The 113905-nt window shown below is 67.0% G+C and carries 114 protein-coding genes, 1 tRNA gene and 1 pseudogene (1 of these 116 cut by a window edge); 49 read left to right on the top strand and 67 right to left on the bottom strand.

Features of this window, described 5'->3' with window-relative positions; all coding sequences use genetic code 11:
• The 3 genes from RN51_RS04265 to RN51_RS04255 all read left to right on the top strand — a co-directional run.
• Window positions 1-313, top strand: the end of a protein-coding gene (locus RN51_RS04265; protein WP_045262786.1) for a recombinase family protein. 1100 nt of this gene lie to the left of the window's left edge; 313 of the gene's 1413 nt are visible here — the last part of the coding sequence; its start codon lies off the left edge, out of view; the stop codon is at window positions 311-313.
• 336 nt (window positions 314-649) lie between these two features.
• Entirely contained in the window at window positions 650-3070 is a 2421-nt protein-coding gene (locus tag RN51_RS04260) for an NB-ARC domain-containing protein (RefSeq protein ID WP_045262785.1), read from the top strand.
• Window positions 3071-4262: 1192 nt separating this feature from the next.
• Entirely contained in the window at window positions 4263-5294 is a 1032-nt protein-coding gene (locus RN51_RS04255; protein WP_045262784.1) for a hypothetical protein, read from the top strand.
• Between the two features lie 224 nt (window positions 5295-5518).
• Here RN51_RS04255 and RN51_RS04250 read toward each other — a convergent pair whose 3' ends face one another.
• Window positions 5519-6082: a recombinase family protein gene (locus RN51_RS04250; RefSeq protein WP_045262783.1), complete on the bottom strand. Its 564-nt coding sequence runs from the start codon at window positions 6080-6082 to the stop codon at window positions 5519-5521.
• 327 nt (window positions 6083-6409) lie between these two features.
• Here RN51_RS04250 and RN51_RS04245 point away from each other — a divergent pair, with 327 nt between their 5' ends.
• Genes RN51_RS04245 through RN51_RS04235 form a run of 3 tightly spaced genes read left to right on the top strand, consistent with a single transcriptional unit; the run spans window position 6410 to window position 10126 of the window.
• Window positions 6410-7456, top strand: a complete 1047-nt coding sequence (locus RN51_RS04245; protein WP_052674579.1) for a hypothetical protein — start codon at window positions 6410-6412, stop codon at window positions 7454-7456.
• The gene (locus tag RN51_RS04240; RefSeq protein WP_052674578.1) at window positions 7449-8054 is read left to right on the top strand and encodes a hypothetical protein; all 606 of its coding nucleotides are present in this window, start codon (window positions 7449-7451) and stop codon (window positions 8052-8054) included. Before RN51_RS04245 ends, RN51_RS04240 begins: the two co-directional genes overlap by 8 nt.
• An 11-nt stretch (window positions 8055-8065) precedes the next feature.
• Window positions 8066-10126: a hypothetical protein gene (locus RN51_RS04235; RefSeq protein ID WP_156149086.1), complete on the top strand. Its 2061-nt coding sequence runs from the start codon at window positions 8066-8068 to the stop codon at window positions 10124-10126.
• A 12-nt stretch (window positions 10127-10138) separates the two neighbouring features.
• Here the strand turns inward: RN51_RS04235 and RN51_RS04230 are convergent, their stop codons facing one another.
• Window positions 10139-10408 carry a helix-turn-helix domain-containing protein gene (locus RN51_RS04230; protein ID WP_231579208.1) on the bottom strand — a complete coding sequence of 90 codons (270 nt, stop codon included), beginning with the start codon at window positions 10406-10408 and terminating at the stop codon, window positions 10139-10141.
• A 192-nt stretch (window positions 10409-10600) separates the two neighbouring features.
• On the opposite strand from RN51_RS04230, the gene RN51_RS04225 reads away from it, so the two are divergent.
• From RN51_RS04225 to RN51_RS04210, 4 genes are read left to right on the top strand one after another with little or no spacing between them, the layout of a single operon-like run.
• Entirely contained in the window at window positions 10601-11002 is a 402-nt protein-coding gene (locus RN51_RS04225; RefSeq protein WP_101848708.1) for a hypothetical protein, read from the top strand.
• Window positions 10999-11814 (top strand): metallophosphoesterase family protein, encoded by an 816-nt coding sequence (locus tag RN51_RS04220; RefSeq protein ID WP_045262779.1) that lies wholly within the window; start codon window positions 10999-11001, stop codon window positions 11812-11814. The genes RN51_RS04225 and RN51_RS04220 overlap by 4 nt, the downstream gene beginning before the upstream one ends.
• On the top strand, window positions 11807-12013 hold the full coding sequence (locus RN51_RS04215) for an antitoxin VbhA family protein (protein WP_045262778.1): 207 nt from the start codon (window positions 11807-11809) through the stop codon (window positions 12011-12013). The genes RN51_RS04220 and RN51_RS04215 overlap by 8 nt, the downstream gene beginning before the upstream one ends.
• Window positions 12010-12390 (top strand): hypothetical protein, encoded by a 381-nt coding sequence (locus tag RN51_RS04210; RefSeq protein WP_045262777.1) that lies wholly within the window; start codon window positions 12010-12012, stop codon window positions 12388-12390. The genes RN51_RS04215 and RN51_RS04210 overlap by 4 nt, the downstream gene beginning before the upstream one ends.
• Window positions 12391-12397: 7 nt before the next feature.
• Here the strand turns inward: RN51_RS04210 and RN51_RS04205 are convergent, their stop codons facing one another.
• On the bottom strand, window positions 12398-13756 hold the full coding sequence (locus tag RN51_RS04205) for a hypothetical protein (RefSeq protein ID WP_156149085.1): 1359 nt from the start codon (window positions 13754-13756) through the stop codon (window positions 12398-12400).
• A 154-nt stretch (window positions 13757-13910) separates the two neighbouring features.
• Here RN51_RS04205 and RN51_RS04200 point away from each other — a divergent pair, with 154 nt between their 5' ends.
• Window positions 13911-14849, top strand: a complete 939-nt coding sequence (locus tag RN51_RS04200) for a hypothetical protein (protein ID WP_045262776.1) — start codon at window positions 13911-13913, stop codon at window positions 14847-14849.
• A gap of 16 nt (window positions 14850-14865) precedes the next feature.
• Here RN51_RS04200 and RN51_RS04195 read toward each other — a convergent pair whose 3' ends face one another.
• Window positions 14866-15207, bottom strand: coding sequence for an ArsR/SmtB family transcription factor (locus tag RN51_RS04195; RefSeq protein WP_200838702.1), 342 nt, complete (start codon window positions 15205-15207; stop codon window positions 14866-14868).
• Window positions 15208-15330: 123 nt separating this feature from the next.
• Between RN51_RS04195 and RN51_RS04190 the strand changes: the two genes are divergently transcribed.
• A complete protein-coding gene (locus RN51_RS04190) occupies window positions 15331-16689 on the top strand; it encodes a peptidoglycan DD-metalloendopeptidase family protein (protein ID WP_045262824.1) in 1359 nt (452 codons plus the stop codon).
• 23 nt (window positions 16690-16712) lie between these two features.
• On the opposite strand, the gene ccsB is transcribed toward RN51_RS04190, so the two are convergent.
• The 17 genes and pseudogenes from ccsB to RN51_RS04110 all read right to left on the bottom strand — a co-directional run bounded on the left by ccsB (window position 16713) and on the right by RN51_RS04110 (window position 31823).
• The gene (gene ccsB / locus RN51_RS04185; RefSeq protein WP_045262774.1) at window positions 16713-17720 is read right to left on the bottom strand and encodes a c-type cytochrome biogenesis protein CcsB; all 1008 of its coding nucleotides are present in this window, start codon (window positions 17718-17720) and stop codon (window positions 16713-16715) included.
• A 39-nt stretch (window positions 17721-17759) separates the two neighbouring features.
• Window positions 17760-19436, bottom strand: a complete 1677-nt coding sequence (gene resB / locus RN51_RS04180; RefSeq protein ID WP_045262773.1) for a cytochrome c biogenesis protein ResB — start codon at window positions 19434-19436, stop codon at window positions 17760-17762.
• On the bottom strand, window positions 19417-20172 hold the full coding sequence (locus RN51_RS04175; protein ID WP_045262772.1) for a cytochrome c biogenesis CcdA family protein: 756 nt from the start codon (window positions 20170-20172) through the stop codon (window positions 19417-19419). Before RN51_RS04175 ends, resB begins: the two co-directional genes overlap by 20 nt.
• On the bottom strand, window positions 20169-20834 hold the full coding sequence (locus RN51_RS04170; protein WP_082066388.1) for a TlpA family protein disulfide reductase: 666 nt from the start codon (window positions 20832-20834) through the stop codon (window positions 20169-20171). The genes RN51_RS04175 and RN51_RS04170 overlap by 4 nt, the downstream gene beginning before the upstream one ends.
• Window positions 20835-21474: 640 nt before the next feature.
• Window positions 21475-22146 (bottom strand): M23 family metallopeptidase, encoded by a 672-nt coding sequence (locus RN51_RS04165; RefSeq protein ID WP_197073178.1) that lies wholly within the window; start codon window positions 22144-22146, stop codon window positions 21475-21477.
• Window positions 22147-22492: 346 nt separating this feature from the next.
• Window positions 22493-23995, bottom strand: coding sequence for an apolipoprotein N-acyltransferase (gene lnt, locus RN51_RS04160; protein WP_200838704.1), 1503 nt, complete (start codon window positions 23993-23995; stop codon window positions 22493-22495).
• Between the two features lie 123 nt (window positions 23996-24118).
• On the bottom strand, window positions 24119-25057 hold the full coding sequence (locus RN51_RS04155) for a cytochrome c oxidase assembly protein (protein ID WP_045262771.1): 939 nt from the start codon (window positions 25055-25057) through the stop codon (window positions 24119-24121).
• 49 nt (window positions 25058-25106) lie between these two features.
• The gene (locus RN51_RS04150) at window positions 25107-25442 is read right to left on the bottom strand and encodes a DUF6804 family protein (protein WP_045262820.1); all 336 of its coding nucleotides are present in this window, start codon (window positions 25440-25442) and stop codon (window positions 25107-25109) included.
• Complete coding sequence (locus RN51_RS04145) at window positions 25439-25981, bottom strand: signal peptidase II (protein WP_045262819.1); 543 nt, start codon at window positions 25979-25981, stop codon at window positions 25439-25441. Before RN51_RS04145 ends, RN51_RS04150 begins: the two co-directional genes overlap by 4 nt.
• A 2-nt stretch (window positions 25982-25983) precedes the next feature.
• The gene (locus RN51_RS18340; protein WP_156149084.1) at window positions 25984-26133 is read right to left on the bottom strand and encodes a hypothetical protein; all 150 of its coding nucleotides are present in this window, start codon (window positions 26131-26133) and stop codon (window positions 25984-25986) included.
• A gap of 279 nt (window positions 26134-26412) precedes the next feature.
• The gene (locus RN51_RS18655; RefSeq protein ID WP_052674575.1) at window positions 26413-26724 is read right to left on the bottom strand and encodes a hypothetical protein; all 312 of its coding nucleotides are present in this window, start codon (window positions 26722-26724) and stop codon (window positions 26413-26415) included.
• A 146-nt stretch (window positions 26725-26870) separates the two neighbouring features.
• Window positions 26871-27428, bottom strand: a pseudogene (locus tag RN51_RS18855) (NAD(P)-binding domain-containing protein); the annotation flags it as partial.
• Window positions 27425-28090, bottom strand: a complete 666-nt coding sequence (locus RN51_RS04130) for a DsbA family protein (protein WP_045262770.1) — start codon at window positions 28088-28090, stop codon at window positions 27425-27427. The gene RN51_RS04130 and the pseudogene RN51_RS18855, both read right to left, overlap by 4 nt.
• A gap of 87 nt (window positions 28091-28177) precedes the next feature.
• The gene (locus RN51_RS04125; protein WP_156149083.1) at window positions 28178-28582 is read right to left on the bottom strand and encodes a hypothetical protein; all 405 of its coding nucleotides are present in this window, start codon (window positions 28580-28582) and stop codon (window positions 28178-28180) included.
• 114 nt (window positions 28583-28696) lie between these two features.
• Window positions 28697-29356 (bottom strand): copper resistance CopC family protein, encoded by a 660-nt coding sequence (locus RN51_RS04120; protein ID WP_045262768.1) that lies wholly within the window; start codon window positions 29354-29356, stop codon window positions 28697-28699.
• A complete protein-coding gene (locus RN51_RS04115; RefSeq protein WP_052674574.1) occupies window positions 29353-31254 on the bottom strand; it encodes a cytochrome c oxidase assembly protein in 1902 nt (633 codons plus the stop codon). The genes RN51_RS04120 and RN51_RS04115 overlap by 4 nt, the downstream gene beginning before the upstream one ends.
• Window positions 31251-31823: a DUF3515 family protein gene (locus RN51_RS04110; protein ID WP_082066362.1), complete on the bottom strand. Its 573-nt coding sequence runs from the start codon at window positions 31821-31823 to the stop codon at window positions 31251-31253. Before RN51_RS04110 ends, RN51_RS04115 begins: the two co-directional genes overlap by 4 nt.
• Before the next feature lie 611 nt (window positions 31824-32434).
• On the opposite strand from RN51_RS04110, the gene cmtR reads away from it, so the two are divergent.
• Both cmtR and RN51_RS04095 read left to right on the top strand, forming a co-directional pair.
• The gene (gene cmtR, locus RN51_RS04100; RefSeq protein ID WP_045262766.1) at window positions 32435-32809 is read left to right on the top strand and encodes a Cd(II)/Pb(II)-sensing metalloregulatory transcriptional regulator CmtR; all 375 of its coding nucleotides are present in this window, start codon (window positions 32435-32437) and stop codon (window positions 32807-32809) included.
• Window positions 32810-33084: 275 nt separating this feature from the next.
• On the top strand, window positions 33085-34884 hold the full coding sequence (locus RN51_RS04095) for a heavy metal translocating P-type ATPase (protein WP_082066357.1): 1800 nt from the start codon (window positions 33085-33087) through the stop codon (window positions 34882-34884).
• A gap of 152 nt (window positions 34885-35036) precedes the next feature.
• Here RN51_RS04095 and RN51_RS04090 read toward each other — a convergent pair whose 3' ends face one another.
• Window positions 35037-35978, bottom strand: coding sequence for a cation diffusion facilitator family transporter (locus RN51_RS04090; RefSeq protein ID WP_045262765.1), 942 nt, complete (start codon window positions 35976-35978; stop codon window positions 35037-35039).
• Window positions 35978-36343 carry an ArsR/SmtB family transcription factor gene (locus tag RN51_RS04085; RefSeq protein WP_231579210.1) on the bottom strand — a complete coding sequence of 122 codons (366 nt, stop codon included), beginning with the start codon at window positions 36341-36343 and terminating at the stop codon, window positions 35978-35980. The genes RN51_RS04090 and RN51_RS04085 overlap by 1 nt, the downstream gene beginning before the upstream one ends.
• Window positions 36344-36512: 169 nt before the next feature.
• On the opposite strand from RN51_RS04085, the gene RN51_RS18335 reads away from it, so the two are divergent.
• The 6 genes from RN51_RS18335 to RN51_RS04050 all read left to right on the top strand — a co-directional run bounded on the left by RN51_RS18335 (window position 36513) and on the right by RN51_RS04050 (window position 45449).
• Window positions 36513-37097, top strand: coding sequence for a hypothetical protein (locus RN51_RS18335; RefSeq protein WP_156149082.1), 585 nt, complete (start codon window positions 36513-36515; stop codon window positions 37095-37097).
• Window positions 37098-37223: 126 nt separating this feature from the next.
• The gene (locus RN51_RS04070; protein WP_045262761.1) at window positions 37224-37844 is read left to right on the top strand and encodes a hypothetical protein; all 621 of its coding nucleotides are present in this window, start codon (window positions 37224-37226) and stop codon (window positions 37842-37844) included.
• A 21-nt stretch (window positions 37845-37865) separates the two neighbouring features.
• A complete protein-coding gene (locus tag RN51_RS04065) occupies window positions 37866-40361 on the top strand; it encodes a phage/plasmid primase, P4 family (RefSeq protein WP_052674573.1) in 2496 nt (831 codons plus the stop codon).
• 12 nt (window positions 40362-40373) lie between these two features.
• Window positions 40374-42095: a DNA polymerase gene (locus RN51_RS04060; protein ID WP_052674572.1), complete on the top strand. Its 1722-nt coding sequence runs from the start codon at window positions 40374-40376 to the stop codon at window positions 42093-42095.
• A 539-nt stretch (window positions 42096-42634) separates the two neighbouring features.
• Window positions 42635-43480, top strand: coding sequence for a hypothetical protein (locus tag RN51_RS04055; protein WP_045262760.1), 846 nt, complete (start codon window positions 42635-42637; stop codon window positions 43478-43480).
• Window positions 43481-44156: 676 nt separating this feature from the next.
• Window positions 44157-45449 (top strand): DHA2 family efflux MFS transporter permease subunit, encoded by a 1293-nt coding sequence (locus RN51_RS04050; protein ID WP_231579207.1) that lies wholly within the window; start codon window positions 44157-44159, stop codon window positions 45447-45449.
• Window positions 45450-45483: 34 nt separating this feature from the next.
• Here RN51_RS04050 and RN51_RS18505 read toward each other — a convergent pair whose 3' ends face one another.
• Window positions 45484-45630 (bottom strand): hypothetical protein, encoded by a 147-nt coding sequence (locus RN51_RS18505; RefSeq protein ID WP_197073177.1) that lies wholly within the window; start codon window positions 45628-45630, stop codon window positions 45484-45486.
• Between the two features lie 95 nt (window positions 45631-45725).
• On the opposite strand from RN51_RS18505, the gene RN51_RS04045 reads away from it, so the two are divergent.
• Complete coding sequence (locus RN51_RS04045; RefSeq protein WP_045262759.1) at window positions 45726-46337, top strand: 1-acyl-sn-glycerol-3-phosphate acyltransferase; 612 nt, start codon at window positions 45726-45728, stop codon at window positions 46335-46337.
• On the opposite strand, the gene RN51_RS04040 is transcribed toward RN51_RS04045, so the two are convergent.
• Window positions 46316-46543, bottom strand: coding sequence for a hypothetical protein (locus RN51_RS04040; RefSeq protein WP_156149081.1), 228 nt, complete (start codon window positions 46541-46543; stop codon window positions 46316-46318). The genes RN51_RS04045 and RN51_RS04040 overlap by 22 nt on opposite strands.
• A gap of 69 nt (window positions 46544-46612) precedes the next feature.
• Here RN51_RS04040 and RN51_RS04035 point away from each other — a divergent pair, with 69 nt between their 5' ends.
• A complete protein-coding gene (locus RN51_RS04035; RefSeq protein WP_045262757.1) occupies window positions 46613-47140 on the top strand; it encodes a DUF6328 family protein in 528 nt (175 codons plus the stop codon).
• 27 nt (window positions 47141-47167) lie between these two features.
• Here the strand turns inward: RN51_RS04035 and RN51_RS04030 are convergent, their stop codons facing one another.
• Window positions 47168-47713, bottom strand: a complete 546-nt coding sequence (locus RN51_RS04030) for a Dps family protein (protein ID WP_045262756.1) — start codon at window positions 47711-47713, stop codon at window positions 47168-47170.
• Window positions 47714-47822: 109 nt separating this feature from the next.
• Between RN51_RS04030 and RN51_RS04025 the strand changes: the two genes are divergently transcribed.
• The 3 genes from RN51_RS04025 to RN51_RS04015 all read left to right on the top strand — a co-directional run bounded on the left by RN51_RS04025 (window position 47823) and on the right by RN51_RS04015 (window position 49184).
• A complete protein-coding gene (locus RN51_RS04025; RefSeq protein WP_082066398.1) occupies window positions 47823-48326 on the top strand; it encodes a GNAT family N-acetyltransferase in 504 nt (167 codons plus the stop codon).
• Window positions 48327-48433: 107 nt separating this feature from the next.
• Window positions 48434-48733 (top strand): Fe-S cluster assembly protein HesB, encoded by a 300-nt coding sequence (locus tag RN51_RS04020; RefSeq protein WP_045262755.1) that lies wholly within the window; start codon window positions 48434-48436, stop codon window positions 48731-48733.
• Between the two features lie 106 nt (window positions 48734-48839).
• The gene (locus RN51_RS04015; protein ID WP_045262754.1) at window positions 48840-49184 is read left to right on the top strand and encodes a helix-turn-helix domain-containing protein; all 345 of its coding nucleotides are present in this window, start codon (window positions 48840-48842) and stop codon (window positions 49182-49184) included.
• Window positions 49185-49199: 15 nt separating this feature from the next.
• Here the strand turns inward: RN51_RS04015 and RN51_RS04010 are convergent, their stop codons facing one another.
• The 4 genes from RN51_RS04010 to RN51_RS03995 form a co-directional block, all read right to left on the bottom strand.
• Entirely contained in the window at window positions 49200-49775 is a 576-nt protein-coding gene (locus tag RN51_RS04010; RefSeq protein WP_045262753.1) for an alpha/beta fold hydrolase, read from the bottom strand.
• A 159-nt stretch (window positions 49776-49934) separates the two neighbouring features.
• Window positions 49935-50489, bottom strand: a complete 555-nt coding sequence (locus RN51_RS04005; protein ID WP_045262752.1) for a GNAT family N-acetyltransferase — start codon at window positions 50487-50489, stop codon at window positions 49935-49937.
• A complete protein-coding gene (abc-f, locus tag RN51_RS04000) occupies window positions 50486-52147 on the bottom strand; it encodes a ribosomal protection-like ABC-F family protein (protein WP_045262751.1) in 1662 nt (553 codons plus the stop codon). The genes RN51_RS04005 and abc-f overlap by 4 nt, the downstream gene beginning before the upstream one ends.
• A 45-nt stretch (window positions 52148-52192) precedes the next feature.
• Window positions 52193-52729 (bottom strand): membrane protein, encoded by a 537-nt coding sequence (locus tag RN51_RS03995; RefSeq protein WP_045262750.1) that lies wholly within the window; start codon window positions 52727-52729, stop codon window positions 52193-52195.
• Between the two features lie 234 nt (window positions 52730-52963).
• Between RN51_RS03995 and RN51_RS17925 the strand changes: the two genes are divergently transcribed.
• A complete protein-coding gene (locus RN51_RS17925) occupies window positions 52964-53143 on the top strand; it encodes a hypothetical protein (RefSeq protein WP_052674571.1) in 180 nt (59 codons plus the stop codon).
• Here RN51_RS17925 and RN51_RS03985 read toward each other — a convergent pair.
• From RN51_RS03985 to RN51_RS03975, 3 genes are all read right to left on the bottom strand, one after another.
• Window positions 53115-53513: a DUF6228 family protein gene (locus RN51_RS03985; protein WP_045262749.1), complete on the bottom strand. Its 399-nt coding sequence runs from the start codon at window positions 53511-53513 to the stop codon at window positions 53115-53117. The genes RN51_RS17925 and RN51_RS03985 overlap by 29 nt on opposite strands.
• 69 nt (window positions 53514-53582) lie before the next feature.
• The gene (gene ychF, locus RN51_RS03980) at window positions 53583-54656 is read right to left on the bottom strand and encodes a redox-regulated ATPase YchF (protein WP_045262748.1); all 1074 of its coding nucleotides are present in this window, start codon (window positions 54654-54656) and stop codon (window positions 53583-53585) included.
• 194 nt (window positions 54657-54850) lie between these two features.
• On the bottom strand, window positions 54851-55591 hold the full coding sequence (locus RN51_RS03975) for a class I SAM-dependent methyltransferase (protein WP_045262747.1): 741 nt from the start codon (window positions 55589-55591) through the stop codon (window positions 54851-54853).
• Window positions 55592-55650: 59 nt separating this feature from the next.
• Here RN51_RS03975 and RN51_RS03970 point away from each other — a divergent pair, with 59 nt between their 5' ends.
• Both RN51_RS03970 and RN51_RS03965 read left to right on the top strand, forming a co-directional pair.
• Window positions 55651-56253: a 3'-5' exonuclease gene (locus RN51_RS03970; RefSeq protein WP_045262746.1), complete on the top strand. Its 603-nt coding sequence runs from the start codon at window positions 55651-55653 to the stop codon at window positions 56251-56253.
• Between the two features lie 65 nt (window positions 56254-56318).
• On the top strand, window positions 56319-57608 hold the full coding sequence (locus RN51_RS03965; protein WP_045262745.1) for a DNA recombination protein RmuC: 1290 nt from the start codon (window positions 56319-56321) through the stop codon (window positions 57606-57608).
• A gap of 33 nt (window positions 57609-57641) precedes the next feature.
• Here the strand turns inward: RN51_RS03965 and RN51_RS03960 are convergent, their stop codons facing one another.
• Window positions 57642-57926 carry a hypothetical protein gene (locus tag RN51_RS03960; RefSeq protein ID WP_045262744.1) on the bottom strand — a complete coding sequence of 95 codons (285 nt, stop codon included), beginning with the start codon at window positions 57924-57926 and terminating at the stop codon, window positions 57642-57644.
• Between the two features lie 180 nt (window positions 57927-58106).
• Entirely contained in the window at window positions 58107-59093 is a 987-nt protein-coding gene (gene glpX / locus RN51_RS03955) for a class II fructose-bisphosphatase (protein ID WP_045262743.1), read from the bottom strand.
• Window positions 59094-59278: 185 nt separating this feature from the next.
• On the opposite strand from glpX, the gene fbaA reads away from it, so the two are divergent.
• Window positions 59279-60307 carry a class II fructose-bisphosphate aldolase gene (gene fbaA, locus RN51_RS03950; protein ID WP_045262742.1) on the top strand — a complete coding sequence of 343 codons (1029 nt, stop codon included), beginning with the start codon at window positions 59279-59281 and terminating at the stop codon, window positions 60305-60307.
• 94 nt (window positions 60308-60401) lie between these two features.
• On the opposite strand, the gene RN51_RS03945 is transcribed toward fbaA, so the two are convergent.
• From RN51_RS03945 to RN51_RS03935, 3 genes are all read right to left on the bottom strand, one after another.
• Window positions 60402-60956 carry a DUF6264 family protein gene (locus RN51_RS03945; RefSeq protein ID WP_045262741.1) on the bottom strand — a complete coding sequence of 185 codons (555 nt, stop codon included), beginning with the start codon at window positions 60954-60956 and terminating at the stop codon, window positions 60402-60404.
• Window positions 60957-61191: 235 nt separating this feature from the next.
• Entirely contained in the window at window positions 61192-61983 is a 792-nt protein-coding gene (locus RN51_RS03940) for an IclR family transcriptional regulator (RefSeq protein ID WP_045262740.1), read from the bottom strand.
• Between the two features lie 2 nt (window positions 61984-61985).
• Window positions 61986-63038 carry a 4-hydroxy-3-methylbut-2-enyl diphosphate reductase gene (locus RN51_RS03935; RefSeq protein WP_419865790.1) on the bottom strand — a complete coding sequence of 351 codons (1053 nt, stop codon included), beginning with the start codon at window positions 63036-63038 and terminating at the stop codon, window positions 61986-61988.
• Between the two features lie 93 nt (window positions 63039-63131).
• On the opposite strand from RN51_RS03935, the gene xseA reads away from it, so the two are divergent.
• The 5 genes from xseA to RN51_RS03910 are packed head-to-tail and all read left to right on the top strand — an operon-like array spanning window position 63132 to window position 67400.
• Window positions 63132-64409 carry an exodeoxyribonuclease VII large subunit gene (gene xseA, locus RN51_RS03930; protein ID WP_045262738.1) on the top strand — a complete coding sequence of 426 codons (1278 nt, stop codon included), beginning with the start codon at window positions 63132-63134 and terminating at the stop codon, window positions 64407-64409.
• A gap of 36 nt (window positions 64410-64445) precedes the next feature.
• Window positions 64446-64685 (top strand): exodeoxyribonuclease VII small subunit, encoded by a 240-nt coding sequence (locus RN51_RS03925; RefSeq protein WP_045262737.1) that lies wholly within the window; start codon window positions 64446-64448, stop codon window positions 64683-64685.
• Window positions 64682-65326 carry a DUF4245 family protein gene (locus RN51_RS03920; RefSeq protein ID WP_045262736.1) on the top strand — a complete coding sequence of 215 codons (645 nt, stop codon included), beginning with the start codon at window positions 64682-64684 and terminating at the stop codon, window positions 65324-65326. Before RN51_RS03925 ends, RN51_RS03920 begins: the two co-directional genes overlap by 4 nt.
• Window positions 65323-66009 (top strand): carbonic anhydrase, encoded by a 687-nt coding sequence (locus RN51_RS03915; protein WP_045262735.1) that lies wholly within the window; start codon window positions 65323-65325, stop codon window positions 66007-66009. The genes RN51_RS03920 and RN51_RS03915 overlap by 4 nt, the downstream gene beginning before the upstream one ends.
• Entirely contained in the window at window positions 66006-67400 is a 1395-nt protein-coding gene (locus RN51_RS03910; RefSeq protein WP_045262734.1) for a class II fumarate hydratase, read from the top strand. The genes RN51_RS03915 and RN51_RS03910 overlap by 4 nt, the downstream gene beginning before the upstream one ends.
• A gap of 164 nt (window positions 67401-67564) precedes the next feature.
• Here RN51_RS03910 and RN51_RS03905 read toward each other — a convergent pair whose 3' ends face one another.
• The 4 genes from RN51_RS03905 to RN51_RS03890 form a co-directional block, all read right to left on the bottom strand.
• Window positions 67565-68167, bottom strand: coding sequence for a DUF559 domain-containing protein (locus RN51_RS03905; RefSeq protein WP_231579206.1), 603 nt, complete (start codon window positions 68165-68167; stop codon window positions 67565-67567).
• 492 nt (window positions 68168-68659) lie between these two features.
• Window positions 68660-70042, bottom strand: coding sequence for a PhoH family protein (locus RN51_RS03900; protein WP_045262732.1), 1383 nt, complete (start codon window positions 70040-70042; stop codon window positions 68660-68662).
• A 158-nt stretch (window positions 70043-70200) separates the two neighbouring features.
• Window positions 70201-71331 (bottom strand): aminotransferase class V-fold PLP-dependent enzyme, encoded by a 1131-nt coding sequence (locus tag RN51_RS03895; protein WP_045262731.1) that lies wholly within the window; start codon window positions 71329-71331, stop codon window positions 70201-70203.
• 41 nt (window positions 71332-71372) lie between these two features.
• A complete protein-coding gene (locus tag RN51_RS03890; RefSeq protein ID WP_045262809.1) occupies window positions 71373-72152 on the bottom strand; it encodes an isoprenyl transferase in 780 nt (259 codons plus the stop codon).
• A gap of 97 nt (window positions 72153-72249) precedes the next feature.
• Here RN51_RS03890 and trhA point away from each other — a divergent pair, with 97 nt between their 5' ends.
• Window positions 72250-72981 carry a PAQR family membrane homeostasis protein TrhA gene (trhA, locus tag RN51_RS03885; protein WP_045262730.1) on the top strand — a complete coding sequence of 244 codons (732 nt, stop codon included), beginning with the start codon at window positions 72250-72252 and terminating at the stop codon, window positions 72979-72981.
• 7 nt (window positions 72982-72988) lie between these two features.
• On the opposite strand, the gene RN51_RS03880 is transcribed toward trhA, so the two are convergent.
• Window positions 72989-73282 (bottom strand): hypothetical protein, encoded by a 294-nt coding sequence (locus RN51_RS03880; RefSeq protein ID WP_045262729.1) that lies wholly within the window; start codon window positions 73280-73282, stop codon window positions 72989-72991.
• Window positions 73283-73349: 67 nt separating this feature from the next.
• Here RN51_RS03880 and RN51_RS03875 point away from each other — a divergent pair, with 67 nt between their 5' ends.
• Both RN51_RS03875 and greA read left to right on the top strand, forming a co-directional pair.
• Window positions 73350-73736, top strand: a complete 387-nt coding sequence (locus RN51_RS03875; RefSeq protein WP_045262728.1) for a DUF4307 domain-containing protein — start codon at window positions 73350-73352, stop codon at window positions 73734-73736.
• A 97-nt stretch (window positions 73737-73833) separates the two neighbouring features.
• Window positions 73834-74322: a transcription elongation factor GreA gene (gene greA, locus RN51_RS03870; RefSeq protein WP_045262727.1), complete on the top strand. Its 489-nt coding sequence runs from the start codon at window positions 73834-73836 to the stop codon at window positions 74320-74322.
• A gap of 70 nt (window positions 74323-74392) precedes the next feature.
• Here the strand turns inward: greA and ilvA are convergent, their stop codons facing one another.
• Both ilvA and RN51_RS03860 read right to left on the bottom strand, forming a co-directional pair.
• The gene (ilvA, locus tag RN51_RS03865; RefSeq protein ID WP_045262726.1) at window positions 74393-75622 is read right to left on the bottom strand and encodes a threonine ammonia-lyase; all 1230 of its coding nucleotides are present in this window, start codon (window positions 75620-75622) and stop codon (window positions 74393-74395) included.
• Window positions 75619-76815 carry an AI-2E family transporter gene (locus RN51_RS03860; RefSeq protein ID WP_045262725.1) on the bottom strand — a complete coding sequence of 399 codons (1197 nt, stop codon included), beginning with the start codon at window positions 76813-76815 and terminating at the stop codon, window positions 75619-75621. The genes ilvA and RN51_RS03860 overlap by 4 nt, the downstream gene beginning before the upstream one ends.
• An 88-nt stretch (window positions 76816-76903) precedes the next feature.
• Between RN51_RS03860 and RN51_RS03855 the strand changes: the two genes are divergently transcribed.
• On the top strand, window positions 76904-78169 hold the full coding sequence (locus RN51_RS03855; RefSeq protein WP_045262724.1) for a winged helix-turn-helix domain-containing protein: 1266 nt from the start codon (window positions 76904-76906) through the stop codon (window positions 78167-78169).
• 24 nt (window positions 78170-78193) lie between these two features.
• On the top strand, window positions 78194-79105 hold the full coding sequence (locus RN51_RS03850) for a hypothetical protein (RefSeq protein WP_045262723.1): 912 nt from the start codon (window positions 78194-78196) through the stop codon (window positions 79103-79105).
• Between the two features lie 55 nt (window positions 79106-79160).
• On the opposite strand, the gene RN51_RS03845 is transcribed toward RN51_RS03850, so the two are convergent.
• The 3 genes from RN51_RS03845 to RN51_RS03835 form a co-directional block, all read right to left on the bottom strand.
• Window positions 79161-79727 carry a LemA family protein gene (locus tag RN51_RS03845; RefSeq protein ID WP_021199536.1) on the bottom strand — a complete coding sequence of 189 codons (567 nt, stop codon included), beginning with the start codon at window positions 79725-79727 and terminating at the stop codon, window positions 79161-79163.
• A gap of 88 nt (window positions 79728-79815) precedes the next feature.
• Window positions 79816-81129, bottom strand: coding sequence for a D-arabinono-1,4-lactone oxidase (locus RN51_RS03840; protein ID WP_045262722.1), 1314 nt, complete (start codon window positions 81127-81129; stop codon window positions 79816-79818).
• Entirely contained in the window at window positions 81126-82373 is a 1248-nt protein-coding gene (locus RN51_RS03835; RefSeq protein ID WP_045262721.1) for an alanine racemase, read from the bottom strand. The genes RN51_RS03840 and RN51_RS03835 overlap by 4 nt, the downstream gene beginning before the upstream one ends.
• Window positions 82374-82459: 86 nt before the next feature.
• On the opposite strand from RN51_RS03835, the gene RN51_RS03830 reads away from it, so the two are divergent.
• Window positions 82460-82532, top strand: a tRNA-Leu gene (locus tag RN51_RS03830).
• Between the two features lie 9 nt (window positions 82533-82541).
• Here the strand turns inward: RN51_RS03830 and RN51_RS03825 are convergent.
• From RN51_RS03825 to RN51_RS03775, 11 genes are all read right to left on the bottom strand, one after another.
• On the bottom strand, window positions 82542-83207 hold the full coding sequence (locus RN51_RS03825) for a DedA family protein (protein ID WP_045262720.1): 666 nt from the start codon (window positions 83205-83207) through the stop codon (window positions 82542-82544).
• Window positions 83208-83213: 6 nt separating this feature from the next.
• On the bottom strand, window positions 83214-84068 hold the full coding sequence (locus RN51_RS03820) for a hypothetical protein (RefSeq protein ID WP_045262719.1): 855 nt from the start codon (window positions 84066-84068) through the stop codon (window positions 83214-83216).
• Window positions 84069-84359: 291 nt separating this feature from the next.
• Entirely contained in the window at window positions 84360-85880 is a 1521-nt protein-coding gene (locus RN51_RS03815; protein WP_045262808.1) for an NAD(P)/FAD-dependent oxidoreductase, read from the bottom strand.
• 25 nt (window positions 85881-85905) lie between these two features.
• On the bottom strand, window positions 85906-87213 hold the full coding sequence (locus tag RN51_RS03810; RefSeq protein WP_045262718.1) for a S8 family serine peptidase: 1308 nt from the start codon (window positions 87211-87213) through the stop codon (window positions 85906-85908).
• The gene (locus RN51_RS03805) at window positions 87210-87752 is read right to left on the bottom strand and encodes a DUF501 domain-containing protein (RefSeq protein ID WP_045262717.1); all 543 of its coding nucleotides are present in this window, start codon (window positions 87750-87752) and stop codon (window positions 87210-87212) included. Before RN51_RS03805 ends, RN51_RS03810 begins: the two co-directional genes overlap by 4 nt.
• Window positions 87753-87799: 47 nt before the next feature.
• Entirely contained in the window at window positions 87800-88381 is a 582-nt protein-coding gene (locus RN51_RS18155) for an FtsB family cell division protein (protein WP_231579205.1), read from the bottom strand.
• A 71-nt stretch (window positions 88382-88452) separates the two neighbouring features.
• The gene (gene eno, locus RN51_RS03795; RefSeq protein ID WP_045262716.1) at window positions 88453-89733 is read right to left on the bottom strand and encodes a phosphopyruvate hydratase; all 1281 of its coding nucleotides are present in this window, start codon (window positions 89731-89733) and stop codon (window positions 88453-88455) included.
• 97 nt (window positions 89734-89830) lie between these two features.
• Window positions 89831-90490, bottom strand: coding sequence for an O-methyltransferase (locus tag RN51_RS03790; protein ID WP_045262715.1), 660 nt, complete (start codon window positions 90488-90490; stop codon window positions 89831-89833).
• Window positions 90491-90521: 31 nt separating this feature from the next.
• Window positions 90522-91487 (bottom strand): CPBP family intramembrane glutamic endopeptidase, encoded by a 966-nt coding sequence (locus RN51_RS03785; protein WP_045262714.1) that lies wholly within the window; start codon window positions 91485-91487, stop codon window positions 90522-90524.
• Window positions 91484-92554 carry a DUF1648 domain-containing protein gene (locus RN51_RS03780; protein ID WP_045262713.1) on the bottom strand — a complete coding sequence of 357 codons (1071 nt, stop codon included), beginning with the start codon at window positions 92552-92554 and terminating at the stop codon, window positions 91484-91486. The genes RN51_RS03785 and RN51_RS03780 overlap by 4 nt, the downstream gene beginning before the upstream one ends.
• Window positions 92551-92949 (bottom strand): GntR family transcriptional regulator, encoded by a 399-nt coding sequence (locus RN51_RS03775; protein ID WP_045262712.1) that lies wholly within the window; start codon window positions 92947-92949, stop codon window positions 92551-92553. Before RN51_RS03775 ends, RN51_RS03780 begins: the two co-directional genes overlap by 4 nt.
• A gap of 108 nt (window positions 92950-93057) precedes the next feature.
• Here RN51_RS03775 and RN51_RS03770 point away from each other — a divergent pair, with 108 nt between their 5' ends.
• The gene (locus tag RN51_RS03770) at window positions 93058-93528 is read left to right on the top strand and encodes a PaaI family thioesterase (protein WP_045262806.1); all 471 of its coding nucleotides are present in this window, start codon (window positions 93058-93060) and stop codon (window positions 93526-93528) included.
• Here RN51_RS03770 and RN51_RS03765 read toward each other — a convergent pair.
• Complete coding sequence (locus RN51_RS03765) at window positions 93509-94513, bottom strand: LacI family DNA-binding transcriptional regulator (protein ID WP_045262711.1); 1005 nt, start codon at window positions 94511-94513, stop codon at window positions 93509-93511. The two genes, RN51_RS03770 and RN51_RS03765, sit on opposite strands and share 20 nt — an antisense overlap.
• Before the next feature lie 105 nt (window positions 94514-94618).
• Here RN51_RS03765 and RN51_RS03760 point away from each other — a divergent pair, with 105 nt between their 5' ends.
• The 5 genes from RN51_RS03760 to RN51_RS03740 are packed head-to-tail and all read left to right on the top strand — an operon-like array spanning window position 94619 to window position 100922.
• Window positions 94619-95629, top strand: a complete 1011-nt coding sequence (locus RN51_RS03760; RefSeq protein ID WP_045262710.1) for an alpha/beta hydrolase — start codon at window positions 94619-94621, stop codon at window positions 95627-95629.
• The gene (locus RN51_RS03755) at window positions 95626-96654 is read left to right on the top strand and encodes an alpha/beta hydrolase (protein ID WP_052674570.1); all 1029 of its coding nucleotides are present in this window, start codon (window positions 95626-95628) and stop codon (window positions 96652-96654) included. The genes RN51_RS03760 and RN51_RS03755 overlap by 4 nt, the downstream gene beginning before the upstream one ends.
• Window positions 96655-96689: 35 nt before the next feature.
• Window positions 96690-97988, top strand: coding sequence for an MFS transporter (locus RN51_RS03750; protein ID WP_045262709.1), 1299 nt, complete (start codon window positions 96690-96692; stop codon window positions 97986-97988).
• Window positions 97985-99688, top strand: coding sequence for a CocE/NonD family hydrolase (locus RN51_RS03745; protein ID WP_052674569.1), 1704 nt, complete (start codon window positions 97985-97987; stop codon window positions 99686-99688). Before RN51_RS03750 ends, RN51_RS03745 begins: the two co-directional genes overlap by 4 nt.
• A gap of 4 nt (window positions 99689-99692) precedes the next feature.
• The gene (locus RN51_RS03740; RefSeq protein ID WP_045262708.1) at window positions 99693-100922 is read left to right on the top strand and encodes an APC family permease; all 1230 of its coding nucleotides are present in this window, start codon (window positions 99693-99695) and stop codon (window positions 100920-100922) included.
• Between the two features lie 33 nt (window positions 100923-100955).
• On the opposite strand, the gene RN51_RS03735 is transcribed toward RN51_RS03740, so the two are convergent.
• The gene (locus tag RN51_RS03735) at window positions 100956-101747 is read right to left on the bottom strand and encodes a helix-turn-helix domain-containing protein (protein ID WP_045262707.1); all 792 of its coding nucleotides are present in this window, start codon (window positions 101745-101747) and stop codon (window positions 100956-100958) included.
• A gap of 86 nt (window positions 101748-101833) precedes the next feature.
• Between RN51_RS03735 and RN51_RS03730 the strand changes: the two genes are divergently transcribed.
• Window positions 101834-102376, top strand: coding sequence for a VOC family protein (locus RN51_RS03730; protein ID WP_045262706.1), 543 nt, complete (start codon window positions 101834-101836; stop codon window positions 102374-102376).
• On the opposite strand, the gene RN51_RS03725 is transcribed toward RN51_RS03730, so the two are convergent.
• From RN51_RS03725 to nhaA, 4 genes are all read right to left on the bottom strand, one after another.
• Window positions 102345-103166 (bottom strand): SGNH/GDSL hydrolase family protein, encoded by an 822-nt coding sequence (locus RN51_RS03725; protein ID WP_331454178.1) that lies wholly within the window; start codon window positions 103164-103166, stop codon window positions 102345-102347. The genes RN51_RS03730 and RN51_RS03725 overlap by 32 nt on opposite strands.
• An 88-nt stretch (window positions 103167-103254) precedes the next feature.
• Entirely contained in the window at window positions 103255-104505 is a 1251-nt protein-coding gene (gene hisS, locus RN51_RS03720) for a histidine--tRNA ligase (protein ID WP_045262705.1), read from the bottom strand.
• Between the two features lie 94 nt (window positions 104506-104599).
• Complete coding sequence (locus RN51_RS03715; RefSeq protein ID WP_045262704.1) at window positions 104600-105265, bottom strand: MazG family protein; 666 nt, start codon at window positions 105263-105265, stop codon at window positions 104600-104602.
• A gap of 12 nt (window positions 105266-105277) precedes the next feature.
• Window positions 105278-106438, bottom strand: coding sequence for a Na+/H+ antiporter NhaA (gene nhaA / locus RN51_RS03710; RefSeq protein ID WP_045262703.1), 1161 nt, complete (start codon window positions 106436-106438; stop codon window positions 105278-105280).
• Between the two features lie 118 nt (window positions 106439-106556).
• On the opposite strand from nhaA, the gene RN51_RS03705 reads away from it, so the two are divergent.
• On the top strand, window positions 106557-109250 hold the full coding sequence (locus RN51_RS03705; protein WP_045262802.1) for a phosphoenolpyruvate carboxylase: 2694 nt from the start codon (window positions 106557-106559) through the stop codon (window positions 109248-109250).
• A 134-nt stretch (window positions 109251-109384) separates the two neighbouring features.
• Complete coding sequence (gene gdhA, locus RN51_RS03700) at window positions 109385-110755, top strand: NADP-specific glutamate dehydrogenase (protein ID WP_045262702.1); 1371 nt, start codon at window positions 109385-109387, stop codon at window positions 110753-110755.
• Between the two features lie 65 nt (window positions 110756-110820).
• Here the strand turns inward: gdhA and RN51_RS03695 are convergent, their stop codons facing one another.
• Together RN51_RS03695 and RN51_RS03690 are read right to left on the bottom strand one after the other, a co-directional pair.
• Complete coding sequence (locus tag RN51_RS03695; protein ID WP_231579204.1) at window positions 110821-112263, bottom strand: APC family permease; 1443 nt, start codon at window positions 112261-112263, stop codon at window positions 110821-110823.
• A 159-nt stretch (window positions 112264-112422) separates the two neighbouring features.
• Window positions 112423-113905, bottom strand: a 1483-nt coding sequence (locus tag RN51_RS03690; protein WP_156149080.1) for an aminotransferase class III-fold pyridoxal phosphate-dependent enzyme, incomplete at its 5' end; no start/stop codon positions are given.

Here is a 113905-nt window from a genome sequence, read left to right as displayed (position 1 = left end):
GCTGGATGCCATCGCTCAGACTCTTGAGTCGATGGGCCGCCCCGGAGCCGACGTGATGGGGTTGGCCGCCCGAATGGTCACGCTGGGAGAAGAGCGGGACCGCCTGACCGCACTCCCAACAATCTCGGCGGTGCAGCGTCGCACCGGCGAAACGTACGGTGAGGTCTGGGCGCGCGGGTCCGTAGCCGAGCGCCGAAAGATCATGTTGGGCGCTGGCGCGTTCGTGACTGTGTACCCCGCGGCGGCTCGAGGACACTTTGACCCAGAGCGCGTGGCGGTGTCGGACGAGCTCGCCGGACAGCTGGACGATTGACTTCAACGCAATCTCACTGAGCCGCGCAACGGGCCATCTCTGCCGCCTGCAGCGACGGGGTAACTGCGGGATTCTGGCATTCAGTACGGAGCATGTTCGTCAGGGCGCGTGCTCGCCCGTCAACATCCCTCTAAGTCGTCGACGCACCAGCAAGTCGGGTCCAGTGATAACCCCTCGCACCCGATGCCGCTGTCCACATCGATCCTGCTCATCATGAGCCGCTTACTTTGAATGGTTCCGCCTGCGTGCGCCCCATCGCCTGGTACGAAACAGCGTCATACGCACCGATATGATGGCGCCTAAACATAGTGGGGGGTCATCTTGAACGAGCTTCGCATGAGCCGTGCGCGCCTTTACGTACTTGTCGATGCATTCGAAGCTGATCTTCGCGCAAGCATCGAACGCTACCTTCTTGACCACCTCGATGAGTCGGAAGTCTACACAGCCGCAGAGCTCACTCAGATCGAGACACGGCGCGAGGCAGATACCGACAGTAGTTCGAACGCATCCGTGCATTTCTTGGATCTGCAAACAGCCGTCGACGTACTCGCTCGTCACAAGGATCTGTTGCCGCATGAGCTGATGACGGAGTTCCGCGACAACTTGCCCCTTCTGCCGCGTCTCACTCCAATCCGGCATCGCGTGATGCATGGGCGTCCCCTGGCCGACACTGATCCGACTACCTCGGTTGACCTTCTATCCGGTCTGCGCTCTCGGCACTGGCCAAACACGAAGAGCGTGTTGAAGCGACTCGAAGATGACCCCGCGTGGGAGCCCCTCTTCGAGAAGCGATCCGCTCCCAACGAACGCACCCTTCATAATCTTCCTGAGGTCGACTATGACGAGACAAGCTTCATCGGTCGCAAGGACTTGCGAGTCAAGCTCATCGAGACCCTGAGACGTCGGCGAAACCCCGTAACGACTCTCATTGGTGAGGGCGGAATCGGCAAGACGGCTCTCGCGCTTGAGGTGGCCTACGAACTGCTTGACAGTGATGAGAATCCCTATGAAGCGATTCTTTGGGTTTCGCTCAAGACCGAGAAGTTGACCGCATACGGCGTCGAAGAACTGAGAAGCGCCATTCGTGGTGTTGACAGTACGATCCGCGAACTGGGTCGAGGGCTGGATTCAGACTTCGGCGGCTCGCTGCAGGAGTTGTCCGATGCGCTGGATGGCATCGAGACGCTTGTGATAATCGACAACCTGGAGTCCGCGCACGGGGAAGAGATCGTCCAGATGTACGATGCTCTGCCGCAGTCAGTGACGTATCTCTTCACCAGCAGGTGGGGCATTGGGCAGCTCGAGCGAACAGTCCCCGTACCGCCATTGAACGAAGCAGAATCCGAACTTTTGTTGCGAAAGTTCGCGGCTGCCCGCAACCAGAAGTCACTCGCGTCCCTGAGTCCCGTAGCCGCGAAGAATACGGTGAAGGCACTGCGGTACAGTCCTCTCGCGATCCGATGGTTTGTACTGGCGAGCGAGGCCGGACGTATCCCGCTCGAGACCTTGCGTGACCAGAGCACGTTGCTTGAATTCTGCGTCAAGAACGTGGTGGACACGCTGACGACCGACTCGCGAGCCGTGCTCGACATCCTCAGAACGTTGGACCGCGGGATCTCGTTCGACGAGTTCGCAGTCCTTACCGAGATGTCCGTCGATTCTCTGCGCCGCGCAACGCAAGAGCTGACTCGTGGATCGCTTGTATTGGTTGAAGCCGACGCCGCGGGCGCCATCGCCGGTCGTCTCGCCCTTACCGCAACCGCACGCATGTTCCTGCAGAAGCCATCTGTCAACACGGACTTCCTGTCTACCGTGCGAAAGCGAGAACGAGAGTATCGCGCCGCCCTCGATGATGGCGCCAAGAGCCGGCGCTACCCACAGATCACCGCGCGAGATTCAAACGACAATCCCGCAGTCTTCTTGCTGCAGTCCGCGGAGAATCTGGCCAAGACCGGAAACTTCTCGAAGGCTGAGGTGCAGGTGCAACGAGCACTCAGCTTCAATCCGGAGTTCCCCGAGGTCTACCGCGTGTGGGCGAGGATGCTGGCGCAGCAGACTCAGTACGAAGCCGCCGTTTCACAGCTCCAGTCCGCGCTTTCGTACGCGCAGGACGACTCATCACGGGCGCGAGCGCATTATGAGATGGCTGATGTGCTCGCGCGGAACATTCGTGATACCCCGGGGGCACTCCCCCACGCCGAGGAGGCATCCCGTCTCGAGCCCTGTTCCGACACTCATTTCCTACACGGCCGAATCCTGTACTGGAACGGAGCGTACGCTGCGGGACAAGAGGAACTCGAGATGGCCCTCGAAGGGGCAAGCAATCGCCAGGCCCTGGGCGTTACGACGGCCCTCGTCGACAGTTGGGGCCGCTGGGCAGACAATCATCTTCGCGAGCATGAAGCGGAGCCTGCTCTCTCGAAGGCATTGACGGGCTTCCACCAGGGACGGGCCCTCCTCGACAAGCATCCGCGCGATAGCCGCCTCTGCAACGTGACTGCAGAGTGCGTCCTCCATGCCATTCGCTCGCTGCATCGTGTCTCAGATTCTGCACTGATGCGGCACTCCGCCGCGCTGAGGCAGACGGGAGTCTTCGTTGTTCGCCATCGCGGCCTCATCGACTCCAACAAGCGGCGGCTGCTACGCGATGCATTCGACCGAGCAGTTTTTCGGGACGTGCTCGGTAGCGAGACTCAACGGAGTCTTGAACACGCCAGAGGCGACCTTGTCGCAAATAGCCAGCCCACAAAAAGGTAGTCGACTGTAGAGTCCCGTCCTCCGCACCAGTACCGCGCGACTATCTGGGCCGCGGAAACGGTGGTGCGCATCCTGGGGTGGGAATGAACCCCGCCGCTCCGACGCGGCGGGGTTCGAGCCGGTTCCCCACCGGCCTAGGGAGCCCGCACTCCCATACCTCTTCTTCATGCGCGGTCCGTCACCGTACGTGTGACTGACGAAGTGACGAAGTGACGGTTTCTTGAGTTTCGGGCATTCCTCTCTACAGGAGAGATCTCTTCCTAGAGAGGTAACCCTAGGAAGCCCGCGAATCGTCACTTCGTCACTTCGTCACTTCGTCACTTCGTCACCCAGAGAATGATCCGTCGAATCTGAGCAGCTTGGGGGTCACCCGGCGAAGTACTTGGTACCGCAACGCAGACACCGTCTGCACCGCACTCATGAGAGTAGGTACCCGTGACCGATTCAGTTCCTCCCGCCGACCGCGCACCCGGCGCTGCCCTCTGTGGATGTGGCTACAGTCGACGAGGGGCGAGGCTGACCCTTCTGGCCATCTACCCAGAAACGTTCCGTGACGCGCCCCAGCGTCCTTCAGGCACGCAGACTCGCAGTGAGTCGGAGACAGTCAGCGCACCACTCTACGAGCGCCCAAATTCGCCCGGTGTCTACGACCTGTACACGCCCGCCGACGAAGGCGCGTACTGGGCAGCTCGCCTGGCACTGTCCACCGACGGCGCGTGGAAGGTAGACGATCCAGCTCTCGTCGCGTCTTCAAAGACAGGCGCCAACGGAGACGGCCACGCTGATGACGCGAGCACCAGCTTCAAGGATTGTGTGCGGGATCTGGTGCGTGAATCGCGCGACAGTGACGATCTCCTCATCGCTCTCGACATCCTCCTGGGTGAGGACTGCCACTTGCGGCCAGCGATCTATCCCTCTGTGCCGGCCTGCTGCAGTGCACGTGGGGTTACCGGCGGGACGACTTCGGGCAAGCATGACTGAGGTCAACTTTGCCGCCCTGCCTTCTCGGACACCTCTACACCCCCGGCGCACTTCGCGCCGCGGTGATCCCTACGAGCTATGGCACGGTCGAGCCCTCGGTCGCTGGGCCTCCACTGACGACGAGCCGGCGCCTTCCTGGCTTCGGATGCGGAAGGAGGACGCACGCGAACGTGTACTCGCTTCCCGAAATCGTGAGCGGGTACTCCGCGTTATGGCGGTTCTGGATCAGTGGCGAACCGCGACCATCGAACAGGTCGAGGCCCTCGCTGATGTTGAAGGGCTGACCCGCGGTCGCACGAGCCTCGTAAGCGCGCTCTGGAACGCGGGCCTGGTCGACCTCGGTCGATGGGGTCACGCTTGGGGCAGCGTTCCGCCGCGGGAGCAGCTTCTCCTCCGCCCTGCCGGTGACTCTGCGGCGGTGCAAGATCTGACGTCAGTGCTCGGTTGGGCTGAGTGGTTCTCTGTCACCGCTGGTCTCGGTGTGGACGCTTCTCGTCAGTATGCGCGGCACAACGTACTCGCCACGGAGTTCGGCCTGCGGATGGCGGAGCACGGGCACGTAGGTATGGTGCTCGGCGAGAAGCTCTCCTCCTGGGAACTGCTCGTACGTCCCGTACCGGGCGCGCCCGATCTCCCGCGCGGCGGACAATCAGCCGCCGACCTCACCCTCATTCGCCCCGACGGGTTGAGGGTGCTGGTGGAGATCACGGCTACCACCACGGGTATGGACGCGAAGGTCCGACGCCTCGCGAAGCTGCTCCACCAGCGACCGATGGCATGGTCCGGTCTGACGGCGGTCTTCGTCATCGTTCCTCGCCGCGACAAGCCCAACACCACTCTCGCCGACCTCAAGGTCGTGACCCGCGCCGTCGAGCGTGCCGTACGGTCGTTTCCCGGAATGGCTGGCGACCCCACCGCGGCGAGGATCGGCGTCGTCACCTGGCAAGCGCTGTTCCCGCAGAACGGCACAGTTCGACAGGACCTTGTAACGCTGCCGGTGATGACGCCGACCGGAGCCTCCGGCGCGCGCTGGCAGCTGATGCGACTGCTGGATGAGGCGGCCTTCCCATTCAAGCCCAAGGACCCCGAGGGTATTCGAGCCGTGCTGCAGAACACCTCCACCCTCAGAGGCATTCCTGCATCGCTGCGCCCATCGGGCACTCAACTCCCCACAGGAGGAGGAAAGGTGAAGCTGCGCAAGCGTCACGACCCCTCCCTCGCCAAGCTCATGCTTGCTGGCTGAGCTTTCAATCGACAACGAGATGGAGACAACATGACCAAGTACCGTAACGCCTTCTGGGACCGTCTCGAGGCTCGAAGCAATCGAGCGCACGCCGGAGGAGGAGTTCTACCAGATGGACCGCCTCAAGGCGGGGCTCTGCCCTCGAATGACCGAAACCTACCGCTGGCTCCCGCCACCGCGTGAGCCAGAAAGGCCCCGCGCGTCCGGACGGGGCCTTTCCACACTCAAACTTGCCGAGTCACGCGGATGACGGTCGTCTTGGACGTGCCGAGCGCGCGAGCGATGGAGTTGTACGACTCACCGCTGGCACGGAGCCGCTTGGCGAGCGACTGCTGGTCCGGGGTGAGGGAACTTGGACGCCCCAGGTGCTGGCCCCGAGCACGTGCCGCGGCGATCCCCTCCTTTGAACGCTCCGCGGTCACCGAGCGCTCGAGGCTGGCTACGCCGGCCATGATGGTCAGCACGAGCTTCCCGGTCGGACCCGAGGTGGTGATCCCGTCGGAGATGGAGCGAAGCGTGATTCCTCGCTCGTCTAGCATTTCGACCGTCCGTAGCACGCTGGCGGCGGAACGCCCGAGACGGTCGAGTCGAAAGATGAGGAGCTCGTCGCCGGGTCGTGCAGCATCGACGAGACGTGTGAACCCTGGACGCTCCATCGGATCGACTGTCCCGGAGCAGGTGTCTTCGTAGAGACGGTCGTAACCTGCGCTGTCGAGGACGGAGCGCTGGGAGTCGTGGCGTTGACCAGCTGTTGAGATTCGGGCGTAGGCGAAGGTGAGGGAACTCATACCGAGATCATGCGCGGTGCCGGTCAGAAAGTCATGCCATCTGTACCGTCCGCGATGGGCGCGGGATTCCCGCGGGCAGTCCGGTCCAGAACTCCGGTCCACTCCGTGATCTTCGACGACCGAGTTTCGTACCACGACGCCCCGTCCACGCCTACCAGATCTCCGCCAGGCTCATTCCACACAGCGGGACGCAACGAATTGGCGCACCACACAATAGCGGCGCCGCGAGCGGTCACGGATCGTGGCGGAACATGACCACCTGCCGTCGGAACATGCGCGGGAATGGGTTATGGATATGCTGACGCTACAGACAGGCGGGGGGGGCGAGTGTCAAGTCAGATTGCGGTGCTCGGAGCCGGCGACGTCGATTTCCGGTTCCTTGAGGTTCGGTTCTCGGGCCCGGCCGGCGCTCGCGACGCGTTCGAACGACTCGTTGCGGACATCGTGGGCATCGTTCATCCCGACGTTCAAGAGATCCAGGCGAATCCGGGCGACTGGGGCATCGACGCCTTCGTAGGGGACTTGGGCGAGGCTGGTGAAGTTCATGTCTGGCAGTCGAAGTACTTCATCAACGGTTTCGGACCATCGCAGCAGAGTGAAGTGCGGGAGTCGTACAAGTCCGCGCAAAAGGCAGCACACGAGCATGGCTACAGGATTGCGTCGTGGACTCTGTGCGTCCCGTGCGAACTCGACGGTCCAATGCTCAAGTGGTGGAACGGGTGGAAGAAGCGCACGGCGAAAGCGGATGACCTAACCATCGAACTGGAGTCGGGCGGGCGCCTCCGGCGGCGACTCCAGGCCACTGCTGGTGAGGACGTGCGCCGGTTCTACTTCTCTCCTGTCTTTGCGGTGCCCGAACGCTCCGAGGACGAAGTGGAACGCGGGCTCGAGGAACTTGTCGATGAGTCGAAGTATGACGGCGCCCTCTTCGTGCGCCAGTTGGATGAAGCCGGGCTACCTGAAACCCGCTCAGCGAGGGAAGCGTTCTTCAACGCTGAAATCCTCGAACGCGAGGTCACAGACAAGGGTCTTTCGACCGAAGTCTCCGCCCTATCGACGTGGCGAGTTGCCGTGTCGTCGACGTGGTCGGTCGCATTCAACACTGCATGTCAGACGTCGCCCGAGCGACGGTTTCCTCGGCTGTACGGAGAAGCGCTTGCCGGGATCGAAGCCAGTCATGTGCGCGAAGCGGCGAGCCTGCGCGCACATGTGATTCACGGCGTTGGCCTGCTTCATCAGGCTGTGGACAACGGACGCGCTGGATGGGTTCGGGATTGGCGAGAAGTCGCGCAGGACCACCGATCTCGCACCTCCCTGTCGAAGCCAGCGACCGGGCGCGAAGTCGATGATGAGACGGAGAACACTGATGACTAGTTCGACCGCGTTCATGGATAACGCCGCATCCACGCTCAGGGCTGAATCCGTCCCGGCCTTCCGCATGGCGCAGCTCCTTCTCGTCCTCGATGGCGTTCAGCCTCCACTGAATCGAGTCGACCTCGAGCGCCTTTCCATCATCGAATTTCTCTCGGCCAATCCGTTCCTTGTGGTGGGCGACGACTCGCCGGAAGCAAACGAACTTCGCCTTCAAGGGTTTGGGCGCCACTCCATCACATACGCCTCCCCTAGTCAGCGGTTTGTCTCCCGTCGCGAGCGAGTAGCGTCTGATGTCGCTCAGTTGGTCTCCCTTGGACTTGTTCGACTTTTCGTCGCTGACAGGCAACGAGTTTTCTCCCTCACTGAGCTTGGCGAACAGTCAGCCGAGCGACTCTGCTCGGTCTATGCGGATGCGTATCGGCTTAGCGTGGCCACTGTGGGCCCCTTGGTGATGCGGCTCTCGGCTCAAAGGATGCGCCAACGCCTCGAGACCTGGCTCCGGGTCGACCCGATGCTTTTCGACCTCATCGACGCCCCCACATACCACGAGTTCGAGGCGGAGACTTCCGGCCTCGCATCACGCGACATGCTCTTCTAGGACCACTACCAATGACTGCCACTCGCCCTGCATTCAACGTCCGCGGCCTCCGTCTGGTCGGGCCAAACCACTCATATCGAGTCAACTTCACCGACCGGAATGATGCCGACGTGATCCGTCAGCTTTCGATAATCGCCGGCGAGATCAGCACTGGAAAGACTTCGGTGCTCGAGTTCATCGACTGGTGTCTCGGTGCGAAGGAGCACCCTGAACACGACGAGATCATGGCGAACGTACGCTCGGCTCAGCTCGCCATCGACGTGGCAGACGCGCGATCTACCGGAGACACCGCGAGTCGATACGTTATCGAGCGAGCTCTCGGGTCGAAGAAGACTGCCGCTTACCTCTACACCGGCGATTTGGACAGCATGTCTGGAACCCCTGTGAGGTCGTTCACTTCAGACCCCGCGGATACCGACTCTCTGTCGCACTACCTACTCCAGTTGTGCGGCCTCGCCGGTTTGCGCTTGGACGAAGCACCAACGCAGACGGATTCGAAGACAAGCGTGCTGAGCTTCCGGGATCTACAGCCCCTGTGGTTCCTATCGAACCGACGGCTTGACAACGGTGACCTCACTTACCATAACCAAACCGCGCGCTCCATCAAGCTGAATCAGGTCGTTAACTTCTTCTTCGGAGTATCCGATAACCAGCAGTCCTCGTTGTCGCGTGCGGTAGAAGAGCTCGGAGCTGAGGAACGCGAACTGTCGCGCGCCGTCCAGACCCTTCGCACCTTCATGACGGACGCGGGCTTCACGACGCTCGAGGAAATCACTGCCGAGTCGGACCGACTAGGGATACGGGTCGCTGAGCTCAACGCCAAGAGGCGGAGCATCGACGCCGACATCTCCGCCCGCGGCGACTTCACGACCGAGCTTCGCGCGGCGTTCGCGCGGAGCACGAATCACGCTCGGAGAATCCAGACTGAGCTGCGTGACCGAGAGACTCTGACGCTGCGGCTCGAACCGCTCCGCGCTCAGTATGCGGACGAGATCCGCCGACTCGACCTTGTTGCCGAGTCTGTCAGCCTCTTTGACTCGCTGACCGTCGTTACATGTCCCGCGTGTCAAAGCCACTTGAAAACTTCACCGACCGTCGCCGGTGAGCGATGCTCGCTGTGCCACTCGGACTTGACCTCGGATGACACCCCGCAAGATGAAGCTCCCGACCTTTCGACCGAACGACGCAACCTCGTCCGCCGGCTGAATCAGCTACTCGCATTCTCGCAGGAGGTGAGGGCAGAAGGTGACGAGCTTCGTCGCAAGCTGAGTGCGGCAAATGATGAGGTCCAGGAGGCTCAGTCTGCTCTAGACAGCGTCTCGCGCCAAGTCGTGTCCCCGTTCCTCGCACAACGTGACGAGATACAGAAAACGCTCGGCGATGCTCGGGTAGACCTCAAGACCATGCTTCGGGCACGCCAGATGCTGCTCCAGCTACAGCAGAAGGAAGTGGAGCTGTTGAAGACTTCAGCAGCTCTCAAGGAAGCACGGTCGAGGAAGGCTGAGTACCTAAAGCGAGCCACCCCGCGGGATACGATTCTGGCTAGGATCGGTGACCGGATTCATGAGATCCTTCGAGACTTCGACTATCCGAAGATCGATCTCGTTCGGGTTGACAGGAACCTCATCCCCTATGTGCGTGACCGACGCTATGACCGAGTCGGCTCATCTGGGGCGATGACGCTCATCGCCCTTGCGTGGGAGCTCGCGCTCTTCGAGCTCGCGTTCGAGCAGGGAATGGGACATCCCGGCTTTCTCATTATCGACAGCCCGCAGAAGAATCTGGTCCCAGGGTCAGTCGTCACCACCGCGCCTGAGACGCCCAGTAGCTCCGACAGGGAGGGCGAAGAGCTCGGACGCCTTATCACGACGCGAAGCAGACACATCGTCGAGAACATCTACATGCATGTCTCGGACTGGGTTTTGAAGCACCCCGGCGCTCAGATCATTCTTGTCGACAACCAGCCGCCGTCGGTCGCTTCTCAACACACCGTCGTGCGATACTCGCAGAATCCTGACTACCCGCCGTATGGCCTTATCGAGAACGAAGACGGACGCGACCAAGACCGGTAGGGTCTGGCTTCCTCAGCGAGCCGTCACGTCCGGGTGGTTCGCCGGTACCAACTCCTGAAGCGACACCTCGAAGATCTGCGCCAAGGCTAGGAGCGTTCGCAACGTGGGGTTTGAGGGTGCACCGGACTGCGCTTCGCCACGCTCGTAGCGCTGATACGTGAATCGAGCTAGACCCGCACGATAGGCGACCGCTTCTTGCGACAAGCCTTTCGCGTCGCGCAGACGACGGATCTGAAGACCAAGCTCTGCGGCGAACTTCTGCCACTCGTCGTCAGCACTCACGTCCGTCCTCATCACTCTCCAACGATCCGATGAAGGCGCTGACCCATGGATATGTCTATGTGGCAGAATCGGTCACCACGACGCATCAACCGACGGCCGACGCCTCGCGTTTGACGATCTGCATGTGCGGCGCTGTGCATAGACCCCGGGGCGGCTCGATGCATGCCCTTCAGCCCCGAGTCTGGAGTGAATGTGACAGATCTGACACCAACCTGGTGGATCGCCACCGATGTCGAGGCGCCCCGCGAGTGGCAGGACGCATTCGAAGCGCTCACCGAGGAGAAGCGCGCAGACCATCTCGGTCTTGCCGCGGGCATCTTCGTCGCCACTGTGCGGCGAAGAACCGGCGGCGGACCCACGTTCAAGGAGCTGTTCGCTGCTCTCTTCAACGACAAGCCTCTGCACCCTGAGTGGCCCGCTGGCCTGAACTATGTCACTCGCACCGCGATTCTTCACGCGTTTCGCCTCCACGTAGCGATTCAGTGGAAACGGGGCGGATGGATCAGCTGGGACAAAGATGTTGAGCGCAGTCTCCGGGTTGGCCCGACATTCCGCGAGCGCGCTCGTGCCCACCAGGCTGCGAGGACTCAGTGAGAGCACTTGAACGCGCGTCGACCATCGATCTCCCGGATCAGCGCGTGGCGGTGTGCGGGGACTGGCACGGCAACGTCGGCTGGGTCAGGACGCTCTCTCGTATCCTGCCGGCGCTGGCACCGGACGTGACGACGATCCTGCAGCTCGGTGACTGGTGGATCGATCCCGATGCCGTCGATGAGGCACTCGCTGACACGAACATCGACCGCATCTATGTGACGCTCGGCAACCACGAACCGTGGTCGGACGTCACGCCGCTCCTCGACGAGCAGCCTAGTTCAGCCGTCCGAGTCTCGAAGCTCACCTGGCTCCTGGCAAGGCCCGCCAGGCTCACCATTGGCGGACGGTCGGTGCTGTCGCTCGGCGGTGCAGCCTCCGTCGACAGGCTTTGGCGACGAGAAGGCGCCGGATGGTGGCCCGATGAGCGCATCGATGACTCTCATGTGGCCGCGGCCATCGCTGGTGGTCCCGCTGATCTGATGCTGACGCACGAGTCCCCTGCCCGCACGCCCGTTCGCGCCGTACAAGAGGTGCTGCGGTCCAACCCGATGGGATTCCCTGACGAAACGCTCGCAGAGTCCGCACAGTCACGCGAGCGGGTTGCCAAAGTCTGGGACGCCATCCGACCAGGACTGCTGATGCATGGTCATATGCATGTTGCTGGCGGCGGCGCGACCGACGACGGGCGCCGCGTGGCGAGCTTCGGACGAGACACGATGCAGGGCAGCCTCGCGTTCCTCGACCTGCGGACGCTGCGCCTAGAGGTCCCCACGGTCCAGCAGATGAGAGAGGCGGCATTCCCCGTTGGGTAACGATGACCACGTCCGTACGCGAGAGGAGCGGCTGAACGGAGTCCTCGAAGCGTTCCACTCCTGCCGCCTCGACGGCCTCGCTCCGACACGTGATGCGATCCGCGACGCCTGGAACTACATCGAGGGCCGCCGCACCCTCGACGAGATCATCGAAGACGTTCGTCGCCGCCACACCCGGAAACCCGAGAAGGAGCCGTGACCGAGGAGGAACCGAACCCCTGGGCTGAGATCGTCGGTCCGTGCTACACGGTGACCAGCATGGCCCGCACCCTCGGACGGACGGAGGCTGAGGTCATGGAGGCTGGGAACGATCTCAGCCTCCTCATGTTGCGCACCGAAGACGGCGTCTACCTCTTCCCCGTCTTTCAACTGCACGACGGCGAGGTGGTTCCAGGTCTGCGGGAGGTTCTTCTCACCCTCCAGACCGGCGTAAGCGACTCCTGGACATGGGCGCAGTGGTTGAACGTCTCGTTGCCCGAAGCGGATCCGCCCCGCAACATCACGCGGCTTATCGAGGGGCGCCTTGATGAAGCGCTACGGGACGCGCGACACGACGCTTGGTCATGGAGTAACTGATCCGAGATCATCCTTGCGGGAGCACCAAGCTCGTGGTGCTGGTGACGAGATGTCCGGCAGGAGAAGATTGCTCCCGCATGCCGGCTCGCTCGCTAACGTGCGCCGCACCCGGTAAGGCCTCGGGCGGAAGCGGGTAGAGCGCCCCGGGGTTGTGGAAGACAGTGGTGCCATCAATCCAGCGTTCCTCATATCCCTCACCCACCTGCTGACTGAATGGCACAACCTCGCCCGAGTTGTCTTCCGCGTAACGAGAACCGCGATGGAACGCCAACAGCGATGACTCCCCCATCCCCGCCGCGATGCCCATGCGATTGAACTTGCTGAGTGTCCCTGCTGCATTGAAGATCACGGCACTGATCCGCTCCGAATCAGGCAACTTAAAGAAACCGGACTCAAGCTCCTTCGTGCCCCATTTAAGTGTTCCGACGGGGACCTCGACCTGGCGGACGACTCCATCCCGCTCCACATCTTCGATGCGCACACCGTAGAGGTATTCGTACAGCGCGGGCTGGCTCCACGTCATCGACAGGTCCTGATGGAAGTCTTGCACAGCAATCACGAAGGGTATCTTCCGCGCTCCGGTTCGCTCCCAGTAGCGCTTTCTGAGCTTTGCAACAAGCGGGCCGGAGAAGCGAGTCGGCAGGTAGTTGTGCGCATAGTCAAAAAGCTCGTCAGCCGTCTCCGGCGGAACGGGCACGTTGTGCACTGGCGGCGGGTTCGCGGTCGTTGCCTCGACGTAGAAATCTCCGAACACACCTCGTGCAAGGAAGTCTGGCGCGGGCTTGGGCTGTTCGACTCGTAGACCCGCCTCACGCATCAGCGCCCATACATATAGTTCCCACACCCTGGCATCGAAGGCAGTGGTCTGAAACTGCTCGACGAAGGTTCCATCTTGGTTCTCGTACCAACGCATGGCGACCTCTATGAGGCGACGCGCAGCGACGGCACTCGTCTGATCTCGTAGGTACTTGAATCGAACGTGCAAGCGATCCTCGTTCGAAGCCACTCTGAAGAAGTTCTCGGAAGGCCTCTCATCGCCTTGAGTGCGTGAGTTGTCGTAGTCCGCGTGAACATTCGCCATAGCTTCCGCAGTCGCATTCACCGCGGCACGTACATCTGCGTGTGGGCCTAGCAACCTGACTCCCCGATAGCGTCCAGAGAGGTCGGGAGCGAGCACGCAACTGTGGAGCTCGCGGTCGGTCGAGTCAACTAATAATACGCCGAGCACCTTAGCGGGTCGGATCTCCAGCCACGCAACTTCCTTGGTCGGCGCAAGTGGGCCCGCCCCCCGGGCCCAGACCACGAAAGCGTTGAATCGCTGTTCGCTGATCTCCGAGATCTCGACAGGTGTGTCGTTCGTATTCACCGTCTGCCTCCTCCGCCACCTGCGACCAGAGTAGCGATGCACCCTGCTCGCCAGCCCGAAGTTGCACTGCCCCGCCTCAAGGCGTCGCCGGCAACGCGAACCATAGCCCGGCTGAAGCGGGCCGCGCCGGCCGCAGTCTCGATACGCTCGCTCCATGTATTCGTTCCGCGTACCGCTGCATGTAGGAAACAGCAATCCGGACACCGCCGAGAGTCGACTCTCGCTATCAGAGTCGAACAGCGAGAGCATCTGGCTCCAGTCGAATGGGCCGCTCGCGGACGCCGAGAGAGCGGCGTTTTGCGGATCCGGCTACCCGACCGCTGAAATAGCGGAGCAACGGGCCAATGAACTTCTTCCGGCGCTGCGGCTCACTTCTTTACGCACAGGAATCTACTTCGACTTCTTGTCCCGCGAGGCATCCGCTGGGATGTCTGAGACCGCGCTGCGCGACCTCAATGAGGCTCTCCCGACAGGAGTTCGCGCTGCCCGCTTTCGCCCGGGGGTCACGGTGCACCTGACATCGGAGGACATCGTCGTGCCTCGACTGAGCGCAACAGTTCGCGCTCATACGCCCGCGCAGACCGTGGGCGCGACGTTCCAGCGCGCGATGCGCTCCGCGACCGCCTCACCGCACGGTTCTCTGGCATTCGACCTATATGTTGCCAGTTGGCGAATGCCCACGGATGACGCCCGTCTTCTCATGCTCACGTCCGCCGCCGAAGCCATGGTCGTCCGCAAGAAGGTCTCTAGTGAGGAACGAATCGCTCTTCGCCGACTTGCCGCCGTAGTCCGAGCCGATCAGACGCTGTCACCTATCAGTAAGAAGTCGTTGGAGAATCGGATCGGATCGTTGCACAAGGAGAGCATCAGCTCTGCGAGCGCCCGACTCGCAGACCATTTGAACCCGCGCACCTTCTTGGATCGAACGGCGCGTGATTTCTTCAGCTATGCGTACGACGTCCGAAGTCGTCTCGTGCATGGCGACGTCCCTCCTTCAAGCTCGGAGGTCGCGCTCGTGCTAGGCGCTCTCGGCGAGTTCGTACGAGAGCTCATAGAACTGGAGCTGTCGTCTCTCGAGACGGCACGTCCCTAACCAGAGAGCGAGCCGGCTACTTGTCCTGTGGACTGGTCTCGACACCGGTCGGGAGGTACGCCACGTGGCCAAGCACGCCATCAAGCAGAGCCATGACGTGGTCGTCGTACAAGTCGTAGCGGACGTTGCGCCCGTCGCGATTTCCTGACACGAGGCCGAGCTCGCGCATCAGCCGTAGGTGGTTCGACACGGCTGTCTGACCAGCTCCCACAGCTTCGCAGAGCTGGGTGACGGTCAGCGACGATTGTCGCAGCGCGGTGAGGATCCGCAGCCGCACCGGAGAGGAGAGGCCGTGCATGACTTCCGCCAGCCGAACGGCTGCGCTCGACGGCAACATCGTCGCCGCATCGAAGTGCATGTCTCGCGTCACCATAGTGAGTCTACGACGACGACACTCTCTCCGAATTGACGATACATCACGAATTCGTGATGTAACTTGAAGGCGATATCCCAGCGATGAGGAGCCAAACGCGTGAGTCCGATACGCCCGACAGCCGCTGATCTCGCTTCCGCGTCGGCTGCTGATGACTGCGGCTGTGCCCCGAAACCCGCCGAGAGGGATCGACTGTGGAAGCGCCCAATCAATCGCCGCGGCGTCTTCGAGCTCGGCGCCTTGAGCGTGGTGGCGCTCGCAGCGTTCGGGGTCGGATCCGGCGTTTCCATCGCACATGCCGCAACGTACCCGTCGTGGGACGACGTTCAGCGCGCCAAGGGCAACGAGGCAGCGAAGGGTGTCGAAGTTCAACGCATCCAAGGCCTCATTCAGTCGCTGACGCAGAAGGTCGCTGACACCGAGGCCGCAGCACTGCTCGCATCCGACGAGTTCTACGCAGCGCAGCAGCAGTACTTCGAGGCGATCCGGGTCGCAGACGACCTGCAGGCGCAAGCCGACGAACAGACCCTCATCGCTGAGGAGGCGTCGAGGAAAGCCGGACAGCTGGCGGCGCAGCTCTATCGCAACGGTGGCGACGACACCACGCTGCAGCTGTTCTTCGCAGGCTCTGCAGCCGAATCGGATGAGCTGCTGTCGCGATTGGGAACGCTCGACAAGTTCATGCAGTACAACCGCGCGGTCTACGACGAAGCAATCTCGTCGAAGAACGCGGCACAGTCGCTCACAGATCAGGCGGTCGTCGCTCGAGACGAGCGCGACCGACTGCAGCAGGTCGCGGAGCAGAAGATGACAGCAGCGCAGGAAGCCGCAGACGCCGCACAGGCTGCGCTCGACGAGCAGACCACCTACCTCGAGACGCTGAAGGCACAGCTCGCGGCGCTTCAGGACACGACCGCGCAAACGGTTGCCGCTTACCAGGCCGGCGTCGCAGCGCGTGCCGCGGAGGAGAAGGCTCGTCGGGAGAGAGAAGCCGCCGAAGCCGCGGCGAACAGCGGCGGCAACGGGGGCGGAGGGGGCCAGGCCGGTAGCGGAGGGTGGGTTCGACCGCACGGTGGCGCACGCAGCTCGAGCTACGGTCCACGGACCCCGATCTGCGGACCCCAGGGCTGCTCATCGAGCTACCACTACGGCGCAGACCTGGCGAACGGATGCGGTGCGGCGATCTACGCCGCGAACTCGGGAACAGTCGACTATGCCGGAGCCAACGGGAACTACGGCAACTACGTCCGTATTCAGCACGGTGGCGGCGTGAGCTCGGGCTACGCACACATCAAGCCGGGCGGAATCGCCGTTCGTCGCGGTCAGTGGGTCGAGTCGGGACAGGTCATCGCATACGCGGGCAACACCGGGCGATCCTTCGGGTGCCATCTGCACTTCGAGGTGTACCTCAACGGTGGCTACACCAACCCGGTGCGTTTCATGGAGGACCGCGGCGTCTACGTGTGAGATAGCACCGCGGCCCCACCGGATCACGTCAGCCCGGAGTAGGAATGGAGCCCCGGGAAGTAGATGTTCACGACGGAGAAGTTGAACAGCACTGCTGCGAACCCAACAATCGACAGCCACGCAGACCGGGAACCACGCCACCCCCGGGTGGCGCGCGCGTGGATGTACCCCGCGTAAAGGACCCAGATCACGAAGGTCCACACCTCTTTGACGTCGAATCCCCAGTAGCGACCCCACGAGTCGTTCGCCCAGATCGCTCCCGCGATGAGGGTGAAGCTCCAGAACATGAAGCCGACGATAGTGAAGCGGTACGCCAGGGTCTCCAGCGCGTCCGCGGACGGGATCGTGCGAAGGAAGCGAGGACCGCGCTTCTGCTTTCGCGCGTCCGGAGCGTCACTGAGGAGACGCTCGCGCCTACCCTGCATCAGTTGGGTGATTGACACGCCGCAGGCGAGAGCGAACAGAGCTGTGGCGAGCGAAGCCACGAACACGTGGATCACCAGCCACACGCTCTTCAGCGGATCCATCAGCGGCACAACCTCGACATAGAAGCCGAGAGTCGCACCTCCGAGAAGCAGCACGGTCATTCCGAGCAGGAACGCGCCCAAGAATCGAAGATCGTACAGCCGCAGCACCACGAGGTACACGGCGACGATGAGGAGCGTCCCGGTGAGCGCGAACTCGTACATGTTGGCCCACGGGACCCGCTCGGCCGCAATGCCTCTGCCGAGAGTTCCTCCTAGCTGGAAGAGGAACGCCAGAACCGTGAGCGACGTTCCGATTCGCGCCCACAAGCGTCGGGGTGGCCGCTGTAGAGCGGTGTCGGCGCCGGGGACATCTCCGGCGAGCTCTTCGGACGAGGATGCCGGCCCACGCCCGCCGACGGTCGCCAATCTTCGCACGGGAACGGCAACCGGTGCGGCGCTGCGCTGCGCGAGGTCGATGGTGTACGCGGTGAACGCGAGGAGGTAGGTGGCAATCGCGGTCCAGACGAGGAGGAGGGAGATGCCGTCGAGGCTGAGCTGATTCATGACGGGTTCCTTTCGGTCGTGTCGTGCTGCTGGTCGTTGTCAGAAGTGGCCGGCGGGCTTCACAGGCTCCGCGCCGAGCGAAGTCGAGTGACGATGTGCGAGATCGTCGACCGCTCGTTGCAGCGTGGGGTCGTCGCCGCGCGCGAGGCCGGCGTACTCGATGTGGATGCCGTCGATCCCGTCGCGGGCTTTCACCCACACGCGACGCCGGGGTACGAACAGGCCTGCGAAGAGACCCACCATGGCAATCACCGAGAAGAGGAGCACTCCCCCACTGCTCGGATCTTGTTGGATCTGCAGCGAGGCGAATCGCTTCACTGGTTGCTGTTCCTCCGCGATCTCCCACGTGACGGACCCCCAGCCATTCGGGAGGTCGGCCGTGTCACCGGGTCGGAGTTCCAACGAGTCGGTGCCGCTGTCGCCGCCCGTCTCCTGGTCGAGTCCGCTCACGTCGAGCGTGTAGACGGAGCGCGGCGTGCCGTCGTCGATGCCGAGGTCCCCGCTGAAGACGTTGAAGGTGAGCACGGGATCGACGACGTCGGGGTAGATGGACGTGAACGCACCTGACGGGAGAGTGCCCTGCGTGGGGTAGAAGAACCCGACGAGCCCGACTTGCTTCGGTAGCCCGTCCGGGATTTTGATGATGCCCAGGGAGGTCATGTTCGAGTCCTGCGGCAGGAATGGCTGCGACTCACTGAACACGACGTCGCCGTCGCCGTTCCTCACGGTCAGCGTCGGGGCGTACCCGTTCCCCAGGAGGTAGATCCGGTCATTCGCAATCGTGGTCGGGTAGTTCACTCGAACGCTGCGCTCACTGTCCTGCTCGCCCGGCTGGCGGACCGTGATCTGCGCATCGAAGTTCTCTGCCTGTCCCGCGCCCGGTGTGCCCGGCAGTCGATAGGCGACACGGAAGTCGTCGAGCGTGAGCGAGTACGGAACAAGTCCCGCGCCGTCGACGAATCGTCCCGGGTTGAAGGACGAGTAATCGCTCAGAGCATTCACGAACGTCGTCCCCTCCACCACGACTCGTTGTCCGGTGTACGCGAAGGATCCGCCTACTGCGACCGAGAGGAGCACCCCGACGAGCGCGACATGGAAGACGAGGTTGCCGGTCTCACGGAGGTAGCCGCGCTCTGCTGATACCGAGTAGGTGCCTCCCTGGTCGTAACGCTCGACGCGGTAACCGGATCTGCGCAGCATGTCGGAAGCCGCGGAGACAGCCCCCTCAGCATCGCCACCCTTCCCAGCGATGAACCTCTCGCGATGAGCGGGCAACCTCGACAGTCGGGACGGAGTGCGCGGAGGTCGTGACCGCAGCGCGACATAGTGGTGCTTCGCACGCGGGATCACACACCCGATGAGCGAGACGAACAGCAGAAGATGGATGGCGGAGAACCACGGTGAGATGTAGACGTCGAACAGTCCAAGGCCGTCCGCGAGCGGGAACGCATCGGGGTTGTTCCTTCGCCATTGCACCACGCCGTTGGGGTCTGCGCTGCGTTGCGGGAACAGTGAACCGGGGATCGCTGCGACAGCGAGGAGCAGAAGCAGCAACAAGGCGGTGCGCATGCTCGTCAGTTGTGTCCACCCCCATCGCAGCCAGCCGGTCACCCTGAGCGCCGGGCTCGTCACCCCAGATGTTGCGCCGGTATCGGCGTGGTCGGCTGGCCGGAGCGGATCGCCCTTGGTGTCGGGGTCAGAGAGGGAGCGGGACATTGATAATCACCTGCTGAAGTTGGGACATGAGAGCGGTCCAGAGGCCGGAGACCATCAGGATCCCGAGAGCGACGAGCATCGCTCCGCCGATGAGGTTGAGCGTGCGGACATGGCGTCGGAGGAAGGCGAGCGAGGAGGACGCCCATCCCCACCCGGCGGCGAGGACGATGAAGGGGATACCGAGGCCGAGGGAGTACGCCAGCCCGAGCAGGCCGGCTCGAGCGGGGTCACCCAAGTTCCATGACATCGAGATGATTGCGGCGAGTGTCGGGCCGATGCAGGGTGTCCACCCCACTCCGAGTGCGAACCCCAGCAGCGGGGCGCCGACCAGACCTGCACGACTGCCGATCCGTGGGCGCATCGTTCGCTGCGCGACGCCGAAGAGTCCGATGAAGACGAAGCCCATCACGATGATGACGGCGCCGAACACCCTGGTGAGAATGTTCGCGTACTGCAGCAGCACGAAGCCGAACGCACCGCCGAGGATGGTCACGGCGACGAAGACGGTCGTGAAACCTGCGATGAACAGCGCCACCCCCAGCATCAGTCGACCGCGGTGCGACTCTCGGCTTCCGCTCTTGCCCTGTTCTGGCCGCACAGTTCCCCCGAGGTACCCCAGGTACCCGGGCACCAAAGGGAGGACGCACGGTGAGACGAAGGAGACGAGCCCGGCGAGGATCGCCACGGGGATGGCGATCCACAGAACTCCGTCGACGATAAGCGTTCCAGGGTTCATGGGACGCTCTCCTCGAGAACGTCCTCGACGAGCGTCGCGAGGATTGAGGCACTGTCGAGCTGACCGATGACGCGGGCGGCGACTCTGCCGGAGCGGTCGATGACCAGGGTGGTCGGCGTGGCTTGGATCGGCGTCACCTGAGCGAAGGCCAGCTTGACCTTGCCGTCGTTGACGTCGATCACGCTCGGATACGTGACGCCGTTGTCTTTGGCGAACGAGAGCGCGGTGGCGGGTTGGTCGTAGGTGTTCACGCCAAGGAAGGCCACGCCGTCGTCGCGATAGTCCTGCCACACCTGTTCGAGGTATGGCGCCTCGACAATGCAGGGGCCGCATGCGGCGTACCAGAAGTTCACGACGAGGACGTCGCCGCGGTAGTCGTCACTCGCGACTTCCTCTTCGGTCTCCGTGACCCCTTCGAATGTCACCGGCTCTCCGCGCTCGTCTTGCGGGATCTCGACGACTTGGAAGTCTCCCGCGATGAAGCCTTTCTCGTTGCCATCCCTATACTGCTGGGAAAGGGAGTCGTTGGACGCGCACCCTGCGAGCAGGAGAAGGACGGGTATGGAGGCGAGCACGGCGTGACGAATACGTCGTCGTCGGCCGTGATCCTGCGCGCTGGGGACGCCGGTGGCGGGTGGTCGGGGGACGGGCTCGCTGAGCATAGGTTCCTCTTCGGATCTGAATCTCGTTTGGCAGGGCAGAGCCGGTGGTTATCGGGCTCATGCCTCGCGCCCGGGCCATCAGTGCTCGACGAGGAGCGGGTCCCGGGGCGACGTCGCGTCTCGCTCCCGAGTGACGAGCATGACGACGGCGTGAATCGAGGAAGCTCAGGTCCGCGACACGCGGAGTTTCGTGAGAGAGGGGGCGGTGGCCCTCATCGCGATGCTCGGAAGAAGTCGACGTATCAGGTGAGACCTGATACGTCCCGGGTTCATTAGAGGCATTGGCCGACGCAGAGCGCTGAGGAGCAGGAGAAGTACTCCGCAGAACAGTCCGAGAGCGCACGCAACGGGGCCCATGCCGATACTCGATGCAGAGGGCTCCCCCGCCGACGCAACCGAGGGCGCGTCCGGCGCAGCGTTTCGTGCATCGAGCGCCGAGGGATCGTCGACGCCGACGGACGTCGATGCATCAGGTGTCGCCTGATATGGAGCGCAGGCGACGCCCAACACGAGCAACAGTGACGCCATGACCACGACAATCACACCGACGGCAAACGGCGATGTCGCCGCCTTTCGCCCTAGACGAGGGTTCATCGCCCCGCCTCTCAGGTCGAGGTCATCAAGCGGGACGCGCCGGAGCTCATTCACCGGTCTGCTCCCGCAGCCAAGCGACAGGATCGACCGTTCCGTCTCCTGTCGACACTTCAAGGTGCAAGTGCGCACCAAAACTGCGTCCGGTGTTGCCGACTCGTCCGACGACTTCGCCGACGGAGACACTCTCCCCCTCACGAACTCCGAGGGAGCCGCGCAACATGTGCGCGTAGCGGCTGAATACCGTCTGCCCGTCGATCTTGCTCTCAATGTAGACCGTGACCCCGAACGCCCCGCCGTTCTCGGTCGCGATGCGGACCGTCCCGCCGGCCACGGCGCGGATCTGGGCTCCCTCACCTGGTGTGAAGTCGGCGCCTTCATGCATTCGCCCCCACCTGGGCCCGAAACTCGACGACGTGGGCACGCTGACCGGGAACGGCCACTGCACCTCAGCATCGGGATCGAGCAGCAGGGATCCGCTGAAGTAACGGATTCCTGCTGCCGCCGCGAGCTGCGGGACAGACGTCACGCTGAAGCCGTTCGACCGACCAAGGTCCTCCGCCGCAGCATCCTCCGGCACGACAAACGCCTGAATGTCACTATCGGCGGCGGATCGGTCGCTCTCGGAGGGCGCGAACCGCGGCGTGGTATCCGTCCTGGCCGCCGCGACGGTCTCGGCCGGGATCGTCATGCCGACCATGAACGAGGAAGCGACGGTCAATGTGCCCACCACGATGGGCGTTCTCCCGATTCGCCGCCCGATGGACCTCGCAGGAGCAGGCTTTGCAACGCGTCGAGCGTCCTGCTCCGTGGGGGTGGTGGATGGAGTCGTGTTCACCGTCTTCGCCGGAGTCCGCACGTCGTGCTCTCGGCTCGGAATGCCCTCGTCACGAGGTCGATGGTCGGATGCGCTGATTGGTGGAATCGGCGGATGGGACAGGGCCTCGCGCCTGCGCCGAAGTTCGGAGCGGGTGACTGGCGGAGTCGGGGCTGTCGACGCGGTCTCTCGGCGTCGAAGCTCCGACCGCGTGAGAAGCGGCTCCGGTCGAATGTTCGGCTCGAGAGGGTCATGTGTGGTCACGGTTCGGGCCTCCGGATTCGGGTTCGGGGGTCGAGTCTGGGCCGTTCGACGATGCACGTCGAACGATGAGGGCAAGTGTTGCGAGGCTTCCGAACGCGAGCAATGGCGCGCTCAACGCGAGCCACTTCTCCGCGAGGATGCCTGGTGCGATGCCTGAGCGGAGCGGCACATCCGTGATTGCGGCAGCGACCGTGTCGACGCCTGCTGTGTCGAGGATCGCGCCGTCCGGGGCTATGACTTGACTGGTGCCCACAGTGGAAACGTTCACCACGCTCTTACCGGTCTGGATGGCACGCATCCGGGCAAAGGCCAGTTGCTGAAGGTTCTCGTCGGAGCCGCGGAAGTCCGCGTTGTTGGTTTGGAAGATGTAGAGCTTCACATCCTGCTCAGCAGCGGCACGGATCACGTCGTCGAAGATCACGTCGAAGCAGATCGCGAGACCGATGTCGGTCTCGCCGACGGTCACGACGGGTGGGTTCGTGCCGGCAGTGTACTCGCGCTGGATCAGCCCGACGAGGTCGGGGGCAAGGCGCTCGTACAACCATCGGTCGGGGACGTACTCGCCGAATGGGACGGGATTGACCTTGTCGTGGACTTGAGAGCTGCCGGGGTTTGCCGTCCACAGGAAGGAGGTGTTGAACGTCTCATCGCCTCGTGCCGTCGCCGCGTTCGCCAGAAGCGGCGCCCCCGTCCGGGACACGATCCGATTCAGTTCAGAGGCGGCCTGTCGGTTGCGGAACGGGTCGAACTCCGCCGATCCTTCGGGCCAAACGAGCACGTCCATGTTCCGGTCGAGAATCGGTTCCGATGCCTCGACCTGTGCTTTGAGCAGGTCACCCGAGGCTCTACCGTCGAAGTAGCCTGAGGGACCGTTGCCTTGGACCCACCCAACCGCGAATGTGCCCGCGCCTGTCGTCGCATATTGCGGTGTCACACTGAGTCCGAAAACCAGGACGACAGCGGGCGTCAGAACGGACACTGCGCGCAACCCGATACGAAGCCACTGCACGATGCTCGCAGCGATGACCGCGATGGTGAGCGAGAGCCCGGTCACACCGATCCACGACGTAGCTTCCGGGAACGGGCTCTCTACCTGCGTCATCCCGAGTCGCACCCAGGGGAACCCGCCGTACGGCCACGATCCGAGCACGATCTCGCGGGCAACCCACAACCCGCCGACCAGTGCGGGTACGGCGACGATTTGCCAGACACGACGGCCACGGAAGCGGCTCGTCCATCGGTATGCCAGCGCTATGGGAACCGCACCGAGCCCGAACAGGAGAGCCTGCAGCCCCGACAACGCGATGCGTGGCAACGGCCCGAGGAACTGACCAACCCAATCGAGGTGAAGCGCGTAGAACGTGACACCGAACGCGAGACCGACGAGCAGCGCTCCGCCGACGCTACGTCCGACGGTCGCAACCAAGGTGAGGACGACGCTGACGAACGCGAGGGGCCACCAACTGACCTCGGGGGTCGCGAGGTCCATGGCGAGTCCACCGACCGCCGACAGTGGAACGGCGACCCATACACCGACGAGTGGTCGCGTGAGATCAGTGTGCGTCGTTCGGGCCTCAGACGTCGGCGTGGAGTGGAGTGTCGTCGGCATTGCTCAGGCGTCCCGCTCGCGGAGTTTCTGGAGGTACGCGTTGTACTCATCCAGCTCGGATGATCCGTACATGTCTACGTACCGGTCCTGTGCCTTGGATCGTGCGGTGTCCTCCCGGAACCATCGGTGCATGACGTAGATCAGCATCAGGAGCGTGGGGGCCTCGCCGTACGACCAGGCGAGTCCGCCGGCGAGCCGCTGGTCTTCGATGGGGTCGAGTCCCATGGCCTGCGTGGGCGCGACGAAGTGGGTGATGAGCATGGTGGTGGCCATCATGAGGAACACTCCGAAGAAGGCGTGCAGCGCGGCTTCGGCGAACACATCGAGGGCGCGGCCGCCGTGACTGAGGCGAACGGGTAGCGGGTCGGAGCTCAGGATGGGGATTGTGAAGATGATGCCCGCGCCGAGGAACGCCACCTCGAGGGCGATGTGTCCCGCGGTCGAGCTCAGGAGGGAGTCTGCGAACCCCGCGAGGTACAGGCCGTAGAACGCGGCCAGATAGAGAGGGAGCGCCGCCCATGGGCTCAGAGCCCAGCGCGCGAGTCTGCTGCGCAGCCCCGCGTGGGCGACGGCGAGTGCCCTACGCCCCAGCCCTACGTGCGGGGTGGCGCGGAGCAGCAAGGTGCCCGGAGATCCCAGGATGAGTAGCGGCGGAATCGCCATCATCAGAGTGAGCTGCTGGAACATGAACACCGACATCAACGCGTAGCCGTAATTCTCCACGGCGAGACCGGTCGTCCCAGCCAGGAGCGCGCAGCCGCTGAGGAAGCTGAACGTACGCCAGATGGACCAGCGTCGACCGTGCGTCCACATGCGAACGGCCCCGACCATGTAGAGAAGTGCAAGCAGCCCAGCGACCACCGGCAGCACCGGAAGCGCCCCCGGAACCACGGCGAAGTAGTCAGGGAAGGTGGGCGCGACGTCGGGGATCCACGGAGTCATCGACGGGCCCCCTCCGGCCTGTCGATGAGCTGAGCGATGAGTGCCGACATCAGGGTCGGGGGAACTTGATAAGGCTTCCCGCTACCAGGAAGACGACTGCTGCCGCGGGCTGGATTCCGGTCCAGACCGGTCCGGCGAACGGGAAGGGCATGACGGGATTCCACAGGACGGCGATGGCGATGAACACCGGGATCCACCACCAGTGGCGCGCTTGCACGGCGAACCATCCGACGATGACCGCGAGGATCGACGTGACGTAGAGGATGACCGAGGCCCAGTCACTCGCCAGCAGCACGGGGGCGAGGAACAGCACCGCGGCTGCGAGCAGACTCGGAGCAAGAGCGTTCCGCTGATAGGTGGAAGGGGTCCGCTTCTTCTGTGTCATGAGCGTCCCCATCCTTCGCTCATGTCCTGTGGCATCGAAGCGGGAGGCGTGACGACGTCGTCCTCTGGACCACGGCGGCGCCGAAGTAGCCCGACGACCAGCACGACGGCACCGACCCCCAGCGCCACGTCCGCCAGATTGCCGATGAAGAGGTCCGAGTAGGCGAGGAAGTCGGTGACGTACCCGCGGCCGAACGCAGGGGGTGCGAAGAGACGGTCCAGGACGTTGCCGATGGCTCCCCCGAGAATGAACCCGATACCGACCGCCCACCACGTGGTACGGGATCGGATTGCGCTCCTGATGAGCACGACCGTCGCTGCGATTCCGACTGCGGTCAGCAGCGGAGTCGCGCTGGAACCGAACGACAGGATGGCACCCGGGTTGAACGCCAGTTGCAGCCCGAAGAGGTCTCCCAGTAGCGGAATGCGCTCCGTGGTACTCAGTTGCGCCAAGGCGACCGCCTTCGACACTTGGTCGATGATGACGGTCGCACCGGCGACGGCGAACGCGATGGCGAGCTTCGGCACGCGCGCACTCATGATCACGCGCCTCCTTCCGTGTCGGCCGCTGCTCGGTCGCGCCGGCGGCGCTTCCACCCGGCGAACGCGACACCGACAGCGCCCGCTACGAGAACGAACCCCATGCCGATGACGAACAGGATGCCGAGGAACCCGAGATCGTCTCGTTCCACCGGCCGCTCTCCGTTCTGCCTTTGATGACGGTCCTTGTCCGACTCTGTCTCTTCGGGCGACGGCGAAGGCGACGGCGTTGAACTCTGTTCCGGAGTGGGGGACGCGGTAACTGGTGCGACGTCCCCAACTGCGGACGCTGAAACCGAAGGCGAAACCAGCAGGACCGTCGCGAGGATCAGCAACGCACACGCGACGGCACCCCACGCATGTTTCGTCGTGGCCATCGGATGTCTCATGTGTGATCCTCGTTTCGGTCGGTGTATTTCGGACGAACGTATTCAGGGGCGCTTCATGATGTGGCGTGCAATCGAGATCGCGTCACGGCGTGCCCCGTCGAAGGTGTCTGAATCCTGGCTACCGTGGCTCGGCATGCCGACGACGAACAGACCTGGGACGCTCGTAGTCCCGCGCTTCCGGCGACTGGACGTGGCATCGAGTACCGGACGGGGAAGCCAGCCGTCCGCGGGCAGGTATCCGGTCGCGTAGATGATGGACTGCGGAGCGATACGACGACCATCGTCGAAGACGATGTGTGCTCCGTCTGCGGCGATGGCCGCAGACGGAGCACCTCGATGCCGAGTTGTTCCCATTCCGGATCCAGTGCGAGAGCTGCCCCACCTCGCGCTTTTGCCCGACGCCGCCCGACGCCGCGTCGTGCCGGTCGAGCTGCGGAGACCGCCGACGGCTGGGACGACAGCGTGACGCGGTGCGTGCGACTGAGCTCGCGCGCGATCTCTTGGCCGCTGTGGCCGGCTCCGACGACCAGCACGTCACCGCTGGGAATCTGGCTCGGTCCGCGATAGTCGGCGCTATGAACCATGATCCCCGTTACCGCGGCGTCTACCGCCCAGTTCGGGATCCGAGGTCGAGCCGCGGACCCGGTGGCGCAGACGATGTTGCGCGTCTGTACCGGCCCTTCGTTCGTTGACAGAAGCAGAGTGGATCCGTCCCCCAGACGGTCCACGCCTGTCGCTCTGATGCCCCACAGCGTCGTGAGGCCTAAGGCGGCCTCGACGTCGAGAAGATGCTGTTCGAGCTCTCGCGGTGACGGGCGTCGATAGGGGTCGCCTGTGAGATGCCGGCCGGCGACCGTGCTCCGCCCGGCCTCTGTCAGGAGTGTCATCGACGACCAGCGGAACGCCCACGAACGACGCCCGTCAGGATTGCTGTCGATGACGGCGAAGTCCCGTTGCGGCTTCAGGCCCGAACGCGAGAGTTCGGCGGCGACGGAGAGACCGGCGTGGCCGGAGCCGACGATGATGACTCGACGATGAGAGAGGCCTAGGAGTGTCATGTTCCCTTGCCCGCTGAGAGGATCGCGTTCTCGAGGTCGTCGTAGCGCTCGAGTGTGATGGCATCGCCGTTCACGAAGAACGTCGGAGTTCCGCTTACTCCCAGTGCCTGACCGTCGTTGTAGTCGAGATCGACTCGTGCGACCGTCGCGGGGTCAGAGATCGCGGTATCGTAAGCGGCCATGTCCAGGCCGATCTCCTCAGCGAAGCCTCGGAACAAGCTCGCACGCGATTCCTGAGCTTCACCCCATTGAGCCTGCGTCTCGAAGAGCTTGCGGTACATCTCCTCAAGGCGTCCCTGCTGCGCAGCCGCTTCGGCCGCGAACGCGGCATTCCTGGAGTTCAGGTGACCCGGTAGCGGGAAGTAGCGGATGACATAGGTGATCTCGCCGTCGTAGCGCTCGCGAAGGTCTTCGACCACGGGGTAGAAGGCTCCGCACGCTTCGCATTCGAAGTCGAGGAATTCAACGACGGTGACTGATCCGTCTCCCCCGTCGTCGAGAACGTGCGAGTTCTCGCGGAGCACCTGCGCCGTAGAGCTTCCGTTCTCGGATTCTGGCGGCGCAGTGTTCTGCTGGTTAACGATGACGACGATTACCGCGGCGATAATCAGGACGATGGTTACGGCAAGGGCAGCGAGGCCGGCTTTGACGGCGGGTTTCATCAGGTACTCCAAGGACTGTCGACACGGTCGAAGGTCGAGCGGTTGCTCGATGGGATGCGCACGCGCGAAGCGCGACGCTTCGACGGGTCAGGTCCGGGAGATTCCGAGCGTCGCCAGAGTCAGCGACGTCCGCCTCAGGGGGATGCTATTCGGAGCGGCGCTCGTTCGCGGCTGAGCCGCGTGGGTCTCCACGACCACGGCTGTCGTGCGCCAGAGCAGCCGATAGAGCATGACCGCTGCGACGAGTCCGCAGAGAAGACCGAGGACGCACAGCACAGCGCCCGTGACCGGGTCTACTTGTGCAGCGCCCGTGGCGAGCTGTATCACGACGCCTGCGGGTGCCGCAGCGGCTGCGTCAGCGCCTGATTCATCGGCGTCGAGCGACGTGCTGGCGGTAGTTGACGCCGTGGTGACATCGGCACTTCCGTGCTCGGCTGCGCCGACGGCGAAGATCAGGAGGAGTGTGAGCCCGATGATGCTAATGAGCCGCATTATCATCTGGCTGCGATCCGGCCGCCCGTGGCAGGCGACCCGGATCGAATGGAACACGATTCGATTGTAATCGTCGCTCCTACTTCTTCCTTTGAATGAGCCGTAATCACTCGGTCACTCCGCGCGCTTGCGTCGACGGTGCACCACGAGCACGGTCGCCATCGCCAGAACTCCCAGCACGACGACGCCTCCGACGACCGCCAGGGCCACGACGCTCTCATCTGCCCCGTCAGCGCGCGGCTCTCGGTCGGTATCTTGTGTGGGCGGCGCCGAGTTGGTGGCGTCGGTCGGCATCGGGGTACTGGTCAGCGCTGCTCCTGGTTGAGTACGGGTGCCTTCGTTCCCGCACGCCGGTGCGTCCCAACCGAGTGCGACGGTCGCCGTCGGATCCGCTGCGTAGTCGAACTGGTATGACTCGGAGATGGGGTGCCCGTCGCTGGACACAGCGTTCCAGAGCACCGTGTAGGTGCCCGACGCTCCGAGGGCGACGGGGGTGGTGAGCACGTTGAGTTCGATGGTGGAGCACGACGACTCATAGAAGAGCCCGTCGGGGCCCTGCACCTGGGCGAAGCTCGTCTGGCTGAAGTCGATGAGCTCCCCGCTGAAAGTCAGTGCGACTGTGTCGAGGTTGGTGACTGTCTCGCCCGCCGATGGCACAGCGTCGGTGAGATTGTCATGTGCGGAGGCTGGGGTTGCGGTCAGCAGCACGATTGCGACAGCGGCGGCGCATACGGCACCGCTCACGCGGCGGATTCGGGTGGAGACGGATGTCATGAGATGGCCTTTCGAGTGGAGTGGAGGGGTCGGTCGACCTCCTGTGGTGAGCGAGTGGAGTGCCCGCTGAGTATGTAGTCGACGCTGAGGCCGAAGAGGAGCAGCATCGGCGCCGAGAGCAGGATCACCATGCCGGCTGCTTGTTGGTCCGCCATCGGCTCCAGGCCCCATTGACGACCCATCGCCCCGAACCAGCTCGCAGCAATCAGGCCGCTCTGAAGCAGCACCCAACTGCCTACACTCGCCAGCGCGGCAGCCGATCCGAACACGACAACCACACGCATCCGCCGGGGATATGTGCCGGCAGGACGGAGGATCGCAGCGGTCACCAAGCTTCCCGCTATGAGCAGCGCGACGACGCGCAATTCATGCACCAAGGGATCGGCGAGGGAATCGCGCAAGAGGCCAGTGGCGGATACGCCCCACACGATAAGAGCGAACGTGCACACCGCGACCATGGGGTGGCGCAGGAAGAGGACGATCCGCGAGCGCTCCCCTGCTTGTAGCCACTCGCGGATTCCACGGCTCCCATCGGTGCGGCTGGTGATTCCCTCCAATGCCAAGCGATATGGCGCGCCAAACACGAGGAGGGAGGGAACCACGAGGAGCATAAGCATCCGTCCCGCCGCGTCGACGCTGTGGAGGTAGTCGGAGTAGACAGCGACCGCCCCACCGTTCACCCAAGCCAGCAGCACCATCCCGCTGATCCAGGCGAACGTGCGCAGGCCGCTCCACCCCTCGCCGCGTTGCCGCAGGCGACGGACACCCATCAGATAGAAGAAGACTCCGAAACCTGCGACCACCGCCCACAAGAGATTCACGTCGTTCCCGCTCAGCCAACCGACGAGTGTGAGTTCGGGTGGAAGCGGTGCTTCGGTGAGGATCTCAGCCGGTGTCGTCAGGACCGGAGCAGAGGTGTCTGCCGGCGCTGGCGTGCGGGCGAGCGCCGCTGCGGCACCACTCGCGATGCCCATGACCGCGAGCTCGACGGTGACGAACGTCCAGAACGGTGCCCGCTCTCTGACCCCACGGCGGATGAACCACCGACGGTGCGCGACACCCACGACGCCGAGGAGCGTGAGCGCCACCACCTTCACCAGGAGCACAGCTCCGTACGCGCTGAGAAGGTCTCGCCAGCTGCTGACAGACGTCATCGCGCGAGCGACTCCGGAGACGGAGACGACCACGAAAGCGACGAGTGCGATGGTCGAGTATCGCTCGACCACCGCCCGCAGACGGTGCTCGCGCGCGAACGGCCTGAGGAAGACCAGCGCGAGAAGACCGCCGAGCCATACCGCCGCGCTGGTGATGTGCAGCACGAGCGACATGACCGCAGCATCATGATTGGCGAGGCTTCCGGAATGACCTTGCGTCGCCATCGGGACCAGCGACGCCAGCGAAAGAAACGTCAGCAACAGTGCGGCCGCCCACCCCCGGAACGCATACGAGATCACCGTGAGAATCGCGGCCATCACGGTTGTGATGAGCCAGACGCGACCCAGTTCCGTCTCGAGGAGGAATCTGCCGAACTGCTGACCGAACCCCGGGCCGAGTGACACCTCAGGATTGAACGATGACAGGAATGTGAGATAACCAGTGACTCCTGCGCCGATGGTGAGCACTGCGGCACCGATGGAGGCGACATCCAGGGCGGTATCGAACTCCTTCTCGCCCTGTTGGAGAGCGTACGCAGCAAGGACGGCCGATCCGACCATGACGGCAGCCCCGAGGTTGACGATGAGCTTCGCGACCGGCAGTCCCCACCGAACGACCGCGCCGGGGTCGCTGGTGACTCGTGGATCAGCCCCGCCACCCATCACCAATCCCAGAAGGAGCGCGACCAGAGCCGAGGTGAGTAGGAGTGCGGGTCCGACCAGTCGGAGCCCCCTGGCGTTCACGGGAGGTCTCCGGAGCCGCCCGTGGTCGGCGCATCCTCGCCGTCCGATGACGCGGTGTCCGGCGCGGAGCAGGCGGACGTCTTCGGCAGCATCTGGACCGCGGGTGCGAGGGCTTGCAACGCGGCATCCGCGGAGAGCTTCGTCGTATCGACATAGGCCTGGGCTGCGGGCGTTCGGCCGTAGGTCGTCAAGCGCAGGTAGGGGGAATCTTGTTCGTCGACGATCCAATCGACGGAGTTGATGGTCACGCATTGCAGCGTTGTCGGTGCTGGCGGCTCGAGCCCGCAGGTAAAGACGACGATGGTCGGGTCTCCCCATGCGGCGGTCGCTTGGGCATCGGTCGTGCGACCGGTGAACTCTCCGACGGCTGCGGGGAGCCGAACCGTCACGTCGGCGCATTCGGGGGCGTTCGCATTTGTCGCAGGTTTCAATGCGACAGTGGACGCGCATCCCGACAATGTCGCGAGCAGGCCGATGAGTGCGACGGCTCCGAAGACTAGGTTCCGCGAAACGGCGCGCCGATTGACTGAGACCTCGGCGGGGGTCGGGGTGAGGGGCGTGTTCTCCAAGTCATCTCTCCAAGCTGTCGACGACGTGCGTCGATCCGCATCCGCGCGATGGCACGGATGAAGGCGGCATTGAGCCGGAGAGTCAGGTTCGGGAGATCTGCAGCTGCGCGAGGTCAGGGCGCAGCAGATGTGGTCCCTTAATGCGCGGAATCGATGCGCGGTGCGCGGAGTCTCGTGAAGGGGCTTGCATCGGGGTGCGGAGTCGCGCGCGGGCGAGTCGGGCGAACACCAGCACGCCGAGAAGCGCACCGACTATGCACACAGCGGCGGCGACATCAGATGATCCAGCAGAGGACACCGCGGACTGATCTCGTTCGTCGTGCTCACTCGACAACGAGAAGCTTTCCGGTGACGCTGTGGCCGACGTCGCAGTCTCTGCGTGGACAGTGCTCGCGATACCGAGCGTGAGAAGCAGAGCAATAATGATCCCGAAGAGCACCCTCATCGCAAGCGGCCCGCGGGGGACGTGCGCTGAGCGTCTGGTGTCCGTGCGCAGCATCATCCTCTCCAGTCTACGTTGCGGTTGCCCGGCGCAACTCCACACCCGAACCCAGAGCTCGAGCGCACCGCTCTGTTGAAAGATAAGTCAGCAAGCACTGTATAGTCATTGCATGCTGACCATTGCTTCTCGTCTCGACGTGATGAACCGATTGGGGCGCGCCATGGCTGACCCCACTCGTTCTCGGATTCTGCTGGAACTGCTTTCCGGGCCGGGATACCCGGCGCGCTTGTCCGAGGCACTGGATCTGTCTCGCACCAACGTGTCGAACCATCTCGCGTGTCTTCGAGGGTGCGGCATCGTGGTCGCGACGCCGGAGGGACGTCAGACGCGGTACGAGATCGCGGATCTGCATGTGACTCGAGCCATCACTCTGCTGGTGGACACGGTCCTCGCGGTCGACGACGGAGAGGCGTGCACAGACGAGAACTGTGACGTGCCTCTATGCTGCGCGCCTACCGACAGGGCGATGGAGGAGATCCGATGAGCGAGGAATGCTGCGGCCCGGACGAGCCACGCCAGACGAGAACTGTCCGTCGGCTCGAGCTACGCCAGCCCTCTGCCGCCGCAGACGCCTGCTGCGGACCCGACCCCATCACGTCCTCTTCATCATCGAGGCGAACGCCGCTCCTGGAGGACGACGCCTGCTGCGGACCGGCTTCCCCCCGCGACGCGGATCATTCGCACGGGGACGCTGAGCACGAAGAACGGCCACCGCTCTGGCGCGACACCGCGCTCCTGCCGTCCGCGGTTGCCGGCGTGATGCTGCTGGCAGGTTATGTCTTCGAGTGGTCCGGACTACCGGTTCCGGCGCTTGTCCTCCAGACGGTCGCACTCCTCGCGGGTGCGTACACGTTCGTCCCCGGGGCGATCCGCCGCCTGGTGCGGGGCCGACTCGGCGTCGGCCTTCTGATGACCATCGCCGCCATCGGCGCCGTAGCTCTCGGCCACGTGGGCGAAGCTGCAGCGCTGGCGTTCCTGTTCTCGCTTGCCGAAGCTCTCGAGGATCGGGCTATGGATCGGGCGAAGGAGGGACTACGCGCGCTGCTGTCGCTGATCCCGGAGACCGTGCGTGTCTCGCGCCTGAACGGTGACGTGACGATCCCCGCCGCGGAGGTCCGCGAGCTCGACATCCTCGTCGTCGGTGCGGGAGAACGGATCGCGACGGATGGCGTGGTGGTCGAGGGCCGCTCCGGCATCGACACGTCTGCCGTGACGGGCGAGTCGATCCCGGTGGAGGTCGGACCGGGACACGCCGTCCCCGCGGGATCGGTGAACGGGGCTGCGACGTTGCGGATCGAAGCAACCGCCGACGGCCGCGACAATTCCCTCACCCAGATCGTCGAGCTGGTCGAGCAGGCGCACGCCCGCAAGGGAGAGCGGGCCCGCCTGGCGGACCGGATCGCCCGCCCACTCGTGCCGGCCGTGCTTATCATCGCAGCCCTCGTGGCCGTGTTCGGGTTCATCGTCGGGGATCCCGGCCTGTGGATCGAGAGGGCGCTCGTCGTGCTCGTCGCCGCGTCCCCGTGCGCACTAGCCATCGCCGTTCCGGTGACGGTCATCAGCGCCATCGGCTCGGCCTCGAAGTTCGGTGTGGTCATCAAGTCCGGCGAGGCCTTCGAACAGTTCGGCACCATCCGCACCGTCGCGCTCGACAAGACCGGCACCCTCACGCGCAACGAGCCTGAGATCGTCGCCGTCGTGCCTGCTCACGGACGCTCCCGCGAGGAGATCATCTCCCTCGCCGCCGCCCTCGAGACCACGAGCACCCACCCGCTTGCCGCCGCCATCACTCGCGCCGCGTCCGACGTCCCCGCAGCGACAGACGTCGTCGAAGATGCCGGCCACGGCCTCACCGGCCTCGTCGGCTCCACCCGCGTTCGGGTCGGGAACGCACGCTGGCTCTCGGAACTGGGTGAGCTCACCAAGCCCGCCGACGAGATGGCCGGAGACGGTATGACCGTCGTCGTCGTCGAGACCGACGGTCAGGTCTCGGGCCTCATCGGCGTGCGGGACGAACTGCGCCCCGAATCCGCCGAGACCATCTCCATGCTGAACGCGCAGGGCATACGCACCGTCATGCTCACCGGCGACAACCAGCGAACCGCCTACGCCCTCGCCGCCCGCGCCGGCATCAGCGACGTACGCGCCGAGCAACTCCCCGCCGACAAGGCCGCCGCCATCACGGCCCTCGTCACGGAGAGTCCGACGGCCATGGTCGGCGACGGCATCAACGACGCCCCCGCCCTTGCCACCGCGACCGTCGGGATCGCGATGGGTGTGAAAGGCTCAGCTGCGGCCATCGAATCCGCCGACATCGCCTTCACCGGCAACGACCTTCGCCTCATCCCCGCAGCCCTCGCCCACGCCCGCCGCGGACGCCGAATCATGACCGTCAACATCGCACTCGCCCTGGCCATCATCGTCGTTCTGTTCCCCCTCGCCTTGTTCGGCGTTCTCGGCCTCGCTGGTGTCGTCCTTGTCCACGAGGTCGCCGAAGTCATCGTCATCCTCAATGGCGTCCGTGCCGCCCGACGCCGCGGGATCGGATTCTCGCGGTGACGACTTCGGTTGCCGAGTCGACGGACCTCGTGATGGAAGTTCGGGGTTTGGACGCATCACCACTGAAGTTGTGCTTCAGCGAGTGCCAGAGCGAGCGTTCGGCGCGTATCGGAGCAGCATCACCTTGAGGCAACGCGGTAAGCCGCGTCCACCTAAGCATGCCGGACAGACGTTGACTCGTGGTCGGCGACCGTCTCGGTCTCGAGTTGAAAGGTCGAGTGCGCGACCGAAACTTCGAAGTGTTCAGCCACACATTCCCGAATGTCAGCCAACACCGTCATCGCGTGTCCGTCCTGGAAGCACTCGTCGCGAACTATGACGTGCGCGCTCAGCGTGGGCAACCCAGTGGCCACGGTGGATGCGTGAACGTCATGCACATCGACTACATGCTCGAGCTTGAGAATGTGTGCCCGCACGTCCTCGAGGTCCAGGCCTTTGGGAGTGAACTCCATGAGAACACTGCCGGTCTCACGCATCAACATGAACGCGCGAGGGACGATGAGAGCGGCGATGAGTATTCCTGCGAGAGCATCTGCCTGCTGAAACCCTGTCGTCGCGATGACGATGGCCGCGACGATGACACCGAGTGAACCAAGAGCATCGTTGAGAACTTCGAGGAAAGCGGCCCTCATGTTGAAGTTCGCGCCTCGACTCGATGCGAGCACCGCGATTGCAACGATGTTGGCGGTGAGCCCGATGATGCCAAAGACGAGCAACTCCCCCGCTGGTACTTCTGGCGGCTCGAACAGGCGACGGATACCTTCGATTGCCGCGTAGGTTCCGACCGCCAGGAGCAGCGCCGCTTGAGCGAGTGCTGCTATCACTTCAATCCGCCGAAAGCCCCAGGTGCGCTTCGAGCTCGGCGGGCGCAGCATCAACGTTGCCGCGATGAGCGCGACGAGAAGTCCTGACGCGTCGGTGATGGCGTGCGCCGTGTCCGTGAGCAGAGCGAGGCTGCCTGTGATGACGGAGCCAACCGCCTGCGCCGCCACGATGGCGGCAGTGATGGCGAAAGCGATCCAGAGCCGGCGGCGAAAGTCCCCTGGCAGGCCTTCTTCGGTCATAGTTGGCCCGTGGTCATGTCCCGCACCCATTACGCTGCCCCTTCTCTCTCACTTCGTAAGTGCTCACACAGCACCAAGTCTTTTCCGGTGGCGGCCAGGAGCGTTTCTGCGGCAACCATCACGACTCGCAGAGCCTCGGGATGCGCAAGGGCGTACCACGTCGCTGGACCGTCAGGTCGAGCGACAGCAAGACGACATTCAACGAGGAATCCAAGGTGCTTGCTCACGGTCGACTGCGCGAATCCCATGTGCTCAACGAGGTCTCGCACTCGATGTTCTCCGGACGAGAGATGCTGAACGATAGCCAGTCGCGTTGGGTCAGCGAACGCCTGGAACAGGTGTGCGTACGCGTCTGTCGCCTCCGCGTCCAACTCAAGCAAGTCGCGTTCTATCATCGCCATACGACGATGATAGAACGCAGGCGCTGCGCCGTCACGGTTCGACGGCAACTGATAAGGACACTCACTTGCACTGGGCATGAAGCCTGAAGGTACGTTCGCTCATTGGCACCGCGAAGATCAATGCACGCGCCACGCAAGTCGGCACGCGTGAGAAGATGACTTCATGGATCCACTTGAAGCTGGTCGCATCGCGCTCTCTGATGCCGTGCGTGCCTATCTGAATGGACCGCCTCACGAGAAGACCGGCCCGATGAAAGCGGCGGGCGCGGCAGTGTTCCAGGCACGTCAGCATTTCGAACTCGCCGACGGAACGAAGGACATCCTCGGCCGCAGCCCCGGCTACCGGGCTTGGCTGGCAAGTGCGCTCGCTGCAACTGGCCTTCCCCGTCAACGTCAGTCGGGATTCCTTTCCGCTCTTCGCCATCATGTCTCCACTGAGATGCGCGCTCGCCTCTCACCGGAAGTACTTCAGACTCACGGGGTCGCACCTGTCGACGCCGCGACTCGGACCCGGCTGCGCCGCCGAAGCGAGCGACTCGAAGCTGGCCCTCGCTCCCCACGAAGGTTGCCGCCTCTCGCTGACCCGAAGGAGATCGTCGCACTCCTCGAGACCGTCACCGTTGCCTTGGGCCGTATCCACTACGACACACGCGACGCCGATGTCGAGTCGGCGCTAGGCCAGCTGGGAGATGTCCTGAGCCGGATCTCCGCGACTCGTCCAGACAACACCGACGAGATCTACTTCTAGAACACTTACTCAGCCCCCGTGCTTGTCAGCACGGGGGCTTTGTCATGCCCGCAGAAATTTCTGAGCAGTGCTGAAGCAACCCGGCGAGGTACCTGGCGTCCGCACCCCAGCACGTCAGGAACTTTCATGGTCAACCCCTCCCCCCGTACACCGGTCGTAGGTCGTCTCCGTTTCGCCCAGCAACTCCAGGGAGTCCCCCGGTCACTGGACACCTGGCGAATCACCACCGACAGCCCCACGGTCGCCAGCTCGCTGCACGGGGTACTCGGCGGAACTGCTCCCCGCCCTTGGCCGGGGCCGTCGCAGGACACGCTCGAGGTCCTGACCGCCACGTCCGAGCTGAACGTCATCATCACCTCGTCCATGTCGTTCCAGATCCGGTTCTTCCGCAAGAACACGGCCCACAACTACATGAGCACAGGAGACGAGCTCATCCTCCCGGACCGCTCCCGCGTTCTCGACCCGGACCGCGAACTCAGCCTGCTGCAGCGACGGCGGCGGGCGCGCGACACCGGAGAACGGCTTGTCACCAGCCTGTACTGCCAGCTCGCCGCAGCACCGGACCTGGGGACGCTCCTGTTCCGGTCCACCTCATGGGACCTCGCTGAACGCCTCCGCCGAGCGGACATCCCTCAACGGCTCGAAGCCGCTGGTCGCGATGTTCCGGCGACGCTCCGCATCTCAACGACGCCGACCGGACGCGCCACCCTCCCGCACGCGACCGCACACCTTCTTCTCAACGACTGACCCCGACAAGAACTGACTCTCATGCTCTACTCCGAACTGATCTCCCGTCTGAACGTGACTGGCCACACCAGCGACGGCATCCTTGCTGTCTGTCCAGCGCACGAGGACCGTCCCGAGAACCCTCATCTGCGGATCACCATCACCGAGCACGGCAAGGTCCTCATCCACTGCCGGGTCGGATGCTCCAACAAGACCGTGCTCAAGGCGCTCGATATGACGCTGCGTGATATCGCGACCATCGACATCTCCGACGCGCCTCCGCTCCGCTCCACTGCAGCGAAGGGCCCCGCGGGGACCGCGGAGATCGCCGCGCTCGCAGTGCAACTGGACAAGTGGGCAGTAAACCTCGACGAATCCAGCCGCAACTATGCCCAGCGTCGGTTCGGGATCACGAGCGCAGATGCCGAACGGCTGCAGCTTGGCTCGGTGACCCAGGGCGGCGTCCGTCGACTCGTCGTCCCGTTCCTGACGCCGCAGGGCGTCCCCCGCGGCTACCAAGGACGAGATATAGACGGAACGCACGCCGTGAAGTGGCTCGGACCGAAGAACCCGAGGGGATCGGCATGGAGCCGGATGGCGTGGCTCCCGGGCTCCACGGACTGGAACGAGGTCCTCATCGTCGAGGGCCCCGGCGACGGGCTGACTGCCGCCGCCATCGGGTACGACGCCATTGCCATCGCCGGTGCCGCGGGAGTGAACGCTAGCAACGCCGACGAGATCGCCTCGTGGGTAGACGGTCGGCCTGTGGTGATCTGCGGAGATGGCGACACCGCCGGCAGCAACTTCAACTCCAACCTCGCCAAGCTCCTCGTCGAGCGCGAAGTCTCCGTGCGAGTCCTTGACGTGCCCGAGGGCCTCGACCTCTCCGACTGGCGCGCGCAGGAGGGCGAAGCCTTCCGACCACTCCTCATGCATGCCATCGCCGAGACGAAGCCGCTCGCTTTGGTCGAAGTCTCCCGTCGCTCCTGGAACGAGAAGCTCTACTCGCTCACCGACCTCGGGGCGGCTCGCTACCTGCTCGCCTACATCAAAGGGCTCGGCGCTGATCTCCGGTACACACCGGAGACAGGCTTCATGACCGTCGACAAGGGCGTCTGGCGTCCTGATGGAGTTCAGCAGGTCCGTACCTGGGCTCAGGAGGTGGCGGACATCGTCCGCGCTCACGCTGCTGTGGAGGTCAAAAATGCTGAAGGGAAGGCCCGCGATAGCGACGAGCATGAGCGGGCGACGCGCTGGTCTCGATTCGCCGCGGCGGTGCAATCCTCGCGAGGCCTCTCCGCAATGATCCGCGAACTACAAGCTCTCCCCGGCGTGGGCGTCAGCTTCACCGCATTCGACCAGCACAACCACCTGGCCGCGTTCACCAACGGTGTTGTGGATCTTCGCACCGGCGAACTCTGCCCCCACGATTCCTCGCTCCTGCTCACAAAGTCGTTCCGGTTCGACTACGACCCTGAAGCCACGGCGCCACGCTGGGTTCGCTTCATCGAAGAGGCCCACCCCGAGAAGGAGGGCGTCGTCGAGTACTTCCAGGTACTGCTCGGATACGGGATCACGGGCCACACTTCCGAGGCGTGCTTCATCGTTAACTACGGCGTCAAGGGCGGCAACGGCAAGAGCACCATGCACGAAGCGATTGCAGACGTCTGCGACGACTTCACCGTCACCACCGCGTTCTCAGCGTTCGAGGAGAAGCCCGCCGGCGGGATCTCCAACGACACCGCAGCCCTCAAGGGCGCCCGGTTCGCTCTCGCATCCGAGGGCAACGCGGGCAAGGCAATGGACGAGGCCAAGCTCAAGAGCGTGACCGGCGGCGACCGCGTTACCGCACGGTTCCTCCACAAAGAGAACTTCACGTTCAAGCCGAACTTCCTCCTGCTGCTGGCATCGAACAACAAGCCCGCGTTCAAGGGACAGGATGGCGGCTTGTGGCGGCGAGTCAAGATGATCCACTGGAACCACTCCTTCACCGAGGCGGGTACCGCCGACCCGAACCTCGGGGCGACGCTCCGCAGCGAAGCCCAGGGAATCGCCACTTGGCTGGTTCAGGGCGCCGTGCGCTGGCACAGGGAGGGTCTTCGCGATCCGCAGTGGATCAAGGACGCGACAAAGACCTATAAGGCCACCAGCGACGCTCTCGCCGGGTTCTTCCCAGGCAACTTCGTCGCCGACGAGGGTTCGCGCTGCGATGGGGCGATGCTCTACGAGTCGTACACCGCGTGGACCAAGGCCGAAGGACTCCCCCTCAAGGAGGTTTGGACGCGTCGTGCCTTCTATGGAGCGCTCACCGAACGCGGCCTCGTTCAGCGCAAGACCAACAAGGGCCAAGCCTTCGACGGGATCCGTCCCGCCAACGACGCGGATCGTGCGAAGGCAGCCGAAGAGGACGAGGAGAGCGGCCTAGCGCTGCCCTCGCCTGTGGTCGCAGCGACCGCGCCTACGACGTCGATCTCCGACGCCCCTTCCCTCGACGACTGGTTCATCGAGACCCCCGAGTCCGACGTCGTCCCACTTTGAGGCACGAGCATCATGCAGATCACCATTGACGCCCCACAGTTCTCGGCCGACCTCGCCGCGATGCGCGAGGCATTCGCCTCGACGAACATCATCGCCGTCGCCATCCCGCCTTTGGATATCTACCAGCCCAATACGCGACTGACCCACGTGGCGTTGGCCACCGAAGCAGGTGCCTGGACCCTCCGCGTCGATCTGTGGCGCCAGGTCATCCGTGACTATCTGGGCGGCGGCCACCGGCTCGTGATGCACGACGCGGCGTACACCATGGAAACACTCGACAGACACCTCGGAGTCACCATCGAACAGCTCGCCGGCGCGACGTTCGACACGCGGGTGTTCACCCACCTCTTGGATCCCCGTTCTCGCAACGACGGCGGCTCCGGACACTCTCTCACCGAAGCCGTCCGACACTACCTTGCACCAGACGCACTCAGCACCGAGAACGTGGTCGAGCCTGATCTGCTGGGCGTACGCGCACACCTGACCCTCAGCCTGTTCGGAAAGATCGCTCCGATGATCCATAGGCTCGACCTCACAGCCTTGGCCACGAAGGAGCACCGGCTCCAGGCGGTCGTGTCCACGATGGCTCGTCGAGGTGTTCGCGTTGACCGCGAGTACACGCAGAGATTGCATACCTCGCTTGACGAGGACGCAGCCCGTTGGACGATTCAAGCAGCCCGGTACGGCGTGACCAGCGTCCAGAACCCATCGCAAGTAGCTTCAGCACTTCTCGCCATGGGTGAGCATCTAAGTGAGCGAACCGAGAGTGGAGCGCTCAAGGTGGACAAGAGCGTGCTCCTACCTCTCGCCGACCTCACCGAAGACAACGAGAGGATCGAGAGGAGGGATCCGAATCCTCTCGCAGAGGCGGTCCTCCACGCACGACGAGCGCAGGGGTGGAAGGAGTCCTACACTCGCCCATTCCTCTTCCAGACCGATGGTGAGGGTCGTATCCATCCGTCCATCACGACGCTCGCCGCGCGCACGGGACGCATGTCGCTCTCTCGCCCAGCGCTCCAGCAACTGCCTTCCAAGGGCCATTTGGTGCGGCGGTGCATCATCGCCGATCCCGGCAACGTCATCCTCTCGCTCGACTACAAGCAGATCGAGATGCGTGTGCTCGCTGCGCTCTGCGGCGACGAAAGGATGCTCGACGCGATCCTTGGCGGACAGGACCTTCACGACTTCACGGCGAGCCTCGTGTTCGGAGAGAGCTTTACCTCTCGCCAGCGCGACCTTAGCAAGCAGATTGGCCTCGGAAAAGTGTATGGAGGAAGCGCTTCTACCGTGTCGCTTCAGACTGGGATCCCGAAGACGCAGGTGGAGCCGGCGATGCGCAAGTACGACGAGTTGTTCCCCGGCATCAAGCACTACGGGAAGAGGCTCATCGCTGACGCTCGACGGCGAGATCGCTTCGAGGTAGTGAACGTTCACGGTCGACTTCTGCCCCTGGACATGTCGCGTTCGTTCACCGCGACGAACTACGCGGTCCAGTCCGTTGCGCGTGACATTCTTGCGGAATCCTTGATCCGCCTTCACGACGCTGGTTTCGGCAACAACCTGTTGCTGCCGGTACACGATGAGGTTGTGGGGCAGGCTCCAGTCGCCGATGCCGCGAAGACGGTGCTCCGGATGAAGGAAGTGATGGAGACGGACTTCATGGGTGTGCCCATCCTCGCCGATGCAGAGGTCTACGGCCCATCCTGGGGTCACGGCTACGGAGCAACTGCGTAGATCCTCGCCGCCCGGGCGGCGAACACAGAACATAACGGCGAGCCCGCCGACCGCCTTCGATCCCGAACCTCAGATGGCGAAGCCGTCATGCAGATCAGCGATCCGCATGACGGCTTCGTCGTTTCCGCTGCCGCGTTCGGCCGGGCCTCTGGCACGGCACAGTAGCTGCCTCCCAGCGTCATGTATCCCCGAGCGCTATCGCGTCGATTGCACCTCGTTCGGACCAACCCGACCACCTTCATCAAACGTGGTGATTTTCGCGCGTGACCTCGACTTTGGCCACCTCGCGCACCCGACCTGCAACCAACGACCGGCGGGCGATGCGTGCGTTTCGAGGCGGACCGCATAGAGGGGGTACCGAAAGCAACCGTTTCGGAGCACCTGAGCTGACGCGCAGAGGCACGTTCCGGCAGGCACCCCCGGGCCGCTTCGGAGCTTGCCGCAGGGTAACCGCGGCAGCGCCGGCCCCACAACTGAACACCTGATTGAACCACATCTACACCACGCAAATCATTTCGCGTGACATCTGAAAGACCCTCATGAACTTCAACGACATCTTCATTACGCCCGACGACGAGACCCGGGAGCCGCTCAGCTCCGAGCAGGAAGCCCACCTCATCGCAGGGGCGCGACGCGAGGTCAACCAGCGCCAGCGGCGCCGTCCGCACTTCGAGCAGCTGCTGTGGCAGTACATCCCCGCCCTGCGCGGTCGCGCAGCTTCCGAGTACCGCCGCATGGGCGGCTCGGTCGACATCGACGAGGTCCGCTCGAACGTCCTCGCCGGCTTCACGGAGGCGGTGTTCACGAACAAGGCAGGAGTGCGCCTCATCCAGGCGCTCGAGCGTTCCGTCCTCCGTGCCGCAGACGAAACGAACATGCAGGGCGCTATGGTCATCCCGGCACAGCGACGCCGCGAGTATCGCACCGCGATGACTGACGCGGGCGGCAACCTCGAATCCGCTATCGCGCAGGCACGCGGCATCCTCGCGGAAGCGTCGATGCGCGCCCTTCACAGCGCCCTGGGCGGACACGCCAGCATCGACGAAGAAGCAGTTCACTCGAGCGCCGCGCGCGACCCGTACGACACCATCGACTGCGTCCTCGACGTGGCGCGGGCACTCGCTGCGCTGACCATCGGCCGCGATGGGAAGACCGACCCCCTCTTCATCATCACTCGAGCATTCGGGCTCGACGGCGACGACAGCGTCGCCGACGCGGTCATCGCTGAGGAGCTCAAGCGGGCTGCGCGCGACGACCTCGGAGCGAACGCCGAATGGTGGACGCCCTCGCGGGCAACCATCCAGCGGGTTCGGGAGACCGCGCTCGCTCTGATGCACGACGCACTGTGCGACGGCCACGACCCTCGTTGCAACCGCGTCCATTGATTACCGATGGGCGCGCGTCCGAAGGGTGATGCACTTCGAGCGCGCGTCCTCATCCCGAGCATGAATCATGATCCGGGCCTGCCCGGTTAGGCGACTCGGAACCAGAGGTCGAACGACAACGAAGTTGTTCCCCGGGAGATCGTCCGACCGCGCGCTACGAGAACTGCGGCTAGGCGTGAAGTCGAACCCACGATCCGAATCCCCCTACCGACGCTGCACCGGTTCATTGATGATCCGGTGCCGCGCTTTCAGCATCCTCGGTCGACGAACTCTCGTCGAACGCGATGCCACAGTTGCATGCGCTCACGCGAGTAGGTCGCCCCATCCGGGCGCCCTTCGGCAAGCATCGTCGAGAAGCCTTCAGACGCAGCGGACCACTGCGACCACGCGGATGTCTAGTTGGCGACGGGGTCGGCCTTCGTTCCACGAATCGGCGAACGCTCCGGGTGGCCTGAACAATCGCACTCAGCGCATTCCGGGACAGATCACCCCTTGACTATTCGAACGATTCTGGCAACGCGAAAATCGCCCATACGAGGTCTGGAGATCGCCCGCACGTTCCTTCCCATATCTTGACCAGTACTGACTTCGCCCGCCTTGCCTGCGAGCCCTAAGCCCGAACGGTGCGCGGCGACTCGCTCGCTCCGCTGTGCAGCGATCCGCAAACACCCGTAAGATGGCTAGTAACGTCAATGCTTTCATGCTCACCATGGCCGTGGTCATCCCCACGACCGGGTTCATCCTGCAGCGGTTCACGACGCGCCAGGTCTTCATCGCCGCGATGATCGCGTTCTCCCTCGGCACGCTCGTCGCTCTCGTCGCACCCGGCTTCGCCGTGCTGCTCGTCGGCCGTGTCATCCAGGCGGCCGGCACCGGCATCATGATGCCGCTGCTGATGACCACGATCATGAACGTCGTGCCGCCGCAGTCCCGCGGTCGCATGATGGGCCGCGTCGGTCTCGTCATCTCGCTCGCTCCCGCGATCGGCCCGACCCTCGCCGGAGCCGTGCTCGAGCTCGCCAGCTGGCGCGCACTCTTCGGGATCATCCTCCCCATCTCGCTCATCGCCCTCTTCATGGGTGTGAAGTGGATGACGAACCTGGGTGAGACACGGTCCGTGCCGCTCGACGTGCTCTCGATCCCGCTCGCGGCTCTCGGGTTCGGCGGGATCGTGTTCGGTCTCAGCCAGTTCGGCGGCGAGGGCGGATCCGGCGAGACCGCAGGGATCATCTCCCTCGTCGTCGGTGCTGTGTCGCTCGGCCTCTTCGTGTGGCGTCAGCTCGTGCTGCAGCGCATCGACGACGCTCTGCTCGACCTGCGCGTGTTCCGCTCCAGCAACTTCACCCTGTCCGTGATCATCATGTCGATCCTGGCGCTGTCGATGTTCGGCACGCTGACCCTGCTGCCGCAGTACCTGCAGAACGTGGCAGGGCTCAACCCGCTGCAGTCCGGCCTGATCCTGCTCCCAGGTTCGCTGCTGATGGGTCTGCTCGGACCGGTCATGGGTCGTGTCTACGATGCGCGCGGCACCCGCCCGCTGCTCATCCCCGGCACGATCATGGTGTCGGCGTCGCTGTTCTTCTACTCGACCGTCGGTGAGCACACCGTGTGGTGGGTGCTCATCATCGTGCAGGCCGTCATGTCGGTCGGACTCGCGATGTCGTTCACCCCGCTGTTCTCGGCATCGCTGGGTTCGCTCCCGCGGTCGCTGTACTCGCACGGTTCGGCGGTGCTGAACACACTGCAGCAGGTCGGCGGCGCTGCGGGTGTGGCTCTGCTGCTGGTGACCTACTCGTCGATCCTGCATGCGGGCGAGCAGGAAGGGCTGACCACGGCGGTCGCCGGAGCGCCCGGCGCGCGCATGGCGTTCCTCATCGCGGCGATCATCTCGCTGGCGACTGTTGCGCTCAGCCCGTTCGTCCGCAAGCCCTCCGATGACGCGGGCGAAGGGTTCCACGGCGGACACTGACCGCCCGGAGGCAGTCGGCGATGGCGTCTGTCGGTTACTCGCTCTTCGGGGCGGGAAACTGGCAGACGCCATTGCTGCAGGAGCCGGCTGCCTCGCCCTCGAGCAGGTTCAGAGACTCCAGGAGCGGCTGCAGCCCGACGGGCGCTTCCTGCTGCATGGAGTCCTGCTGCGTTTTCTTCATCCCTCGATCGTACGCCTGCCCGGAGCAGGTGGCGTCGAAGCCATCCCCGGGACGTCGACAGCAGATCGACAGCCGTTCTCCCCTACGGTTGATCCATGCTCAAACGACTCCTCGCCCGCGTGTTCTGGGCGTTCAGCAGATGGAAGCTCGTGAGCGAAGCGGCGCCGACGCGCCCCACCGTGCTCGTCGGAGCGCCCCATACGTCGAACTGGGACTTCGTGCTGATGCTCGCCATCGCATGGAAGCTCGACATCAGCGTGCACTGGCTCGGGAAGAAGAGCCTCTTCCGCGGTTGGCGCGGTCCGATCATGCGGCGGCTCGGCGGGATCCCCGTCGACAGGGACGATCCGGCTCGCGTGGTGAAGGACGTCGTGGGACAGGTGCACGACGGAACCGTTTTCGGCCTCGTCGTCACGCCCGATGGAACGCGCGGGGGCAACGACTACTGGAAGTCGGGCTTCTACCGGATCGCTCGCGAGACGGGCCTGCCGGTCACCCTCGGCTTCGTGGACCGGACCACCATGACCACCGGCCTCGGGCCGACGATCGATCTGACCGGAGACGTCGCGGCCGACATGGACCGGATCCGCGCGTTCTATGCCGACAAGGCCGGGGTGCGACCCGAACGCCGCACCGAGCCGCGCCTGCGCGAGGAAGTCTCCACGATCGCCGAACCCGACGCTCCTCAGGACACGCCCACTCCCTGACCTCCGTCCTCGTCCTCGATGTGCGCTCGCGCGTAGGAGAGGTCCGAGTCGCTCAGAGACTCCACCATGCCGACCACGGCACCGGTGATCACACGGATCTCTTCGCGCACCGCATCGTCGAGATGAGGCGTATCGCTGTCGACCACCGCTCGACGCCCGTCCTGCGAGAGCTCAGGCCACCAGTCGCGGATCGGTGGGAGCGTCATCATGCCCTCCTTCGTTCGGGGGATGCAAGCCGCTGGACAGCGCCCGTGCGGGAAATCCACACTGAGAGCATGACATCAGAGCCTTCGGGTGGCGAGCACGAGCGCGACGACCGCGTGGACGGACGGGATGAGACCGCGAACGAGCGGGCGGATCGCAACTGGGACGAGCTGCTGCAGGAGCTGCGGGTCATGCAGACCGGCACCCAGATCCTCACGGGCTTCCTCCTGGCTGTCGCCTTCCAGCCACGGTTCACCGACATGGACGAGCTCCAGCGCGACCTGTACGTCGTCCTCGTCGCTCTCGCAGCCGTCGCGACGATCTTGGCCCTCGCACCGGTCGGCATGCACAGGGCGCTGTTCGGCCGTCGTCGCAAACCCGATCTCGTGCGCATCGCCGCCCGGATCGTCCGCATCGACCTGGTCGTGATCGGTGCGTTGACCGTCGGGGTCACCACTCTGATCGTCGACTTCACGGTGAACCGCACAGCCGGCGTGATCGCCCTCTTCGCGGCGCTCGTTCTGGTCGCGTCTCTGTGGGTGGCCCTCCCCCGAGTCATGCGCGGGAGGCCTCTCACCCGCGGGGCCGGGCTGGAATGACGGCGCGGTTCGCGGGTGAGAGGGCGCTCAGCGGCCCGCCGGGCTGCGATTCTCCGCGCTGACCATCCAGGCGAACTGCTCGAGTCGCTCGATGATCGCGTGCAGCAGGTCTGCCGACGTCGGGTCCTCTTCGTCGACGGCATCGTGCACGTCGCGAGCCGTACCGACCGCCGCCTCGAGGCGCGCGGTGACCAGGTCGATCGTCTCGGTGGTGGACACCTCTCCTGCCGGGAACTCCGGAAGCGACGAGGTCTTCGCGATCGTGGCGCTCCGTCCGTCCGGCACGGCGTGCAGGGCGCGCATGCGCTCGGCGATCGTGTCGCTGAAGGTGCGTGCGTCGTCGATGATCTCGTCGAGCTGGCGATGGGTGTCACGGAAGTTGCGCCCCACGACGTTCCAATGGGCCTGCTTGCCCTGGATCGCGAGGTCCAGCAGGTCGACGAGCACCGCCTGCAGGTTCTTCGCGAGCGTGGTCGAGGCGGTGAAGCCCTTCTCCGCGTTCTGTTGCCTGGTCGTCTTGACCGCGCCCTTCGTCGAGCCGCCGGTCTTCTTGGTCGTTGTGCTTTCAGCCATGGTGTGACCTCCTGATCGCGACGCTAGCGCTGGCCGTCGTCCGCAGCGAGGGGGTTGACACCGTGGGGGCTCACACCGGAATGTGACTCGAGTGAGTGACGCAGACATCGTGAACGAAGATCGCCATCCTGACCAGCCCGCAGAGCGGGAGGAGATCGTCATCTCCCCCATCAGCGACCGCGACGCCGGCGAGGTGCTGACCGTGCAACGGGCTGCGTTCGTGTCGGAGGCCGCGATCTACGGAAGCGTCGACATGCCGCCGCTGACGCAGACCCTCCCCGAGCTGGAAGCGGAGCTCCGGTCCGAGTCCGGGCTCACCGCCCGCGTCGACGGGCGGCTCGTGGGTGCGATCCGTTACGTGGAGAAGGACGGGCTGCTGCTGATCGGCAGGATCGCGATCGCGCCGGACATGCAGGGCGAGGGAATCGGCCGCCTGCTGCTGGAGAGCGCCGAGAAGGCCTCGGACGCCGACGTCGCCGAACTGTTCACCGGGAGCCTGAGTGAGGCGAACATCCGCCTCTACGAATCATGCGGGTACCGGGAACACGAGCGTGTACCCGACGGCGACGGCACCGCACAGGTGTTTCTGCGCAAGAACCTGCGAGCAGGGTAAGAGCCTCCTCCGAATCCCCGCAAGGGGGTTGAGACCGACTCCGTGGTCCGGCATCGTAGCCCGGACATGTCGCGACCGTGGCATGCCCCAACCGGAAGGAGAGTCTCGTGCTCACCCTCACCGACAACGCCTCCGCCATCGTGACGACTCTGGTGAGCCGTCAGACCGACGCCCCGGATGCCGGGCTCCGCATCCACTCGACGGAGCCGCAGAACGCGGAGGGCGGCGCACGCCTCGCCGTGCTCGTCGCCGCCGACCCCGAGCCGCAGGATCAGGTCGTGGAGGTCGCCGGCACCCGACTGTTCCTCGACGAGTCGGCGGTCGCCGCTCTCGACGACAAGATCCTCGACGCCGGCGTGGACGACGAAGGCTCCGTGTCGTTCGCCGTCACCCCACAGGTCGCCTGACCGAAGGATTCCGGATGCCGCGGCCGACTCGGTCGCGGCATCCGTCTGTCGGGACACGTACCCTGGAAGCAGTCCGCAAACCCGTGCGGACCCGCGAAAGGCTTCCGTGAAGATCTCCTTGCTCCGTCGCTTCGTCGTCCTGGCGGATGAACTGCATTTCCCCCGCGCGGCAGACAAGCTCGGAATCCCGCTCGCCTCCCTCTACACCTCGATCGACAAGCTCGAAGCCGAGGTGGGCCACCCGATCGTCCACCGCGAAGGTCCGACGCGACTGACCCCCGTCGGTGAGCTGCTGCTCGTGGAGGCACGTGCAGAAGTCGCGGCGGCACCCGAGCCGGTTCGCAGCACCCCCGCCCCCGCCGGGGGCAAGGCCAAGGCCTCGAAGGGCAAGGGACGTGCTCCCGCGGTCAAGGGCCAGCCGAAGCCGTACAAGAAGCGGCAGGGTCGCTAGAGCGGACCCCGCCCCTCAATCCCAGTCGAGGTACTCCTCGATCACGACGGCCGTCTCGATCGGGAAGGTCATCGGGAACATGTGGTCGCCGCCCTCGATGGTCTTCACGCTCGCGCGCTCAGGGGCCGTGGACTGCAGCTCCTCGCCGTTCGCCGCGGGTGTCTCGATGTCCTTGCTGCCCTGGATGATGAGGACGGGCATCACGGGCGCGAGCGGCGTCGCGTCATCTTCGACGGCCAGCAGGGCCAGACCGTTCACACGGTCGGCATGTGCGACCGCGAAGGCACGCGCCACCGTCCCGCCGAAGCCGTGTCCGCCGATCCAGGTGTCGCCGAGGCCGACGTGGTCGATCACGGCGAGTGCGTCTTCGACCCGCGCAGCCAGCGTCACCTCGTCGTGCTTGCCCTCGGCGCGGTGGCCGATCCGCAGCACGTGGAACCCTGCTTCCTCCGCGAGGTAGTGCGCCACGACGCCGAGCACATCCGCCGCCACGTCGCGCTCCTGGATCAGGACCAGCTTGACGGGCCCGTCGCCCTCGTCGACGAAGGGGATCGCACGGCCGTCGGGCTCGAAGATCTGGGTCTCGGTCATCGGCGTCAATCTCCTCGTGCCGTCAGGGTCAGGAACTCAGGCGGAACGCCCACGGCGGACGCCAGCGACCGGACCGCGACCGGAGCCGCCGTGCTCCAGCGTATCCCGACCTGGCCGTCGCCGAGACGACGACACCTCTGGTCCTCCCCGCGCGATCGGCTACCAGGCGCGCCCGCGGAGATCGATCGCACCTGCCGGCCACGAATGCACAGGCGCCCCGACCGGGAGCAACAGGATGGGTGGACCCGCCGGCTGCGTCACGGGCTGTCCCATGCGATCGATCAACTTCTCGACCGCAGCGACCCGCTGCCACCCGCACGACGCGTAGAACGGGGCGACCTCCTCGCGGCACCCGAGGTAGCCGAACCCGATCTCCCCGGACTCCTTCATCGATGCGGCCGCGGCTGCCATGAGCTCCGCGCCCGCCCCTTCTCCCCGTGCACGCGGAGCGATCAGCACCCCACCCACGCCCGCGATCACGACCTCCGCGGTGCCGACGCCGATCGTGCGGCGGGCCCATCCGACATGACCCACCACGTCGTTTCCGAGTCGGGCGATGACGTGCAGGTCGTGGGGTGCGTAGCCGTAGGGCTGATCGGGGTCCCACTCGCCGAACTGCACGACATACTCCTCGTCGAATAGCTCCCGCAGCCGTGCCACATCATTCGTGGTCAGGCGATCGTGAGGAACGGTGTCGATCACCAAGGCCGTCACGCCTCGACCACCTGCCCCGCCTCCACGCGCCAGTGACGGTCGGTCTTCACCGTCGCGAGCATGCGCCGATCATGGGTCACGAGCAACAGTGTTCCCTCGTAGGACTCGAGAGCCTGTTCGAGCTGCTCGATCGCGGGCAGGTCGAGGTGGTTCGTCGGCTCATCGAGGACGAGCAGGTTGACGCCGCGCGCCTGGAGCAGGGCGAGTCCTGCGCGGGTGCGCTCTCCGGGCGAGAGCTCGTCGACCGCGCGAGTGACGTGATCGGCCTTGAGTCCGAACTTGGCGAGGAGGGTGCGGATGTCACCGGAGGCCATCTCGGGTACGAGCTCTTCGAATGCCGCCGCGAGAGGTTGCGAGCCGGTCAGCTGCGCGCGAGCCTGGTCGATCTCACCGATCTGCACGCTCGCACCGAGGCTCGCCGTCCCCTCGTCGGGATTCTGCCGTCCCAGGAGTCCGCGCAGCAGCGTCGACTTCCCCGCACCGTTGGGTCCGGTGATGCCGATCCGCTCCCCCGCGTTGACCTGCAGCGACACCGGGCCGAGCCGGAACGTCCCCTGCCGGAACACGGCGGAGCTCAGCGTCGAGACGACGGAGCTGGAGCGCGGTGCCGAGCCGATCGTGAACTCGAGCTGCCACTCCTTGCGCGGCTCCTCGACCTCTTCGAGCCGGGCGATCCTGCTCTCCATCTGACGCACCTTCTGCGCCTGCTTCTCGCTGGACTCGGCAGATGCCTTGCGCTTGATCTTGTCGTTGTCGGGCGACTTCCTCATCGCGTTGCGTACGCCCTGGCTCGACCACTCCCGCTGCGTGCGAGCCCGTGCGACGAGATCGGCCTTCTTGTCGGCGAACTCGTCGTACTTCTCGCGCGCGTGTCGACGAAGGGTGGCCCGCTCCTCCAGGTACGAGTCGTACCCGCCCCCGAACACCCTGTTGCTGCCCTGCGCCAGGTCGAGCTCCAGCACGCGGGTCACACAGCGGGCCAGGAACTCACGGTCGTGGCTGACCACCACCGCGCCGCCACGGAGCCCCTGCACGAACGCTTCGAGTCGCTCGATACCGTCGAGGTCGAGGTCGTTGGTCGGCTCGTCCAACAGCGCGATGTCGAAGCGCGAGAGCAGGAGCGCGGCGAGCCCGACCCGGGCGGCCTGCCCACCCGACAGCGATGTCATCATCGTGTCGGCGGGATCATCGCCGAGGTCGAGTCCGAGGTCGGCGAGCACCGCCGGAAGCCGCTCGTCGAGGTCGGCGGCACCGCTCGCCAGCCACCGATCGAGCGCGACCGAGTACGTGTCTGCAGGGTCCGTGCCCGGAGCCGCGAGCCTCGGGTCGCCGAGGGCGGCGGCAGCCTCGTCCATGTCCTTCGTCGCAGCCGTGCAGCCCGTGCGACGGCCGATGTAGTCGACGACACTCTCACCGACGATGCGCTCGTGCTCCTGCGGAAGCCAGCCGACGAAGGCGTCGGCCGGAGAGAGCCGGATGGTCCCGGCCTGCGGTTCATCGACACCGGCGAGCAGCTTCAGGAGCGTCGACTTCCCTGCCCCGTTGACCCCGACGAGGCCGACGACGTCGCCGGCCGTGACCGTCAGGTCGAGCGAGTCGAACAGGGTGCGGTGGCCGTACCCGCCGGCCAGCCCTTGGGCCACGAGTGTTGCGGTCATCCGTCAATCCTCGCACCCGCGCGGGAGGTGTGCGGACGCGGTGCCTCAGGCGTGGATCGCATTCGATCTCTGGAGTCGGCGCGTCAGCACGAGCGCGATCGTCAGCGGCACGGCAGCGACCACACCGAAGGACATGTCGATGAGCTGCCAGCCGAGCGGGAGGCCGCGAACCGCACCGGCGATCAGTGCAAGCGGAACGATGCCCGCGCACAGGATGAGACCCCAGATGGTGACCCAGACATTGCGCACCGGGTCGACGAGCGGGCCGACGAAGGCCACCGCGATGGCCAGGTGCGCGAATGCCAGCCAGTCCGTGCCGTAGGCCAGGAACGGATAGTCGGCCCCGGTGATCTCGAGCCCTTCCGCGACTCGCTGCACCCAGGAAGCGAGGTCGGGGAAGACTGCGCTGAGACCCGTGTCGTTCAGGATGTCGCGCCCGAGCGCCAGCTCCTCGCGCAGCGGGAATGCGGTGATCCCGCTCACGACGAGGCCGACGATGACGATGATCAGACAGATGCGGATGGGTAACGCGTCACGCCGCCGATCCGGCGTCAGGGACGCGCTTGGCGAGTCATCGCCCATCCACAGCTCCCGATGCTCCGTCGAGACGGCCGTCCGCCCCTCGTGCGACCGTCTGCCTCGAACCGCACCTGCCGGCGAATCTACACGAACGGAGCCATGCCCGCGCTCCCGGTACTTTCGGCACGACGTGGCACCTTCCCGTCGATGAGGATCGACCGACCTATCGCGAGTTCGTCGCAATAGCGCAGGACCTACTCGGCCGTCAGACCGGGTGCTCCGTCGTTCCCCCGATGGGTGCCCGAAAACCTCGGCATCTTCTCGCCGCAGGTCAGGGAGCTGCGGGAACTGCTACCGCGCTACGCGCACGACAGCCGTTTCGACTCCGCGAAATTCAACGAGCGCTTCCCCGACTTCGGCGCGACACGGTACCGGGATGACCTCGACATCATCCGCGCGGAAAGATCGCCCGAGTGACGAGACGATCGAGGTCCCGGACGAAACGCGACAGCTCCTCCCCCGGCTCGACGCCGACGACCGCCTGCGCAGTCCACCCCACTCGCGTCGAGATGTCACGTGCCGCTTCCCCCGTCAGTGTCACCGAGAGCTCGATACGCCCCACATGGCGTGCACTCAGCACCAGGTCTTCCTCGACCGACGCGTACTGCCGCTCACCCAGCCAGCCACGCCAGTCCTGGTCGAGTGACCGGAAGTAGCGCACGAGCTCTGCGATGTCCCAGACGTAGAAGGTGACCTGCGCCTCCAGCCGCTTCCCGTGCAGGCGCGCCTGAAGGTACCGGAGATCGCCCGTCTCGGAGAACTGCGGGTCGCTGAACTCCAGCGACATGTCCGCGTCTCCAATCCCCACTGCCTGCAAGGCATCGTCTAGCACCATGGGCTCTCCGAAGGGAAGAAGTCAGTTGTTGAAGCGGAACTCCACGACGTCGCCGTCCTGCATGACGTAGTCCTTGCCTTCGAGGCGGGCCTTGCCCTTGGCGCGGGCTTCGACGACGGAGCCCGTCTCGACCAGGTCTTCGAACGAGACGATCTCGGCCTTGATGAAGCCCTTCTCGAAGTCGGTGTGGATCACACCTGCAGCCTGCGGCGCCTTCGATCCCTTGGGGATGGTCCAGGCCCGGGCTTCTTTCGGGCCGGCGGTCAGGTAGGTCTGCAGACCGAGGGTGTCGAAGCCGATGCGGGCGAGCTGGTCGAGACCGGACTCGTCCTGGCCGGTCGAGGCGAGGAGCTCGGCTGCGTCTTCCGGGTCGAGGTCGATGAGCTCGGACTCGATCTTCGCGTCGAGGAAGATGGCCTTCGCCGGGGCGACGAGGGCGGCGAGCTCCGCCTTGCGCGCGTCGTCGGTCAGCACGGACTCGTCGACGTTGAAGACGAAGATGACGGGCTTCGCGGTGAGCAGACCCAGCTCCCGGATCGGCGTCAGGTCGATGCCTGCGACCGACAGCAGCACACCGCGCTCGAGAGCATCCTTCGCCGCGTTCGCGGTCTCGAGCACGATGGGCTCGATCTTCTTGCCGCGCACTTCCTTCTCGTACCGCGTGATCGCCTTGTCGACGGTCTCGAGGTCGGCGAGCATGAGTTCCGCGTTGATGGTCTCCATGTCGGAAGCAGGGTTCACTGTGCCGTCGACGTGCACGACGTCGTCATCGGCGAAGCCGCGCACGACCTGAGCGATGGCGTCGGCCTCGCGGATGTTCGCGAGGAACTTGTTGCCCAGACCCTCACCCTCGCTCGCCCCGCGGACGATGCCGGCGATGTCGACGAACGACACCGCTGCGGGCAGGATGCGCTCGCTGCCGAAGATCTCCGCGAGCTTGTCGAGGCGAGGATCGGGAAGGTTCACCACGCCGACGTTGGGCTCGATCGTCGCGAACGGATAGTTCGCCGCGAGCACGTCGTTCTTGGTGAGGGCGTTGAAGAGGGTGGACTTGCCGACGTTGGGCAGGCCGACGATACCGATAGTGAGAGCCACGGGGCACGAGTCTACCTGGCCGAGGCCTGACGATCCTGCGGGACGCCGTGCGAGCGGGGCACGAACGAGTCGCGAGCCAGGCGCGAGATCAGGCGAACGCGCGAGATCAGGCAGACGCCGGGCCGTTCGGCCTGATCCGGCGCGAAAGCCTGACCCGGCGCAGCGGCCCGAGCCGCAGAGACCGCGTGATGGCGTCAGTCGCGAACGGCTCGATACGCCCGCGTCACGTACGGAAGCTCGATCGTGGCGTCGCCGTGCAGGTCGAGCTCGTCGAAGAGCGCGTCCAGATCCCGACCGATGCGCGCCTTCTCCTCGTCCGGAGCGGTGATGATGTAGCTGCGCGACGCCGCCATCCGGTGCAGCACGTCGCGCGTCACGGAGCGGGTCCACTCCCAGCGCTCCTGCTCGAGTCCGGCGAACGGCGCCGCGACGACCGGGTCGCCCTCGGCGAGCATGTTCTCGGCGTGGCTGCCGTGCATGATCTCGGTGAGCCTGCGCACCCAGTCGACACGGTCGTCGCGGATGTTCCAGATGAGACCGAGTACTCCGCCGCTGCGCACCGCGCGCCCGATCTCGGCTGAGCCGCTGACCGGATCGACCCAGTGCCAGGCCTGGCCCAGCACCACCGCATCGACGCTCGCATCCGGAAGAGGCAGCTGCTCCGCCGACCCCTGGAACGTCGGCACACCCGGCACTGCACCGCGAAGAGTCGCGAGCATCACGGGGTCGGGATCGATGGCGACGACCTCGGCGTCGGGCGCCTCCGCGAGAACTCTTGTGAGCTTCCCCGTGCCGGCACCGACGTCGGCGATCCGCCGCGTGCCGTGCGGCATGCGCTCCAGCATCCAGGCCACCGCCTCGAAGGGGTAGTCGGGACGACCGAGCTCGTAGTTGCCGGCCTGCGCTCCGAACGACGTCGCCATGTCCTCAGCCATGTCGCCAGCATACGGCGAGTCTCCGAGGCGTCTCCGCGAGGCCGGGGGAAAGTGGGGATGTGCCCCTGGATTTCACTGCGATCGACTTCGAGACCGCGAACTCCAGCCCGGCTTCCGCCTGTTCCGTCGGACTCGTCCGGGTGCGAGACGGCCAGGTCGTCGCGACCACCGGTTGGCTGATCCAGCCGCCGCCCGGACACGACGAGTTCCAGGAGTGGAACGTACGCATCCACGGCATCCAGCCGGAAGACGTGCGGTCGGCCGCGACCTGGGTCGACCAGTTCGACCGCCTGTGCGCCTTCGCGGGGGCCGATGTGCTCGTCGCCCACAACGCCGGCTTCGATCTCAATGTGCTGCGTCGCGCATCCGAGGCGACGGGCCAGCTCTGCCCGCCCTATCGCTCGCTGTGCAGCCTGCAGGTCGCCCGCAAGACCTACACGCTCGACTCATACCGGCTGCCGGTCGCCGCTGCGGCCGCGGGGTTCGAGGAGTTCTCGCACCACGACGCCCTGGCCGATGCCCGTGCGTGTGCCCAGATCGTGATCGACGCGGCCGCAAGAGCCGGTGCGGGCGACGTCTTCGCTCTCGCCGACGCCCTGAGCCTGCGGGTCACCGCGCCCGTGGCTCCCGCCGCCCCCACGCTGGAACGCGCCGTCGCCTGACCCGGCCCACCTGCTCCATGCGCGGCGACCTCCGAAATGTCGGAGGCTGACCCCATGATGAACACATGGATGCTCTGGCTGTCGTTCTCTTGCTCGTCGCACTCGCGGCGGGCGTCGCCGTCGGGTGGTTCCTTCGAGCCGGCCGAGGCGCCGCCGACCTCGCGCGCACTCAGGCCGAGCTGGCGGCTGCGCGCGACGATCGAGACCGTCAGTACGACCTGTACCGCGATGCCGTCGAGCATGCGCGAAACGAGCAGCGCGCCGAGGCCCAGCGGGTGCAGCAGCAGAATGCGGTGCTGACCGCGCTCGCGCCCGTGCGGGAGAGCCTGCAGCAGATGCAGACCAAGGTCGCGGCGATCGAGCGGGAGCGTCACGCCCAGTTCGGCACTCTCGAAGAGCAGCTGCGTCGAGCGCAGGAGTCCGACGAGGCGCTCCGGGCGACCACCGAATCGCTCGCCGGAGCGCTGCGTTCCAGCGCCACACGAGGAGTGTGGGGCGAGACGCAGTTGCGCCGCGTCGTCGAAGCCGCAGGCCTCACCCGGCACATCGACTTCGACCTGCAGGCGACGATCTCGACGGATCGGGGCCAGGGCCGGCCCGACATGGTGATCCGCCTCGCAGGCGGCAGTTCGATCGCAGTCGACGCCAAGGTGCCACTCGACGCGTACCTCGAGGCATCTGCCCTTCCGGGCGGCGACGCCCAGGAGCCTCTGCGTCGAGCATTGATGCAGAAGCACGTGAAAGCAGTCCGAGCGCACATCGACGCCCTGGCGAAGAAGGCCTATTGGGCGGGACTCGATGCGAGCCCGGAGTTCGTGATCTGCTTCCTGCCGAGCGAGTCGCTGCTGGCCGCGGCGATCGACGAAGACCCGACACTGCTGGACTACGCGTTCAGCCGACGGGTCGCGCTCGCCTCCCCCGTCAACCTGTGGGCTGTGCTCAAGACCGTGGCCTTCACCTGGACGCAGCAGGAGGTCTCGACCGAGGCCCGAACGCTGCTCGCACTCGGCACGCAGCTGTACGACCGGCTGGGCACACTGGCCGGACACGCCGACGATCTGCGCCGCGCACTGGAGCGCACCGTCGACAGCTACAACCGGTTCGCCGGTTCGCTCGAGACTCGTGTGCTGGTGACCGCTCGCCAATTCCCCGGGGTCGACGCGTCCGCGCTCTCGACGACACCTGCCGTGACGACGGGCGCAGCCAGGCGATTCACCGCACCCGAGCTGATCGCCTCCGAGGAGAGCACCCGCGAACCGGCGTCAGGCAACTCTTTGGCTGAAGCGGCGCGCGAAGAGTCGCCACTCCGCGCGGACGTGGGCGACGTGCGGATCAGACTCGACGAAGAACGCTGATCCTGCGCTGACGGAGCAGGCGGGCTCCGGTGATCAGGCGATACCAGGAACGCCGCTCAGCAGCAGGATCACCAGACCACTCGTGGTCAGGAACGCGCCGATCATCCACCATGCGCTGATCTCGTGACCTTCATCGCGACGCACGCGGAAGAGGACGTCCGCACGTCGGGCTGGGTCGACGGCCGGTGCGGCGGGGGCCGCAGTAGGGGGCTTCGGCGCGGAATCCGCATCCGCGCTCACCCGGAGGATGCGCCCTGTGTTCGTCGTGACGATCCTGGTCGCGGCGGCCTTGGAGCCACTCGTCTGCTGCGTTGTCATCTGTTCGCCCTCCTGTGCCTGCGGTGCCTGGCGGCTCCGTCGACGGCGACAAACCCAGTGACAATTGTGACACGGTGCCCCGGCGAACCGTGGATCGTCGGTGCGTGAGGCCATACCGGCTCGATAACGATGCCGACCGCCTCGGAGCCGACGATCACACGGCAGAGACGATGAGCCGCGTCAGAGCCACTTCGAGACGAGGTGCTCGGAGGCGATGCGACGGAGGGTCCCGGAGGCGCCTCGGAGCACGACGCTCTCGGTGTACACGTAGCCACGCTCGCGTCGGACACCCGCGACGAGCTGACCGTCGGTGACACCCGTCGCGACGAAAATCGTGTTGTTCCCCTGTACCAGATCGTCGGCCTCGTACACCTTGTCCATGTCGAGCCCCGCGTCGATGCCGCGCTGACGCTCGTCGTCGTCACGCGGCCAGAGCCGACCCTGGATGTGGCCGCCGAGCGCCTTGATCGCACAGGCCGTGACGATCCCCTCCGGGCTGCCTCCGATACCCACGCACATGTCGGTGCGGGCGTCGTGACGCGCCGCGTTGATGCCACCGGCGACGTCACCGTCGCTCATCAGACGGGTGCCTGCGCCGGCATCGCGGATCTCCTGGATGAGCTGCTCGTGACGCGGACGGTTCAGCACGGAGACGACGATCTCGTCGACGGGCTTGTCGAGTGCGCCGGCGAGCTTGCGGATGTTCTCTCCGATGGGCAGACGGATGTCGACGACACCGACGCCCGCAGGTCCCGTCACGAGCTTGTCCATGTAGAAGACGCTCGAGGCGTCGAGCATGGTGCCACGGTCGGAGACGGCGATCACCGACAGGGCGTTCTGTCGACCGGCGGCGGTCAGCGAGGTCCCGTCGATGGGATCGACGGCGATGTCGCACAGCGGACCTCGGCCTGTTCCGACGATCTCGCCGTTGAAGAGCATCGGGGCGTTGTCCTTCTCACCTTCACCGATGACGACGCGCCCCTGGAAGTCGACCGTTCCGAGGAACGCCCGCATCGCGTCGACGGCCGCACCGTCCGCAGCCTCCTTCGCGCCGCGACCGATGAACGGAACAGCACGGATGGCCGCAGCCTCTGTCGATCGCACCAACTCCATCGCCAGGTTGCGGTCGGGACGAAGCGGGCTCAGATCAGCAGTAAGACTCACCATGCGGTCAGCCTAGCCATCGAGCGCGCTGAAACTGCCAGTTTTCCGCCAGGATCCATGGAAGGAATCGTGGTTCTTAACAGGATCGCAGGAGCGGCGGGGCTCACCCCGGACCTCGGCTGCGGTATCAGCGCGTGCGCCCCGATAGAGTGGCAGCTGTCCCGGCTTCCCCTATCGCAGGAGTTCTCATGCCCGTCGCCACCCCGGATCAGTACGCCGAAATGCTCGACCGCGCGAAGGCCGGCGGCTTCGCGTACCCGGCATTCAACGTCTCGAGCTCGCAGACGATCAACTCCGTCCTCCAGGGCCTGACCGAGGCCGGCTCCGACGGCATCATCCAGGTCACCACGGGTGGTGCCGACTACTTCGCCGGCCACACGGTCAAGGCTCGCGCCACGGGCGCCCTCGCGTTCGCGCGTTTCGCCACCGAGGTCGCCAAGAACTACCCGATCACCGTCGCCCTGCACACCGACCACTGCCCGAAGGACGCACTCGCGGGCTTCGTCGAGCCCCTGATCTCCGCCTCGGAAGAAGAGGTGAAGGCCGGTCGCAACCCGATCTTCCAGTCCCACATGTGGGACGGCTCCGCTGTTCCCCTCGCGGAGAACATCGAGATCGCGAAGGACCTGCTCCCCCGTATGAAGGCCATCAACGCCATCCTCGAGGTCGAGATCGGCGTCGTCGGCGGCGAGGAGGACGGCGTGCAGCACGAGGGCTCGAACGAGGCCCTGTACACGACCTTCGCCGATGTCGACCAGGCCGTGCAGGCACTGGGCCTGGGCGAGCAGGGCCGCTACATTGCAGCCCTCACGTTCGGCAACGTCCACGGCGTCTACAAGCCCGGCGGCGTGAAGCTGCGCCCCGAGCTGCTCGGCGAGATCCAGGCTGAGGTCGCCGCGAAGTACAACACCGGCGCGAAGCCCCTCGACCTGGTCTTCCACGGCGGCTCGGGCTCGACCGACGAGGAGATCGCCCTCGCGGTCGCCAACGGCGTCATCAAGATGAACATCGACACCGACACCCAGTACGCGTACACGCGTGCCATCGCCGACTACATGTTCAAGAACTACGACGGCGTGCTGAAGGTGGACGGCGAGGTCGGCAACAAGAAGCAGTACGACCCCCGCGCCTGGGGCAAGATCGCCGAGTCGGCCATGGCCGCCCGAGTGGTCGAGTCGACCCGCCAGCTCGGTTCGTACGGTCAGTCCAAGAGCTGATCGGTCGCGAGACACCAGAAGGGGCCCGGCATTCTGCCGGGCCCCTTCTCGTTCCCGGCGAAGCCTGCGCCGACGCAGACCTCACGGAGCGGGCTCAGGGGCGCGTCATCTGCTCGAGGTGAGCGACGAACGCCGGATCGCCCATCATCGGCACGGCGATGCAGACCGTCACCACGCCCATGGTCACGATAGCCCCGACGATCGGAACCCACCACGTCAGGCGCCCACGACGGAGGCGACGGATCGACAGCGCGGCGGTGACCGACCATCCGACGACGAGAACGATCGCGGCGATGACACCCCAGGTCCTGCCGGCCGCGAAGTTCGTGAACTCCCCTTCGATGCCGACGATCTTCATGGTCTGGTTCAAGACGCTCGCCAGGTCCAGGTAGGACAGGCCGGTGACGACGACGTTGATCAGTCCGTACGCGAGCATGGCGATCGTGGCGAAACGGTCGAGCGGATGTGCGCGCTTCACGGGGGAATCACCCGAGGGGCTCGATGCCGCGACCGCTCCGGGCATGGCCGGCGGTGGTGACGCTGCAGCGGACGAAGCGATCACAGGCTCATCGATCGGAGGCAGACCCGCGGCTCGTCGCTGCTCCTCGGGGGTCGCGAGTTCGCCGTACTGGGGCCGCTGATCGCTCATCTCGCCATGCTAACGGCACAACCTCAGGCCGCCTCTCAGCAGCGGCGTCCCGAAAACGATAGCGGCCCCGGAGAAGTGGGGACTTCTCGGGGCCGCGGACGTGAAGCGCTGGGGACGCTTCTCATCCAGGTCGACCGCCAGCGCTGGGGACGCTTGAGGCGGTCGGTAGCGTTCTCGTATGCCGCTACTTCCCCCATAGTAGGAAAACGCATGCCGTAACGCCAGAGGTCTGACTTCAGATAGTGAAATCCGAATCGGGGGATCCGGTGTCCAGAGCGTCTGCTCCCAGTTGCAGAGAGAGACGGCTCGCGGCCCCCTGCAGCTTCGACACCAGTGCCCGATCGACCACATCCCGTTCGGCGTCCAGCGAGATCGCGAGCGACGCCCTGACACCTGGCGCGACGACTGGCACGGCGAGGCAGGTGGCACCGATCGCGTATTCCTCGTGATCGACGGCCCACCCCGGCGACCGCTCCAACTGCGTCAGCAACGCCCTGCGGTCGGTGATGGTGCGCGGGGTGAGTTCGGGCAGGCGATGACGGGAAAGGTAGTCCAGACGATCCTCCTCCGACAGATCGGCGAGGATCTGCTTGCCCAATGCAGTGGCGTGGGCGCTGGACTGCAGCCCCACCCACAGCTCGACCCGAGGGTTTCGGACCGCGTCGACGATGTCGACCAGATGCATCTCTCCGTCGTCGAAGCGTGAGAGGTACGCCGTGGCACCCACCTCCTCCGTCACTTCACGCAGAGCCGCGCGCACTCGAGCGAGGAACACGCCTCGGGAGCTGATCTGCTGCTGGAACGACGGGAATCGGCTGCCGAGCACCACACCATCCGGCTCCGACGAGAGATACCCCTCATGCACGAGCGTGCGCACCAGGTTGTACGTCGTCCCGGGTGTCAGCCCGGTGATCGCCGCGAGCATCTTCGTCGGAAGAGGCCGCGGGGAGTTCGCGACGATGTCGACCAGTCGCAGAGCGCGTTGCACCGACCCGATGAGGGTCGGCTCCGCCTCTGCGGCGCTCAACGCTACGCGCCTCCTCCGGATGCACGACCACCGAGAGCCCGTGCGTCGCGCTGGCCTGCAGCGTCCTGACGCAGTTCCTTGGGCAGAGAGAACATGAGGTCCTCCTCGGCCGTCTTCACCTCTTCGACATCGCGGTATCCGGCATCGCCGATCGCGTCGAGCACCTCGCGCACCAGCACCTCGGGTACGGATGCCCCACTGGTCACACCCACGGTCTCGACACCGTCGAGCCACTCCTGCTTGATCTCCTCCGCGTAGTCGACGCGATACGCCGCCTTCGCGCCGTACTCGAGAGCGACCTCGACCAGACGCACGCTGTTCGACGAGTTCGACGAGCCGACCACGATCACCAGGTCGGCTCCGGCAGCGACCTTCTTGATCGCGACCTGACGGTTCTGCGTGGCGTAGCAGATGTCGTCCGACGGCGGATTCTGCAGCTCGGGGAATCGCGTGCGCAGCCGGTTGACCGTCTCCATCGTCTCGTCCACCGAGAGCGTGGTCTGCGACAGCCAGACGACCTTGTTCGGATCCTTCACGACGACGGTGTCCGCTTCTTCGGGAGAGTTCACGACGGTGACGTGGTCAGGCGCCTCACCGGCTGTCCCCTCCACCTCTTCGTGTCCGTCGTGACCGATGAGCAGGATCTCGAAGTCGTCACGCGCGAAGCGTACGGCCTCGCGGTGCACCTTGGTGACCAGAGGACAGGTGGCATCGATCGCGTGCAGTCCACGGTCGGAGGCGGCGTTCACGACCGCGGGCGATACGCCGTGGGCGCTGAAGACGATGTGCGCGCCCTCGGGAACCTCGTCGACCTCTTCGACGAAGATCGCGCCTTTCTCCTCGAGCTCGGTGACGACGTGGATGTTGTGCACGATCTGCTTGCGCACGTAGACGGGGGCGCCGTACCGCTCGAGTGCCTTCTCGACCGCGACGACGGCACGATCGACACCCGCGCAGTAACCGCGCGGGGCGGCGAGCAGAACACGCTTGCGTCCGGCCACCGGGTTATCCTGAAGCCGCCCGGCCGCCGCACGCACTCGTGGGAGGCGGGGCACGGGGAGATGAACGGCAGTCGAAGTCACCCTTGAATTCTACCGTCGTGCAGCTGTGCACGGCCGGAGAGGTTCGAGGGCAGGGAACGGGAGCGGATGACAGTCTTCGAAGCGACGATGGGCCAAGACGAGACGCCGCCGGCCGACTCCGTCGCACCCCGTGACTCCACGGCCGACGCCCCCACCTCCGTCACCCGCCTGAACGCGACGATCCGCGACTTCATCGCACGGTGGAACACCGTCTGGGTCGAAGGCGAGATCACGTCGTGGAACGTGCGCGCCGGCAACGTGTTCGCGCGTCTGAAGGACACCCGCTCCGATGCGCAGATCTCGATCCGCGTGTGGTCGAGCGTGCGGGCGCGCATCCCCTCCGACATCGGCGTCGGCGACCACGTGGTCGCCGCGGTCAAGGCCGATTACTTCGTCAAGGCGGGTGACTTCAGCTTCGCCGTGTCCGCGATGAAGCACGTCGGGCTCGGCGATCAGCTCGAGCGCCTCGAGAAGCTCCGCGTGCAGCTGCGACAGGAGGGCCTGTTCGACCCCTCCCGCAAGAAACGCCTCCCGTTCCTCCCGCACGTCATCGGACTCATCACGGGCGAGCGCTCGGACGCCGAGAAGGATGTGCACCGCAACGCCGAGCTGCGCTGGCCGCAGGTGCGCTTCCGCACCGAGTACGCCGCCGTGCAGGGCGACCGCTGCGTTCCGGACACGCTCGCGGCCCTCGCACGGCTCGACGCCGATCCCGAGGTCGACGTGATCATCATCGCCCGCGGTGGAGGCGACCCGCAGACGTTGCTGGGCTTCAGCGACGAGAGGCTCGTGCGAGCGGTCGCCGCCGCATCCACGCCTGTGGTGAGCGCGATCGGACACGAGAACGATCACCCCCTGCTCGACGACGTGGCCGACCTCCGCGCCTCGACTCCGACCGATGCCGCGAAGCGCGTCGTGCCCGACGTCGGGGAGCAGCGCGCCCTCATCGCGCAGCTCCGGTCGCGTGCGACCTCCCGGCTCACTCAGCGCATCACGCATGACATCGCCCAGTTGGAGCAGCTGCGCTCACGGCCCGTGCTGCGCTCCCCCGCGCCGATCATCGACGCCCGCGCGCAGGAGACATGGCTGCTGCTCGGGCGCGGACGAGACGCGGTGAACCGACAGCTCGACGACGCCGGGCGCCGCACGGGAGAACTCCGCGCATCCCTGCGAGCCCTCTCCCCCGCGGCGACCCTGGCTCGCGGCTACGCGATCGCCCACCTCGACGGTGGTGTGATCCTGCGCGACGCGACCGACGCCCCGGCGGGGACCGCCCTCACCCTCACCCTGGATCGCGGTTCGCTCACCGCCCGTTCCGAGGGCGAGATCGCCGAAGAGGCCTGACCCGGGCGCCCGCGACGCACGACGTAAGATGGAGGAGTGAGCGCCCTGAACGACACCCCCGTGGACACGCTGTCGTTCGAGGCGGCCCGTGACGAACTCGTCAAGGTCGTGGCCGAGCTCGAACAGGGCTCCCCCACCCTCGAGCACTCCCTCGCTCTCTGGGAACGCGGCGAGGCTCTCGCCGCCCGCTGCGAGGAATGGCTGCTGGGCGCGAAGCGCCGACTGGACGCCGCCCGCGCTGCCGCATCCGATGCCGATCACGCCGGAGAATCATGAGCAAGCAGCCCCCGATCATCGCGGAGCTCGGTCGTCCGGAGACGCCCGACGAGACGGCCGCCAGGAAGGCTGCATCCAGCAAGGCGTACCGGTCGAGCCAGACGGTGCGCAATCTCGTCGCCGCACTGCTGGTGACCCTCGCCGTGGTCGCCGTCATCATCTTCGCCGTCCCCCGTGGCGCGCCCGTCGAACAGAAGCCCCTCGACGTGGCCGCAGTGGCCGAAGGGGTGGAGTCCTCGATGGATCGCCCCGTCCTCGTCCCGGAACTGGGCGATTTCTGGCGCGCGAACGGCGCGGAGATGCAGGGCGGAGCGACCGTCGTCTGGGAGGTCACCCTCGCCCCGAAGTCGGACACCGAGCGCGGGTTCATCAAGGTGGACCAGGCTTTCGGCGCCGATTCGTCCTGGGCACCTCAGCGCCTGAACGGTACCGCGCCAACCGACACGGTGCGCATCGGCGGACTGGACTGGGACGTCTACAAGCCCGGTAGCGCGGAGTCGAACGCCAACGTCACGTACGCCATCGGCACACAGGCCGGCGAAGACTACATCCTCCTCTACGGTTCGCGGTCGGCAGACTCCACCGCCGAACTCGCCGAAAGCCTCATCCCGCAGATCCGCACCATCTCGGAGACCCCATGACGCACCCGCTCACCCCCGCCGCCGCCTGGACGCAGATGCAGGACGGCAACCGCCGCTTCGTACAGGACGCGCCCCGCCATCCGAACCAGGACGTCGCGCGCCGCAAGGATCTCACCGCCGCGCAGCACCCGGTCGCCACGCTGTTCGGCTGCTCCGACTCCCGCCTCGCCGCAGAGATCATCTTCGACCTCGGACTCGGCGACCTGTTCGTGGTGCGCAATGCCGGGCAGGTCATCGGCGAGTCGATCGTCGCAAGCCTGGAGTACGCCGTCGCCGTGCTCGAGGTGCCTCTGATCGTGGTCCTGGCGCATGACTCCTGCGGTGCTGTACGCGCAGCGATCGACGGCACTGCCATCGACGCCGCTCCCCTGCCGCCGCACATCTGGAAGCTGATCGCCCCGATCGTGCCGGCCGCGCGCAAGGTGCTGGCGGAGAGCGGAGGCACCACCGTCGCCGAGATCGACTCGGAACTGGTCGGCATCGAGCACCTGCGCAACACGGTGAACGATCTGCTGCAGTCGTCCGAGATCATCAGCGATGCCGTCGCGGCCGGTCGCCTCGGCATCGTCGGCGCGAACTACCGTCTGGCCGAGGGCACGGCCGTGCCCGTGATCACGGTCGGCATCGACACCGATGACGCTATCCAGGGGAACGACCCCGCAACCAAGGAGGGTTCGGAATGACCGAGCAGGACTACCGCATCGAGCACGACACCATGGGCGAGGTGCGGGTGCCCGTGAATGCGCTCTACGGCGCTCAGACGCAGCGCGCCGTGGAGAACTTCCCGATCTCGGGCAAGGGGCTGGAGTCGACGCAGATCGCCGCCCTCGCTCGCATCAAGAAGGCAGCAGCACTCGCCAACAAGGAGCTCGGCACCCTCGACGGCGCCATCGCCGACGCCATCGCCCAGGCCGCCGACCAGGTCGCTTCCGGCGCGCACGACGGCGAGTTCCCGGTCGACACCTACCAGACCGGCTCCGGCACCTCCTCGAACATGAACATGAACGAGGTGCTCGCGACGCTCGCCACGCGCATCCTCGGTTCGACCGTGCACCCCAACGACCACGTGAACGCCTCGCAGTCGTCGAACGACGTGTTCCCGACCTCGGTGCACATCGCGGTCACCCAGGCGCTCATCGACACCCTCATCCCCGCCCTCGACCACCTCGCCGTCGCTCTCGAGGCGAAGGCGGAGCTGTGGAAGGACGCGGTCAAGTCCGGCCGCACGCACCTCATGGACGCGACGCCCGTGACCCTCGGCCAGGAGTTCGGCGGCTACGCGCGTCAGATCCGTCTGGGCATCGAGCGCGTGCAGTCCGCCCTCCCCCGCGTGGCCGAGGTCCCGCTGGGCGGCACCGCCGTCGGCACGGGCATCAACACGCCGCTCGGCTTCCCGCAGAAGGTCATCGCGCTGCTCGCGGCCGAGACCGAGCTTCCCATCACCGAGGCCAAGGACCACTTCGAGGCACAGGCCAACCGTGACGGTCTGGTCGAGGCGTCCGGAGCTCTCCGCACCATCGCGGTCTCGCTCACCAAGATCAACAACGACCTGCGCTGGATGGGCTCCGGCCCCAACACCGGTCTCGGCGAGCTGCACATCCCCGACCTGCAGCCGGGGTCGTCGATCATGCCCGGCAAGGTGAACCCGGTCGTCCCCGAAGCCGTGCTCATGGTGTGCGCGCGTGTGATCGGCAACGACGCCACGGTCGCGTGGGCCGGAGCCTCCGGTTCCTTCGAGCTGAACGTCGCGATCCCCGTCATGGGCACCGCGGTGCTCGAGTCGATCCGTCTGCTGTCGAACGCTTCGCGCGTGCTCGCCGACAAGACCATCGACGGCCTGCAGGCGAACCTCGAGCGGGCGGCGGCCTTCGCGGGCATGAGCCCGTCGATCGTGACGCCGCTGAACAAGCTGATCGGCTACGAGGCGGCCGCGAAGATCGCGAAGCACTCGGTCGCCAAGGGCATCACCGTGCGAGACGCCGTGATCGACCTCGGCTATGTCGAGCGCGGCGAGCTCACCCTCGAGCAGCTCGACGAGAAGCTCGACCTGCTCTCGATGACGCACGCGGGCTGACCCGCCTGCAACCGGATGCCGCGAGGACTCGATCCTCGCGGCATCCGCTGTTTCCGGAGGCCGCGTCCCGCGTCGGAGTGCGAATGCATGACCAGTCGACGCATGCATGAGCCTCCGGCAGGACCGCTCATGCATGCGGCATCGCTTCATGCAGGTGCAGCAGTTCACGAGCGCGCCCGCGCGAGCGCCGCCAGAATCGCTGCCGCGACCACGTCCCACGAGTACAAGATCATCGAGTAGTCGAAGCGGAGCGTCTCGAAGCCGAGGTCGGACGCCACCGCGTCTCGCATGAGATCCCGATGCCGTTCGGCAGCGCCCTCGTGATTCTCGCGACCGTCTGCCTCGAGGATGACACGGCCCTCGATCACGAAGTCGACCCGCCCGACGCCGTCGACAACCACCTGCGTGCGCACCTGGATTCCGATCAGATGGAGCCTCAACCGCACCAGGGACTCCAGGCCGCTCTCCGCGTCCGGACGTGCGAAGTCGACGAGCCAGCGCGCCGTCGCGGGAAGGGCGGAGCGCACGCGCGCACGCGCCGCAGCAGTCAGCATCCGCTTGTTCCATGCCGACTCGTACGCGGCGAAGAAGAACTCCTCCCCGTAACAGGCGTAGGCATGTGTCAGCGCGACCTCGATCGGAGCGATGCCGACGTCCATGCGTCCGCGGGTGAAGTGGCCGACGCAGCCGCACTGCTTCGGATGATGCCGTCGCCCACCGAGCCCCATCCAGACATGAACCTCCTTCGGTGACTCCAGCGTCCACACCTCGCGGATCCTCAAGGCACTCCCGCACGTGACGGCGCCCCCGTGAGCAGCTGCCGTGACCACCTCGGACGCTGCTCCTCGAGATGCGAACACACCAGGACGCACTCTGACGATTCGGCCTGCCCTGCACTCCGCGCCCAGCCGCGATCGCGAGCATCCGAAAGCCTGGAGCCGGGTGCCCCGCGCGACCCCTCCCAGGCGTCCGAGGAGCACGTTGACGTCGATCATCTTTCGATTCTGGGCTCACGCGCGCTCTCCAGAAGTCCGCCGGCACACGATCGGTGTAGACACGCGCAGAACGCGGCTCTGTGCAGGCCGCGCCCTCCGCTCCCGCGTCTCGAATGCATGAAGATCCGACGAACGCATGACCCCGAGACGCCGAATCCTCATGCAGGCGGACGATGTTCATGCAGGTGGACGGCGCTGCGCCGGAGCCCGGGCACGAAGAAGCGGATGCCGCGAGGGGTCCCGCGGCATCCGCTGTTTCCGCCGTCAGCTGAGCTCTCCACCCTCCAGGAGCTCGGTGACGAGGGCTGCGATGGCCGAACGCTCCGACCGGGTCAGGGTCACGTGTCCGAAGAGCTCATGTCCCTTCAACGTCTCGATCACGCTGGCGATGCCGTCATGACGGCCCACCCGGAGGTTGTCGCGCTGGCCGACATCGTGGGTGAGGATCACGCGCGAGTTCTGTCCCATGCGGCTCAGCACCGTCAGGAGCACGTTCCGCTCGAGCGACTGGGCTTCGTCGACGATCACGAACGCGTCGTGCAGCGACCGTCCGCGGATGTGGGTCAACGGGAGCACCTCGAGCAGTCCGCGCTCGACGACCTCCTCGATCACGTTGCCGGACACCACCGAGCCGAGCGTGTCGAAGACCGCCTGCCCCCAAGGCCCCATCTTCTCGCCCTGGTCGCCCGGAAGGTAGCCGAGCTCCTGCCCGCCCACGGCGAACAGCGGCCGGAACACGATGATCTTCTTCTGCTGCTGCCGCTCCAGCACCGCTTCGAGTCCGGCGCAGAGCGCGAGCGCCGACTTGCCGGTGCCCGCGCGCCCGCCGAGCGATACGATCCCCACCTCCTGGTCGAGCAGCAGGTCGATCGCGATGCGCTGCTCCGCCGAGCGCCCGTGCATGCCGAAGATGTCCCGGTCGCCGCGCACGAGTCGGTACTCGCCCTCGCCCGTGACACGACCGAGTGCCGAGCCTCGCTCGGAGTGGATGATCAGGCCGGTGTTCACCGGGAGACCCCGAGCCTGCTCGCTGAGGCCGACCTCGCTCTCGTAGAGGTCGGCGATGTCGTCGCCGGAGAGGTCGAGCGTTGAGATGCCCGTCCACCCGGAGTCCACCGCCTGCTCGGCGAGGTACTCCTCGGCGCGCAGGCCCAGAGAGGCGGCCTTCACACGCATGGGCAGGTCCTTGGACACGATCGTGACGTCCTGCCCGTCCTGCGCGAGGTGCATCGCCACGGAGAGGATGCGGGTGTCGTTGTCGCTGAGGCGGATGCCTGCGGGGAGCACCGAGGAGTCGGTGTTCGCGAGCTCGACGCGCAGCGTGCCGCCCTCGCCGACCTCGACGGGGAAGTCGAGGCGTCCGTGCTCGATCCGCAGATCGTCGAGATGCCGAAGGGCCTGCCGTGCGAAGTAGCCGATCTCCGGGTCGTGGCGCTTGCCTTCGAGCTCGGTGATCACGACGACCGGGATGACGACGGAGTGCTCGGCGAACCGGAAGAACGCCTGCGGATCGCTCAGCAGGACGGACGTGTCGAGGACATACGTGCGCAGATCCTGATCCGGATCAGCGGAGGATGCTCGCCTCGTCGTCTTACGGGTGGACTGCTGCGCGGTGCTGGTGGCCTGCTGCGCTGTACGTGTGGTCACGACCCACTCCCGACCCGGGGAATCCCGGTAGTTCGAACGAGTCGACCAGGGGGTCACGAGTCGTCAACCTGAGGCCGACCCGAACGGGCGCCTTGCCCGATGCCTAGAACGTACGACCGCGCGGGTGATTAACCCGAATTCGACACGCCAGCGATTCGTTACGCGCTGATGAACGTCTCGTGGCCGAATGTGCGCAGGGCATCGTCGAGGAGTTCGAAGCTCGCGGCGTCGGTGCCCGCATGCGGAGCGATCCGCACCGCAGACCCGCGCGCTGTCACGACGATCCCGGCGTTCGCGAGGGCGGCGGCCAGGCGCCCTGGTTCCTCCGGTGCGAGCGACACGATGCCGGCACGCTGATGGCGTTCGCGTGGGGAGCTCACCTCGATGCCGTGACGGTCAGCGATCTCGATGACGGTGTCGACGTTCTCGGCCAGCCGGTCTTCGATGGCCGCCACACCGGCGTCCCGGACGTCCCGCACCCCGATCGCGAGCCGCCCAGCTGCGAGCGTGTCCGGCTGGCTGACGGTGAAGGCTCGGGCGGACGGCGCGGGCGCGGGCAGCTCATCGACGAACAGGCCAGGAGACGTCGTGCCGGTGATCCCGGAGAGCACCGGGGTGATGCGCTCGCGCGCGCGGGGCGAGAACCATGCGAACGCGCTCCCGCGACCGGCTCGGAGCCACTTGTAGCCGTGTCCGACCACCACGTCCGCCGCAGAGTAGTCGCCGTCGATCACCCCGAACGACTGGACGGCATCCACGATGAGCAGCCGATCGGGTCCGATAGCCTCGCGGAGGGCGGCGAGATCGACACGGAATCCCGTGCGGAAGTCGACGTGGCTCACGGCGAGTGCGACCACCTCGTCGTCGAGAGCGCCCGTCACCACCTCAGGTGTCACGCGTCCGTCGTCGGGGGTGATCCAGCGCGGCGTGACGTCGTGATGCGATGCCGTCGACGCGCGCTCCACCGTCAGGCTCACGCTCGGGAACTCGGCAGTGCTCGCGATCACTCCCCCCGAGAGACCGAACAGCGCGTGCATGAGCCCGTGCGTCGAAGAGGGCTGCAGCGTGACGTCGGCGGCATCGGCACCCAGCAGCTCGGCGACGAGATCCTGGGCCTGGCCGATACGCTCCCCGACGAGAGCGAGCGAGGAAGGTCGTCCGCTCGCCAGCAGGTCGGCATCGGCGAAGACCTCTTCACGGATGGACGGCGACAGCGGACCGAAGGCGGCCCAGTTCAAGTAGCCGGACTCGTTGTCGAAGGTGTCGACATAGTCCTGGAAAGTGCTCACTGCGTCATTGTGGCACGGGTCCGCGGGGGCTCATCGCCGCGTCAGCGCCCGAAGCGTCTGTCCCGATCGGCGTAATCGCGGATCGCGCGCAGGAAGTCGACTTGGCGAAGGTCAGGACCCAGCGCCTCGACGAAGTAGAACTCGCTGTGCGCACTCTGCCACAGGAGGAAGTCGCTCAGCCTCTGCTCTCCGCTGGTGCGGATCACGAGGTCGGGGTCGGGCTGACCCCCGGTGTACAGATGCTCGCCGATCATCTCGGGCGTGAGGTGGCCTGCGAGGTCTTCGAGAGTGCCGCCGGACGCCTCGTGCTTCGCGATGATGCTCCGCACCGCGTCGACGATCTCGTTGCGCCCGCCGTAGCCGACCGCGAGATTCACATGCAGCCCGGTGTGGTCCTTCGTGCGCTCCTCGGCGTCCGAGAGCACGCGGGCGAGCTCCGGCGGGAGGATGTCGGAGCGTCCGACGTGCTTCACCCTCCAGTTCCCCTCGAGGGACAGCGCCTCGGCGAGCTCCGCGATGATCTCGATGAGGTCGGCGAGCTCCGCCGAATCCCGCTTCCGGAGATTGTCGCTGGAAAGGAGGTAGAGCGAGACCACCCGCACACCGAGCTCATCGCACCACTCCAGGAACTCGCGCATCTTCGCCGCGCCCGCTCTATGTCCCTCTGCGGGAGTGTCCAGTCCGAGCTGACGCGCCCACCGGCGATTGCCGTCGATCATCATCGCGACGTGGTGCGGCACACGTGCGGGGTCGAGGTGACGACGCAACCGACTCGTGTAGAGCCGGTACAGCGGCCCGCGCACCGGGCTCTCGCGTGGAATCACCTATCTACGCTACCGTGCCGCGGCCCTCCGCGCCGTGTGGGAACGCTGGATATATGTGCCGTGAACGGTATGCGGGGCCGCTTAGAGTGAGCGTGTGAGCACTCCCGAGCACGCCGGTCCCGACGTCCCTCAGCTGCCCCTCCTGGACGCAGCCGCCGCCGATGCGGCGACCGAGGTCAAACCGACCTGGCGAGGGTGGATCCACGCAGGCACGTTCCCGGTGGCCGTGGTCGCCGGCATCGTCCTGATCGTGGTGGCCGAGGGAGCCGCGGCGAAGTGGGCATCCGCCGTGTTCATGCTCACGTCGATGCTCCTCTTCGGCAACTCCGCGCTCTATCACCGCATCGACTGGAGCCCGAAGGTGAAGGTGCTGCTCAAGCGCATCGATCACGCCAACATCCTGCTGCTCATCGCGGGAACGTACACACCGCTCGCTGTGCTGGCCCTGCCGCCGCAGAAGGGCGTATTGCTGCTGTGCCTGGTGTGGGGCGGGACACTCGTCGGCATCCTCTTCCGCGTCTTCTGGATCAACGCCCCGCGCTGGCTCTACGTCGCCCTCTACCTGTTGCTGGGTTGGGCTGCCGTGATGTACATCGTCGACCTGATGAACGCGAACTTCGTGATGATGGTGCTGGTCATCGTCGGCGGTCTGCTCTACACGGGCGGCGCGATCGTCTACGCGCTCAAGAAGCCGAACCCCTGGCCGGGACACTTCGGGTTCCACGAGATCTTCCACGTGTGCACGGTGCTCGCGTTCCTGTGCCACTGGACGGCGTGCCTGCTGATCGCCCTCGCGCCGCTGTCACCCTCGCTGGGTGCGCCGTAACCGTCGATCAGCGCCCAGGCGAGTCGCCCTCAGGAGTGTCGGACCCGTCCGAGGTCGACGGCTTCGTCTGGGGTGCGGCGGTGCCGTCGGCAGCGCGCGCCGCCTCTTCGGCATCCAGCTCGTCACGCACCTCTTCGCGGTATCGGACACGGCGGATGCGACGGTTCATGTCCCAGATCAGGAGGATCACCGCGATCACGACCACGACGATCGCGGCGAAGCCGACGAAGCCCGGGGTGACCGACACCGGATCGACGGTCATGCTGGGCGTCGGCATCGGGGTCTCGGACAGAGAGAACATGAATCGGCCTTTCGTACGCAGGTCGCATAACCTGGTAACACCAGCCTAACGACCGGAAGACGCCCCTGTGACGACCGCACAAGACCTCGACGAACGCTATGGCCGAACCCGACGGCGGCGGACGCCGTGGATCATCGGCGGTGCCATCGCCCTGATCCTGCTCGGCGCCTTCGGCTGGATGACGGTGACTCAGTCGATGAGCTCCGTCGACGCCGACGACCTGGGTTTCGAACTCGTCGACGAGCACTCGGTGAACATCACCTTCCAGGTCACCGGGGTGCAGGGGAAGAACGTCATCTGCGCCGTCGAAGCCCTCGACGAGGAGTTCGGCGTCGTCGGCTGGAAGATCGTCGAGATCGAAGCCGGAGACAGCCACTCCCAGGCGCGTTCCGTCACCATCCCGACCGTCGCGGAAGCCACGACAGGTTTGGTGAACACCTGCTGGGTCGCCTAGACTCGTGCCAGACAGACGACGCCCCGGCACCGTGCCGGGGCGTCTTGGCATATCCCCCGCAGCATGCCGGAGGGATCTCGAAAGAAGGAGCTTCGTCATGTCCACCGATGCTCAGGTTCCCTTCCTCACGCAGGAAGCGTATGACCGGCTCGTCGCCGAGCTGGAGCACCTGTCCACTGTCGGCCGCGACGAGATCGCCAAGCGCATCGAGGCGGCCCGCGAAGAGGGCGACCTCAAGGAGAACGGCGGATACCACGCCGCCAAGGACGAGCAGGGCAAGCAGGAGGCCCGCATCCGCACCCTGGAGGGTCTGTTGAAGACCGCCAAGGTGGGCGAGGCTCCCGCCAGTCGCGGGATCGTCGAGCCCGGCACGGTCGTCACCGCGCTGGTCGCCGGCGGCGAAGAGGTCTTCCTCCTCGGCAGCCGCGAGATCGCCGCAGGCAGCGACCTCGACGTATACAGCGAGGCCAGCCCGCTCGGCCAGGCCATCCTCGGCCTCAAGGTCGGCGAGAAGTCCTCCTACGAGGCTCCCAACGGTCGCGACATCAGCGTCGAGATCGTGAACGTCGAGACATACACGGGCTGAGACGCCATACGGAAGCGCCCCCTCATCCACTCGGACGAGGGGGCGCTTCCGTATGCGCGATCCGCCGCGGTCAATCCGGGACGAGGATGGGTTCGAAGCCGGCCAGACGAAGTGTGTCGAGCGTGTGCTGGGAGTGCTCAGGACCGCGTGTCTCGACGCTGAGCTCGAGGATCACGTCGCTGATCTGCAGACCATGGCCGTGACGCGTGTGCATGGCTTCGATCACGTTCGCTCCCGCCTCGGCGATCAGCTCGGACACGCGGGCGAGCTGCCCTGGCCGATCGGGCAGCGGGATCCGGATCGTGAGGTAGCGGCCGGAAGCCGCGAGTCCGTGCGAGACGACGCGCTGCAGCAGGAGCGGATCGATGTTCCCCCCGGACAGCACGGCCATGGTGGTGCCCGTCGCCGTCACCTTGCCCGCGAGGATGGCGGCGACACCCGCGGCGCCGGCGGGTTCGACCACGACCTTCGCCTGCTCGAGGAGGATGAGGATGGCTCGCGCGAGATCGTCGTCGGAGACCGTGACGACCTCATCGACGAGGTCCTTGATGATGTCGAACGGGATCGCTCCGGGACGCGCGACCAGGATGCCGTCGGCGATGGTCGGCCTCGTCACGATGTCGACGGGCTCGCCGGCTTCGAGCGAGGGCGGCACCGCGGCGGCGTTCTCCGCCTGCACACCGATGATCCTGACAGTGCGGCCGAGTTCGACGGCACGCGCCTTCACCGCTGCGGCGACCCCGGCGATCAGACCGCCGCCGCCGATGCCGAGCACCACCGTGTCGACCTCGGGCGCATCCTCCAGGAGCTCGAGCCCGAGCGTGCCCTGTCCGATCACCACGTCGCGGTGGTCGAACGGGTGGATCAGCACCGCACCGGTGCGCTCGGAGAACTCGGCGGCGAGGCGCAGCGAGGTCGCCACCGTCTCGCCCTCCAGCACGACTTCCGCTCCGTAGCCGCGGGTGGCGAGCAGCTTCGGCACCGGGACACCCAAGGGCATGAAGATCGTCGCCGGGATCCCGAGCGCTTGGGCTGCGAGGGCCACACCCTGCGCATGGTTTCCCGCAGATGCCGCGACCACGCCTCGGGAGCGCTCCTCGGCGCTGAGCTTGGACAGCCGGTAGGCCGCCCCTCGGATCTTGAAGGAGCCCGTGCGCTGAAGATTCTCCATCTTGAGCAGGACGGGTGCTCCGAGGATGTCGGAGAGGGCCCGCGACGGCAGCGACGGCGTGTGCGAGATCACCTCAGCCAGACTCTGAGCGGCGTGCTCGAACTCGGTCAGGCTGGGGACTTCGCTCATCGATTCCTCCCTCTCCGCTCGCGCGGAACTGTGCTCCAGATCAGGTCTCCGCTCGGTCCGGCACCGGTGCGCCAGGAACCCGAGCTGATGGTCACGGCGGCGACATTCACGAAGGCAGCCAGCGGGACAGCGAACAGGGCGCCGGGGATTCCGGCGATCATCGCTCCCCCGGCCACGACGAGAACGACGGCGAGCGGGTGCACCTTGACCGCGGAGCCCATCAGGATCGGCTGCAGGATGTGCCCCTCGATCTGCTGCACCGCCAGCACGACGACGAGCATCCACAACGCGATCCACGGCCCGTTGTACACCAGGGCGAGGAACACGGCGACTGCACCGGTCACCACGGCACCGACGATCGGGATGAAGGAACCGAGGAACACCAGCACGGCGACGGGAAGCGCGAGCGGCACCTGCAGCAGGAAGGCACCGAGGCCGATTCCGACCGCATCGATGGTGGCCACGAACAGCTGCGTCCGCGCGTAGTTCACGATCGTGGTCCAGCCGTTGCGGGCGGCGCCGTCGACGGCCGGACGTGCGCGACGCGGGAAGACCTTGAGGGTCCAGCGCCAGATACCCGCGCCGTCGGCCAGCAGGCAGATGAGGATGAACAGGGCGAGCAGGGCGCCCGTCGCGACGTGACCGACGGTCGTGCCGATCGCGAGTGCACCTGTCCAGAGCACCTGCGCCTGCTCGCTGATGAGGTCCAGACCCTGCTGCAGGTAGTCGGCGATCTGCATGTCCGAGAGGTTGAGCGGTCCGTCGTGCAGCCACACCTGGAACTGATCGAACGCTTCGGTCGAGCGCTCCTGCACGTCGGGAAGCTGTGCGCGCACCTGCCAGACGACGAGCCACATCAGGCCCGTGACGATGGCGGCGGTGCCGATCAGCGAGATCGCGATCGCCAACCAGCGTGGGAGTCCGCGGCGCAGCATCCAGGAGAACGCCGGCCACAGCAGGGCGGTGATGAGGATGGCGACCATGAGCGGGATGACCAGGAGCTTCAGCAGCATCACCAGCCAGATGAACACCCCGATGGCAGCCGCGATCAGGAGCAGTCGCCACGCGTAGCTCGCGGTGATCCGCAGCGACAGGGGGACTGCCTCATCTGCCTCGGTCGTCACGGTGCGGTCGGTGGAGACCGGGCGCGGACGGAAGAGGTCACGCAGCCGTGGTCGCTGGTCGTCGCTCATCGCCCAAGTCTAAGGTCATGGCGTATGCCGTCGAACGCATCCTTCCGCTCCCGGGCGCGATGTCCGCACCCGACGCTACCCTGGCGAGGTGACAGACACCCTCAGCCCGACCCAGGCACGTCGAATCGCGCTGGCCGCTCAGGGATTCACCCGCGCGCGACCGGCGACCGTCACGGGGCGGCACGTGCATCGGGTCATGGACCGGCTCGGAGTTCTGCAGATCGACTCCGTGAACGTGTTCGCGCGGTCTCATTACCTCCCGCTGTTCTCGCGACTCGGTGAGTACGATCCCGCCCTGCTCGATCGCATCTTCCTCTCCCGCACCACGCACTACGTCGAGTACCTCGCCCACGAGGCCACCTTCATCCCGCTCGAGGACTGGCCGCTGTGGCGGTTCCGGATGGACGACTTCCGCCGACGGTGGGCGGGGCCGGACTCCTGGATGAGCAGCAACGCCCGAACCGTGCAGTGGGTCACCGACGAGCTGCGGGCACGCGGACCCTTGCGCCCCGCCGATCTGCGCGACGATGCGCCGCGCGAGCGCGGCACCTGGTGGGACTGGGACGACGTGAAGCTGGCCCTCGAGCATCTGTGGCGCACCGGTGATGTCGCGATCAGCGGACGCCGCGGGTTCGAGCGCACCTATGCGCTCGCGGAGCATGTCGTTCCCGACGCGATCCGCTCCCGGCAGGTGTCCCGCGCCGAAGCCATCCTCGAGCTGACCAGACGCGCGGCGCGATCGAGCGGCGTAGCGACCCAGTCCGACCTGGCCGACTATCACCGCATCCGCGACCGAGCTGCCGTCGCCCACTCGATCGAATCGCTCGTGGATGCGGGCGAGCTGCTTCCGGTGCAGGTGCGCGGCTGGGACCGGGGCGGTCGGCCACTTCCCGCGTGGCGGTATCGAGACGCGGTGCTCCCCCGGAAGGTCGAGGCCACGGCGATCCTGACGCCGTTCGATCCGGTGGTGTGGTTCCGCGACCGAGCGCTCCGCGCGTTCGACCTCGACTACCGCATCGAGATCTACGTGCCGGCCGAGAAGCGGCGTTTCGGCTACTACTCCCTGCCTGTGCTCGTCGGCGACCGTATCGTCGCGCGGGTCGATCTCAAGGCCGATCGCGCCACATCGACCTTGCAGGTGCAATCCGCGTGGTGGGAGCCGCAGGCGCGTCCCGGCGACGCGGAGCCGATCGCCCGTGAACTCGCACTCGCCGCCGCCTGGCAGGGTCTGGAGCACATCTCGATGTCGGGATGGGGCGACGCCACCACGGCGCTTCACGCGGCCCTGGCATCAGGCACGGGAACAGGTCCGGCCGTGCGTCGCCATCTCCATCCGCGAGAAAGCCCCGTATGAGCAGGGCCGTATGAGCAGGGCCGTATGAGCAAGGTGCGGCGGCGCTGGGCGATCGGCAGCGCTGCGGCCGTCGTCGTCCTGCTCGCTGCAGGCGTGTGGCTCTGGCAATCCTCCGCTCGGTCGACCACCCCGGAGGAAGCGGCGCTCGAGTATCTCCACGCGCTGGAGTCCGGCGACACCGATGCCGTGCGAGCCACCGGAATCGTCGTCACAGAGACCGCGCAGGACGCCTTCGATGCCGCGAGCGCGCTGGTCCGAGACGCCGAGGTCACCCGTGTGCGGCACGCCAGTGGCAGCACGTCGGCGGCGGTGGAGGTCTCGTTCGAGCTTGGAGGAGAATCCCACGACGCAGTGCTCGCCCTCGACGTCGTCGACGGCCGCTGGCATGTCGATTCGTCGGGACTCGGCACGGTGACCGTCGACTCGACCATCGGCGCTACCGTCGCGATCGGCACCACCGCTCTCCCCACGGGGAAAGAGATCGCCCTCCTGCCCGCGATGTACACGGTCTCTGCGGCGCCGTCGACGCTTCTCGAAGGCGAGAGCACGGTAGCCGTCGAGCCTGCCGCCGAGGTCGCGACCGTGGTCGATGCCACGCTGCGCCCGGAGGCGACGGCGGTCGCGCAAGACCACGTGGACGACATCGTCGAGGCCTGCACCGTTCGCGGGACCGAGGTGCCGGACGGTTGCGGCCTGCGCATCCCCTGGGGGACGGAGTTCCGAGAGGTCGAGGAGTTCCGCTACCGGGTCGAGGAGACTCCGGCCGTCACCCTCACTCCGACGGGCTTCACGGCCGACCGCGGGGTGCTGGTCGTCACCGTGACAGGGACGGGCTTGGACGGCGCCGAGCTGACGAAGACGTACCGCACAGACTCCTGGACGCTCCGTGGCGACGTCTCGTTCACCGCCGACGATCTCGTGCTCTCGCCGTGGTGAGCCGAGGGCGTCACGATGTGCGCGGGTCAGACCCGTGCGTCAGAGGTGCCGTGCGTCAGAACTGCACGCGCGGGGGCTCTGAGATCGCGCTGCTGTCGGCCACCTCGAAGAACTCGCGCTCGGAGAAGCCCAGTCCCTTGGCGAACAGGTTGTTCGGGAAGACTTTGATCTTGGTGTTCAGCTCGCGCACACCACCGTTGTAGAACCGACGCGCGGCCTGGATCTTGTCCTCGGTGTCGACCAGAGCCTGCTGCACCTGGAGGAAGTTGGTGCTCGCCTGCAGCTGCGGATATGCCTCGGCCACCGCGAACAGACTGCGCAGAGCCTGCTGCAGGTGTCCCTCGGCGATACCGGCTTCACCAGGCCCGCCCGCCGAAAGAGTCTCGGCACGCGCACGGGTGACGTTCTCGAAGACCGCCTTCTCGTGGGAGGCGTAGCCCTTGACGGTCTCGATGAGGTTCGGGATGAGATCGGCTCGTCGCTTGAGCTGCACCGTGATGCCGCTCCATGCCTCGTCCACGCGCACATTCAGCTGCACCAGCGAGTTGTACGTGGCCCACAGATAGATGCCGACGAGCAGGATCACTCCGACAACGATCAGTACCGGCACGAGCCATTCCATCAGAGGCCCACCCTTCCTCGTGTTTCTCTCATCCTAGACGCGCAGTCTGCACGTGGACTGGGCATGCGCGGCTACGGCCGCGGACCGTTCAGCTGCCGAGCACCCGTTCGAGATACCGGTTGCCGAACAGGCGATCCGGATCGAGCCGATCGCGCAGTCCGAGGAAGTCGTCGAAGCGCGGGTACCGCTCCCGGAGGGTCTCCGCGGTCAGCGTGTGGAGCTTGCCCCAATGCGGACGTCCGCCGAACTCGTGCATGATCTCCTCCACGGCTCCGAAGTACTCCGTGGGGTCAGCGCGCCAGTACCGATGCACGGCGATGTACGCGCTCGGGCGCGCGTGGGCCGTGGAGAGCCAGCGGTCATCGGCCGCGGCGAAACGCACCTCGATCGGGAACTCGATCCGCCACCCGCGCCGGGCGATGAGCGCCCTGACCGCCTCGAACGCCGCCACGACGTTCTCGACTGGGATCGCGTACTCCATCTCCCGGAAGCGCACGGTCCTGCTCTGGATGAGCACGCGGTGCGACAGCTCGGTGTACTCGCGATCTCCGGTGAGCCTGACCGCGAGCCTGCTGAAGGGCGGCGTGATCGCCGGCACGGCTTGGCCGGCCGCGCACACCACGCGGTAGACGCCGTTTGAGAGCAGCGTCTCGTCGATCCATCGTCCGACGACCGGGAGCGGTTTGCGGACCGTCGCCTCAGGAAGGCGCGTCTGCCGCTTCGTCAGCGCGACATCCGTATGCGGGAACCAGTAGAACTCGAAGTGGTCGGATGCGGCGACCCGCTCATCGAGGGTGGCGAGCACGTCGTCCAGAGGCACCGGCTCGTCGATGGCGTGCATCACGAACGCGGGAACGCACTGGAGCGTGACGTCGACGATGATGCCGAGAGCACCGAGTCCCAGCGCCACCGCGGGCAGGAGCTCGCTCTCGTGCTCCTGGTCGATCCGGAGGAACTCGCCTGCGGCGGTGACCATCGTGACGCCGACCACCTGGGTGGCGAGGCCACCGTAGCCCGCGCCCGTGCCGTGGGTGCCCGTGGAGATCGCGCCGGCGATGGACTGGCGATCGATGTCGCCGAGGTTCTCCATCGCGAGCCCGTACGGCGCGAGCAGCCCGGGAATGCGATGCAGGCGCGTTCCGGCGAGCAGGGTCACCCGGCCGGTGTCGGCGTCGGCGGAGACGAGGCCCTGCAGGTCGTCGAGCTCGAGCAGCACGCCAGGCGCGATGGCGATGCCGGTGAAGCTGTGACCGGCGCCCACCGCCTTCACGGGCAGTCCGTGCTTGACCGCGGCGATCACCGCACGCTGCACGCCCTCCGGGCTGCGCGGGCGCTCCACACGAACCGGTCGCACGGAGGCCGAGCGGCCCCAGTTCTGCCAGGTGCCGCCGATTCTCGTCACAGGAAGGCCTTTCCCTCGCCGCGGTAGGTCGGCAGCTCGTCGATGATCTCGTCGCCCGAGATCAGGTGATAGCTCTCGATGCGCTCTGCCGGCTCACCGCTCTTGGCATGGCGGAACCATACGCGGTCTCCCACGCCCAGCGACGCGGCAGCCGGTCCCTGCAGCGGCGTCTGCACCTCGCCGGCGGCTTCGCGGGAGAGGGTGTGGAGCCCTTCCGGCCACACGGCACGCGGCTGCCGGGAGGCCACCGCGGGGCCGGAGGCGATCCATCCGCCTCCGAGCACTGTGGCGATGTCGGCGGCAGGGCGCCGCACCACGTCGAACGCGAATGCGGAAGCGGGTGCTGGCCGGAACGAGCGGTAGCCGTCGAAGAGGTGTCCGCCGAGCAGGCCGCTCCCGGCACTCGCCTCGGTGAGGGATTCGTCGCTTCCGGTGAACTCGAGCGAGCCCGTTCCGCCACCGTTGAGGATCTCCAAGGGGGCGACGGCTCCGACCGCGGCGACGATCTCGGCTCGGCGCTCACGCAGCTCGTTGCGAGAGCGGGCCTGCACCATGCGGATGAGCGGAGCATCGGGTCCGGCGTCATCACCCTGACCGGCGATCTGCGCGTCGTACATCTGCAGACCGACGAGGCGGAACCCTGGGCGCGCGACCACCTTGCGGGCGAAAGCGGCGACCTCGCCCGCACTGAACAGGGCGGAGCGGCGCACTCCGATGTGGCCGAGGAGCGAGGACCGCCAGGAGGCATCCACATCGATTGCGACGCGGAGTTCGGGACGTGACCCCGGGACGGCGACACTGTCGATCAGGTCGAGGTGCACTAGATCGTCGATCATCAACGTGATACGTCGCGCGGCCTGCTCGTCGGCGATGAGCCTTTCCAGTCCCGCGCGATCCACGGTCGGGTAGCCCAGCATGATGTCGTCGTGGGTCTCGGCGAGCCAGAGCGCCTCTTCCAGCGTGAAAGCCAAGATGCCGCGGAACCCCGGCAGCTTCAGCACGGCGTCGAGCACCGAGCGCACCCGGACGGATTTCGAGGCGACGCGGATCGGGAGTCCACCGGCACGCACCAGAAGGTCCATCGCGTTGTAGCGGAGCGCCTCGCGGTCGATCACCGCCACCGGTGCCGGGAGGTGTCCTGTCGCCGCGGACAGGCGCGGCCAGTAGCGGGCCGGGTCCTCCCACTCGGGGGCGACCGCGGACGCACCATGGACGGGGCTCAGTTCGTCGATGAGGTCGAGCACTCCCCCACCCTAAGGCCTCACCCGACTCCGTTTCACTCCTGACGGCACCGCGTCGCAGACGAGCACGGCGATAGGCTGACCGGGAGGCCCCCGTAGCCCAATGGCAGAGGCAGGCGACTTAAAATCGCTTCAGTCTGGGTTCGAGTCCCAGCGGGGGCACGTCGACGCTCAGTCCTCCCCCTGTGCGACCGCCTTCCGTTCGCCCGCGGCCTCCCGCATCCGGCGAACCACCAGGACCACGAGTGCGATCGCGATCGCCGAGTAGACGGCGTAATCGAGGTAGCCGAGGTACTGCTCCAGCTTCTCGTGCTGGCTGCCCAGCGCCGCCCCGACCCCGAGAAGGAGCGCATTCCACAGTCCGCTCCCGATGATCGTGTAGACGCTGAACGTCACGAGGTTCATCCGGGACGCTCCGGCGGGGATCGAGATCAGACTGCGGACGCCGGGAACCATGCGCCCGACCAGCACGGTCCACGCACCGCTGCGCACGAACCACTCGGTTCCACGGTCGAGGTCCGAGCGACTCACCAGCTTCGTGGCCGCGAGCATCCGCACCGCGCGGTCCATTCCGATCCCGGCGCCGAGCCAGTACAGCAGCAGCGCCCCCAGCCACGACGCCGCGGTGCTCCAGAAGATCAACCATCCGAGATTCAGGGAGCCGCTCTGACTCAGGTATCCCGCGAACGGCAGGATGACCTCGCTCGGTATCGGCGGGATGAGCACCTCCAGGAAGACCAGCACGCCCACGCCGACGTCGCCGAGGGCGGTGAGGACGTCGGCGGCGAATCCGGTGAGGCCGGTGAAGCCGTGTTCGGTGGCAGCAGCGAGAACCATGCGGGGTCAACGTCCGAAGATGTCGCCGATTCCGGGGATGCCGATGTCGCCGAGCTGTTCGCCCCACCCGCTCGCCGCTTCTCCGAGCCCGGAGACCGTGTCGCCGGCAGAGCCCCACAGATCCCCCGCGCCTCCGGCGATCGACTCGACATCCACGCCCTCCGCGAGTGCGCCGAAGTCGACGCCGATGTTCGCGGCCTGCTCGAGAAGGGGCCCGGCCACCGTGCTGAGCACCGCGCCACCGGCCACGACGCCGAGAAGTCCGACAGCCGCGCCGCCGGCGGCGACTGCCGCACCACCGGCGCCGGCACCCCGCACACGCGACAGCAGGCCGCGCATGCGTCCCGGATTCATGGCCTCGGTGCGGCCCGCCGCCCTGGCGAGGTCGTCCGCGGAGGAGGAACGCGGGTGCTCGCCCGGGGCGAGCTCCTGCCGCATGCGGGCCTCCACCAGCGAGCGCTGCTCCGGCGAGAGCCGGGCGAAGGCCTCACGATGGATCTGCTCGACGCGCTGCGGGTCGGCCGTCTGCAGGAGGTAGTCGTAGCGGGCGATCGCCGCCCGATCGGCATCGGTGACGGACCTCGACGCCCGCGACGCACCGGCGGCGGGCGGCGCGTACGGGTCACGGGCTGCGGGCGGCGCGTACGGCTCACCGGCCGCGCGACCCGGCTGAGAAGGCTGCCCGGGATCCCCCTGCCCGCGAACGGCGTCGACGGCGCCGCGCAGCAGTCCGCTCCAGTCCGTCGACCGGGATTGGTCGTGCGGGCGCGATCCGCCCGTCGAGTGACCGCTGCGCCCGGAAGCGGCGTTCTTCTCCAGCGCCTCGGAGGCCATTCCGATCAATCGGGAGAGCTTTCCCATGAGTGGTCCCTTTCGTGGTGCGGACCACCGGAGATCCACGACGTCGGGACGACGGCAGGGTCACTCAGCAGCCCGCGATGCGGGTGCCAAGGTCTCCTCCACCCTCACAGGCCGGCGGGCCGGAGCACGATCTCGAGCTCGTAATGACGACGTCGCCGCATTCGGGAGTACTCCCCTTGCCCGGGTGACGATACCGGGCTCACCTATGCGTCGCCTCAGAGCCAGCCGACACGACGACGATCGGCCCCGAGCGCAGTGCGTTCGGAGCCGATCGTCGTCGTGCGGAAAGTGTTACTTCGCCGCTGCTTCCGCCGTCTCGGGAGTCTTCTCCGCGACGGGCTTCTTCGCAGCCGGCTTCTTCGCGGCGGGCTTCTTGGCGGCGGGCTTCTTCTCCGCAGCCTTGTCCGCCGGGGCAGCCTTGTCCGCCGGGGCAGCCTTCTCAGCCGGAGCAGCCTTCGCCGGAGCATCGGCCACGGGCGCGGCGGGAGCGGCCGGACGCGGTCGCGCGGCGAACTCCTCGAAGACGTAGCGCGGGTTCTGCACCGTCTCGAGGTTCACCAGGTCGCGGCCGAGCCACAGGTTGTTCCACCAGCCCCACAGCACGCGCCACTTGCGTTCCCACGTGGGCATCGCCAGACCGTGGTAACCGCGGTGCGCGAGCCAGGCGATGAAGCCCTTGAGGGCGATCTTGCCGGACTGGAAGACACCGTTGTACAGGCCGAGACCTGCGACGGCGCCGAGGTTCTTGTGGAAGTAGTCCTTGGGCTTCTCGCCCCGGAGCACGGCCACGAGGTTCTTCGCGAGGAGCTTCGCCTGGCGGACGGCGTGCTGGGCGTTCGGCACGCAGAAGCCGCCGACGCCACCGCCCGAGAGGTCGGGGACAGCGGAGACGTCTCCGGCGGCCCATGCGCCCTCGACGAACGCCTCGGGGGTACCGACGCGCAGGTCGGCACGGGTCTGGATACGACCGCGCTCTTCCACCGGCAGGTCGCCACCGCGCACGACGGTCGGGTTGGCCATGACACCCGCGGTCCAGACGATGACGTCGGTCGGGATGACCTCACCCGTGGAGAGCTCGACGTTTCCGTCGACCGCGCTTGTGAGCTGCGTGTCGAGGTGCACGTTCGCGCCGCGCTTGGCGAGGTCCTTGAGGACCCACTCGCTGGTCTGCAGCGAGACCTCGGGCATGATGCGGCCCATCGCCTCGATGAGGTGGAAGTGCGTGTCGTCGAAGCTGATCTGCGGGTACTTCGACACCAGCGAGGACGCCAGCGACCGCAGCTCGGCGAACACCTCGATGCCGGCGAAGCCACCACCCACGACGACGACCGTCAGCAGGCGGTCGCGCTCGGGGCCGGCCGGGAGCGAGGCGGCCTTGTCGAAGTTCGACATGACCTTGTCGCGGATGGCGACGGCCTCTTCGATCGTCTTCAGTCCGATCGCGTTGTCGGCGATGCCGGGGATCGGAAAGGTGCGCGACACGGCACCGGCGGTGACGACGATCTGGTCGTACGCGAACTCGTACGGCTCGCCCAGCGGCGGCGTGATGGTCGCGACCTTCTGGGCGTGGTTGATGTTCGTGACCTTGGCGGTGAGCACGTTGGTGCGCTTGAGGTGACGGCGGTGCGCGACCACCGAGTGGCGGGCCTCGATGGAACCGGCGGCGACCTCGGGGAGGAACGGCTGGTACGTCATGTACGGCAGCGGGTCGACCATGGTCACGTCGGCTTCGCCCTTGCGCAGGTGCTTCTCGAGCTTCCACGCGGTGTAGAAACCCGCGTACCCTCCGCCGACGATCAGGATCTTGGGCACAGTGCTGTTCTGAGGCACAGAAGAACTACTCCTCGGAGTCGGGGGTGTGGCGTACGGAAATGCGCGCCGATCGGATGCGCCGGGCAGCAGCGGTGACGCCAAGCGCTATCAGGATACCAGGGACTGTGAGCGCAATGAGCGGCAGGGTACCGTAGCGCAGTGAATCCGCGCTGGGAAGCAGCGGTGAACCGGGGTCGGTGGGTGCATCGGCCGCCGGCAGAGGGGGGACGGCGACCGGGGTCACCGGCGCGACCGTCTGGGGTTGCGTCTGTGCGCGGCGGAAGACGCGGATCCACTCGGCGAGATCTCCCATGGGGTTCTCGCTCACCGCGGGAAGATTCGCGGAGATCGCTGCGGCGGCGTCCACCAACCCGTACCCGTAGAGCGGGTCCTGCGGCTTGATCGCGTCGGGGACCGGGATGGCGGTCTTGATGATCCGGTTGATCACGTCGATCGCCTTGATGTCGGGGTGCGCCGAGCGGATCAGCGCCGCGACCCCCGCCACGATCGGCGCGGCGCCACTCGTGCCACGCCACGGCGTGACCGTCCCATCGGCCGAGACGCCGATGAGTCCTTCACTGGGTGCGGAGATGCCGATCGTGATGCCCTGCGTCGACGCCTCGATACTGGCCGTGCCGGTCTGATCGACCCCACCGACCGTCAGCACGCCGGGGATGGTCGCAGGGGCGCCGATGATGTTCGTGCCACTCCCCCTGTTCCCCGCCGCGACCACCACCACCACGTCGTGCTGGAAGGCGTAGAGGAATGCCTCATCCCAGCTCTCGTCCCAATCGAGCGTGTTGGTGGTGAAGGAGAGATTGATGATGTCGGCGCCGTTGTCGACGGCCCACTTCATGCCCTTCGCGACCTGCTCCGTGAACGGCACGGTCGCGGCGGCACCGAATCCGACGGAGATCGAGAGCAGGTTCGCCTCCGGTGCCACGCCGATCATCCCTGTGCCGTCGGGCGCACCTCGTCCGGCCGCGAGCGATGCCACCCAGGAGCCGTGATTGCCGTCGACCGCTCCCAGAGGGGTGCGTCCGTCCGGGGTACCGGCTCCCGACACGTCGGTTCCGCCGACCACGGCATCGCCGAAGACGGAGGGCACCTTGGCGATGCCCGTGTCGATCACGGCGATCGTCACGCCCTCGCCCCGCGTGGTCTGCCACGCCTCGCGGATGCGCGCGCCGTCGAGCCAGTACTCCGAGGCCCGCACCGGGTCGGCCGGGTCGTCCGGGATCGGCGGTGGGGTGGCCGAGGCCCCGATGAGCAGCACGGTCGCCGCGACCACCATGATGGCGGCAGCGCTGCGCAGCGTCCGGCGGACGGTCATGCCGTGGAAGCCGCCGCGTCGCGGGTGGCAGCGCCGGGGTCTTCACAGCGGCAGACATCCGGAGACCACGACGAACGGGCAAGCGCCGCGTCGCCGATCGGATTCACGCCAGGACCGGCCGCCAGGGAGTGCCCGGCCAGGGCATGCAGGCACTTCACGCGCGTGGGCATGCCTCCGGCGGAGATCCCGTCGATCTCGGGGACCTCGCCGAACCGGGCACGGTCGGCCAGGTAGGCCTCGTGCGCTGCGAGATAGGCCGCGGCCACGTCTTCGTCGTCGGCGAGCAGGCCCGCGAGCTCAGGCATGACCTGGGTGGCTTCGAGGGTCGACATCGCGGCCGTCGCTGCAGGGTGCGTGAGGTAGTAGAACGTGGGGAACGGCGTGCCGTCCGGCAGGCGCGGTGTGGTCGCCACGACTGTCGGATTGCCGCAGACGCAACGTGCCGCGATGCCCACCACACCTCGGGCGGAACGGCCGAGCTGGGTCGATACGACGGCGAGCTCGGCGGGCGTGGGGGCAGGGAACGGCGGCGTGGTCACCCCACCAGCGTAGGGGAGGCTGCAGGGAAGATGCTCGGAGCGGAGGCTCAGCGAGTGACGGCGGCGGTGTCGCTGAGCCCGGCCGAGACGAGGGTGCGCAACAGCTGCGGCATCCAGTCGGTCGGCTTCTCGACGAGCGTGTCGCTCACGGGCTCCTGCTCGCGCGGGAGGGCAGCAGGATCGAGGTCGTTGTCGATCAGGTAGACGACTTCGCCGGGCTTCACGTAGTAGAGGCGCTCGCGGGCCTGCGTCGTGATGTACGCCGGGTCGTTCCAGCGATCGCGCTCGGCTTCAAGCGACGCGATCTGGTCTTCGCTCACCTGCACGGAGGCCTCGAGGGCCGCGATCTTCTGCCGCTGGTCGATGAAGGTGCCCAGCGTCGGCACCAGCACCCACGCACCGAGCACCACCAGCGAGAGCATGATGACGGAGAAGGCGGAGAGGCGGATGCCCGATGCCCACTCGCGCACATCGACGCGCGGTGTTCCGCCTCGGCTTCCCCTCGAGGTACGCGGGGCCGACGGTGATGTCGCGCGGGGTCTCGCCGCGGCCTTGCCCGTGCGCTTCGCCGCGGCCTTCGGGGCGGATGGCCCGGGAGACGGCGAAGGAGGAGCCGGTCGTCGTGCCACGGCTCCTCCTTCGTCGTGCCGCATCAGCGGCGGTGGTCACCGCCCGCGGGCGGCTCTACATGCGTGTGCGCTCAGGCCTGGTAGCGCGGGAACGCGGAACGGCCGGCGAAGACCGCGGCGTCGCCGAGCTCCTCCTCGATGCGCAGCAGCTGGTTGTACTTCGCGACGCGCTCGCTGCGTGCGGGCGCACCTGCCTTGATCTGGCCGGCGTTCGTGGCGACCACGAGGTCGGCGATCGTGGTGTCCTCGGTCTCACCGGAACGGTGCGAGAGCATCGCGGTGTAGCCCGAGCGCTGCGCGAGGCTGACCGCGTCGAACGTCTCGGTCAGCGTGCCGATCTGGTTGACCTTGACCAGCAGCGAGTTGGCGACGCCGCGCGTGATGCCGTCGGCGAGGCGCTGCGGGTTGGTGACGAACAGGTCGTCGCCGACCAGCTGCACCTTCGAGCCCAGTGCGTCGGTGAGGTGCTTCCAGTTGTCCCAGTCGTCTTCGGCCAGCGCGTCCTCGATCGTGACGATCGGGAAGTCGTTGACGAGCCCGACGTAGTACTCGGTGAGCGCGGCGGCGTCCCAGTCCTTGTTGTCGAGACGGTAGACGCCGTCCTTGAAGAACTCGGTGGCGGCGACGTCGAGGCCGAGCGTGATATCGGTGCCGGGCGTGAAGCCGGCCTTCTCGATCGCCTTCACCAGGAAGTCGAGGCCCTCGCGGTTGCTGGGCAGGTCGGGAGCGAAGCCGCCCTCGTCGCCGAGGCCGGTCGCGTATCCGGCGGCCTTCAGCTCGGCGCGCAGCACGTGGTAGGTCTCGACGCCCCAGCGCAGCGCCTCGGAGTAGGTCTCCGCGCCGATCGGGGCGAGGAAGAACTCCTGCATGTCGATGCCGTTGTCGGCGTGCTCGCCGCCGTTGATGACGTTGAACAGCGGAACGGGCAGCACGTGGGCGTTCGGGCCACCCAGGTAGCGGAACAGCGGAAGGTCGGCGGAGTCGGCCGCAGCCTTTGCGACCGCGAGGCTCACGCCGAGGATGGCGTTGGCGCCGACGCGCTTCTTGTTCTCGGTGCCGTCGACCTCGATCAGGATCTCGTCGACGATGCGCTGCTCGCTCGCCTCGACGCCCTCGATGGCCGGTCCGAGCTCATCGATGATGGCCTCGACGGCCTTGAGCACGCCCTTGCCGCCGTAGCGGCTCTTGTCGCCGTCGCGGAGCTCGTACGCCTCGAACGCGCCCGTGGATGCACCGGACGGGACAGCCGCCCGCTGCACGATGCCGTCGTCGAGGAGGACCTCCACCTCGACGGTCGGGTTTCCGCGCGAGTCGAGAATCTCGCGTGCGCCTACAGCCTCGATCAGTGCCACTGATGTGCTCCTTGCTCAGGGGGAAAACGTTGTGTGGAGCGTCGTCGATCCGCGCCCAGTCTAGCCCGGCCGTCCGACACGATCAGGGACGCGCCCGTCAGACGACGACCGCGATCGCGAAGCCGTCCCAGCCCTTCGCCCCCACGGTCTGCAGGGCCGTGGCATCGAACCGCGGATCCTCCCCCAGCATGCGCAGACCTTCGCGGGTGCCGACGACCTTGGGGTCGTCGGAGGCGTCTCGGACGATCTCGCCTTCGCGCCCGATGTTGTCGAGCACGATCACGGTGCCGGGATGACCGAGCTTCGCCGCCCAGTCGAGGTAGATCGTGTTCGACTCCTTGTCGGCATCGATGAAGACCAGATCGAATCCGCCGACCAGGGTGGGCAGCACGTCCGCGCCCCTCCCCACACGGATGTCGACCCGCTCACCCACTCCGGCGGCGTCGATGCTGGCGCGAGCGACGGCCGCGTTGTCCGCCTCCGCCTCGACCGTCACGACGCGTCCCTCGGGCCCCACCGCCCGTGCGAGCCAGATCGTGGAGTAGCCGCCCAGGGTGCCGATCTCGAGCACGCGCCGCGCGCCGCTGATCCGCGCCAGGAGATTCAGGAGCTTGCCCGCCACTGGAGCGACCTCGATCTCCGGCATGCCCGCGTCACGCTGGGCGACGAGCGCGGACTCCAGCTCGGGGTCGGGACCGACCAGCAGATCGGCGAGGTAGGAGTCGGCGTCGGACCAGGCGGCGGGGGTGGATTCCATGGCCTCAGCCAACCCCCGCCGCCGCCCGCCGTCAAGGCTGCGGTGCGCCGGACGGACGCGCGGTGACCTCCGCGAGGGAAGGCTGGACGCGGAACTGGCCGGTCAGTAGGAGCACGATCACGATCACGGCGATCACGACCCAACTCGCGACGCCCAGGGGACCTGCGAGGGCGAGGTCCGGCTGCGTTGCGGCGAAGATCAGGATCATCCCTGCGGCTGCGTTCAGAGAGCCGTGCGCGATCACGGCCGGCCACACCGACGCCGACCGCAGACGCAGCCAGCCGAACAGGATGCCCCAGGCGACGCATCCTCCGACCATGAACAGCACCCCGGTGATGTCGGTGCGCCCGAAGTTGTAGCCGAGCAGGATGATCGGGCTGTGCCACAGGCCCCAGATCACGCCGCTGAGGATCAGCGCCGGCCAGGTCCCGAGCGGGCGCAGCGCCGGCAGCAGCCAGCCCCGCCAGCCGAGCTCCTCTCCGAACGCGAAGAGACTGTTGAACAGCCCGCCGAGGGGGATCATCGCGAGCTGCGCGAACACGATGATCTGGACAGGAGGCAGCGGCGCACCGGCGGGGACGGCCTTCTCGAGTTCGGCGGCGAAAGCGGAGAAGGTCAGGTCGAGCTGTACGAAGCCGAGGGCTGCGGACAGCAGGACTCCGAGTGCCACCACGAGCGGTGGTACGAGCCAGCCCGCGACCATGAGCCAGACGATGCGCTTCGCGGGACGCAGCGGCCACAGTCCGAGGAAGCGAGCGCGGTGCCCCGGCGCAGGAACGCGCATCAGGAAGGTCACGACGAGGGTCGCGATGGCGGGGGTGAACATGATGATCGGCAGCAGCACGACGGAGATCGGCTCGGCGAGACCGTCGCCCAGCCAGAGCGGCAGCGCCACCAGCCAGGCGAGCACGAAGGAGACAACGACGAACACGATCACCGCGGTCCAGGGGACCCGGCGAGCCCACGGGGGCTGATCGGTGGTGAGGTGGTCGGTCATGAGCTGGCCTTTCCGTCGTCGTTCGAGAGGGCCTCGGGTGCGGGCGCGCCGTCGACATAGGCCTGCAGCAGTGCCGCGGCTTCCTCCGCGCCGTCGATCGTCGCGATGAACGGCCGCCGACCACGACGGGCCACCTCGATCGCCGCACCACGCCGCATGACGATCCCCGTGCGCCCGTCGACGGCGATACGCCACCCCCACCCGCCGAACTCACCGAAGGGCGAGATGTCGACGGCGCGCACCGACTCGACCTCGTCGACAGGGATGCGTACGCGCGGCCAGCCCAGCAGGGATCGGGCGGAGAAGCCTTCGGGCGTGACCTTGATGCGGAAGGAGGTGGTCGCCGCCAACGCGAAGCCCACGACCAGCGCGACTACCGCGACGATCCAGCCGCCCTCGACGCCGGCGCCGAGCATGAACGCGGCGAGCACGATGATGCCGAAGAACACGAGGACCAGGAAGAAGAGCGCCCCGCGCGGCATCGTGACCGTGGCCACCCACACGACGCGCTCGCCCTTGGCGATGTGCACCGCATACCGCGGTTCGAGCGTGCGCCCCTGCTCCGCTCGCACGCGAGGCTGCACGACCCACGCGATGGAGCCGACCACCGCGAGCGCCCCGAACGCCAGCGCCATGACGCCACCGATCCCCGGCACGTCGGCGGGATCGGCGAGGTCTCGCTGGATCGCGAGCGATCCGAGACTCATCACGGCGGCGAGAGCCGACATGCCGGCGGCGAGCGCACCCATCAGGCGTGCCGCACCGCCCCAGTGCGCGCCGACCGAGGCGAGCGTCACGATCGCCATGAGCACGGGCAGTCCGAGGCCGACACCGAGGAGGATCCAGAGGTACGTCGCCGGAGCTCCGAAGCCGTCGGCCCCGTTCAACCCCCAGTGCGTCGCGACCTCCGGCGGCAGCGTGGGCAACCACGACAGCACGACCACGACGGCGATCGCCGTGATGACGACCGGCAGGGACACTGCGACGAGGAAGAAGGCGAGCCGGGCACGCCGCAGCAGCGTAGGCGGCGTGCGGGTGAGGTCGTGGGTGTTGTCACGATCGGTCATGGCGAATCCTCCTCGGAGTTCTCGATCGGGCGGGTGCCTGTGCCCGTGTCACGGTGGGCGCGGACGATGCCGGCGAGCGTGGCGGCGGAGACGCCGAGCGCTGCGGCGCGACGCACCAGGTCGTCGATGTCGTGTGCGAGGTCGGCCAAGGGCGCGGCCGAGGCCGCGATGACCGCTCCCCTGCCGCGGCGGAGGTCAACCAGGCCCTCGTCGCGCAGCTGCTGGTACGCGTGCAGCACGGTGTGCTGGTTGATGTCGAGCGCTTCGGCGACATCGCGTGCGGCGGGAAGACGATCGCCGGGCGCCAGGACACCGGCGAGGATGTCGGAGCGCACGGAAGCCGCCACCTGGTCGTACAGTGCGCGAGGACTGTCGGGATCGACGCGGATCAGCATCCGACGCTCCTCTCGTCAAATCTCTACTTATTCTATGCGAACTAGAACAACTGTGACAACCCTCCAGACGTCTTTGTCGGACTCGGTCAGGTGCTCCACACTGACCTCATGCGCATCACTCCCCGCCGTCTCGCGATCGGCATGAGCCTGTGGATCCCGAACCTCTTCAGCGGCATCCGCGTCCGCCGGTTCCGTGAGGACTGGACGCATGCGACCGTCGAGCTCCACGTCAACGTCTTCACCCGCAACTACGTCAAGACCGCGTTCGGCGGCTCCATGTCGGCCATGACCGATCCCTACTTCTTCATGCTGGTCATGCACCAGCTCGGACGCGACTACGTCGTGTGGGACACCCGAGGCGAGATCGAGTTCCTCAAGCCCGGCCGCGGGGTACTGACGGCCGAGTTCGAGGTGTCGAAGGAGAAGGCCACGGAGATCCGCGAACGGGCACACGGCGGAGCCAAGGTGCTCGAGTGGTTCGAGACGGTCATCACCGATCGCGAGGGGGACGTCGTGGCGAAGGTGCGCCGCGAGGTCTACATCCGGGAGAAGAAGCGCGTCACCGCTGCTCGGGGCTGATCCCGGCAGCGAGCGTCGACGCCCTCGGGATCAGCATCGGGGCGAGACGGACGGTGCCGTGCGCGGTCGATGCCCCCGAGACCAGACCGAGGACGAGTTCGAGGGCCGTGCGCCCGCTCTCCTCGAACGGCTGGCGCACGGTCGTGAGGTCGAGCGCCTCGGCGACCTCGCCGTCGTCGTAGCCGACCACCGCGAGCGGTGCCGTGCCGACGTCGGAGCGGAGGGCGGACAGCACGGCGGCGGCGAACTGGTCGTGGTTCGCGACGATCGCCGTCGCTCCCGCAGCTCGGGCTGCGGCGATCACCCGGCCGTCGACCGCGGAGGGATCGGCCACCGCGAGGTCCGTCACCTCCAGGTGCCGCATCAGCCCCTCGACGCGGAGCATCCCGGCCGACACGTACGCCGGCGAGCGCTGCGGCTCGTGCACGAAGAGCACACGGCGATGTCCGAGCCCGGCGAGGTGCCTGCCGATCTGCGCACCGCCGTCGCGGTCGTCGACCAGGACGACCGGACCGCCCGCATCGGACCGCGTCGGCACCACATCGACGTAGACGACGGGGATGCGTGCCGCCTTGCTCGCCCGCCGCGCTGCTCCCCCGAGCGGAACCCCCATCACCACGAGACCGGTGGCGTCCGTGCGCGTGGGCAGCACGTCGAGCAGCGGCTCATCCGCTGCCGCGGCGGAATCGAGGTCGTAGGGGATGATGTCCACCGCCGCGTCCCTGGCCCGCCGGAGCATTCCGGAGAGGCGGCGCAGATACGACGGGTAGGTCGTGAACGGCGCGGCCACCGCGATGCGGGCGGCACCGACCCGGCGCCCCTGGGCCATCCGATAACCGAGAGCCGTGGCCGCCGCGACGATGCGTTCACGGGTCTCCGGTCGCACCCGGTGCGGGGCGCTCACCGCCAGCGAGACGGTGGAGATGCTCACTCCCGCACGCTCTGCGACGTCGTAGATGGTGACCCTGCCCGGTCGTGCGCGCATCGCTCGGCTTCTCTCTTCATCGAAGTTCTTCGATTGCTCAGACTAGGTCGGGACTCGCGCAGGGGGAACCCCACCGGCCCGCGAACCCATCGAAGGAGATGCCCGATGCCGACAGCACGATCCCGATTCCGGCGCCCCGCACTCGACCGCGCCGTGGCGGCCTGGGAGGAACGTGTCGCGCCGCTGCTCGCACCGGAACCCGCAGACCCCGCCGGTCGCCGTCGGATCGCCGCGGAGAACGACGACGCCGTGAGCGCAGCGCTCGGGATCGCGCCGTTGCCGACCGCCACCGAGGATCGCATCGTCCCGGTCGATGGGCACCCCGACGTGCGGGTACGCGTCTACTGGCCCGGCGAGGAGCGCACCCCGCCCGGAGAGGGGCTCCCCGCACTCGTGTACTTCTACGGTGGCGGATTCACCATCGCGGGCATCGACTGGGTCTCGTGGGATGCACGCTTCCGGGTCAGAGCTCGGGACGCCGGCATCGTGATCGTCGCGGCCGACTACGCCCATGCGCCGGAGGAGCGCTTCCCCACGCAGCCGGAGCAGTGCTGGTCGGCCTTCGAGTGGACCCACGCCAACGCGACCGAGCTGGGCGTCTCGCCGGAACGCATCGCCATCGGCGGAGCATCATCGGGAGGCGACCTCGCCGCGGCCGTGACGCTCATGAACCGCGACCGCTCCGCACATCCGATCGCTCTGCAGCTGCTGGAGAATCCCGCCCTCGATCTGACCATGGGACATGCCGACATGAGCGGCATCGATGCACGCATGCCGGGAGTCATCGTGCGCGCGGTCGGTCGCACGCTCGTGCGTCAGTATGTCGGAGACGACGCCTCAGCGGCCCGCCAGCCATATGCCTCCCCGCTGCGAGCCGCCTCTCACGAAGGCCTGCCGCCGGCGCTGATCCTCACCTCGGAGCTCGATCCCCTGCGTGGCGACGGGGAGGCCTACGCACGGGCGCTCTCCGCCGCAGGCGTGCCGGTGACCGCGATGCGCTTCATCGGCCAGACCCACGGCTCTCTGGGCTCGACCGGGTTCGTGCCCTCCGCCGACGTCGCACACCGCCTCATCGTCTCCGAACTGCGCACGCTTCACGAGGTGGTCACCGCATGAGCACGCCCGAGTACCGCGAGCCGCCGCTGAGCCCGGAGATCCGGGAATGGATCCAACGCATCCGCGAACTCTCCGCGACGCTCCCCGACCTCGAGTCTGCCGAGATGGCGACGCGCCGCCTGGCACAGCGCGAGCTGAGCGACCGCCTCGCCGTCGAGTTCACTGCTCCCGTTCCTGCCGGGGTGGAGATCGACGATCTCGTGGTCGCCGGCGAAACAGGGCCGCGGCGCGCCCGGCGGTTCCGCCCGGCATCCGCGATCGGCGCGATGCCCACGATGCTGTGGCTGCACGGAGGCGGGTGGACCGGCGGCACGATCGACGAGCTCCTCAACGACCGTCTCTGCGCGGATCGCGCACTGCGCTCGGGAGTGCAGATCGTCGCACTCGAGTACCGTCTGGCTCCCGAGCATCCGTTCCCCGCCCCCGTCGAGGACGCCATCCGTGCCCTCTCCGACCTCCGCGAGCGCGCCGACGAACTCGGCGTCGATGCCGACCGGCTGGGCGTCGGCGGCAACTCCGCGGGGGCGACGATCGCGGCGACGACAGCACTGCGGCTGCGCGATGCCGGAGAACCGCTGCATCACCAGGCTCTCGAAGTGCTGCCCGCGGCCCTGCGGGTGGTCGGCGACTCGATGCACCGCCGTCTTCGCCTCGCCGAGCGCGCAGGCATCGAGCATCTCGCCGGGCTGTATCGCGCCGGTGCATCGCTCGCCGAGGCCTCACCACTGGATGCCCCGGATCACCGCGGCCTCGCACCCGCACTCATCCTCGCGGCCGAGTTCGACCCGCTCCGCGACGGCGCCATCGCGTACGCCGACAGTCTGCGCGAAGCGGGCACCCCCGTCGTGCTGCACATCGGACTCGGGCACGACCATGCGTCACCCGGGCTCACCGGCCGCTGGGAGGGCGCTCGCGACTGGCGTGACGTCTTCGTCCACGAGCTCGCCGATGCCTACCGCGTGGACGCGCGCGCGACGCCCGAACCGGCGGACGCTGCCGTGACCACCACCGGCATGCGGCCGTGAACAGTTCCCACCCCGACCGAGACCAGGAGACGAAGATGTCCACCCACGCCGTCGATCCCGTTTTCCCCGCAGATCCCGCTCCCCCGCTCACCGCCGACGCGATCCCCGGACAGCGCCAGACGCGCCTGTTCTGGATCACCTTCGTGCTCGCATGGCTGGGCTCCGGCATCGCCCAGGGCGTCGCCGGTGTCGCGATCCCGCAGCTGCTCAAGGAATGGGACCCCGACCAGGCGACGGGCGACCTCAGCGTCATCCTCACCCTCGGCGGCGCCGCCATCCTCCTCACGACGCCGATCTTCGGTCGGCTCAGCGACCGCTCGATGTCCCGCCTCGGCATTCGCCGTCCCTGGATCCTCTCCGGCGCGCTGATCGCCCTGATCGGCTACATGATCCAGGCGACCGCGCCGAACCTCCTCGTGCTCGGCGTCGGCACGATCCTGGTCCTCGTCGGCTGGGGCGCCGTGTCGATGACCGTCCACACTCTGTTCGCGGATCAGATCCGCCGCAGCATCCGCGCGATCATGTCCGCCGTCACCGGAGCAGCCACCGCCATCGGCATCCTCGGCGGGGTCTCGCTCGCGGGCATCGTCGCGCCCATGGGCCAGATCGGCATGTTCCTGATCCCCGGCGGCCTCTCCGTGGTGCTCGCGCTCTCCCTGTTCTTCACGCTCAAGGACATCCGGCGACTGCTGCCCGCCGAGCCGCTCGACTGGAGCGGGGTGCTCGCCACCTTCTGGTTGAGTCCGCGTCGCTACCCGGACTTCGCGTGGGCCTGGGTCTGCCGTTTCTTCATGACCGCCTCGATCGTCTCGGTCACGAGCTACCTCTACCTCACAATCTCCGGCCGCTTCGCCATCGACGACCCGACCGAGATCGCCGCCGTGCAGACCCAGGCCACGGCGGCCTTCACGCTGATGAACCTGGTCATGGCGTTCGTGTTCGGCGTGATCTCCGATCGCACGGGTCGCCGCAAGCCGAGCGTCATCATCGGCGCCCTCGCGAGCGCCGGGGGGCTCATCCTCGCGATCTCCTTCGGCGGCATCGCCTTCTTCCTCGTCGGCATCGCGATCGTCGGAGCGGGCCAGGGTGCCTACATCGCCGCCGATGTCGCGCTGATGACGGAGTGCCTCCCCTCGGTCGAAGACGCCGGCAAGGACCTCGGCATCGTGGCTCTCGCCTACCTGCTGCCCGGCATCCTCGTCCCCGTTTTCGGATTCTTCGCGACCCGCATAGGCTCGCCGACAGGTGAGAACTTCGCGGCCCTCTACATCGGCGCGGTCGTGATGGCCGTGATCGCCGCGTTCGCGGTCACCCGAGTGAAGGGCGTGCGATGACCGATGCTCCCCGCCTGGGCGCTGCCGCCCGACGCGAGTACCGGAAGCTCGCCCGCGCCGACGACATGCCGGAGAAGACACACCCGGACGTCGTCCGGGCGACGGGCATCCCGGTCCCGGCAGACGACGGCGCCGCACTCCTCACCGACCACTGGCACGCAGAAGGATCCGGTGGGGACACGATCCTGATCCGCACGCCCTACGGCCGCGACGGGATCGCCGGCGTCGCGCTCTTCCTGGCCGAGCGAGGACACCATGTGGTCGTGCAGAGCTGTCGCGGCACATTCGGCTCGGGCGGCGCGTTCGATCCGCTGCACGACGAGGTCGCCGACGGACAGGCGACGATGCGGTGGCTGCGCGCGCAGCCATGGGCGACCGGACGCGTGCACTCGTGGGGAGGGAGCTACTTCGGGGTGACCCAGTGGGCGTACTGCGACGGTGACGACCGCCCGGACGCGCTCGGCATAGCCATCTCCGCGCGGCGCTTCGACGATGCCATCCTCTACCCGGGCGGCGGATTCTCGATCGACACCCCGCTCACATGGGCTTACGCCCTCGACATCCAGGAGCGGTCGCTGCCGTCGAAGGCCTGGGCGCTGCTGCGTGCCCGGCGCGGATTCCGTCGCGGTTCGCTCGCCGTTCCACCGGCGGATGCCGTGCGCGTGGCCCGCGGCGCCGACCCGCAGTTCTTCCGCGACTGGGTCGAGCACAGCGATCAGGGGGACCCCTGGTGGGAGCCGATGCACTTCGCACAGGACGTCGACTCCGTCCCGCCCGTCACGCTCGTCGCCGGCTGGCAGGACCTGTTCCTGGTCGGTCAGCTCGACGACTACGCGGCCCTCCGCGATGCGGGTCGTCCGGTGCGCCTCATCGTCGGCGACTGGGTGCACGGGGCGCCCGACATCACCGTCATCGGCGTCCGCGAAGTGCTGCGTTCGTTCACCGGAACGGCACAGACGGAGGGCGTGCGCATCGATGTGACCGGTGGTGGCGGCTGGCGCGAGCTGGAGAGCTGGCCTCCGCCGCAGACGGCCATGGATCTGGAGCTCACCGGTGACGGACGCCTGGACGGTACCGGTGCGCCGAGCCCCGCCGCCGACCTCGCGTATCGCTACGATCCGACGGACCCGACCCCGGACGCGGGCGGCCGGACCCTCAATCCGTTCTCCGCCGGACGACGCCCCCAGCGCTCCCGCGAACGTCGGAGCGACGTGCTCGTCTTCACCGGAGACCCGCTTGCCGACGACCTCCTCGTCATGGGTACGCCCACGATCACGCTCTCCTTCGCCTCGTCGAACCCGCGCGCCGACCTGTTCGTGCGTCTGTGCGAAGTGGATGCGCGAGGTGCCTCGCGTGCGCTCACCGACGGGTACCGGCGCCTTCGGCCGCAGAAGATGCACACCGACGAGATGCACACCGACGAGATGGGCCGGATCCGGCTCGACCTCGCGCCTCTCGCCCACCGGTTCGCCGCGGGGTCGCGCGTGCGGGTGCAGGTCTCGTCGGGCGCGCACCCGCTGCACCTGCGCAACCCAGGAACCGACGATCCGGTGCGCGACCACTCGCAGCTCATCCCCAGCGATCAGACCGTGCGCGTGGGAGGCACCGCACGGTCGACTCTGACACTGCCGGCACAGGTCGTCGCTCCTGCCCGGTCGGATGCCCCGTCACCCGCCGTTCACCGTCGCGTGCCACGATGACAGGATGCCCCTCGCCCGTCGCCTGACCCTCGGAGACGCGGTCGCCATCGGCCTCGGCTCGATGATCGGTGCCGGTGTGTTCGCCGTGTGGGCCCCCGCGATCGGCGTCGCCGGCAGCGGCATCCTCATCGCCCTCGCGATCGCCGCGGTCGTCGCGTACGCCAACGCCACCTCATCGGCGCAGCTCGCCGCAGCCCACCCTGTTGCAGGTGGCACCTATGCGTACGCCCGCGCGGAGATCGGCCCCTGGTGGGGCTTCATCGCCGGATGGAGCTTCGTGATCGGCAAGATCGCGAGCTGTGCGGCGATGGCGATGACGTTCGCCGCCTACGCGGCACCGGCCGGGTGGCAGCTGCCCGTGGCGGTCGCAGCCGTCGTGCTGCTCGCCGTCGTGAACTGCTTCGGGGTGACGCGCACCGCCCTGGTCACCCGTGTGCTCGTGGTGTGCTCGCTGCTCGGTCTCGCGATCGTCGTGGGCTTCGGATTCGCTGCAGCTCCTGCGGCCACCCCGGTGCCCCTGCCCGATGCCACGGCCTACGGGGTGCTGCAGGGGGCCGGCCTGCTGTTCTTCGCGTTCGCCGGCTACGCGCGGATCGCGACCATGGGTGAGGAGGTCGTCGACCCTGGACGCACGATTCCCCGTGCCATCGTGCTGGCCCTGGGCGGCGCGGTCGCCGTGTACGTGCTGGTGGGGCTCGCCGTCGTCCTGGTGCTCGGCGCCGGGGTGATCGGCTCGACGGCCCCTCTGGTCGATCTGCTGGTGGCGGCCGGGGCATCGGCCTGGGCGCCCGTGATCCGCATCGCGGCAGCCGCCGCGTCCCTCGGCGCCCTGCTGGCTCTGCTCACCGGGATCGGTCGTACGACCCTGGCCATGGCTCGCGAGGGCGACGTCCCTCGATTCCTCGCGAAGATCGATCGGCGCCATCACGTTCCGCAGCGCGCGGAGATCGCCATCGCGCTCATCGTGGTCGCGATCGTCCTCATCGCCGACCTGCGCGGCGCCATCGGCTTCTCCTCGTTCGGCGTGCTGCTGTATTACCTGATCGCGAACGCCGCCGCGTTCCGTCAGACCGGTCCCGCGCGTCGGTACCCACGGGTGCTGCAGGTGCTCGGAGCGCTCGGCTGCCTGGTGCTGGTGAACACTCTTCCCGTGCTCGCCTCACTGATCGGCACGGGCGTCGTCCTCCTCGGGGTCGGATACCGGCTGCTGCGGCTGCGGCTCGAAAGAGCCTGAACCCGGCACAACCCTGACCTCGACGCGGCGGGGTCAGCCGCGCGCCTGGGAGCGGTACGTGCGCGGCGCGATGCCGAGCACCGCCTGGAAGTCGCGCGTGAGATGCGCGTGATCCGCGTAGCCGAGCTCGGCGGCGATCGAGGCCAGGTCGGTCTCCGGGTTCTCCCGCACCCACTGCGCCGCCTCCTGCAGCCGCCGACGTCGGATCATCGCAGCGGGTGAGAGCCCCACGTGACGGTGGGTCATCCGCTGCAGGGTGCGCACCGAGACGGCCAATCTCGTGGCGGCCTCCTCGGGGGTGAGCGCGGCGCCATCGCCCATCAGGACGTCCATGAACGCGTTGGCCTGGCGTGCCGGGTCGCCGATCTGCCCCGCACGATCTTCGAGCCACTGAGAGAACGCCTCGACCGCTCGCTCGCGTCGCCCCTCACCCGAGCTCATCGCCGACACGACGGCATCGCGCAGCGCGCCGGCACCGCTCCCCTCGTCGAGTTCGCGCTCGTCGTCGACCAGGGACGCCGGATCGTCGATCAGCGCGGCGACCGCTGCTGGACGCAGCAGCGCGCCGACGGCCCACCCGCGCCCCCGCAGATCGCGGTGCGACACCCGGGTGGTCGCGCCCGACAGCGTCACCGCATCCGCATCCACGACGAGGTTGAGCGCAGGATAGGCCACGATCTCCTGCCGTGAGGAGCGCCCCGGTCCGATGTCCCACTCCGGGATCCAGAACCACTCGACCAGTCCCGCGGCTGCGGACGGTGGCGGCAGCCGGTGGAACTGCGGAAGGCGGGCGGGGTAGAGCACCCCGCGGGTCGGGTTCACCATCGGCCCAGCGTAGGCCCCGGCTCCGACGTCAGAACCTGTCGCGGATCTTCAAGCGGCCGCCTCGCCTCCGGTCCTACCGTGGCGTCATGAGCACAGACGACACCACGACGCACACCCCCACGACCGGCGCGAACGGGACCTACACGACGAACGGCCGCCCGAACAGCGCCACCTCGCTCACCCCCTTCCTCGCCATCCCCGACGCGAAGCAGGCCATCGCTTTCTACCGCGACGTCTTCGGGGCCAGGGTCATCGACGTGACCGAGTTCGGCGGCGTCGTGGCGCACGCCGACCTCGACTTCGGCCTCGGGCTGCTCCAGCTCGGCGAGCCGAACCCGGAGTACCACCTCGTGCGCTCCCCCGACGGGGATGACGACTGCTACTCGATGGGCCTGTACGTGTCCGACGTGGATGCGGTCGTCGAGAAGGCGGTCGCGGCGGGAGCGACTGTGCGCGAAGCTCCTGCTCCCTTCGTCTCGGGTGATCGCTTCGCCAGCATCCGTGATCCGTTCGGGGTGCGGTGGTCGGTGATGACACGTGTCGAGGACATCTCCGACGAGGAGAGCAGCCGGCGGGTCGCGGAGTGGGCGGCGTCGTTCAGCGCGGCACCCGCAGACGAGTCACGCTGAGCGATCGCTCCGCCGCGCGGCACACCGCCGGAAGCAGCGCCTCGGCCGTGCGACGGTAGCCCAGGGCGCTCGGGTGGAAGCGGTCGAGGCTGAACATCGCCTCGGGCTCGTCGAAGAACATCGGCCCCACCGCGCGACGCAGATCGACCGGTTCGGCGCCGGCCTGGCGCGCGGTCTCCTCCTGGATCTCGGCCAGGCGTCGCGACAGACCGGAGGCGATCCGCCGGAGCGGCTGCGGCACGGCGCGGAGCGCACCCAGGTCGGGGCACGTGCCGACGACCACCTCGGCGCCCATGCCGCGCAACCTGCGGATCGCCTCGTGCAGATGCTGCGCGGACAACGCTGCTGGCAGCCTGTGCGTCACGTCGTTGCCCCCCACGATGATCACGGCGACGTGCGGACGGTATCCCTCGGCGAGCGCGTCGATCTGGCTCGGCAGGTCGGGAGACTCCGACCCGACGACGGCCGCCGTCCGCAGCCGCACCGGCCGCTGCAGTCGGCGTCCCGTCGCCTTCGCCAGACCACCACCGAGGGTCTCCTTGCGGTGCTCGGCGCCGAGCCCCGCCGCGATCGAGTCGCCGAGCACGAGCAGCTCGAGAGGCTCTCCGTCGAGCGACCGACGCCACACGCGATCCGCGTCGAGCGACTCCTCCCCCAGCGGCTTGCCGATCCGCCGACGGGCGAGCGCGGCCTGCTGCGCCAGCACGACACGGACGGCCCCGAGGACGACGGCCAGAGCGGCTCCCGCCAGGGCGATGCGGGCGAGGAACGAGATGCCGATGCGACTCACGCCACGATTGCACTCCGTCGGCGTGAACGCGGTGTGAACACCCGTCGGCCCGGCCGCTGTCCTCGACGGCGAGCCGGACGGACGGGGCTCAGGACAGGGGCTTGAGCTCCAGCTCGGCCGCACCGGCGGACACGGTCGCGAATGAGGTGTAACCGTCGGCCGCGGAACGTTCGAGCAGCGCCTTGACATTCTTGGTGCGGCGCTCGAGTCGGACCCTGGCGCCGTCCGCGATGAGTGCGGCCTTGTGCGTGACGAGCTCGTGCACTGGAACGTCGGCGTCGTGGATCAGTACGACCGCGTTCGTCGTGACGTCCGTCTCCTCGGCGATCAGGTCGACGAGGCGCTCGAATCCGAGCGAGAAGCCCACCGCGGGCACCTGCTGCCCGAGGAAGCGGCCGATCATGCCGTCGTAGCGACCGCCGCCGCCGAGGGAGTAGCTGACCGAAGGGTGCGCGAGCTCGAAGATCGTGCCCGTGTAGTAGCCCATGCCGCGCACGAGGAACGGGTCGAAGACGAGCGGGATGTCGGCTTGCCCCCGCCCCGCGGCCACGGCCTCACCGATGCCGACCAAGTGCTCGACGAGCTCGGCGGGAGCGCCGTCGGGCAGCGCCTTGCGGATCTGCCGCTCGCCGAAGGGGTTGTACTCCAGAGTCTGCGGGCGGCGGAGGAACGCGTCGAACGCGTCGGCGGCTGCGATCGATGCGCTGCGCTCACGGAGCTCGGTCGCCACTCCCTCCGGGCCGATCTTGTCGAGCTTGTCGATCGTGATGAGCACACCGGGACGTTCCTCGGCCGTGAACCCGAAGCTGTCGAGCATCCACTCCAGCACCCGGCGGTCGTTGATGCGCACGGTCGCCCCGTCGAGGCCGAGCGCGTCGACGGCGTCGAGCGAGGCGACCATCAGCTCGGCTTCGGCGCGAGCGGAGTCGTCGCCCATGATGTCGATGTCGCACTGCACGAACTGGCGGTAGCGCCCCTTCTGCGGGCGCTCCGCACGCCAGACCGGACCGATCTGGATCGACCGGAAGACGGTCGGCAACTGGCCGCGGTTGCTCGCGTAGAAGCGCGCGAGCGGCACGGTCAGGTCGTAGCGGAGGCCGAGGTCGGAGAGCGCGGCAGGGTCGTCGGCGGCGGCGCGGATCGCGTCGGCATCCAGGCCACGACGCAGGATGTTGTACGAGAGCTTCTCGTTGTCGCCGCCGATGCCGGCATGCAGACGGTCGTACTCCTCGACGACGGGCGTCTCGATCTCGTCGAATCCATGCGCCAGGTAGCGCTCGCGGATCACGGAGAGCACACGCTCACGGCGGGCCTTGTCGGCGGGGAGGATGTCGCGCATGCCGCGCGGCGGGTTCACGGTAGCCACGGTTCCATCATTCCAGGTCTGCCGGTTGCGTCGAGCCGGGTCGGTCGTGCCGAAGCGCCGACCGGGGTCAGCGTGCCGCTTCAGCGGCGCGCACCTCGTCTTCCAGCACACGCAGCCGCTCGCGGAGCGCCCGCTCGGCGTCCCACCCCTCGTCGCGGGCGGTCGCCACCAGTGCCAGGAGCGCGTCGCCGAGCTCTGACTCGGACGCGGGGGCGGCAGCGGGCGCGACCGGCTCGACCGCCACCCCTGCGCCGGACGCGCGACCGGCGATCTTCTGCGCGAGCGCGAGCGCCGGCATCCCGCGCGGCACTCCGTCGAGCACGCTGCGGCGGGTGCGCTTCTCGGCGGCCTTCGCGGCGTTCCAGTGCACCAGCACCTGCTCAGGAGTGTCTGCCACCTCGCCGGCGAACACATGCGGGTGCCGACGCACCATCTTCTCCGTGAGAGTCTGCGCCACATCGTCGATGTCGAACGGATCATCCGGGTCCTGCGCGGCGATCGCCGCGTGGAACAGCACCTGCCAGAGCAGATCCCCCAGTTCCTCACGAAGGTCGTCGCGGCTTCCCGCCTCGACCGCGTCGATCACCTCATGCGACTCCTCGATCAGGTAGGGCACGAGATCGCGATGCGTGATCTGCTGCGACCACACGCAGCGCTCCCTGACCACTCGCATCGTCTCGGCGGCCCGTCGCAGCGCGTCGTCCTGCGGCCGGGCCTCGGACTCATCGCTCATGGTTCCTCCTCCTCATGACGCGAGCCGGCGGTACCAGCGCGCACGCAGCGACACGATGATCCCCGACAGCACCAGCGCGATCAGCGAACCCACCAGCACACCCAGGATCGCCTGATCCCTGATGCCGCCGTCCTCCGCGAAGGCGAGGTTCGCCAACAACAGGGACACCGTGAATCCGATCCCGCCGAGAGCGCCGGCAGAGAGGATGTCGGCGAACGGCAGCGCCGGATCGGATCCCTTCGGGCGGATGCGCATCGCGAGCCAGCCGAACAGCGAGATGCCGATGATCTTGCCCACCGGCAGCGCGACCACGATCGCCCAGAACGCCGGGGACAGCTGGGTGATCGAGACGGCGGGGATCACGACGAACGCGGCGACGAAGGCGAACAGCGGCAGGATCGCCCCGTTCACGGTCGGCTCGAGCGCGTGTCGCGTGCGCTCTGCGGGGACGGGTGCCATCACGAGTCCGAGCAGCACGCCGGCGATCGTCGCGTGGATGCCGGAGGAGGCGACCAGGCCCCAGGTGATCACGCCGACCAGGACCATGGCGACGGCGATCAGCGGGTGGCCCTTCGCGTGCAGGAGTCGGCTCAGCGCCCAGAACACCGCAACGCCCACGACCGCGAGCCCGAACAGCAGCCACTGCACGTCGACGGCGAAGAGCACGGCGATGAAGATGATCCCGATGATGTCGTCGAGGATCGCCAGCGCGAGCAGGAAGACGCGTACCCGGGAGGGCAGTCCCTTGCCGAACATCGCCAGGACCCCGAGCGCGAAGGCGATGTCGGTCGCGGTCGGGATGGGCCAGCCGGGTGCCGTGACGCCGTCTCCGCCGGCGATGAGGAGGTAGACCGCGATGGGGACGAGGACTCCTCCGGTGGCGGCGATGGCGGGCTGCACGGCTTTGCGCGGGGAGTCGAGCTCGCCGTGGGTCAGCTCGTGGCGCAGCTCGATGGCCACGACGAGGAAGAACACCGCCAGGAGGCCGTCCGATACCCAGTGCGCGATCGACAGGTCGAGGGCGGTGCCGGGCACGGCGATGTGGAGGTCGAGGAAGGCGGCGAGCGCATCGTGCGTCGGGAGGTTGGCGAGCAGCAGGCCGAGCCCGGCCGCGAGAAGGAGGAGGACGGCGGGGAACTGCTGTCCGCGGAGGGGGTTCGCTGAGATGCGCATCCCGTCCATCGTAGGTCGCGCACGTGCCGGACAGCCTTGGACGGCGCAGCGACGGTGCGTGACGGAGTGCTTCGTCATGCGTGCGGGCGACCCCTCGCACGCGGGATACTCTCGAGGGGTGACCCCCGCACACTCCTTCTCCGAACCCACGAACACCGAGGCCATCCGCGTGATCGGCCGATTCGAGGCAGGCCAGGGCATCCCCGATGCCATGCGCACCGATGTCCGCATGCTGGGCCAGCTGCTCGGGCAGGTGCTGCGCGAGGCCGGTGGCGACGACCTGTTCGACGACGTCGAGCGTCTGCGCCTCGCCACGATCCAGGCCTATGAGGATGAGACCTCGGATGCGTTCGAGCGCGCCGCGGCCATCGCCGAGTCGTTCACGGTCGCCCGTGCCGATGAGGTCGCCCGTGCCTTCACCTGCTACTTCCACCTCGTGAACCTCGCCGAGGAGCACCAGCGCGTGCGCGTGCTGCGTGAGCGTGCCGGACAGCCGGGGCGCGAGGATGCCGCCGACACCGTCGCGACCGCCTACGCGCGCCTGCGCACCGAGGTGGGCGACGACGAGGCTCGGCGGCGACTGGAAGGACTCCGCTTCCACCCGGTCTTCACCGCGCACCCGACCGAGGCCCGCCGCCGCGCGGTGTCGTCGAGCATTCGGCGCCTGTCCGACCTGCTCACACAGCACGATGCGGCGAGCGAAGGCGGTTCGGAGGAGCACCGTGCCCGTCGGCGGATGCTGGAGGAGATCGACACGCTCTGGCGCACGGCCCCGCTGCGTTCGCAGAAGCCGACTCCGACCGATGAGGTGCGCACCGTGATGGGCGTCTTCGACGAGACGCTCTTCACGACCGTGCCGCACGTGTACCGCCGCATCGACGACGCCCTCCGCGGAGAGGACTCCGGTTCCAGCGCCCCGGTCGTTCCCGCGTTCGTGCGCATCGGCTCGTGGGTGGGCGGTGACCGCGACGGCAACCCGTTCGTCACGGCGTCCGTCACGCGTGAGGCCTCGCAGATCGCCGCGGATCATGTGCTCCGTGGTCTGGAGCGTGCCCTGGAGCGCATCGGGCGCACCCTCACGCTCGCCGCCGACGACACCCCGCCCAGTGCGGAGGTCACCGCGCTGTGGGAACGCTTCGCCGAGACGGAGCCCCAACTGGCGGCCGAACTCGCCACCCGCTCCCCCGACGAACCGCACCGTCGCGTGCTGCTGGTGCTCGCACGCCGCGTCGCCGACACGCGCCGCGGAGATGACGGACAGCCCTACTCGCGCCCTGAGGAGCTGCTCGCCGATCTGCGGGCGGTGCAGGCGTCGCTCGCGGATGCCGGTGCGAAGCGCCACGCATTCGGAGGTGTGCAGCACCTGATCTGGCAGGTCGAGACCTATGGCTTCCACCTGACCGAGCTCGAGGTGCGTCAGCACTCCCAGGTGCACGCGAAGGCTCTCGCGGAGCTCGATGCGGGCAACGCAGTCAGCGCACAGACCGAAGAGGTGCTCGACGTGTTCCGCGCGATCGCGGACATCCAGCGCGACCGAGGCCTGCGTGCCGCAGGGCGGTACGTGGTCTCGTTCACCCAGGCGGCCTCCGACCTCGCGAATGTGCACCGCCTCGCCCGGTACGCGCTGGGCGACGACGCGCCGGTGCTCGACGTCGTACCGCTGTTCGAGACCTTCGCCGACCTGCAAGCCGCCCCCGGCATCCTGGCCGAGGCCGTGACCTTCCCGGAGTTCCGCGAGCGCATGGCCGCGACCGGCAACCGGCTCGAGGTCATGCTCGGCTACTCGGACTCGTCGAAGGACGTGGGGCCCGTGGCCGCGAACCTGGCGCTGTACGAGGCGCAGGAGAAGATCGCCCGCTGGGCGCAGGACAACGACATCGAGCTGACGCTCTTCCACGGTCGTGGCGGGGCGCTCGGTCGCGGTGGCGGCCCGGCCAACTCGGCCATCCTGGCGCAGCCCCCGCACTCGGTCGACGGCCGGTTCAAGCTCACGGAGCAGGGCGAGGTCATCTTCGCGCGCTACGGCGAGCCCGCGATCGCGATGCGGCACATCGACCAGGTCGCCGCGGCCACCCTGCTGGCATCGTCCCCCACCGAGGAGGAGCGCACCAGTCGTGCGGCCGAGCGCTATGCCGAGGTCGCCTCGACCATGGATGCCGCCTCTCGTGAGCGCTTCTTCTCGCTGGTCAAGGCGGAGGGTTTCGCGTCGTGGTTCGCCACCGTGACCCCCATGGAGGAGATCGGTCTGCTCGCGCTCGGCTCCCGCCCCGCACGCCGCGGGTTGTCGGTCGAGTCGCTCGAAGACCTCCGAGCCATCCCGTGGGTGTTCGCATGGACGCAGGCCAGGATCAACCTCGCCGGCTGGTTCGGCCTCGGCTCTGCCCTGGAGGCCGTGGGCGATGAAGAGCTTCTCGTCGAGGCATACCGTGAATGGCCGCTGCTGCGCACCATGATCGACAACGTCGCGATGAGTCTCGCCAAGACCGACGAGCGCATCGCCCGCCAGTACCTCGCCTTGGGCGACCGTGACGACCTGGCCCAGCTGGTGCTGGACGAGCTCGCCCTCACGCGACGTTGGGTCGTCCGTCTCACGGGCGGCACCGGTCTGCTCGAGAACAAGCCGGTGCTGCAGCGTGCCGTGCAGCTGCGCAGCCCCTACGTCGACGCGCTGTCCCTCCTGCAGCTGCGAGCCCTCCGCGCGCTGCGTTCCGCAGATCACGGCCCGACCGGCTCCGGAGCCGATGAGGAGCAGCAGCGGCTGCTGCTCCTCTCCGTCAGCGGTGTCGCCGCCGGCCTGCAGAACACGGGGTGACCCCGAGCCCTCCCGACGGGTGCACGGAGGCCGCTGTCGCCGACGCTAGAGTGAAACCTCCGCCTCACCCGGCCCTGCTTTCGCGTGCGACACGATCGCCCGCACCCCCATCCCCCACCAGAAAGCCCTCCCGCGTGACCGCTACGTCTTCCGCCGACTTCCATCCGCTCGCCGACTCCGTGCAGCCCGTCTTCGACACGGTGCTCACGCGCAGCCCGCACGAGCCGGAGTTCCACCAGGCCGTCCACGAGGTGCTGCACTCGATCGCACCCGTGCTGGAGCGCCACCCGGAGTACGTCGACGGCGGGATCCTCGAGCGTCTCGTCGAGCCCGAACGCCAGATCCTCTTCCGCGTGCCGTGGATCGACGATGCCGGGAAGCTCAACGTCAACCGCGGCTACCGCATCCAGTTCTCCTCCGTGCTCGGGCCGTATAAGGGTGGGCTGCGGTTCCACCCCTCGGTGAACCTGTCGATCATCAAGTTCCTCGGCTTCGAGCAGATCTTCAAGAACGCGCTCACCGGCCAGGGCATCGGCGGCGGCAAGGGCGGCTCGGACTTCGACCCGCACGGCAAGTCCGACGCCGAGGTCATGCGGTTCTGCCAGTCGTTCATGAACGAGCTCTACCGGCACCTCGGCGAGCACACCGACGTCCCCGCGGGTGACATCGGCGTCGGCGGCCGCGAGATCGGCTACCTCTTCGGCCAGTACCGCAAGGTCACCAACCGCCACGAGTCCGGCATGTTCACCGGCAAGGGCACCGGCTGGGGAGGCGCAGAGGTGCGCACCGAGGCCACCGGCTACGGCGCGGTGTTCTTCGCGCAGGAGATGCTCGGCGTGCACGGCGACTCCCTCGACGGCAAGCGCGTCGGCATCTCGGGCTCCGGCAACGTGGCGATCTACGCAATCCAGAAGGCCGCCCAGCTCGGCGCGACCGCGGTCACGGCGTCCGACTCCTCCGGCTACGTCGTCGACGACGAGGGCATCGACCTCGACCTGCTGCGCCAGATCAAAGAGGTCGAGCGCGCCCGCATCGTCGAGTACGCGAACCGGCGCCCGAGCGCCCGTTTCGTGGAAGGCGGCAGCGTGTGGGAGGTGCCGGTCGACATCGCGGTGCCGTCCGCCACGCAGAACGAGGTGAGCCTCGCCGACGCGGAGGCCCTGATCGCCAACGGCGTGCGCGCCGTGTCCGAAGGCGCGAACATGCCGTGTGTGCCCGAGGCCGTCGAGGCCTTCCAGAAGGCGGGCGTGCTGTTCGCCCCTGGCAAGGCCGCGAACGCCGGCGGTGTCGCCACCTCCGCGCTGGAGATGAGCCAGAACGCCTCGCGTCAGCGCTGGAGCTTCGGCGACAGCGAGAACAAGCTGCGCGAGATCATGGCCGACATCCACGGGGCCGCCTTCGATGCCGCCGAGCGTCACGGCGTCCCCGGCGACTACGTGGCCGGAGCCAACATCGCCGGCTTCGAGCGCGTCGCCGCGGCGATGCTGGCGCAGGGCGTCATCTGATCCGCCATTGACTCACGAGACGAGCCGCCTCCTTTCCGGGAGGCGGCTCTTCTCGTGGGTACTGGTCAGCTCTCGTCGGCCGGCACCGTGGCGGCAGGCTCCTTGACGACCTTGTTGTATCCGGTCACCGCCTGGTTCTCATCGAACGCGACGACCTTCTTGCGGAAGCCCTTGGTGATGATCGCGAGGTAGACCACCCCGATCGCGGTCCACACCAGGCCACCGCGCAGCGCGTCCTCGTGCAGGTTCGCCCACAGCAGGCCTGTCAGCAGCATGCCGATGCCCGGCATCACGATGAAGCTGAAGATGTCGCCCGGAGTCTTGCGGCGACCCTGGCGGATCGCGAACCAGGCGATCACCGAGATGTTGACGAACGTGAAGGCGATCAGCGCGCCGAAGTTGATCCACGCGGCGATCAGCTCGAGCGTGAAGGGGATCGCGAGCAGCGAGATGGCACCCACCAGCACGATGTTGAACGTCGGAGTGTGGGTGCGGGGGTTGATGTAGCCGAACGCCCGCTGCGGCAGCACGTTGTTGCGGCCCATCACCAGCAGCATGCGCGACACCGATGCGTGCGAGGCGAGACCGGAGGCCAGGGTCGCGCAGAAGCCGGCAGCGGTCAGCACGGCCATGAGCACGGGCCCGCCGACCAGGTTGCCGATGACCGGCAGCGTCGAGTCCTCGACGAACTGCATGTCGCCGCCGGGCGCGAACTCGTTCCAGTCGGGGAAACGCAGCTGCGTCAGGTAGCCCGAGATCAGGAAGATCGCCCCGCCCAGCAGCACCGTCAGCAGGATCGCCTTCGGCATGATCTTCGGGTCCTTCGCCTCCTCCGCGTACATCGTGACGGCGTCGAAGCCGATGAACGAGAAGCACACGATCGTCGCGCCCATCAGCACGGCACCCATCGTGGCGCCGTCGTGGAAGAACGGCGTCATGGATGCGACCGTCCCTGCGCCGTCTCCGCGGACCAGCTGCGCGACGACCATCACCACGAACACGGCCATCACCACGATCGAGAACACCAGCAGGATCATGTTCATGTTCGAGGTGCCGCGCATCGTGAGGTAGATGATGCTCGTGACGAGGATGCAGTACAGCACGACCCAGATCCAGCCGGGGATGTCGGGGAACAGTGCCTCGAGATAGCTGCGGATGATCAGACAGTTCACCATCGGCAGCAGCACGTAGTCGATGAGCGACGTCCAGCCGACCATGAATCCGAGGTTCGGGTGGATCGACTCGCGCACGTAGGTGTACGCGGATCCGGCGCTCGGGATCGCGCTGGAGATCTTGCCGTAGCTGATCGCGGTGAAGACCATGACGACCAGTGCGACGAGGTAGGCCGCGGGGACGACGTTGTCGGTGTCACGGGCGACCATGCCGAAGGTGTCGAACACGACGGTCGGCGTCATGTATCCGAGGCCGAGGCCGACGATCGCCCACAGCCCCAGATTCCTCTTCAGCGTCCCTCCGCCTTGCGCGAGCGGCTTCGTCTTCGTGGCCATGGGTACTCCTCGGGGGACAGCGCATGGGTCGGACTTCGGGTCGTCCGACGCTGAGGAACAGTATGGACCGGAGGGAATCATCAGCGCTACGGCGAATTCGGTTCGAAATGCGCTTTTAACAATCGGACCGACGGCGAGATTCGAAGGTCCGCCCCGTTGTCACCATCCTTCGGCGAGCACCCGGTCCAGCATCGCGACGACATGATCGGCGCTCTCCGCGGTGAGGCACAGCGGCGGCTTGATCTTCAGGACGTTGGACCTCTCCGAGGTGGTCAGCACGATCACGCCGAGCTCGCGCATCCGTTCGCAGATCGCCGCGGCCTCGGCGGCAGCGGACTCCATCGTGTCGCGGTCTCGCACGAGCTCGACGCCGAGGTACAGGCCCTCCCCGTGCACGACGGCCACCAGCGGATGGCGGTCCACCAGGCTGCGGAGTCCCCCGGCGAGGCGGGCGCCGATCACGGCCGCGTTGCGCTGCAGGTCGTCCTCGACCATGGCGTCGAGCACCGCGAGCCCGACGCGGCAGCTGAGCGAGCTCCCGCCTGCGGACGAGAAGAACTGCCCCTGCGTCGACAGCGCGTCGGCGATGCGCCTCGAGGTGATCACACCGCCGATCGGGTAGCCGTTGCCCATGGGCTTCGCGATCGTGACGATGTCGGGCACGACACCCGCGAGCTCGAATCCCCAGAAGGCGGACCCCATCCGCCCGAAGCCGACCTGCACCTCGTCGGCGATGCACAGCCCGCCCGCCGCCCTGACCTGCGCATAGGCGCCGGCCAGGTAGCCCTCGGGGAGCACCACACCGCCCGCGTTGCCGAGGATCGACTCGCACAGGAACGCCGCGACCTCCCGCCCCTCGCTCTGCAGCCGGTCGAGATCGGTCCCGAGGTCGGCGAGGTAGTCGCCCGTGACATCCGCACCTCGATACGTGCCGCGGAAGCGGTTGGGCACATCGGCGACGTGCACCCAGTCGGGCCGTGTCTCGAGGGCGGAGGGGTTGTCGTAGGCGCTGGTCGTGACCGCATCACTCGCCGCGGTCCAGCCGTGGTAGGCCTCACGCAGCGCGACCACCGTACGACGCGCGGTGGCGGCCTGGGCCAGGCGGATCGCGAGATCGACCGCTTCCGAGCCGCTGTTGACCAGCAGCACGGTGTCGAGTCCGCTGCCTTCCGGCATCAGGGCGAGCAGCCGTTCGCTGTACTCCGCGAGATCGCGGAACAGGAAACGCGAGTTCGTGGCCAGCGTGCGCAGCTGGCGGTCGGCTGCCTCCGCGACCTTCGGATGCGCGTGACCGAGACCGGCGACGTTGTTCACCATGTCGATGTAGGTGCGCCCTGTCGTATCGATCAGATGGTGCCGCCATCCGCGTTCGATCTGCGGAGGACGCTCGTAGTAGCGCTCCTGCGCGGAGGCGAAGATCCGCTCGCGTCGCCGCAGCTCCGTGGCCGCGTCATCGCGCTGCGCGAAGGACGGCAAGCCGAGCAGCGGTGCGGGATCGGCGGTGAGACGGCTCCACGCCGGGACGCGCTCGGGCGCGACGAGCAGCGCACCGTCCGCCTGGCGTTCGGGAGCGTCGTCGCGGTGGATGCCGACGGTCAGGCGTCGCGGTTCGAAGGCCGCGGCGAGCCAGCCCACGGTCTCA

Origin of the sequence: Microbacterium oxydans, assembly GCF_000956405.1 — a bacterium.
In the GTDB taxonomy this organism is placed as follows: Bacteria; Actinomycetota; Actinomycetes; order Actinomycetales; family Microbacteriaceae; genus Microbacterium; species Microbacterium oxydans_C.
This window is presented reverse-complemented; position numbering and strand designations above follow the sequence as displayed.

Bases quoted from the DNA above. Each gene is read 5' to 3' on its own strand.
- RN51_RS04260 (WP_045262785.1), top strand. From the start codon at position 650: ATGAGCCGTGCGCGCCTTTACGTACTTGTCGATGCATTCGAAGCTGAT.
- RN51_RS04255 (WP_045262784.1), top strand. From the start codon at position 4,263: ATGGCGGTTCTGGATCAGTGGCGAACCGCGACCATCGAACAGGTCGAG.
- RN51_RS04250 (WP_045262783.1), bottom strand. From the start codon at position 6,082: ATGAGTTCCCTCACCTTCGCCTACGCCCGAATCTCAACAGCTGGTCAA.
- RN51_RS04240 (WP_052674578.1), top strand. From the start codon at position 7,449: ATGACTAGTTCGACCGCGTTCATGGATAACGCCGCATCCACGCTCAGG.
- RN51_RS04235 (WP_156149086.1), top strand. From the start codon at position 8,066: ATGACTGCCACTCGCCCTGCATTCAACGTCCGCGGCCTCCGTCTGGTC.
- RN51_RS04200 (WP_045262776.1), top strand. From the start codon at position 13,911: ATGTATTCGTTCCGCGTACCGCTGCATGTAGGAAACAGCAATCCGGAC.
- RN51_RS04195 (WP_200838702.1), bottom strand. From the start codon at position 15,207: ATGCACTTCGATGCGGCGACGATGTTGCCGTCGAGCGCAGCCGTTCGG.
- ccsB (WP_045262774.1), bottom strand. From the start codon at position 17,720: ATGAATCAGCTCAGCCTCGACGGCATCTCCCTCCTCCTCGTCTGGACC.
- resB (WP_045262773.1), bottom strand. From the start codon at position 19,436: ATGTCCCGCTCCCTCTCTGACCCCGACACCAAGGGCGATCCGCTCCGG.
- RN51_RS04175 (WP_045262772.1), bottom strand. From the start codon at position 20,172: ATGAACCCTGGAACGCTTATCGTCGACGGAGTTCTGTGGATCGCCATC.
- RN51_RS04170 (WP_082066388.1), bottom strand. From the start codon at position 20,834: ATGCTCAGCGAGCCCGTCCCCCGACCACCCGCCACCGGCGTCCCCAGC.
- lnt (WP_200838704.1), bottom strand. From the start codon at position 23,995: ATGGACCTCGCGACCCCCGAGGTCAGTTGGTGGCCCCTCGCGTTCGTC.
- RN51_RS04155 (WP_045262771.1), bottom strand. From the start codon at position 25,057: ATGACTCCGTGGATCCCCGACGTCGCGCCCACCTTCCCTGACTACTTC.
- RN51_RS04150 (WP_045262820.1), bottom strand. From the start codon at position 25,442: ATGACACAGAAGAAGCGGACCCCTTCCACCTATCAGCGGAACGCTCTT.
- RN51_RS04145 (WP_045262819.1), bottom strand. From the start codon at position 25,981: ATGAGTGCGCGCGTGCCGAAGCTCGCCATCGCGTTCGCCGTCGCCGGT.
- RN51_RS18655 (WP_052674575.1), bottom strand. From the start codon at position 26,724: ATGGGAACAACTCGGCATCGAGGTGCTCCGTCTGCGGCCATCGCCGCA.
- RN51_RS04130 (WP_045262770.1), bottom strand. From the start codon at position 28,090: ATGAAACCCGCCGTCAAAGCCGGCCTCGCTGCCCTTGCCGTAACCATC.
- RN51_RS04125 (WP_156149083.1), bottom strand. From the start codon at position 28,582: ATGCGGCTCATTAGCATCATCGGGCTCACACTCCTCCTGATCTTCGCC.
- RN51_RS04120 (WP_045262768.1), bottom strand. From the start codon at position 29,356: ATGACATCCGTCTCCACCCGAATCCGCCGCGTGAGCGGTGCCGTATGC.
- cmtR (WP_045262766.1), top strand. From the start codon at position 32,435: ATGCTGACCATTGCTTCTCGTCTCGACGTGATGAACCGATTGGGGCGC.
- RN51_RS04095 (WP_082066357.1), top strand. From the start codon at position 33,085: ATGCTGCTGGCAGGTTATGTCTTCGAGTGGTCCGGACTACCGGTTCCG.
- RN51_RS04090 (WP_045262765.1), bottom strand. From the start codon at position 35,978: ATGGGTGCGGGACATGACCACGGGCCAACTATGACCGAAGAAGGCCTG.
- RN51_RS04085 (WP_231579210.1), bottom strand. From the start codon at position 36,343: ATGATAGAACGCGACTTGCTTGAGTTGGACGCGGAGGCGACAGACGCG.
- RN51_RS18335 (WP_156149082.1), top strand. From the start codon at position 36,513: ATGGATCCACTTGAAGCTGGTCGCATCGCGCTCTCTGATGCCGTGCGT.
- RN51_RS04070 (WP_045262761.1), top strand. From the start codon at position 37,224: ATGGTCAACCCCTCCCCCCGTACACCGGTCGTAGGTCGTCTCCGTTTC.
- RN51_RS04065 (WP_052674573.1), top strand. From the start codon at position 37,866: ATGCTCTACTCCGAACTGATCTCCCGTCTGAACGTGACTGGCCACACC.
- RN51_RS04060 (WP_052674572.1), top strand. From the start codon at position 40,374: ATGCAGATCACCATTGACGCCCCACAGTTCTCGGCCGACCTCGCCGCG.
- RN51_RS04055 (WP_045262760.1), top strand. From the start codon at position 42,635: ATGAACTTCAACGACATCTTCATTACGCCCGACGACGAGACCCGGGAG.
- RN51_RS04050 (WP_231579207.1), top strand. From the start codon at position 44,157: ATGGCTAGTAACGTCAATGCTTTCATGCTCACCATGGCCGTGGTCATC.
- RN51_RS18505 (WP_197073177.1), bottom strand. From the start codon at position 45,630: ATGAAGAAAACGCAGCAGGACTCCATGCAGCAGGAAGCGCCCGTCGGG.
- RN51_RS04045 (WP_045262759.1), top strand. From the start codon at position 45,726: ATGCTCAAACGACTCCTCGCCCGCGTGTTCTGGGCGTTCAGCAGATGG.
- RN51_RS04040 (WP_156149081.1), bottom strand. From the start codon at position 46,543: ATGACGCTCCCACCGATCCGCGACTGGTGGCCTGAGCTCTCGCAGGAC.
- RN51_RS04035 (WP_045262757.1), top strand. From the start codon at position 46,613: ATGACATCAGAGCCTTCGGGTGGCGAGCACGAGCGCGACGACCGCGTG.
- RN51_RS04030 (WP_045262756.1), bottom strand. From the start codon at position 47,713: ATGGCTGAAAGCACAACGACCAAGAAGACCGGCGGCTCGACGAAGGGC.
- RN51_RS04010 (WP_045262753.1), bottom strand. From the start codon at position 49,775: ATGACCGAGACCCAGATCTTCGAGCCCGACGGCCGTGCGATCCCCTTC.
- abc-f (WP_045262751.1), bottom strand. From the start codon at position 52,147: ATGACCGCAACACTCGTGGCCCAAGGGCTGGCCGGCGGGTACGGCCAC.
- RN51_RS03995 (WP_045262750.1), bottom strand. From the start codon at position 52,729: ATGGGCGATGACTCGCCAAGCGCGTCCCTGACGCCGGATCGGCGGCGT.
- RN51_RS03985 (WP_045262749.1), bottom strand. From the start codon at position 53,513: ATGTCGCTGGAGTTCAGCGACCCGCAGTTCTCCGAGACGGGCGATCTC.
- RN51_RS03975 (WP_045262747.1), bottom strand. From the start codon at position 55,591: ATGGCTGAGGACATGGCGACGTCGTTCGGAGCGCAGGCCGGCAACTAC.
- RN51_RS03965 (WP_045262745.1), top strand. From the start codon at position 56,319: ATGGATGCTCTGGCTGTCGTTCTCTTGCTCGTCGCACTCGCGGCGGGC.
- RN51_RS03960 (WP_045262744.1), bottom strand. From the start codon at position 57,926: ATGACAACGCAGCAGACGAGTGGCTCCAAGGCCGCCGCGACCAGGATC.
- glpX (WP_045262743.1), bottom strand. From the start codon at position 59,093: ATGGTGAGTCTTACTGCTGATCTGAGCCCGCTTCGTCCCGACCGCAAC.
- fbaA (WP_045262742.1), top strand. From the start codon at position 59,279: ATGCCCGTCGCCACCCCGGATCAGTACGCCGAAATGCTCGACCGCGCG.
- RN51_RS03945 (WP_045262741.1), bottom strand. From the start codon at position 60,956: ATGAGCGATCAGCGGCCCCAGTACGGCGAACTCGCGACCCCCGAGGAG.
- xseA (WP_045262738.1), top strand. From the start codon at position 63,132: ATGACAGTCTTCGAAGCGACGATGGGCCAAGACGAGACGCCGCCGGCC.
- RN51_RS03920 (WP_045262736.1), top strand. From the start codon at position 64,682: ATGAGCAAGCAGCCCCCGATCATCGCGGAGCTCGGTCGTCCGGAGACG.
- RN51_RS03915 (WP_045262735.1), top strand. From the start codon at position 65,323: ATGACGCACCCGCTCACCCCCGCCGCCGCCTGGACGCAGATGCAGGAC.
- RN51_RS03910 (WP_045262734.1), top strand. From the start codon at position 66,006: ATGACCGAGCAGGACTACCGCATCGAGCACGACACCATGGGCGAGGTG.
- RN51_RS03880 (WP_045262729.1), bottom strand. From the start codon at position 73,282: ATGTTCTCTCTGTCCGAGACCCCGATGCCGACGCCCAGCATGACCGTC.
- greA (WP_045262727.1), top strand. From the start codon at position 73,834: ATGTCCACCGATGCTCAGGTTCCCTTCCTCACGCAGGAAGCGTATGAC.
- ilvA (WP_045262726.1), bottom strand. From the start codon at position 75,622: ATGAGCGAAGTCCCCAGCCTGACCGAGTTCGAGCACGCCGCTCAGAGT.
- RN51_RS03860 (WP_045262725.1), bottom strand. From the start codon at position 76,815: ATGAGCGACGACCAGCGACCACGGCTGCGTGACCTCTTCCGTCCGCGC.
- RN51_RS03850 (WP_045262723.1), top strand. From the start codon at position 78,194: ATGAGCAAGGTGCGGCGGCGCTGGGCGATCGGCAGCGCTGCGGCCGTC.
- RN51_RS03845 (WP_021199536.1), bottom strand. From the start codon at position 79,727: ATGGAATGGCTCGTGCCGGTACTGATCGTTGTCGGAGTGATCCTGCTC.
- RN51_RS03825 (WP_045262720.1), bottom strand. From the start codon at position 83,207: ATGGTTCTCGCTGCTGCCACCGAACACGGCTTCACCGGCCTCACCGGA.
- RN51_RS03820 (WP_045262719.1), bottom strand. From the start codon at position 84,068: ATGGGAAAGCTCTCCCGATTGATCGGAATGGCCTCCGAGGCGCTGGAG.
- RN51_RS03810 (WP_045262718.1), bottom strand. From the start codon at position 87,213: ATGACCGTCCGCCGGACGCTGCGCAGCGCTGCCGCCATCATGGTGGTC.
- RN51_RS03790 (WP_045262715.1), bottom strand. From the start codon at position 90,490: ATGGAATCCACCCCCGCCGCCTGGTCCGACGCCGACTCCTACCTCGCC.
- RN51_RS03785 (WP_045262714.1), bottom strand. From the start codon at position 91,487: ATGACCGACCACCTCACCACCGATCAGCCCCCGTGGGCTCGCCGGGTC.
- RN51_RS03780 (WP_045262713.1), bottom strand. From the start codon at position 92,554: ATGACCGATCGTGACAACACCCACGACCTCACCCGCACGCCGCCTACG.
- RN51_RS03775 (WP_045262712.1), bottom strand. From the start codon at position 92,949: ATGCTGATCCGCGTCGATCCCGACAGTCCTCGCGCACTGTACGACCAG.
- RN51_RS03770 (WP_045262806.1), top strand. From the start codon at position 93,058: ATGCGCATCACTCCCCGCCGTCTCGCGATCGGCATGAGCCTGTGGATC.
- RN51_RS03765 (WP_045262711.1), bottom strand. From the start codon at position 94,513: ATGCGCGCACGACCGGGCAGGGTCACCATCTACGACGTCGCAGAGCGT.
- RN51_RS03760 (WP_045262710.1), top strand. From the start codon at position 94,619: ATGCCGACAGCACGATCCCGATTCCGGCGCCCCGCACTCGACCGCGCC.
- RN51_RS03755 (WP_052674570.1), top strand. From the start codon at position 95,626: ATGAGCACGCCCGAGTACCGCGAGCCGCCGCTGAGCCCGGAGATCCGG.
- RN51_RS03750 (WP_045262709.1), top strand. From the start codon at position 96,690: ATGTCCACCCACGCCGTCGATCCCGTTTTCCCCGCAGATCCCGCTCCC.
- RN51_RS03745 (WP_052674569.1), top strand. From the start codon at position 97,985: ATGACCGATGCTCCCCGCCTGGGCGCTGCCGCCCGACGCGAGTACCGG.
- RN51_RS03740 (WP_045262708.1), top strand. From the start codon at position 99,693: ATGCCCCTCGCCCGTCGCCTGACCCTCGGAGACGCGGTCGCCATCGGC.
- RN51_RS03735 (WP_045262707.1), bottom strand. From the start codon at position 101,747: ATGGTGAACCCGACCCGCGGGGTGCTCTACCCCGCCCGCCTTCCGCAG.
- RN51_RS03730 (WP_045262706.1), top strand. From the start codon at position 101,834: ATGAGCACAGACGACACCACGACGCACACCCCCACGACCGGCGCGAAC.
- hisS (WP_045262705.1), bottom strand. From the start codon at position 104,505: ATGCGCGACATCCTCCCCGCCGACAAGGCCCGCCGTGAGCGTGTGCTC.
- RN51_RS03715 (WP_045262704.1), bottom strand. From the start codon at position 105,265: ATGAGCGATGAGTCCGAGGCCCGGCCGCAGGACGACGCGCTGCGACGG.
- nhaA (WP_045262703.1), bottom strand. From the start codon at position 106,438: ATGCGCATCTCAGCGAACCCCCTCCGCGGACAGCAGTTCCCCGCCGTC.
- RN51_RS03695 (WP_231579204.1), bottom strand. From the start codon at position 112,263: ATGGCCACGAAGACGAAGCCGCTCGCGCAAGGCGGAGGGACGCTGAAG.